The sequence below is a fragment of the Ilumatobacter sp. genome (genome assembly GCF_046290335.1).
Classification (GTDB): Bacteria; Actinomycetota; Acidimicrobiia; order Acidimicrobiales; family Ilumatobacteraceae; genus Ilumatobacter_A.
This window is the reverse complement of record NZ_JBKAGH010000009.1, coordinates 1-115,343: the sequence shown is the minus strand read 5'-3', so window position 1 is coordinate 115,343 and position 115,343 is coordinate 1. Positions and strand designations below refer to the sequence as shown.

The following is a 115,343-nucleotide window of genomic DNA, read 5'->3' as shown; positions in this document are numbered from 1 at the left end:
CGTGCCGGTGCCACCGACGAGCGGCTACGGCATGGGCCTGATGATCTTCGGCCCCGGGTCGTACGGGCACACCGGAACGCTCGAGAGCACGAGTGCGATGACCGTGCGCCGCCCCGACGGGATCACGTGGGCGATCACGGTCAGTGGCGACGAACCCGGATCGGGTCGGGACCTGTTCGCCGTGATCGACGCCGCGTTTCGCTACGCCGGTGTGCTCGACCCCTGACGTCGCGCTCGCGTCGCTGCGCTGCGGCGTCGCCGCCTTCTTCGCGGTGGCGTCGCGAGACGTAACGTCGAGCCCATGTCTGACGCATTGATCATCGACGCCTGCCGTACGCCTCGCGGTATCGGCAAGCAAGGCAAGGGGGCACTCGCCCACCTGCATCCGCAACACGTCGCGGCGACCGTGCTCAAGGCACTGGTCGAACGCAACGGGTTCGACACCGCCGACGTCGACGACGTCGTGTGGGGAACCAGCTCGCAGGTCGGCGAGCAGGGCGGCGACCTGGGCCGCATGGCGGCGCTGGATGCCGGCTACGACATCACCGCCAGCGGCGCCACCCTCGACCGGTTCTGCGGGTCGGGTATCACCACGGCGAACTTCGCCGCGCATTCGGTGATGGCGGGGATGGAAGATCTCGTCGTGTCCGGCGGCACCGAGATGATGTCGCTGCCGAAGAAGGGCATCTTGCCGATGGGTGCGAACAACGCGCACCTGCAGGAGCTGCATCCGCAATCGCACCAGGGCGTCTGCGCCGACGCGATCGCCACGCTCGAGGGAATCCCGCGCGAGGTCCTCGACGCGCTGGCCGTCGAGTCGCAGCGACGCGCCGACGTGGCCATCCGCGAGGGCCGTTTCGACAAGTCACTCGTCCCCGTGCTGAACCTCGACGGTTCGATCGCTCTCGATCGTGAGGAGTTCCCGCGTCCTGGTACGACGCTGGAGTCGCTCGCCAAGCTGCCGCCGAGCTTTCCGGCGATCGCCGACTACCGACACACGTCCGAAGACGGCACGGTGCCGAAGTCGTTCCGTGAGCTGATCAACCAGCGCTACCCCGACCTCGACATCCAGCATGTCCACCACGCCGGCAACTCCTCGGGCGTCGTCGACGGAGCCGCCGCGATCTTGTTCGCCAGCGAGAGCTACGCGAAGGCGCACGGCCTCTCGGCGCGGGCGCGAGTCGTCGCCACCGCGAACATGGGCGACGACCCGACGCTGATGCTCAATGCTCCCGTTCCGGCCGCTCGCAAGGTCCTCGAGCGGGCGGGCATGACGCTGGCCGACATCGACATCTTCGAGATCAACGAGGCGTTCGCCGTGGTGTCGGAGAAGTTCCAGCGCGACCTCGACCTCGACCGTGACAAGGTCAACGTCAACGGTGGAGCGATGGCGCTCGGGCATCCGATCGGTGCGACCGGAGCGATCCTCATCGGCACGGTGCTCGACGAATTGGAGCGCACCGACAAGCAGGTCGGCCTCATCACGATGTGCGCCGGCGGTGGCATGGCCCCGGCCATCATCATCGAACGCGTCTGACCCACGCCCACACCCAAAGGTCATCGTGCCAGGCACGATGACCTTTGGGTGTGAGCGATCACGGTGTGCTTCGCGGGATCCAGCGCGTGGCGAGTGCTCCAGCGAGGAACAGCGCGCCGGCCATGACGACGAGCCCCGCGATGGGCGCCGTGTCGTCGATCGACGTAACGGTCAACAACGCGAACGCAGCGACGCTCACGATCCCTGAGCCGAACGCGCGGACGCTCGTGACCGTGGCACGCGTGCGTCGCGGGAGCTGCTGTTGGAAACGGGCGTCGCCGATGATCCACGTCACCTCCAACGTGGCATAGCCGACCCCGATCAGCAAGAGCGGCCACAGCGGCGTGACGATCACGGCGACGGCGATGAGCGCAGCGCCGATCATCAACGCGACGCCGGTCGCCCGGGCGGACACCCCCGGGCGCCGCGCCGCGTACTCGTCGCCGATCATCAGGCCGACGAAGACGACCAGGACGAAAACCGGAATGATGCCCGTCGCCGCCCCTCGGTCGGCCGCCAAGAGCGGGACGTACTCGTCGATGACGAACAGCCCTTCGAGCAACGCGCCCAGGATGATCAATCGCATGGCGACCGGAGAGCGCCGCGCGTGGCGGAGCCCGCCGCGCAGCGTCGAGACCCAACTCGACAGCGACGTCGTGCCGACCGCGTCGATCGCGCCGATCGCGTCGATCGCGTCGATCGACTCTCGCGTGTCGGTCGCGGCTGGTGCGTCGGTGTGTTTGACCCAGCGGACGTCGGGGAGCCGGAGCACCAGGGTGATCGACACGAGGTGGATCGCGACCGTGAGCCAACCCAGATGCTCGATGGTCGCGCCGAGTGCGACCCCGGCTGTCGCAACGAGCGTTCCCAGCGCGATGCCTGCGTTGGAGAACTGATGCGTTCTGGCCATCACCGTCGGATAGCCGGCTTCGTCGTCGGCAGCGGTCAACTCGTCGTGGATCAACGCTTCCCAGGCTCCGCTCGCCAGCGACGAATGGATCGACCACAGCAGCGCGCCGATGATCACGCCCGCATAGCTCGGCTCCACCAGCCACACCGCGATGCCGATGCCTCGCAACACGAACGCGAACGCCACGAGCTTTCGCCGATCGACGAGATCGGCGAGTGCACCGCTCGGCACCTCGAACACGATGGCGACGACCGACCACAGCAGGAAGACGGTGGAGATCTGCGCAGTGGTGATGCCGTTGTCGACGAACAGGATGGTGTACAGCGCGTAGATCGGACCGAATTCGTCGACGAAGCCGAGCCCGTAGATGCGGCGGCGAACACGGTGTTCGGGGCGCGAGCCGGTCGGGAGCGGGGCGCTGTCCATCGGAATCTGCAGCGACAGTATCCGTAGCCGACCGTCGGCTCTGCAGGAGTTCAGCGGGGTCGTGAGTTCGGCTCGTGCGTGGCTCGTGCGTGGCCTTGGGTTCGTCGCACGCATATGGTGATTCGATGTTTCGCACTCTCGTCGTCGCGTCGTCCGTTGCCCTGATCGCCGCCGCGTGCGGCGGCTCCGACTCTGAGCCGGCCGCCACCGATTCCGCAACGACCGAAGCGACCGACGCACCCGTCGCGACCGAGGCACCGGCCCTGACCGAGGAACCCGCGACGACCGACGCTCCCGCGACGACGGAGTCGCCGACTACGACTACGACTATGGAGCCGGAGCCGGAGCCGGAGCCGGAGCCGGAGCCGGAGCCGGAGCCGGAGCCGGAGCGGGACTTCTCTGCGGTGGATCCGATCGTGCGGGCGTTCGTCGACGACCGAGGCCTGAACGGCGCCGGCCTCATCGTGGTCCACGAGGACGACGGCGTGATCCACCACGAGCATTGGGGCGAGTTCGACGAGGATCGCATCTCGCTCGTCGCCTCGTCGACGAAGATGATCACCGCAGGAGTCCTCCTACGTCTGCAGGACGACGGCCTGTTGGACATGAACGCTCCGATCGCTCAAGCGGTCGAATGGGGCGCCGGCAATCCCGACATCACGCCAGCGCAACTCGTCTCGAACAGTTCCGGCCTGGTCGGCCTCGAGCCCGATCCGGCGTACGGCCCCTACGTCTGTCAGTTCCTCCCGGTCGGGACGATGCAGGACTGCGCCGCGCAGATCTTCACCACCCCCGACGACGACGCCGACGTGATCGCACCCGACACCGAGTTCCGCTACGGCGGCGCCCAGTGGCAGATCGCCGGCGCACTCGCCGAAGCGGTCTCGGGCCGGTCGTGGGCCGAGTTGATCGACGAGATCTACGTCGAGCCATGCGGTCTCGAGACGCTCGGCTACAACAACCACTTCACCCAGTTCGGTCCGGGCGGATTCGACTACCCGACAGCGTTCGACGGGGACCCCTCGACGCTCGCGCCGACCGACAACCCGAACATGGAGGGTGGGGCGTACATCACCACCGGCGACTACGGCAAGTTGCTGCTGATGCATCTCCGTGACGGGATGTGCGACGACGTGCAGGTGCTGTCGTCCGAGGCGTTGGCGACCATGCACGACGACCGCGTCGGCGAGGTCTACGGAGGTGACGCGCGCGAAGGTGGTGTCGGGTACGGCATGGGTTGGTGGGTCGATCGTGAGACGGGTCGCATCAACGATCCCGGTGCCTACGGTTCGGTGCCGTGGCTCGACCTGGACGACGGGTACGGCGCGTTCCTCGTCGTCGAAGCCGACTCGGTGACCGGCAACGAACTCGCCGCACAGCTCTACGACGTCGTCCACGCGGCCGTCGTCGGCTGACGCTACGCCGAATCGTGTGGGCCGTCGTCCTTCAGCGCGGTCGGTGCGCTGCGATCCATCTCGTGGCGAAGTCGATCAGCTCGGGCATCGGCAGCCGACGAACCTCGGCCGCGCCGAGCGGTGCCCGCGTCTGGGTCCCGCCAGCGGCGGTGTAGGCATCGCCGAGCAGCACGAAGTCACGCTCGTCGACGTCGACGTGGGAGAACTCCACCCAACGGTCCTGGCCGTCCACCAGCATCGGCACACCGTCTCGTCTCGTCGGTGCATCGGCGCCCAGGGCGCGGACTTCGGCCAGATGGAGTGCGGTGTTGTTGCCATGGCCGACGCCGATCAGCACGATGTCCGCCCCCGCCGCTTCGAGTCTCGCCAGCGGCGATCGGTCGCCGAGGCCGTCGACCAGGTCGTGTGGGTGCATCAACTCGGGGGCGCGTGGTCCGTGGGCGATGAACCCGAGCGCCGGATGACCACTGTGCACCACACCGGGAAGTCGAGAGAAGCAGTCGGCGACGGCCCCCATCCCTCGCATCGGGGTGATCACCGGGTCGAACGCCGGCCAGTGCGCTCGGATCGTCGGCCACCAATCCTTCGGCACCGGCGGAGCCTGCCACTGTGACGGGTCGCTGAGGCCCGTCTGCGCTGGCATGACGATCGTGCCACCATCGCCCACGACCGAACGCAGTGCCCGAACCACTGCGACCGCGTTGCCGACGACCCATCCCAGCGCCGACAGTGAGCAGTGCACGATCACCGTCGATCCAGTCGCCACGCCGGCCGTGCGCAGCGACGCCTCGACGTCGGTCTGGGTGACGGGCCGGTCCCCTCTGGCCACAGCGCCAGCCTCGCCGGCAAGCTCGGCTGCCACGGTCGCCTGATGAAAGCAGCACCGCCATCCGTCCGTCGTCTGCCGCCACCATCCGGTGCGGTGGACGGCACCCGGACCGTCGTCGTGGTGGGTCGTGTACCGCACGACGACGAGTCCGGCAGTGACCAGATGGCCGCTCATCGGACCGACGGTGACGCCGTCGAGGCCCGGCTCGGCGGCGAGCGCCGCAACGATGTCGTCGCGGCCGTACTCGCGCCCCGACTTGCCGATCTCGACGAAGTCGTCGTCGAGCAGCGATGCCACCCGATTGGGTTCGGCGCGGCACCCGGGGTCCAGCAACTCGAGCTCGCAACCGACGGCGGCATCGACGTCGTCGAGGTCGTTCACACGGTCGACCGTACTGCGCCCGGCGGCCACGCGAGCGACGGGATTCCACGCCCCATCGACCCGAAGCTCATGATGCAGGTCATGGTGCCTGGCACGATGACCTGGGTGGTTCAGGGGAGGAGTGCGTCCTCGCTCACGGGTTCGACGCTGACGGGGATCGCGCTCTGGACCGCTTGGCCGGTGATCGTGCAGTAGCCGTTGTCGACGTCGATGAGTCGATTGGTCGGTGCGCCGATGTCGCGCACCTTCTCGTCGGTGCCGTTCGACGAGCCCCAACTGTGCGCCATCGAGATGACGCCGCGGCGCACGTCGGGAGCACCCTTCACGACACCGATCAACTCGGCATGGGGGGAAGCGATCCGTACGAGGTCGTCGTCGGCGATGCCGAGGTCGTCGAGGTCGGCGGGATGCATGTACGCGTAGTTGGTCGAGTTCTTGCGAGCCAGCCCGGGCAGCTCGCGGCCGAGCGAGTTGAGGTGCGACTTCAACCGCCGGCTGATCAGTCGGAAGGTGTGGACCGCCGGGTCGAACCCCGCCATCACCTCGGCGGAGGTCGTCTCGCTACGGACGGCGTGCAACTCCTCCATGTGGTCGTCGAGCGCGACGTGGAACCGGCCCGATGCATCCGGATCTGCCGGCGAGACGGTGATCGCGTACTCGGGCACGACCGTGCCGTTCTTCGCGCGCACCTCTGACAACGGCACCCGAGACTTCGCGTAGACGAGGTCGAGGACGTCGTCATCGCTCGGCCGTGACCCGTCGGCGTGACGGTGCGGAATCGACCCGCCCGGGAGTTCGATGTCGACGCCGAGTCGTTCGGCGATCTCCCAGTAGACCTCCCAGTCGTTGAGCAGGTCGCCCTCGGGCTCGGTCACGACAGCGGGCGTGTAGCAGGCGTAGGGCTCGCGGAACCAGCGGTCCATGAACGGCGGAACGTCGGCACGCTCGAGCGACAAGCGCGGCGCGAAGACGTAGTCGGCGTAGTCGGCGGTCTGGGTGAGGCGGTGGTCGATCACGACCAGCAACTCGAGTGACTCCATCGCAGCGATGGACTTGATCTGATCCGGCCAGGCAGCCACGGGGTTGCCACCGTTGACGATCAGAGCTCGCACCTGTTCGGGGCCGGGCGTGGTGATCTCTTGTGCCAGCGTCGAGCAGGGCATTTCGCCGTTGTAGCCGTGCAGCCCGCGAAATCGGCTCTGAGGGCCCTTCGGGTTGCCGAACGGGCCGATGACCTGCGCTCGCTTCGGCGCGGCGGGTGGCAACAGACCCCCCGAGTCCATCTGCTGTCCTTCGCGTAGGTAGCGCCCGCAAACGACGTTGAGACACAGCGACAGGTGTTCCATCAAGCTGGCGTGCGGCGACATGCTCGGCCCGGTTCCGGACCCGCTCGACCCGGTCGGGCCCGCGGCGAACAGCCGGGCGGCCGCGACGATGTCGTCGGCGTCGACGCCGCACCGCTCGGCGGCGTAGTGGGGCGTGAACTGCTCGACCGTCGCCCGCAGCACGTCGAGATGGCCCGGTTCGACCCAGCGGTCGCAGAACGCCGCGTCGTGGAGGTCCTCGGTGAGGATCACGTGGAGGAGCGCAGCGAGCAGCGCAGGGTCTTCGCCGGGCTTCACCTGGAGATGGATGTCGGCCTGTTTGGCGAGTTCGGTGCGGCGCGGGTCGATGACGATCACCTTGAGGCCCTCGGCTTTGCGGCGACGCAGCGTCTGGAACGGGTCGGTGCCCTGGAGGCCGCCGTAGGGAGCGAAGCTCGACACCATCGGGTTGTAGCCGATCGCCAACATGACGTCGGCGGTGCTGAAGTTCTGCGGGCCCGCTTCCCACATGCCCATGCGCATCGGCGCAGTGGCCTTCATCGGCTGGTCGATGGTGACCGACGTGTAGTAGCTGATGGAGCCGACCGCCCGGTGGAACGCCTGCGCCACGGGGTGCGACGGTGCGTTCTGGTAGCCGCCGGTGCCGGTGTAGGAGGCGATGGCACGCGGGCCGTGTTCGTCGAGGATCGCGTGGAGCTTCGCGGCCACCTCGTCGAGAGCGTCGCTGCTCGCGACTTCCTCGAGCGTGCCGTTCGGACTGCGCTTGAGCGCATGGCGGAGTCGGGCGGGATCGTGGATCTGGTCGGGAATCTGGCGACCCTTGATGCACGTGTAGCCCTTGAACAGCGGATCGTCGTCGACGCCACTGATCTTGACGACCTGGCTGCCGTCGAGGTGCACGTCGATCGGACAGGCCGCGTGGCAGATCCGGCAGAACGATCGCTTCACCTCGATCGCCGCGTCGTTGTCGCTCGGTGCGTCGATGCTGACTTCGTTGATGGTGCTCGTCATGTCGATCCCTCTTCCAGGTGTTCCTGCGATCGTACGACGATGCTCTGGTGACCCCCGAGGCAGAGCACCTCGAAGCGATGAGGATGATCCGGTAGCGAGCGGATGAAGCTCATCGGTGGGGGTCAGGTGGGGCGGATCCAGTTGCCGTCGTCGTCGAAGCGCAGTGGCGTGAGTTGGCCCGGAACGATCTCGCGGTCGGTGCCGAGCGCGACGGTCACCTTCTGGTAGCTCCACTTCATGACGTCGAGCGCGAGTTCGACGATCTGCCCCGTGGTGAAGTGTTGGTGCAGCCGGTCGCCGAGCTCCGCCGTGATGCCGGCCGGGTCGACGATCATCGCAGTTGCGAAGTCGATCGCTGCGACGTGTGCATCGGTGAGCTGCGGGTCGGGTGCGTGGAGTTGAGCGACGAGGTCTTCGTCGAGACCATGTTGCTCGGCAACTGCCGAGCGCAGCGACAGTCAAGTACGACAGTCGTGCGCCGTCGCGCAGCGCAGCCGAACGAGTTCGGTGGTGATGGGGTCGACACGGTCGTTGCGTACGGCCGCGGCTGCGAAGTCCATCAGCGCGCCGACGAGTGCGGGTGCGGCTCGTGTTCCGGCGGCGACGCGCGCCGAACGAGACGCTCCATCCGGGCGCGGCGACGCGTTCACGGCAGCACTCCGGCGAAGGCGAGTTCGAGCGTCATTCGTTGTTCGAGCACGAGGATCGCGTTGACGAAACTCACGAGCTCTTCGTCGCCGAGGTGCTCACGCAACCGCCCGGCCTGCTCGTCGGACATCGCGGCGACGTCGACCACGTACTGCTCGGTGAAGTCGAGCGCGGCGCGTTCGCGATCGGTGAACGTGGCGGAGGTGGCCCAGCGGGAGAGCTCGCGACGATCGTCGTCGGTCATCGCCTCGACCGTCGGCCCGTGACGCAGCAGCATCGCGATCCGGTCTCGGCACAGCGCGAGAAGCTCAGCGTCGGTCGAGGCCCACGCCGCTGCATACGCAGCGTCGAGTGCCGCCAGCGCATCGGTGTCGTCGAGCCAGTCGGACAAATTCATGCCGGTTCGTTCATGAGTTCGTGTCGGCCGTGTCGGCCGTGTCGACGGCGTTGACGAGCGGTTCGGCGGCGAAGAAGTGGCCGAGGTTCGCCACGAACAGCGCCTCGAGGTTCTGGACGTAACGGTCGAGCGAGACCGACGAGTGCGGCGAGATGTAGATGTTCGGAGCGTCCCACAGCGGATCGTCCATGGGGAGCGGTTCGACGTGGGTGACGTCGAGGGCCGCAGCGCGAAGGTGACCGGACTCGAGCGCGGCGATCAAGTCGGCTTCGACGACGTGGGCCCCTCGCCCGACGTTGCAGAACAGCGAGCCAGCTGGCATGGCGGCGAACCGGTCGGCGTCGAACAGCCCGATCGTCGACGGGTTGGACGGCAACGTCGACACGACGGCGTCGCAACGAGCGAGCATCTCGTCGAGAGCGTCGGCCGGGAACAGTTCGTCGACGGCATCGTCGGTGTCACCGGGCTTCGCGCTGGCGCGCGTCGCGAGCACGGTCATGTCGAACGCTCGCGCACGGCGAGCGACCTCGCGGCCGATCGCGCCGAGACCAGCGATCCCCAGGGTGCGTCCGGTGAGCTCGGTGCCGAACATGCCCTCCCAGCGATGCTCGCGCTGCTGCGCGTCGAACGTGCGGAGGTTCTTCCACTCCTGGAGCAGGCGGGCGATCACGAACTCGGCGATGCCGGCCGAACCGAGACCGCTGGCGTTGGTGAGCAGCACACCCTGTCGATCGAATGCGTCGAGGTCGTACTTGTCGACGCCGGCCGTGATGCTCTGCACCCATTGGAGGTTCGGCATCAACTCGTCGAGACCTTCGGGCAGGTCCATTGCGACGGCGATCGTGGCGCGTTGCCAATGGGCGCGCATCTCGTCGGTGATCTCCGGCGTCTCGAGTCCGTCGGGGTTCCGGCCGCCGTGGTGCCCCCGCGCGGATCGCAGCGCCTCGGATTCGGTGTAGGGCGTCCAGAGCAACTCGGCGTCGGGATGGATCGCCGTGAGGGATTCGGCGAGCGCCGGAGGAGCGGGGAACGCGACCATGAACACCACGACCGGCGGGCTCGTCGGCTGGCTCGGCGTCGTGGAGGTCGAGTCGTGGTGCGACGAGGTCACGCGTGGTCTCCGATTCGGACACAGCGGTTGGTCATGGTGCCGAGCCCGGTCACCGAGGTCTCGACCACGTCGCCGTCGCGCAGGAACGCTCCTGTCGCTGCGCCGACACCGGCCGGCGTGCCGGTCCAGATGATGTCGCCGGCGCTCAGCGTGGTGATGTGCGAGAGATAGCTGATCAGCTTCGGAACGCCGAAGATGAGGTCGCCGGTGTTGCCGTCCTGGCGGAGGTCGCCGTTGACGGAGCATGTCAATCGGAGCGAGTCGGGGTCGTCGAATCCGTCGAGCGACCGCAACCATGGCCCCATCGGCCCGAAGGTGTCGAACGACTTCGCGAGGTCGAAGTGGGGCGGGCTCGAAGCGAACTGCATGCGACGATCGGAGACGTCCTGGCCCATCGTCAGGCCGATGACGTGCGACCACGCGTCTGCCTCGCTGATGTCGTGGCCTCCCCGCCCGATCACGACGATCACCTCGACCTCGTAGTCGACGAATTCGCTGCGCAGTTCGATGTCGGTCGCCGGACCGCAGATGCTCGACGGGAACTTCGTGAAGACCAACGGTTGCTCGGGAGGGGTGAGGTTCGACTCGGCGGCGTGGTCGGAGTAGTTCAACCCGACGGCGAACACGTTGCGCGGGCGCGGGACGGGTGCGCCGAGTACCACGTCGGCGAGCTCGCCGGTCGGCTCGGCGTCGGCGAGCCGTTCGGTGGCAGCGCGCACCCCGGCTTCGTCGGCCAGGGCGGTCATCGGGTCGGATCCGATCGCACCGCCGCTGAGTGACTCGAGGTCGTGGTACCGATCTCGGTCGTCGAGTAGTGCTGCTCGGCCGTCGATGTTGGCCAATCGGAATCCCATGGGTCGCACGCTAGGCGCTCGCAGTCCGCGAACCGGCCGCGGAGGGTGGTGCGACGATCAAGGAATCGTCAGCCTCGGGACGAGGCCGTCAAGCCCACGTGTCGTCGGGCCGACATTCATACATGAGGTGTGAGTCGAGATGAGGATCGGGTCGAGATGACGATCGAGTCGAGTGAGGAGCTGACCGCGGCGGCACGCCGTATGTCGCTCGCGCCCGACGACGACGTGGTCACTCGAATCGACGCCGCCATCGCGGCCACCTCTCCGGTCAGCGATCCAGCGGAACTCGGCAAGTTACTCGTCGCCCGCTGCGTGGCGTTGCAGGGGCGCGGCGACGCATCGCTCCAGGCTGCCTCGGCTCGCGAGGCCGTGCCGTACCTGGTCGCAGCAGGCGAGATCTCTGTCGCGGCATTCGCGTCGTCGATGGCGGCGGTGTTCCTCGACCAGATCGGCGAGTCGGCGGCAGCGGTCGACCACGTCGTCGATGCGTTGGTGATGCTCGCCGACCTCTCGGAGGGCCCGGAACCCATCGCCGACGTCGACGCGGTGCGAGCCGCGCTCGGGGTGTCGGGGTTTTTCATGCGGCTCGGCGCGTTCGAACTCGCGGTCGACTCGGGCCGCCATGCGTTCGAGGGGGCCCGACATCTTGCAGGGGTGCCCGTCGATCCGGTCGCCTATTCGTTCGGCTACATGAGCGTAGAAGCGGCGTACGCCACGAAGGACCCGATTCGGCGAGCGTGCTACATGAACGACGTCACCGCCGCGATCGAGTGGCTTCGTCGTGACGGCGTCGACGAGGTGTCGCGCACGATGCTGGCTGATGGGCTGGCAGGCGAAGCGGCGGTGGTGGTCGACGAGCCGATGGATCGAATGGTGCTCGATGCTGCCGAACGCCACTATCGCGACGCAGCACCCGATCTCGTCGCCTGGCACCGGCTCGTCCGGGCGATGCACGCGGCGCGCCAGGACGCTCCGGGGACGACGGTCGAACTGCTCGATCTGGCGATTCCGGGCCTCGAAGCGAGTGCTGACAACCATTGCCTGGCGCGAGCACTGGAGGAGCGGTCGCGGGCGCTTGCCGCGCTCGGTCAACACGATCGTGCAAGCGCCGATGCGCTACGGCTGGCGCGCTTGTCGCGAGCCTGGCATCTCGAGCAGGTCGGCCGTCTCGGCGACCAGATCCGCCGCCGAGCCGAGCTGGAACGGTCGAGTTCGGTGCTGCGGGACATCGCCGAGCGTCTCGCCGACGACATCGATCGAGATGCTCTGACCGGCGTGAAGTCGCGCCGATGGTTGGACCGCCGACTGAGCGAACTCGAACGGACTCCGGGGCTCGGCGTCGCGATGATGTTCGACATCGATCACTTCAAGGTCGTCAACGACACGTTCGGGCATCACGTCGGTGACGACGTGCTCGCTCGGTTCGCCGAGCTGTTGCGCGTGAGCGTCGGGCCGGCGGCGGCGGTCGCCCGTGTCGGCGGCGAAGAATTCGTCGTCGTCATGTGCGACCTCGACGTCGTTGAGGTCGGTGACGACGTCGCGTCGCTCGGGTGGTCGGCGGCCGAGCGTGTCCGTCTCACCATCGCCACGCACGACTGGGAGAGCATCGCCAGTGGCCTCGAGCTCACGGTGAGCGGCGGCGTCGCCGTGGGCGTGTTGTCGGACGTTCGCCAGTTGCTCGTCGAAGCCGATGCGCGTCTGCTCGATGCGAAACGCCTCGGCCGCAACCGCGTCGTGGTGCGACCACTCGTCGCGACCTGACGCGAGCGAGCCTGCGCTGGCACCGCCGGCAGCACTATCGTCGGTCTCGTGAATCCACGGGGGCCTCGACAGGCGGTGCGGTGACAGACGCTGTGCACCCAGCGTCGTCGGCACGCAAGCCTCGTCGCCGGTTCGTGCAACGCCGTACGCCGGGCGCCCGATCCCGTCGTGGCGTGTCGATGGCGACTCGGATCGCGGCGGCAGCCGTCCTCGTCGGCATCGGCTCGCTCGGTGTGGCGACCGTCGTCGGCGTCGACGCAGGCAGCGACCTCGACACGGAACTGACGAACGATCAGATCGCTGCGCTTCGGCTGTCGGGTGACGTCGACATCTCCTCCTACTTCGGGTCGTTGTCGCGTACGACGAGTGCGTTGGCGGCGAGTCCGCAGGCGGGGGTCGTCATCGAGCGGCTCAGCTCGACACTCGACGAGATCGGTGATGTCGCGCCGAGCGCTGCCGAGCGCGAGCGGCTCGCGGTGTCGTATCTCGAACGATTCGTCGAACCGCAGCGGCAACTGGGTCGCGACGTCGAGTTGCGCGACGTCGTGCCGGCCGATGACGCGGCGGCGCGAGTGCAGCTGCTGTATGCCAGCGATCCCGACAACGTCGCAGCGCCGCGAGCGCTCGACGACGCAGGCGACGGCAGCCTCTGGAGTGAGTCGCATCGAGAAGTGCATCCGGTCTATCGCGACGTCGCTTCGCGACTGGGGCTGTTCGATCTCCTGCTCGTCGACGACTCGGGCCGAGTGGTCTACTCGGTGGAGAAGCACCCCGAGATCGGCACTGATCTCGCTACCGGTCCGTTCAGCGGCTCGGTGCTCGACGTCACCGTGTCCGCCGTCCTCGAAGCGCCCGACGAGGGCGTCGAGGTGAGCGATCTGGCCGACTACCTGCCGGCTCTGGGTGAGCCGGTCGGCGTGGTGGCGCACGCCGTTTTCGAGCCCGCCACGGGCGACGCGGCGGGGGCGCTCGTGCTGATGTTCCGCGGAAGCGACCTGACGGAACGCATCACCGCGGGTGAGAACTGGCCAGCCGCTGGCTTCCCGGAAGGCGCAGACACCTACCTCGTTGGCCCCGACGGCACGCTGCGCAGCGACCCCAGGGGGTATCTGGAGTCGCCAGCCGCATATCTCGACGCCGTCGAAGACCTGGGGCGCCTCACCGCCGACGAACGCTCGACGATCGGCTCGACCGGCACCGTCGCGACCGTCCTGCGTGCTCGCGACGACACCGTCAACGCCGGCCGAGGGGGAGCGGCCACGGTCGACCGTCGTGCGTCGATCGTCGGCGTGGACGTGGTGTCGACGTCGGCGCCGTTGAGCTTCGGTGGACTCGACTGGCTGGTCGTGTCCGAGATCGAGGTCGAGGCGGCCGAGGGAGGCTTCGACGACTTTCGACGCTTGCTCACCGTCGGCGCTGCGATCTTCGTCGTCCTGCTCGCGTTCGCCGCCGTCGCATGGGCCAATTCCGTCGTGCGGCCGATTCGCTCGATCAGCGATCGGCTCGGATCTTCGGGTTCGATCGGCGATCCCATCGAGATCCCGCCGCAGAGCCCGATCGAGTTCGCGGAGCTGGCGATCGGTTTCGAGACGATGGCAGCGACCCTGGCCGAGCAGCAGTCAGAGCTCGAGCGGGCGCTTGCCGAACGGCTGCGGGTGTTGCGGGAACTGCTGCCGCCAGCGGAGGCCGAACGCGTGATCCTCGGCGAGGAGCACGCACCGGAGGAGGTCCGACAGGCCACGATCGCCGTGGTCGTGTTCGACGGCCTCGACGAGGTCGTCGACGATGACACGGGATCGGCCAGATCGAGGGTCGACGAACTCCTCTACGAGGTGGACGCCGTCGCCCTCCGTCACGGACTCGACCGGATCAAGTTGATCGGTGACACCTACTACGCCTCCTGTGGCCACGACCGGCCCTACATCGACCACGCACCGCGCTCCGTCGCCTTCGCCGAGGAACTCCTCGACCGTGTCGCGCGGTTCGGAGAACTCGAAGGTGTCGATGTGCGCCTCGGCGTCGGCGTGCACACCGGTCCGGTCACCGCAGGGCTCACGGGGGCCAACCACCTGCTCTACGACGTGTGGGGCGACACGGTCACCGTGGCGCATGCGCTCGCTCGACGAGGCACGGCGGGAACGATCGTCGTCTCCGATGCCGTGCGTTCGAGACTGCCCGACGGCGCAGTGACGCTCGACCCGCTGCGTGACGACGTGCCGCTGTGGACGGTTCGCCGCGAGGTGCCGGGGGTGCTGACGTGAGGTCGTTCGGCGACACGAGCGCACTCTGGGCAGTGGTCGTGATCGTGGTGGTCCCCCTGGCGATCATCGTGGTGGCCGAGCTCGACGAGCGACTCCGCCAGCGCGAGTCCGCGCTTCGGTCGTCGGTCGTCACGCTTCGCAACTGGACCCTCCCGTTCTTCGCGATCTGGGCGCTGCTCGTCCCGGTGCTCGGACTCGACGGTGGTGACTTCGTCGTGCGCGCGGCCGGCACCGGACTGGTGTTGTCGATCGCCGTCGCGGTGTACGGCGTCATCGGTCGCCTCGTGGCCGACGTGCGTTCCCGGCCAGCTGTCCCGGGACGTCGCGCCGTGCCACAGCTCGTGTTGGCCCTGCCGAAGATCGCCACGATTCTCGTCGCCGCGTGGTTGCTGGTCGACGATGTGTGGGGTGTCGACCTGTCGGCCGCGCTCACCGCGCTCGGCGTCACCTCGCTCGTGATCTCCTTCGCATTGCAAGACACGCTCAGCGGCCTGGCTGCTGGTTTGCTGCTGCTGTCGGATCAACCGTTCCAGCCGGGTGACTGGATCCGTGCGGGAGATGTGGAAGGCAAGGTCGTCGACATCAACTGGCGGACCTCCCGGATCCTGACCCGTGACGGCGACACGGTGATCGTGCCCAACAGCGAGCTGGCGGGTGCGAGCGTGGTCAACTACTCCTCGCCCGATGCGCTCCATCGGGTCGTGGTGTCGGTGCAGGTCGCGTTCCACAATCCGCCGACGCTGGCGAAGGCGATGCTGCTCGACGCCGCCCGCGGAACACGCGGAGTGGTGGCCGATCCCCCGCCCGCGGTTCGGGTCGTGCAGGTCGACGACCCGTTGATGACCTACGAGGTCGACATGTGGATCGAGGACTACGCGATCGCTCCGCGCGTGTCGAGCGATTTCGGTTCATTGGTCTGGTACCAGTCGCACCGTCACGGTGTCGGGCTCCCCAGCCCTGCTCAAGATCTCTTCATCTACGACGGTGTCACGACCGCCGCGTCGAGCACGCCGACCACGGCCGAACTCCGAGCGCGGCTTGCCGCGTCGCCATTGCTCGCGTCGCTCGACGACGACCAACTCGACCTCTTGGCGAACGCGGGCCACGCCCTGCGCTATGCCGTCGGCGAGGAACTGTTGCGAGCGTCGGCAGGCAGCCGCGACCTGGTGGTGTTGGTCGACGGGACGGCATTGCTCCAGTTGGTCGGGCCGGATCGACCGGATGTCGCCGTGTCGGACCTGCGCAGCGGAGACGTGATGGGCCTGCTCGACGGTTCGGGTGTCGCTGGCCGTGATCTGGTGATCCGGGCGATGACCGACTGCGACGTGGTGATCGTCGATGCCGACGTGGCCGGTGAGGTGGTGTCTCGCAGCGCGGCGTTGTCGGCAGCGCTCAACCGGATCACCGAGGTCCGGCGCCATCGACTCGAGCGACTCCTCGCGGCCGATACCAGCCACATCGCTGAACCTGGCCGGGGTAGCAGCCTTGGTGCGACCGATCGGGAGGTCTCGTCGTGACCGGACTGATCGACTCCAGCGAGCCAGCCGACACGACCAGCGATCGCTCCGACGCGACGGTGCGGACGCGTTGGTGGCATCGGCCCCGGCGGCTGAGTCGTCAACTCACCGGTGTGTTCGTCGGCGTGGCTGCGGTCTCGGTGTTGTTGATCGGCAGTCTGAACTTCGTTGCTGCACGCGATCTTCTCGACGATGGTACGAAGGAGCAACTCGTCGACATCGGTCGAGCTCGCGCGTATGCGATCGAGCTGGGGGCGGAATCGCTGGTGACCGAGGTGTCGGTGCTCGCGTCGGACCTGGCGGTGTCCTTCGCGCTCGACGACTTCGCCGATGCGTTCGCGGCGATGGACGACACGCTCGACGAGCCGACGGACGTGGCGCTCAGCGAGTTCTATGCCCAGGACGTGATCGATCCGCTCACCGCCGGCGACGTCGCCACGGTCGCGGGCCTCGACAAAGTCGACCCGGAGCGGCTCGAGCCGACCGATCCGCGGGAGCGGTACCTGCAGGGCGTGTACACGCTCGCCGGGGTAGACCGCGTGGAGCGGCGCGCCGTGGTCGATCCCGGCGACGGGTCGGCGTACACCGAGGTGCACGCTCGCCAGCATCCGTTCCTGCGTTCGCTGTCCGACGCCGTCGGCGTCGGCGACCTGCTGCTCGTCGATGCACAGGGCAACGTTGTGTATTCGGTCAACAAGCGCGTCGACGTCGGGACCTCGTTCGCCGATGGGCCGTTCGCAACGTCCAACCTCGCGGTGGCGTTGCGCGATGGTCTCGATCGCGTGCGTGTCGGCGACGCGGTCATCGCCGATTTCGAACGCTATCTCCCGGCGGCGGGCCGGTCGGTCGCGTTCATCGCCGCAGCGGTTCGGCTCGAGACCGAGGTGATCGGTGCGCTCGTGGTCGAGATCGACGTCGACGCGCTGACTCGGGTGACGACCGCTGACGAACAGTGGGAACTCGTCGGTCTCGGCGGCGGCGAGAGCTACGTGGTGGGCGCCGACCTGCTGTTGCGCAGCGAGAGCCGTCGCTGGATCGAGGACCCCGACGACTATCTGTCTCGGGTCGACGACCCGGTGACCCGAACGCTCATCGAGGGGTTCGGGTCCCCTATCGGCGTGCAACAGGTCGACACCGAGCCAGCGCGCGAGGCGCGGGATGGGCGCGATTTCGAGGGGTCGGCGACGAACTACCTCGGCGAGTCGACGTTCAGTTTCGCGACGCCGATCGACGTTGTCGGCGTCGATTGGGCGGTCGTCGTCGATGTGCCCAACAGCGACGTGGCCTCACCGCTGTCTGCCTACGCTCGGCGGCTCGGGCTCGTGCTGATGCTCACCCTGCCGATCGCCGGAGCGATCGGCTGGTGGTTGTCGCGTCGCATGACTCGCCCGATTCCGCCCGTGATCGCCGCGGCGCGCGCCGTGCTCGACGGGGAGCGGGATCCGCAGATCGATTCGTCGACGAACGACGAGTTCGCCGATCTCTCCCGCCGGCTGGCTCAGATGGCTCGGCGGCTCGGCGCGCAAGAGGCGGCGCTGGTCGAGGAGTACGACGCGAAGCGCCAGCTCCTCGAAGCGTTTCTCCCCAAGCGTGTCGTCGGTGCCGACGGGGAGGTCACCGGTTCGGGTGACGTGCTCGAGGATGCGACCGTGGTTGCCGTGGAGGTCGTCGTCGAGAGCGACGACGACCGCGACGACGACCTGGTCGCCGCCGCGCGCCGGATCGTGGCCGTCGCGGCCGATCACGGCGTCGAACTCGTGCGCGGCGCTGCTGATCGATTCTTGTTCCTCGTCGGGATCGGCAGCGACGGGCCGTGCGCGGACGCGGCGATCGGCTTCGCGCAGGCGGTGGTCGACGCTGTGCACGGTGACGCTGTGCACGGTGACGGTGTGCACGGTGACGCGGAGCTGCGCGCGCGGGTTGTCGTCGGGATGGCGAGCGGCGAGGTCGGCACAGGCCTGCTCCAACGCGGCTCGCTGACGTTCGCTGCTTGGGGGGCACCGGTGCGGCAGGCGCTGGCGATCAGCAGCGAACGCAACGAGTTCGGGGTGATCGTGGACGGCTCGACACGAGACGCGCTCGGTGACGGCTCGAGGGTTCGACTCGTCGAGGGCTCGTCGCCGACGAGATGGCGTCTCGCCGCGTCGGCCACCGCCTGACGCTGCGCCGGCAAGGGCTGCGGATCAGCGTGGCTTCGCGCCGCCACCGACGCGCAGGATCTCGCCGCTCACCCAACTGGCCGCGTCGGACGCGAGGTACACGCACGCCGCTCCGATGTCTTGGGGCGTACCGAGGCGACCGAGGGGGATGTTCCAGTCCTCGAGGATCTCGTCGAGTTCGCTTTCGTCACGACCGATCGCCGTGAGCATCACCTCGGTCGGGATTGCGCCAGGCGCGACGCCGTTCACCCGGATCTTCGGCGCGAGCTCGGCCGACAGCGTCCAGGTGAGCGAGTTCGTCGCCGCCTTGGCCGCGCCATAGTGCGCGCTGCCGGGCACCGGGCCGGTGCCGGCGCCGGAGGAGATGTTGATGATCGACCCGGTGTCGATGTGGCGAGCTGCCGTCATCGAGCCGACGTAGACCGAGGTCAGGTTGAGCGCGATCGTTCGATCCCATTCCTCTCGGGGAAGCTCGCTCAGCGGCATCCGCATCGGTGATCCACCAGCGTTGTTGACCCAGGTGGAGAGGCGGCCGAATTCTGACACGGCAGCGACAGCGAGCGCTTCGAGTGCGTCGTCGTCGGTCACGTCGGTGGTCACGGCGATCGCTCGACCGCCGGCGTCACGGATGGACGCTGCGACCCGCTGGATCTCCTCGGTGCGTCGGGCGGCGACGACGACCGCCGCACCGGCCTCGGCGAAGGAGGTGGCGATGCCTTCGCCGATGCCGCGACCCCCGCCGGTGATCACCGCGACGTGCTCGGACATGTCGAACAACTCTGGTGTGCTGCGTGCCAGATGCTCGCTGGGCGTGTGCTGGCTGGGCGTTGCGGGCGGCATCGTCATGGTGGCCAGTGTGTCCGCGGTGCCGGCGGCGGCTCGGGTCGGACGCACTGCAAATCTCCGTTGAGTTCGAAGGTTAGGCGGACTTAACGTTCGGCCGGGGAGCGGTGTAGGATGCGCAGATGGTCGATTCGATGATCAACACCGAACACGTCATCCCGGTTCTCAACGAGATCATGCTCGCCGAACTCTCGGGCGTCGTTCGCTACACCCACTACTCGCTGGTCATCACCGGCCCGAACCGCCTGCCGCTCGTCGCGTTCATGCAGGCCCAAGCCGACGAGTCGTTGCTCCACGCTCGTCAGGCCGGGGAGATCCTGACCGGACTCGGCGGCCACCCGACGCAGGGAATTCGCCCGATCGAAGAATCCCACGACCACGCGATCGAGACGATCCTGCGGGAATCGATCGAGCATGAGCGCCGGGCACTCGACCTCTATCGTCAGTTGCTCGGGCTGTCCGAAGGCAACTCGGTCTACCTCGAAGAGTACGCCCGGACGCAGATCGGCTCCGAAGAGCTGCACGTCATCGAGATGAACAAGCTCCTCCGCGACTACACCATCGGCTGACATGGGCGCGTCGAAGCTGTCTGTCACGGCATCTGGCGTCACCACCGTCGCGCTGTGTGCGGGCAAGGATTGCCGCAAACGCAAGGAGTTCGGCAAGCTCCGCTCCGAACTCGACGACCAGTGCACGGTCGTCGATCTGGCCTGCGTCGGCATCTGCAGCGGCCCAGTCGTCGTGGTCAACCCGGCCTCGAAGCAACCGCTCGTGTTCGCCAAGTTGCGCACGAAGCGGGATCGCCGCGCTGTCATCGAGTTGGCCGTTCGTGGCGGCAAGCCGACCAAGCCGCTCCGCTCGCGAGCGGTTTCGAGGTCGACTCGGACCACCACCATCCGGCGCGTCCGCCGGGTGATCCCGCAGACGGCCTGAATCGTTCAGACGAACTCAGACGTTGCTCGTCGTCGAACCCGCGGGGGAGTTGGCGAACATCGCCTCGGAGTCGAATCCGATGCGAGCGTCGGGATCGATGCGAATGACGACGCGCCCCGGTGAGTCGAGATGTGCAGCGAAGGCGGCCTGTGCCTCAGGGTTGGCCGGCCGCACCTTTGCCGCGAGGACGGGGTAGAACCACGAGCGAGTCGTCTCGTCGTCCAACACGGTGGCCGTGCCCTTGTACGTGACCGCCTGGCTGATCCCGATGTTCGTGCCGCGACTCGAGATGGCGACGGCGACGCGAGGTCGGGCCTCGATCGCCGGGACGCGTTTGCGTCGCCGAGTACAGGTCAGCCAGAACGCACCGTCGAGGTAGACGAAGTTCATGATCACGCCGACCGGATCGCCATCGCGCGTCGACCACATGAATGTGCACTCGGTCTGCGTGTCGAGCAGCGTCTGCTCGCGCTCGTCTGACAGCGTGAACATCGAGACGTCTTCGTAGCTGTCGGTGTACTCGCTCGTGTCGTCGCCGTCGGCCTCCGTCATGCCCGTCATCATCGTCGGTCGTCGGTGCGGTGCTCGCCTCGGAGCGTCGACGGTGCGATTCATCCAGCGTTCGCCGACGCGCCACCTCGACGCAAGCTCGGCTCCATCTCGACGCCACTCGCGTCGTCGATGATCTCGGCCATGCGCATCCGACTCGACCGCTGGCTCGACGACATGGGTCGGTACATCGTCGAACACGGCTGGGCTGACCCGTGGTGCTCGGTGGCGCCGATCGTCGATTCTCGACGGGAGCGTGGAGGCGACTGCGGGGATGGGTTCGATCGAGATGATCGAGACGGGAACGGCGCCGGTCGCGTCGTCACTCCGCCGGCGCTACCGGCGGGTCGGGGAAACTGACCTTCGACCACATCTCCGCGTCGGGCATCCCCATGAGCGCGTCGCGGATCACCTCCGGATAGTGCAGGTTCGGAAGATCCGGGTCGTACGGCGGCTGTGAGACTGCCTCGTCGGGACGCTCGAACTCGTCCGGTCGCATGAGCCGGGCGAGTTCGTCGTTGCTGATGCCGCACAGGCCTTGGACCTCGGGGTCGATCCACTGGGACGCATCGATCGCCGAGCCCGTCGTGACTTCCAGCGCGAGGTGCTCTGGGCCGCCGAAGTAGATCGACTGGCAGAACCCGTGGTCGATCGGCCCCATCACCTGGATGCCGTGATGGCGAATGCGGTCGCGCATCGTGAGGAGTTCGTCGAGGCTGTCGACGTGCAGCGCGAGATGCTGCATCGCGCCGGCCGTCACCGGGTCGCCGGCGTTGCCCGCGTGGCTGATACCCCACTGCGGCTCCGTCGGGTTGGCCGGCGTCTGGACGAAGGCGATGTAGCTGTCGGGAGCCAACTCGACGAAGCCGTGGAACGTGTTCGGGACGCCGTGCATCCAGTAGAGCGCCTTGGTCGGACAGCCCAGCACGTCGCTCCAGAACGTGAGTTGGGTCTTCATGTCGGCGGTCGAGATCGCCAGGTGGTTCACGCCGCGCGGATGCAGGTCGGGCGCGGGCTTGGCGCCGGTGTCGGGGTACGTTCGACGCTCGAGTTGCGTCGTGTTCTCGGTCGGATTCTTGGTCGTGTTCGCGGTCGTGGTCATCGTGGTCTCCTCGATCGTGCTGTCCACGACAGTTCAGCACGAATCGGCCGCCGGGTGTATCTCCGAACGGTTCATGAGCGCCATGGCTGATGATTCCGATACGTGAATCTCGTCGGTTTCGTGCGCGGGCCCGAACGCTTGGCACGGTCGGGGTGCATGATTCGTCAGCGCGGTTCCGGTCGTACCCAGCGTGCCTCCCATCCTGTCCCGAGTCGCTCGCGTTGGGCAGCGGTCGGCGCAGCGCTGGCGGTGTCGTTGGGGGCGGGTGGAGCGCTCTTCGCCTCGGCCGAAGGAGCCTCGACCGCGTCCACCTTCACGCCGATCGACGGTTGTCGACTCCACGACACTCGTGACGAGGATCGGGCGTTCGCCGACGCGGAAACGCGGACGATCGAGGTGGTGGGTGGCGATTGCGACGTGCCTGCCGATGCCATCGCGGTGACGCTGACGTTGACCGCCGTCGGCCACGCGGATCGAGGGTTCCTGTCGGCGTGGCCCGACGGCGAACAGAGCAAGGTGTCGTCGTTGAACTTCGACGGCACCCGATCGGCCATCGCCAACACCACCACGGTGAAGTTGTCGGCCAAGGGCACGTTCGAACTGCACGCGTCGGTTCCGACGCACGTCATCGTCGACATCGGCGGCTACCACACGCTCAGTGGAGCCGGGGTCACCGGAGCGGTGGGCAAGACCGGTCCGGCCGGGCCAGCGGGAGCCGACGGCAAGGACGGAGCCGACGGCGACAACGGCGTCGATGGCAAGGACGGAGTCGACGGGAAGGACGGAGTCGACGGTGCCGACGGCGCACCGGGCGTCGACGGGGCGGATGGGGCGCCGGCGGTCCAACTCGTCGGACTGACGTTCCAGTCGACGGTGACGGCTCTGTTCGGCGACGCTCCGACCGGTGTCGGCAACGGCGACAGTGTCTGGTTCGGTGTCGATCTCCCCGTTGGCGCCGACGTGGCCGAGATCGTGGGCTCGTGCCTTTCCTTCAGCGGGAACGATGACGCTGCTGCTCAGGCTTGGACGTTCGAGCCGGTCCCGTTCGTCCTGACCTACTCGAGCGGCCATCGGCAGTTCGGGTCGATCGATGGTGTCGAGATCTGTGACGGCGGCACGGACCCGGACCATGGTTTCCCGTACCCCGACACCATCCACTTCCTCGACGGGGCGAACGATGTGTACGAAGTACGCGACCACGACGGCACGTGGATCAGTGAATCGATCCCGGACGATCTGCATCTCGCCACGCTCGACATCGCCCGACCGGAAGTGTTCGACCTCACGTTCTACTTCGGGAACCCGTCGTACATGAGCTATCACTACGACTACATGGTCGCCCAGGACACGACGGTCGTCACCCGCACCCCCTGAGCGCGGTGGGCGATCGCTCCTGACCTGGTTCGAGCACCAGCGGTCGAGCCGGTTGGTAGCCGGTTGGTTACGTCGGTCGACCCGGTCTGCCGGTGGGCTCGGTGCCGGGTGGGGCGAGGCAGTGGCCGTCGGGGCACGGGTCGGGCCACGGCCCGGCGTCGCCGACCCACAGCACCGGGCCGTCGGCGATCTTCTCCTCGACGAGCTGGCGCAACCCGCTGACGAAGGTGGGATGCGTTCCGACCGTGGGTGCGCGCCGCAGGTCGATCCCGGCGTCGGCAGCGGTCTGCGCTGCCTGATGGTCGAGGTCGAACTGCACTTCCATGTGATCGCTGATGAAGCCGAGCGGCACGAGGGTCACGTCGGTGACGCCGGATTCGGCGAGGGCGACGAGATGGTCGTTGATGTCGGGTTCGAGCCACGGGACCTGCGGCGGCCCGCTGCGGCTCTGGAACGCGAGGTCCCACTCGGCGCCGGCACGCTCGGCGAGGAGCGCGGCCATCTCGTTCAGTTGGGACTCGTAGTCACACCACCGCGCCATCGACAGCGGGATCGAATGCGCGGTGAACACGAGGCGCGCCCCGGGCCGGTGAACCTCGGCGATCCGTGCTTCGACGGCGTCGATGAACCCCGGATGGTTGTAGTACAGCCGGAGCTTGTGGAGCTCGGGTGCTCGGTCGCCGACCGTGGCGCTCGCCTGTTGGAGATCTTCTCGATACTGCCGACAGCCGCTGTACGACGAGAACGCCGAGGTCGCCAACACCAGTGCTCGCTGCACCCCGTCGTCGGCCATCTGCGCGACGGTGTCGCTCAGGTACGGCTCCCAGTTGCGGTTGCCGAAGTAGATCGGCAGCTCGATGCCGTGCTGCTCGAACTCGGTTCGCAGGGCGTCGATGAGCGCGAGGTTCTGTTCGTTGATCGGCGAGCGCCCGCCGAACTGTTCGTACTGCTCGGCCACGACCGCGAGCCGTTCGTCGGGGACGTTGCGGCCGGCCGTGACGTTTCGCAGGAACGGCATCACGTCGTCGGGACCGTTCGGCCCGCCGAAACTCACCACGCAGAGCGCGTCGTAGGTCGGGCTCCCCGTGGTGTCGGCACGCGTCTCGGCGGGTGTTCCAGTCACCGGTTCAGTATGGAGCGCCGACGATCGCCCTCACCCCACCGAGCAACGAGTTCCATCCCGAGGTGCGGTGCGCCGCTGTCCCGCATCGTGAGCTGACGCGGTGGTCTCGTGCGGTGATGTCGCACGCGGCCTGGCCCGATGATGCTGCGCGGTGATGCCGCGCCGGGTGATGCTGCGCGGTGATGGTGCGTGACGGTCTGACGTGCGGTCGGAGTGGCGTCAGCTCACCACGTGATCTCGATCTCCAACTCGTTGCCGTCGGCGCCGATCTCGAGTTCGATCTCGACCGTGACCTGGTCGGCGACGTCGACGGTGTAGCGCAGACCTTCGCGGGTGAACTCCAGTTCGTTGTGGCGTTCGAGTTGGTCCGCGATCTTGCGGAGCTGAGCAGCAGCTTGCTCGCGGGTCATCGACGCGGTGGTGTCGATCTCGAAGAGGGACGACATGGTGGTGCTCCGTTTCCGTGGGCGACAGGGCGTTCGAGACGATCTCGAACCGTTGGTCATCATCGCATCCCGGCGGTGGCTCCGGGCCGCTCCCTCTGGTTATGAGATTACTACTCGCAATTCATTGTCGAACCGTTTAAGGTGCTCGCGATGAGTCGTCCATCGCGTTTCGAGGGAACGATCGGCCGCACGGTCGCGGAGTCGGAGGCGTGGTTCGACGAGCCGCCTCATCCAGGCGACGACGCACCCAACGTCGTGCTCGTGCTGCTCGACGACACCGGCTTCGCGCAGTTCGGGTGCTACGGCTCCGACATCGACACGCCCAACGTCGATGCGCTCGCCGCCGACGGACTCCAGTTCACGAACTTCCACGTGACACCGTTGTGCTCACCCACCCGTGCGTCGTTGCTCACGGGGCGCTCACAACACGCGGTCGGGATGCGGTCGGTGTCGAACTTCCGAACGGGATTTCCGAACCAGCTCGGCCACATCTCGAACCACGCCGCCACCGTCGCCGAAGTCTTGCGCGACCGGGGCTATGCCACCTTCTGCGTCGGCAAGTGGCATCTCGCGCCGATGGAGCAGTGTTCCGCGGCCGGGCCGTTCGATCAGTGGCCGCTCGCGCGGGGCTTCGACCGCTTCTACGGATTTCTCGAAGGCGAGACCGACCAGTTCCATCCGGAACTGGTGTGCGACAACCATCCGATCACGCCTCCCGGTGGGCCCGATAGCGGATACCACGTGAGCGAGGACCTCGTCGATCAGTTGTTGACCATGGTCAGCGACAGCAAGGGCGTACGCCCTGACCGGCCGTTCTTCGCCTACGTCCCCTTCGGCGCGACCCATGCACCCCATCAGGCGCCGCCCGAGTATCTGGAGAAGTACCGCGGCCGTTTCGACGAAGGATGGGACGTGATCCGCCAACGCTGGTTCGAGCGGCAACTCGAACTCGGCGTGATCCCCGAGGGCACGCGCCTCGCCCCGCGCAATCCCGGCGTCGACGCGTGGGACGACCTCCCGGAGAATCAGCGTCGCCTCGCCGCCCGACTGCAGGAGGCGTTTGCCGCGTTCTTGGACCACACCGACGCTCAGATCGGCCGCCTCGTCGCCGGGCTGCGCCATCTCGGTCAGCTCGACAACACGATCTTCATCGTCTGCGCCGACAACGGAGCGTCACAGGAGGGTGGTCCGTTCGGCGTCATGCACGAGATGAAGTTCTTCAACGGGATCTTCGAGACCCCCGACGAAGCGATCGACAAGATCGACGACATCGGCGGGCCGCACAGCCACACCAACTATCCGTGGGGCTGGGCGCAGTGCGGCAACACGCCGTTCAAGTGGTACAAGCAGAACACGCACGAAGGCGGCGTCCACGTGCCGCTCGTGGTGCGGGCGCCGCGGTTCGTGCCCGAGGGCGAGGCCGGGTCGCAGCGCCGCCAGTTCGTCAACGTCTCCGACATCGTGCCGACGATCTATGACCTCGTCGGCGTCACGCCGCCCGAGACGTACCGAGGCGTCGAACAACTGCCGGTGACGGGACGCTCGTTCGCCTCCGTGTTCGACGACGCAGCAGCGCCTGCGGCCAACACCCTGCAGTACTTCGAGATGGCGGGTAGCCGTGCGTTGGTCGCGACCGACGGTGACGTCTCGTGGAAGGCCGTGTGCAAGCACCAGCCGGGTGCCGACTACGACACCGAGACGTGGGAGCTGTACCGGTTGAGCGACGACTGGTCGGAGTGCAACGACCTCGCCGACGCGCACCCGGAGAAGTTGGCCGAGCTGATCGAGCTGTGGTGGCAGGAGGCCGATCGACATGGCGTGCTCCCGCTCGACGACCGGCTGGTCGAGCTGTTCGGCGCTCGTTTCCGTCCGAACTCGCCGCACCCGCCCGACCGCCGCTACGTGTATCGCCCACCGATGTCGCCGATGCCCGGACAGGCGTCGGCGGCGATCGCCGGTCGCTCGTTCGATCTGACCGCGAGCGTCACCCGTTCGCACGGCGACGACGGCGTGATCTTCGCGACCGGGACGGAGAACTCGGGGCTGTCGGTGTTCGTCCAGCACGACCGGCTCGTCGTCGACTACAACGCGTTCGACGAACACACGGTGCTCGAGTCCGACGTCGACCTTCCACCCGGCGACTGCACCGTCACCGTTCGGGTGCGTCGCCGCTCCGGGATGACCGGTTCGATGTCGGTCGCGGTCGACGGTGTGCCGGCTGGCTCCGCGGATCTCGACCTGTTCATGCGGATGATGTCATCGGTCGGACCGAGCATCGGCTACGACCACGGCTCGCCGGTGTCGACGCGGTACTCGGCGCCGTTCCCCTTCGCCGGTGAACTGCACGAGGTGGTCATCCAACTCCTGAGCCGACAGGATGCCGAAGCGCTCGACGCCGAGGCCGCGAGCGAGATGAGCCGGCAGTGAGCGACGCAACAGGGTTGTCCATCACGCTGCTCGGGACCGGCTCACCGGTGCCCAGTCCCGATCGAGCCGGCCCGGCGACGCTGATCTCGACCGGCGACGGCGCGGACGCCGAGCACTACCTCGTCGATGCGGGCCGCGGCGTGTTGATGCGACTTGCTGCTTGCGGGCTCGGTGCTCCGAATCTGAACGCGGTGCTGTTGACCCATCTCCACAGCGATCACATCACCGACCTCAACGACGTGATCACGATGCGCTGGGTCATGACGTTCACGGAAACACCCTTGACGATCGTGGGACCGGTCGGCACCCGCTCGGTGGTGGGGCACCTGCTGGCATCGCTCGCTCCCGACATCGACTATCGCATGGCGCATCACGACGACCTCGATCACGCGCCGCCCGTGCATGTGATCGAAGTGGTCGACGGCGCGGTCGAACTGCCCGACGGCCAAGGCGGTGCGGTGACGATTCGGTGTGATCAGACCGATCACAAGCCGGTCGAACCCAGCATCGGGTATCGCTTCGATCACGGAGACGCCAGCGTGGTGGTTGCCGGCGACACGGTGCCGTGCGACGGACTCGACCGACTCTGTGTGGGCGCCGACGCGCTCGTGCATACCGTGATCCGCAAGGACATCATCGCGAACATCGCGCTGCAGCGGATGCAGGACACGCTCGACTACCACTCGTCGCCGGAGGAGGCTGCCGCGACCGCCGCCCGTGCAGGCCTCAGCACGCTCGTCCTCACTCACTACGTCCCACCGATCCCGACCGGAGGCGACGGCGCCGACTGGAAAGCGCTGGCCGCCGCCCACTTCGACGGCGCGATCGAACTCGGCGACGACCTCCACCGCGTCGAGATTCCATGACCCACCACCGCCACGACGCCCGTAACGGTTTGTGTCTGACACAAACCGTTACGCCCAGCACATGGAGACGACATGCACGCACTGCGCACACCTGACGAACGGTTCGCCGATCTGGTCGACTATCCGTTCGAGCCGAACTACGTCGAGATCTCGGACCGCGACGACGAGGAGCCCGGAGGCGTGCTGCGCGTCCACTACCTCGACGAGGGTCCCGCGGACGGACCCGTCGTGTTGTGCATGCACGGCGAGCCGTCGTGGAGCTACCTCTATCGCAAGATGATCCCGGTGCTGGTCGACGCGGGCCTGCGTGTCGTCGCTCCCGATCTGGTCGGCTTCGGCAAGAGCGACAAGCCGACACGCAAGAGCGACTACACCTATGCCCGCCACGTCGCCTGGATGCAGGAAGTGATCGTCGATCACCTCGACCTGCGCGACGCCACCTTCTTCGGACAGGACTGGGGCGGACTCGTCGGGCTGCGCCTCGTCGCCGAGCACCCGGATCGATTCGCTCGCGTCGTGATCGGCAACACCGGTCTGCCGAACGGCCAGGGCACGCCGAGCGACGCCTTCCTCGCGTGGCAGAAGTTCAGTCAGGAGTCGCCGGTGTTCCCGATCGGCCAGATCCTCCAGGGAGCCACGAACACGGTGCTCAGCGATGCCGAGGTGTCGGCCTACGACGCGCCGTTCCCCGACGAGACGTACAAGGAGGGGGCGCGCATCTTCCCGTCGTTGGTGCCGACATCAGCCGACGATCCGGCGGTACCGGCGAATCTCGCTGCCTGGGAGGTCTTCGCAGCGTGGGACAAGCCGTTCATCACCTGCTTCAGCGACGGCGACCCGGTCACGGCCGGAGGTGACGCCCCGTTCCGCAAGGTCGTGCCGGGGGCTGCCCGCAGTCCGCACGTCACCGTCGCGGGAGCGCACCACTTCTTTCAGGAAGACGCCGCGCCGCAGCTGTCACAGATCATCATCGACGCCGTTCGCGCCGACTGAGGTCGCGCCGGCGGCGTCGGTGTCGTCGGTCTCCTCGGACGCGCTGCGAACCACGGCGACGTCGGCGATCGAGTGACCGTTCATCGCGCGGACCTCGAGGATCCATCCGTCGACGGGCACGAGGTCGCCGACCTTCGGGATGTGGCCCAGCCGGTCGAGGATCAAGCCGGCGACCGTCGCGTAGTTGCCCGACGGCAGTTCGACCCCGATGTCGGGGAGGTCGTGGATCGGATAGCGGCCCGGCAGCACGAGCGTGCCGTCGGCTTCGTGCCGGACCGTGACGTGGTCGGGATCGGTCTCGTCGTAGATCTCGCCGACCAGCTCCTCGATCAGGTCCTCGACGGTGACGATGCCGGCCGCGCCGCCGTGCTCGTTGATCACGAGTGCGATCTGGAGTCGTTGGAGTTGGAGTTCGCGCATGGCCGTGAGCACTCGTGCGGCGTCGGGGAACGCGGCGGTCGTCATCGGGGTCTCGGTGACGAGGCGGTCGCCGCAGTCGAGCAACTGGCGGAGGTGGACGAAGCCGAGCACCTCGTCGAGATTGCGGTTCGGTGCGACCGGCGCCCGCGTGTGTCCCGACTCGGCGAGCGCGGTCAGCGCCCGTTCGCACGTCCAGGTCGAGTCGAGGACGAACACGTCGCTGCGCGGGATCAGCACCTCGCTGAGCGTGCGCTCGACGATCTGGAAGGCGCCGTCGATGATCTGTCGCTGCTCCGGCGTGAAGCTGTCTTGCGCTGCGACCATGTCGCGCAGTTCCTCTTCGGTGACCTCTTCTCGCTGGCGGTGCGGGTCGCCTCCCATCAGCTTCACGGCGACGTCGGTCGACTTCGACAACAGCCACACCACGGGGCGGGTGATCGTCGACAGCACCGCGAGCGGGCGGGCCATGACCATGCCCCACTTCTCGGCGCGCTGCATGGCAACCCGTTTCGGTGCCAGTTCGCCGAACACCAGGGTCAGGTACGACAGGATCAGCGTCACCACGATGATCGAGGCCGGACGGGCTGCGCCACCAAGGAAGTCGAGAGGCTCCTCGAGCGGTTCGGCGAGCGAGACGGCAGCTGCCGCTGAGGCGAGGAAGCCCGCGAGCGTGATGCCGATCTGAATGGTCGCCAGGAACTGGTTGGGTTGGCGGGCCAGGCGAGCGAGGAGGGCGCCGGTCGCCGATCGGGCTTCGAGACGTTGGAGCTGCCCTTCACGCAGCGACACCAAGGCGAGTTCGGTACCGGCGAAGGCTGCGTTGACGAAGACGAGCACCACCACGAGGATGATCTGGGGAAGGACGTCGGACATCGTTGCGGCGGCTGAGCGAGGCTGGTCGCTCCAGTCACTCAGCATAGAGGACGAGCGTCGGCGGTTCCGACGTGCGGTGCTCTCGCCGATGGTCGCACGATTCCGATGGTCGCACGATTCCCCTGTGAGGTGATAGCTAGTGAGACATGACGATGCAGCAGCGGAGCGAGACGGACACGGTGGACGCGAGGGCGGCGTGGTGGCGCTCGGCCGTCACCTATCAGGTGTACATCCGATCGTTCGCCGACGGCGACGGCGACGGCACGGGTGACCTGGCGGGACTCCGTTCGCGTCTGCCCTACCTTCGCGATCTCGGTGTCGATGCCATCTGGATCAACCCGTGGTATCGCTCGCCGCTTCACGACGGCGGGTACGACGTCGCCGATTATCGGTCGATCGACCCCCGCTACGGATCGCTCGCCGACGCCGACGCGCTGATCGCGGAGGCACACGCGCTCGGGTTGCGGGTCGTCGCCGACCTCGTGCCGAACCACACGTCGATCGAGCACGAGTGGTTCGTGGAGGCGTTGGCGGCGGCACCCGGCGATCCGGCTCGCTCGCGTTACGTGTTCCGACCCGGTCGTGGTGCCGATGGCGCGGAGCCACCGACGAACTGGCGAGCGGTCTTCGGTGGATCGGCGTGGGAACGAAGCGACGGCGGTGAGTGGTACCTCCATCTGTTCGACGTCAGCCAACCCGACCTCGACTGGTCGCATCCGGAGGTGCGTTCGGAGTTCCTCGACATCTTCCGGTTCTGGTTCGATCGCGGCATCGACGGGTTCCGCGTCGACGTCGCCCACGCGCTCACGAAGGACTCTGCGTTCCCCGACGTCGACCCTGATGTGCCTCCGTTCGCGCTCACCGAAGACGGCAGCCATCCGTACTGGGACCGCGACGACGTCCACGACATCATCCGCGAGTGGCGCGCCGTCGCGGATTCCTACGACGACGACAAGGTGCTGGTCGCCGAAGCCTGGGTGAGCCCCGAGCGGCTGTCGATGTACCTGGAACCCGACCAGTACCACCAGTCGTTCAACTTCGACTTCCTGCTGGCCCCGTGGGCTGCGCCGGAGCGTCGAGAGGTCATCGAGCGGGCGATCGAGGTGTACCGCGAGACCGGTTCGCTGCCGACCTGGGTGTTGTCGAATCACGACGTCGTGCGCCATGCCACCCGGTTCGCACAGTCGAACACCGAGGCTGAGGTCGGCTTGGCGATCGGCGACTCGTCGGCGGAACTCGATGCCGACGCCGGGCTGCGTCGCGCTCGCGCTGCGGCGTTGTTGATGCTGGCGCTGCCGGGTTCGGTGTACCTGTACCAGGGCGAAGAACTCGGTCTCCCCGAGGTGACGGATCTGCCCGACGAGGTGCTGGACGACCCGATCTGGGAACGTTCGGGTCACACGTTGCGCGGCCGCGACGGCTGCCGTGTGCCGATCCCGTGGAGGCCGGACGGACCGTCGTTCGGATTCGGTGACGCTGCGCCGTGGCTGCCGCAGCCGGCGTGGTTCGGTGCGATGTCGGTCGGCGCTCAGTCCGGCGTGGCCGGCTCGACGCTCGAGCTCTATCGCGCGGCGCTCGCGATCCGCCGCGAACGGCTGGCTCTTGCGGCAATCGACACCACCTGGGGCCTGACCCCAGGTGGTGGAGGGGTGATCGAGTTCGAGCGGGGGAGCGTGGTGTGCGTCACCAACTTCGGGCCGGACGAGGTGCCGTGTCCGAAGGGACTCGTGTTGTTGTCCTCGGCACCGCTCGGCGAGGGCGGTGTCGTGCCGGTCGACGTGAGCGTCTGGGTCGACACGTCGCGCCCACTCGAATGACCGGCGGTCGGTGTGCCAGGCTCGCCGCATGACGCACCCACGACCGTTCCGTTTCGGAGTGATGGCCGCCCGCGCCCGCTCCTCGTCCGAGTGGATCGACACCGCCAAGCAAGCCGAGGACCTCGGCTACTCGGCGCTGCTGATGCCCGACCACTTCGGCGATCAACTCGCGCCCGTCCCAGCACTGTCGATGGCAGCAGCTGCCACCACGTCGCTACGCGTCGGCACGCTCGTCTTCGCCAACGACTTCCGGCATCCGGCGGTGCTCGCCAAGGAGACAGCGACGCTCGATCTGTTGAGCGACGGTCGTCTCGAGGTCGGCGTCGGTGCCGGCTGGATGACCGAGGACTACGCCTGGACCGGCGTCGCCCACGACCGAGCCGGTGTGCGCATCGACCGGATGATCGAGTCGATCGAGGTGCTGCGGGGGCTGTGGGGTGATGACGCGTTCTCGTTCGACGGCGAGCACTACACCATCAGCGAGATGAACGGCCTGCCCAAGCCGGTGCAGGCGGGCGGTCCACCGATCATCGTCGGCGGCGGCGGCAAGCGGGTGCTGTCGACCGCGGCCCGCCTCGCGGACATCGTCGGGGTGAACCCGAACGTCGGCGAGGGCAAGGTCGGCCCGGAGGCGGTTGCCTCGATGTCGGCCGAGGCGACCGAGGAGAAGTTGGGCTGGGTACGCGCCGCCGCCGGCGACCGCTTCGACGACCTCGAGATCAGCATCTTGAAGTTCGTCACGATCGTGACCGACGACCGTGACGCCGTCGCCGCGAAGGTCGCTGCTGGGATGGGGATGGCGCCCGAGACGCTGCTGGCCAGCCCGCACACGCTGGTCGGCTCCGCCGAACAGATCGCCGACGAACTCGCCGAGCAGCGCGAACGCTGGCAGGGCTCGTACGTGACGGTGCAGTCCGACGCGCTTGCATCGTTCGCGCCGGTGGTCGCGGCGCTCGCCGGCACCTGATCAGGGCGGCGGACCGCGCCTCGATCCCGTGGCAACAGGTCGTGGCAACAGGTCGTGGTAACGGGTCGCGGTGACAGGTCGCGGATCAGGCCACAGGGTCGCCGAACGACACGCCGATCTCGCGGGCGGTCAGGATCGTGTCGCAGTTCAGTGGCACGTGCCGCTGCCGCTTGGCGATCTCCCGCAACGGTACGTAGTCCATCGACGGCTCGTTGAGCGCGATCATGATGCCGTTCTCGCCCTCGTCGAGGGCGCGTACGGCGGCAGCGCCGAATCGCTGACCGAGGATCCGGTCGAACGCGCTCGGCGAACCGCCACGGAGGAGGTGACCGAGCACGACGAGGCGCGACTCCTTGCCGGTCAAGGCTTCGAGCTCCGCGGTCACCTTTGCGCCGACTCCGCCCAGCCGTTCCGCTTGGCCGACCGACTTGCCGATGACCGACACGTCACCATCGGCCGGTACCGCGCCTTCGGCGACCACGACGATCGAGAACCGAGCGCCCCGCTCGTCGCGGCGGCGAACCACGTCGGCCACGGCCTCGATCGAGTACGGGATCTCCGGGATCAGGATCGCGTGGGCGCCGGCGGAGAGCCCGGCATGCAACGCGATCCAGCCGGCGTAGCGGCCCATCACCTCGACGACGATCACCCGACCGTGCGAGGTCGCCGTCGAGAACAGCCGGTCGATGCACTCTGACGCGAACCCGACCGCGGTGTCGAATCCGAAGGTCGACGCGGTCCGCTCCAGGTCGTTGTCGATCGTCTTCGGCACACCGACCACGCGAAGACCGGCCTGATGCAGGTGGTTGGCGATGGCGAGGGAGCCGTCACCACCGATCGTGATCAGCGCGTCGATGCCGTTCGCGTCGAACAACTCGATGAGTTCGAGGCTGCGATCGACCTCGACCCAGCTGCCGTCGGGCTGCTCGACCGGGTACGCGATCGGGCTGCCCCGGTTGGTGGTACCGAGGATCGTGCCGCCGGTGTGGACGATCCCGCGCACGGACTCGCGGTCGAGACGGAGGAGCCCGCCGTTCGGATACTGCTCAGGGTGCAAGAGTCCGTTGAACCCATCGCGGATGCCGATCACCTCCCAACCGCGATTGATCGCGGCCATCGTGGCGGCTCGGATGACAGCGTTGAGGCCGGGGGCATCGCCGCCACCGGTCGACAACGCGATGCGTCGGATGGGCTGCGTCACCTCCACCACAGTACCCAACTTCCGCGTCGGGTGATCAGGGTCCGATGACCCGGGCGGGGCAACGACCGCCAGGACTAGCGTCGAACCCATGGCAACAGCGTCCCCCTCTGCTCGCGAGGGGGCGAGACCAGGATCGAGCCCGGGCCCAAGATCAGGCTGGTGGCGACAGCGCTCGACGATCGGCGTGGCCGCAGCCGTCACTTGGTTCGCGGTCGTCTTGGCGATCGGTGACGCCGGCGACTTGACCACGCCGGCGAGCCGGATGCTCGCCATCTTCGGCGCGGCGGTGGCGCTCTGGATCTCCGAGGCGATTCCCCTGTCGGCCACCTCGATCTTCGTGATCTTCGCTCAGGTGTTGATGATCTCCGACGAGGCGTTGCTCTCGTTGCCTGCCGATTTCGACGCGCCGACCTACGAGAGCATCTACGCGACCTTGGCGAGCCCGGTGCTGATGTTGTTCCTCGGCGGGTTCGTCCTCGCCGATGCGGCGGCCAAGTACGGCCTCGATCGGAACCTCGCGGGCCTGATGCTGCGCCCGTTCGGAACGAAGCCTGCCGCCCTCCTCGGCGGTTTGATGTTGATCACCGCGCTGCTCTCGATGTTCGTCTCGAACACGGCGACCACCGCGGCGATGATGGCCGTGGTGTTGCCGGTGGCAGCGAGCCTGGACCACGCCGATCGGTTCCGCATCGCGCTCGTCTTGTCCGTTCCGGTCGCGGCGAACATCGGTGGGCTGGGTACACCGGTGGGCTCGCCGCCCAATGCGATCGCGCTCGGCCGCCTCGACGACCAGGGCATCGAGGTCGACTTCGTTCGATGGATGGCATTCGGTGTGCCGGTGGCCGTGCTGCTGTTGGTGGTCGCGTGGCGGTTGCTCGTACGCCGGTATCCGTCGTCGGCACCGGCGGTGACCATCCGTCTCGGTGGAGCGTTCGACCGAACCCTCCCCGCCCGGATCCTCTACGTGGCGTTCGGACTGACGGTGCTCGGCTGGATGACCGAGCCGATCCACGGCGTGCCCTCGGCGATCGTCGGCTTCGCTCCGGTGGTCGTGCTGCTCGCCACCAACGTGTTCACCGTCGACGATCTCCGTCGCCTGAACTGGCACATCCTGTGGCTCGTGGGCGGTGGCATCGCACTCGGCAACGGCGTGTCGAGCACGGGACTCGACGTCTGGTTCGTCGACCGACTCGACTGGGGTTCGATGCCGACGTTGCTGTTGATGTTCGCCATGGCCGGCCTCGCACTGGTGTTCAGTACGGTCATCTCGAACTCGGCGACGGCCAACCTGCTCGTGCCGGTGGGGATCAGCCTGGCGTTCTCCGACGCGGTCGATCTCGACCCGCTGCTCGCTGGTCTCCTGATCGCGGTCGCGTGCTCGCTGGCGATGGCCTTGCCGGTCAGCACCCCGCCGAACGCCGTCGCCTACGCGTCCGGGGCGATCGAGGCGAAGGACCTCGCCGTCGTCGGTCTCACCGTCGGAGCGCTCGGCCTCGCACTCATCGTGTTCGTGATGCCGACGGTCTGGGAGACGGTGGGGTTGCTGTGAGCCTCGCGCCGCTCGCGTTCGGGCCCATCATGATCCTGGTGGTCGACGATGACGGCGCGGACGGAGAGATCCTTGCCGCGGACCTCGATCGGCTGTTGGCCGGGTCCGCCGTCGTCGAGGTCGTCGCCGACGTGTCGAGCGCAGAGGAGCGAGCGGGCGCGATCGAGCGCAGCGGCGGGCTGGTCGCCGTGGCGTTCGTCGACGTCGACGCCGGTGTCGACCCGAGTGCCACGGTCGTCGAGGTGCACGAAGCTCGCGGCCTCGACCGGACACGCAACGTGGTCGTCAGCTCGAAGGCGTCGCTGCACGGGGTCGACCGCGCGCTGCAGCGCGGAGCGATTCACGGGATGCTGACCCGCCCCTGGACGACCTCGGGTCTGCGGGCACAGTTGGCCGCCAACCTCGCCGCGTTCCTGATCGAGCACGCACCCGACCGGCTCGGAGCGTTCGACGCACTCCTCGACGCGGACGTGCGCAGCGCCGCCCGCTCGAAGGTGGCGTTGCAGCGAGCGGCGGTGAGGCGCCGTCCGTCCTCCACGCCGCTTCTCCTCGACCACTCCATCGACGACGCCGAGATCGAACGTCGGATGGTCGAACTCCTCGATCGAAGCCTCGGGCATCCGCCACGCATTCGGGTGGCGCCCGGTTCGGTGATGATCGAAGCCGGCGACGACGTCGGCGGCATCTACGTTCTCCTCGACGGCATCGTCCGCCTCAGCACACGCACCGACACCGGCGAGCAGATCCTCCACGAGAAGTCGACCGGCGCGATCATCGGGTTGCTGTCGCTGGCCAGCCGCCGTCGAGCGATGCTCACGTGTCGGGCGATCACCGAGGTCAGGGCCATACCCATCACGCTCGACCAACTTGCGGAAGCATTGGATGACGAACCCGAGTTGGCGAGCTTGCTCACTCGGGTCCTCGTCGGGTCGTTGGCTCGCCGTCTTCGTCGCTCCGACGAACTCCAGATGGAGCTCGACGAGAGCCTGGCGGCACTGTCGCAGGCGCGTGCCCAACTCGTTGCATCGGCGCGGTTCGCGGCGCTCGGTGAGATCGCTGCGGGAATGGCACACGAGTTGAACAACCCGACGTCAGCGTTGGCGAGAGCGGTCGAACATGTCGCCGACGACATCTCGGCGGTGGTCACCGACGTCGAGGTCCGCGAGCGCATCGAGCGACACCTCGCCGCGCCGGAGCTCACGACGACGCAGCGTCGCGAGCTGCGCCGGCTGCTCACCGATGCCATCGGTGACCGGGTCCTCGCCGACCAGCTCGTCGAGCTGGGCGTTCGCTCGGTTGCCGAGGCGACGGCGACGGTGGCGGCGTCGGAGGGGCCCGAGTCGTTGGAACGGCTGATCGCCGGGGCGCGTCTGGGACGATCGCTGCAGACGGTCCAGTCCGCAGCTGGTCGGATCCAGACGCTGGTCGAGAGCCTTCGCTCGTATTCGCGAGGTGTTGACGGTCGCGGTCCGATCGTCGACGACGTCGATGTCGCTGCCAGCATCGACGATGCCATCCGATTGCTGACCCATCGGATGGGCAACGTCGAGTTGGTTCGCCGCTACTCGCCGACGCCGCTCATCGTCGCTCGGCCCGGCGAACTCCAGCAGGTCTGGACCAACCTCGCCGCCAATGCGCTCGACGCGCTCGACGGGCACGCCGATGCTCAGATCACGGTCGAGGTCGAGGCGGGCGAAGGGGGAGCCGCCGGCGAGCCTGGCGTGGCGCGATCCGTCGTCGTGCGGATCATCGACAACGGCCCGGGCGTGCCCGCCGAGCTCCGAGAACGGATCTTCGCACCGCGCTTCACGACCAAGGGGGGACGCGTGCAGTTCGGACTCGGCCTCGGTCTGTCGATCAGCCGACAGATCGTCGGCGACCACGGCGGGTCGATCACCGTCGACAGCGCGGATGGCCAGACACGTTTCGTGGTCCAACTACCGACAGGAGCAGACAATGGGTGAACTGGTGATCGTGGTGGTGGAGGACGAGCCCGAAGTGCGAGCAGCGATCGTGCGTGACCTCGCGCCACTCGCCGGCGCAGTCCGAGTCGACGAGGCCGACACCGCCGACGATGCGCGGGCGGCGATGGACGAAGCGGCCGCAGGCGGTGATCGGGTGGGGCTCGTGTTGGCCGACCATCGACTCCCGGGTGAGAGTGGGGTCGACCTGCTGGTGTGGATCCATGACCAGCCGACGTTGCAGGCGACGCGGTCGATCCTCATCACCGGGCAGGCGGGCCACGACGACACGATCCGTGCGATCAACCATGCCGGACTCGACTGGTACTTCGCCAAGCCGTGGGATCCGGAGGAGTTGGTCGCGGTGATCACCCAGCAACTCACGACGTTCGTCATCGAAGCAGGGCTCGACCCGCTGCGCTACGTCGCGAGCCTCGACGGCCCACGGCTGCTCGAGCACTACGCCCAGCACACCCGACCCGACTGAGCCCTGCGCTGATCTCGGCTCCGGTTCACCGGCTCGCGGTCGCCAGGATCGGAGGCCGAGAACATCTCGGCGTCGTGGCGGCGCGGCCGCTTCGTGCCGGCCTGCTGCCTGCCCCTACGGTCGGGCGCGCCCCAGCCGTCACGAGGAGGTCTCGTTCATGTTCGACGTCAGCAGCCGCCAGCAGATCCACGACGCACTGCTCTCCTATTGCCGGGGCATCGATCGTCTCGACGCGGGGGCCGTCAGCGCAGCGTTTCACCCCGGCGCGCAGCTCGAGGGGTACGCGCCGACGGTGATGTCGATCGAGACGTTCGTCGAGCACGCGTTGGCCTCGCTGGGAGCGAAGTTCACGGCCACGCAGCATCGCATCAGCAATACCCGGATCGAGGAGACCGACGGTGGCGCCCGCGTCGAGACCTACGTGCTCGCCTCCCACGTGCAGACGAGCGACGGTGGTGACCGGCTGCTCACGTTCGCAGGGCGCTACATCGACCGGGCGACCGAGCGCGACGGGCAGTGGCGCATCGAACACCGCACGCTGCGCCACGACTGGTCGAAGATCGAAGAGATCGCGGAGCCGATGACCGGCGCGTGGGTGCAGAGCGGACGCGCCGGCACCCCCGATCCACTCGACGACTGACGGCCCGTTCACCGCGAGGGTCCAGAACGGCTCCGCCGATCGACTAGGCAGGGGGAATGCAACCCCTTGCGATCGCAACATGGAGCGAGATTCCGAGCCGAGCACCACGACCAGCTCTCGTCGGCAACGTCGATCTGGTCGTGATCCGCTACGGCGACGACCACGCCGAACATTCCGTTCTCTCCGGTCGGTGCCTCCATCGCGGAGCGCTCATGGCGGATGGCCATCTCGACGGCGACAACCTGATCTGCGGTCTCCACGGATGGGACTACGGCATCGAGTCCGGCATCAGTGCCTACGACAACTCCGAACGACTGGAGAAGTTCACCAGTTGGGTCGAGGACGACCGTCTCCTGGTCGACGCCGACGAGATCGCGGCGTGGGAGCGCGAGCATCCCCAACCGTACGACCGTGACGCCTACCAAGGTGCCTACCAGGACGTGCACGGCGCTCCGGAGGAGCCACACGTCGGGCTGATCCGTCGCCTGGCCGCCGAAGGATTGTCGGTGCTCGGGCACCACGGGACCGTCGCGTCGATGGGGGTCCCGCGCGACCGACTCCCGACATGGGACGACATCCAGTTCGTCACGGCCCAGGTCGCACGGCGTCCGCTGCTCGACGACGAGCCGGTGTCGACGACCACCGTGATCGGTCCGAACGCCGCCCGACCGCTCGAACTCGACCTGCCGATCTTCGTGTCCGACATGAGTTTCGGTGCGCTGTCGGAAGAAGCGAAGGTCGCGCTGGCGATGGGCGCGCAACAGGCTGGCACCGGGATCTGTAGCGGCGAGGGCGGCATGTTGCCCGAGGAGCAGGCGGCCAACGATCGGTACTTCTACGAACTGGCATCGGGTCGTTTCGGCTGGGACATCTCGAAGGTCACCGACGTGCAGGCGTTCCACTTCAAGTTCGGGCAGGGCGCGAAGACCGGCACCGGAGGCCATCTGCCCGGCTCGAAGGTGATCGGCAAGATCGCTGAGGTCCGCGGCCTCGACCCCGGTCAGGACGCGGTCAGCCCGGCGACGTTCCCCGACCTCGTCACCGCCGACGACTTCCGTCGGGTCGCCGACGAGGTGCGGGCGGCGACCGGGGGCATCCCGATCGGGGCGAAGCTCAGCGCGCAACACATCGAGGCCGACATCGACGCCGCGCTCGAGATCGGCGTCGACTACGTGATCCTCGACGGCCGCGGTGGCGGGACCGGTGCCGCACCCGTCATCTTCCGCGACAACATCAGCGTGCCGACGATCCCGGCGCTCGCACGAGCCCGGCGCCACCTCGATGCGCTCGGCCGCACCGACGTCACGCTCGTCATCACCGGAGGGCTCCGAACGCCGTGGGACTTCGCGAAGGCACTCGCACTCGGCGCGGATGCGGTGGCCGTGTCGAACGCAGCGATGCAGTCGATCGGCTGCATCGGTATGCGGGCGTGCAACTCCAACAACTGTCCGGTCGGGATCGCGACGCAGAACCCGGTGCTGCGCGCCCGACTACCGGTCCGCGACGCGGCCGATCGACTCGAGCGATTCTTCGGTGCGTCGACCGAGCTGATGCAGGTACTGGCGCGGGCCTGCGGGCATCGGGCGCTCGGCGAGTTCTCGATCGACGACCTGACGACCTTCGACCGAGAGATGCATCACCTCACCGGGGTCGCCTACGGCGGCGTGAGTGTCTGATCGGTCGGTGCGGTCGGCAGCGGAGCAGCGACCGGGAGGAGTCGCGGGCGGCTGCCGACGGCGATCACCCAGACCGACACCAGGATCAGTAGCCCGCCGAGCACGAGGCTCAGCGTGAGATCGTCGCCGAACACGAAGATGCCGCCGATCACGCCGAACACGGGCACGCAGTAGCCGATCACCGACACCTGGCCGGTCGTGCCGACCTGGTTGGCGATGAGCATCGAGCGGAACCCGAGGTACGTCGACACGCCGAAGCCGGCCATCGCGAGCACGTGCCACGTCTCGTAGCCGCCCTCGGGTGCGAGCTCGCGGCCGAGTACCGGGGAGAGTGCGAGCGCGACCACGCCGGCGGTGAGCATCTGGGGCCCGATCAGGGCTGCAGCGCCGTGCTGCATCACCAGACGGCGGGCGAGCACGGCGGCAGTGCCGGCGATCAGCGCGCCGATCAGCACGATCGCGAGTCTCGTCGGCGAGCCGCCACCGTCGATCGACCCGGTGGCGAGTACGCCGACACCGACGATGGCGAGCGCGAGGCCGCTCGCCTTCACGACGTTGAAGCGTTCGTCGGCGAACACGAAGTGCGCGACGACGGCCGTGAAGACGGGGCCGAGTGAGATGAGCAGCGTGACGATGCCGGCCGGGAGGTCTTCGAAGCCGATGTTGAACAGCAGCGCAGGGCCGGCCGATGCCGTGATGCCGAGCACGATGGCGGGCCCGGCTGCGGCGGCGGTCAGTTGCTTGCGCACCAGCGCCGCGGCCATGCCGATCAGACCGCTGACCAGGAACGGAAACCAGGTGACGGTGAACGCGTCGACGCCGTCATCGATCAAGCCTTTGGCGAGCAATCCGCCGACGCCGAAGACCACCCCGGTGAAGGCGACGTACGCCCAGACGCTCAACGACGCACCGACGGGCGCGCCCGCAGGTCCGGTCGTGGTGGTGTGGGCAGGTTCGCTGGCCGGTGTGGGCGACAGGGGTGGTGCGGTCATCGAAGATGCAACGCTACGGCGCATCGCCGAGAGTTCAGGCACTCGTCGCCGAGACTTCACCTGGATTACTTGTCTAGACAACCTGGCGCTGGCACGCTCGGTGCATGAACGAAGTGTCCCTCGCCCGAACCAGAGAGCGTCGTGCCGAGTTGTTGTCGCTCGCGGCGGCCACCGAGCTGGAGCAGGTCGCCGACGACCTGCTCGGACGACTCGGCGCTCCGACCGTCACCTCCCCACCCGAGACCGGGCTCGTCATGCTGCAAGTGCGCGAACCGGTGTGTCGCGATCGGTTCCATGTGGGCGAGGTGGTCGTGAGCCGCGCCGAGGTGATGTGGCTCGGTTCGGCGGGATGGTCGATGCGGCTCGGCTGCGACCGAGGTGCAGCGGTCGCCGCTGCCCTGTGCGACGCTGCTGCCGAACTCGACGGCGGCAGCGAGGCCGTGGCCGACCTGTGCGACCGGGTGGAGGCGCGACTCGCCGACGAGGCGCACGCAGAGTGGGCTGCACTCGCTCCGACCCGCGTGACGTTCGAGGAACTGGACTGAGATGACCTCTGCGTTCCCTGCGCCGCGGCTCACGCCCGAGTCCTCCCTCTCCGTCTTCCGGACGTTGCTCGACGCGGTGTCCCACCCGGGCCGGCCGTTCTCGCTCGATCTCGACAACGGCGACGACATTCGAGTGGGCGATCTTCGAACGGGCGATCTGCCGATGGTCGCGCTTCCCCTGCTCTCGCTCGCCGACATCGACGTCACCGTCGCGGTCGTCGGTGTCGACCGGATGACGGACGAACACGACGCGCTCGGACTGGGTCGTCGAATCGCCCGCTCGACAGGCGCTCGGCTGACCAGCGACGTCGCCGCCGCCGACCTGGTGCTCGCCGGAGCGGGCACCACCTCCGGTGACCTGCTCGCGTTGCGTGTCGGCAACCACCACGAGCCCGAGCGTGGGGCCAAGTTGTTCGTTGCGTGCGACGACATCCACGTCGCGGCCTCCGACGACGAGCTCCGACCTGACGATCCGGTGCTGTACGTGCGAGTGACGGGGCCCGGGGCCTCGGACGGACGCATCGTGGGGCTCGCGGGGCTCGATCGCACGGTGCTCGAGTTCGTGTCGGCGCTCAACGGCTCGTTTCCTGCTGGCGTCGACGCGTGGGTCGTGGCGCCGGACGGCACGGTCGTCGCCATCCCGCGGAGTTGTTCGATCGGTCTCGCCCAAGGAGCACGCTGATGGGCTACGTAGCAGCGCGTGGCGGCCGCGACGCGATCGTCGCTGCCGAGTCGCTGATCCGGCGCGAGCGGGAGTCGGCGAGTTCGACCCCGCTCAGCGACGACCAGATCACGCAGCGGCTCGGCGCCGCCGTCGATCGGGTGATGGGCGAAGGCGGGTTGTGGGACCCTGAGCTGGCCGCCGCGGCGCTCCGTCAAGCCGAAGGCGACACCATCGAGGCGGCGCATCTGCTGCGGGCCCATCGCTCGACGATGCCGCGATTCGAGTACTCCGATGTCGCTGATGCCGACGAACTCGAGGTGCTGCGTCGTGTCGTGCCGGCCTATCAACAACCGCCCGGCCCACAACTGTTGGGGCGCACGTCCGACTACAGCGGGCGGCTCCTCGATCTCGATCCTCCGGTGCAGATGGTCGAACCCTCGACGCGCGACGCGTCGGCCCCGCATCGCCCCGTCACCGACACCGTCGACAGCACGGACACCGTCGACGCGGCGATCGATCGTCGCCCCTCACGGCTGCTCGACCTGCTGCGTGACCTCGAACTCGTCGTCGACCGCCGCCGCACCGACGATCCAGAGCCGTTCGACATCACCCGACGGGCCGTGCGCCCGCCGGCGCCGCGCTCGGCGCGACTCGCCGTGATGGCACGAGCGGAGACGGGGGCGCTGGTCAACCTCTGGTACCGCAACATCCTCGGACCCGACGGCTACCTCCACGAGATCACGCTCGGTGAGGTGCGCCACGGCCGTCTCCCGGTGCGCGTCGAGCACCCGATGACCGGCCAGCCGGTCGCGATCGGATCGGTACGCGTGACCGAGGTGGAGGCGATCGAGGACCTCGACGGGGCCGACGAGGATCGTGCCCGCTTCGACGTCGGCTACGGCATGTGTCTCGGCCACAACGAGAAGAAGGCGATCGCAATGGCCAATCTCGACATCGCATGTCACCGGGACGCCGGCCGGAGCCAACTCGAGCAGTCGCTCCTCTTGACCACCGACGGCCTCGACGCGACGGGGTTCCTGGAGCATCTCAAGCTGCCGCACTACGTGACGTTCCGTTCGATGGTCGAACGAAAGATGGCGGTCCGCGACGCGGCTCGCGGCCCGCTCGACCGTCGCCCACTCGTGCAGGACGACGTCTCACCGCACGCACGCTCACAGGAAGCGCAGGTGTCGGCATGACGCTGATCGCACCCGACGACGCACCGACCGTCGCCGAGACGCCGACCCGGGTCGCCGATCTCGTCGGCCCGGCTCGCGGGCAGACCGTGCTCGACGACGACGCCAAACGCGAGATCCGTCGAGCGGTGCTCACCGCCGTCGCCGTCCCCGGGTATCAGGTGCCGTTCGGATCGCGGGAGATGCCGGTCGCTCGCGGCTGGGGGTCCGGCGGGTTGCAGATCACGCTGGCGCTCGCGGGCGCCGACGACTGCGTCAAGGTCATCGACCAGGGCGATGACGAGGGCGTGAACGCGGTCAACCTGCGACGCCTCGTCATGGGCGCGACCGGCGCGACCGAGACCTCCGAGCCGGAGGAAGCGACGCTGATCCAGACTCGGCACCGCATCCCGGAAGACGAGTTGGGCGACGGGCAGGTCCTCATCTTGCAGGTGCCGGTGCCCGAGCCGTTGCGCGGCGTCGAGCGGGACATGCGCGAACTCGCCCGGATGCACGCCGAGGCCGACTACTCGAAGATGTGGGTGAGCCTGTACGAGGACAAGGTCCGCAACGGCGTGATCACCCAGACCACCGGGTATCCGTGCCTGGTGGGTGGTCGCTATGTCGTCGCCACCACGCCGATCCCTCGCTGGGACATCCCCCGCCTGCATCACGCACCATTCCTGTCGCTGTTCGGCGCCGGTCGGGAGAAGCGGATCTACGCGATCCCGCCCGACACCGACGTGGTGCCGATGACGTTCGACGACGTCCCCTTCGAGGTCGAGCGCACCGACGGCGCGGCGTGTGAACGATGTGGAACGACCGAGTCGTACCTCGTTGCCATACCCGGTGCGAGCGGCGACCGGTGGGTGTGCAGCGACACCTCGTGGTGTCGACGGCAGCGAGTGGACGCCACGCCGAGAACCGACGAACACGTCGAGCCGAACGGGCACGACGATCAGAACGGGCACGACGATCAGAACGGGGTGGCGCGATGAGCGGGTCCGACGACGTGCTGCGCGTCGAGGGGCTGGGCAGGGTCTTCGGACGTCTGTCACCCGAGGCGATCGAGCAGACCGGGCCCGAACACGGCACGGCCAAGCACGGCCCGACGGGCACGATCGTTGCCGCCTGGGACGTGTCGTTCGACGTCGCACCCGGCGAGGCGATCGGGCTGATCGGCGAATCCGGTTCGGGCAAGTCGACGGTGATGCGCTGCATCGCCGGTGACCTGGAGCCGACCAGCGGCACCGCGATGTTGCGCCGCCACGACGGCCGGATGACCGATTTGTTCCGACTGTCGCCCGCCGAGCGCCGAGCCTTGCGCATCGACGACCTGTCGATCGTCTACCAGGACCCGGCCGAAGGACTCGACATGCGGATCACGGCCGGCGGCAACATCGCCGAGCCACTCACCGCTGCCGGATGGCGACACTTCGGCGACATCCGAGCGCGGGCAGCGGCCCTCCTCGACAAGACGGAGGTGCCGATCACCCGTATGGACGATCTCGTGCGCGAGTTCTCCGGCGGGATGCGTCAGCGCGTCCAGTTGGCGAAAGCGTTGGCGAACAATCCGGTGCTCGTGCTGCTCGACGAGCCGACGACCGGCCTCGACGCGTCGGTTGCCGCCGGCGTACTCGACCTGATCCGCAACCTGCTCGACGACCTCGGCTTGGCTGCGGTGGTCGTCTCCCACGACTTCGGAGTGATCGACATGTTGACGACGAGGTGTCTCGTCATGCACCACGGACGGGTCGTGGAGCGTGGTCTGACCGACCAACTCTTCGAAGATCCGATCCACCCGTACAGCCAGCGTCTGGTCGCGGCGGCACGAGCATGAGCGTGCATCTCTCCGACGGCGCATCGTTACCGTTACCGGTGCTGCGTGTCACCGGGCTCGAGAAGCAGTTCGTGATGCACAACGTCGACGGCCGCGTCGTCGAGGGCTTGCGTGGCGTCGATCTCGACGTCCACCCGGGCGAGCACGTGGCGCTCGCTGGTTCGAGCGGGGCCGGCAAGTCGTCGTTGCTGAAGTGCATCTATCGCACCTACCTCCCGTCTGCGGGATCGGTCGAGCTGCGACTCGGCATGGGTGAGATCGTCGACATCGCAGCGTTGCCGGATCGCGAGATGGCGCTGCTGCGGGGCCGTGAGTTGGGGTACGTGTCGCAGTTCCTGCATCCGGAGCCTCGGCGCTCGCCGATCGAGATCGTGATGCGCGCAGCGGTGTTCCGTGGCATCGACCGAGCCGACGCTCGAGACGCTGCCGCCGACGCACTGTCGCGGTTGCAACTCGACGAGTCCCTCTGGGATGTGTACGCGAGCGTGCTGTCGGGCGGGGAGAAGCAGCGGGTCAATCTCGCTGCGGGCACCGTGTCGCCACCTCGGCTGCTGCTGCTCGACGAACCGGTGTCGGCGCTCGATCCGACGAATCGCGACGCTGCACTCGCCTTGATCGCCGACTTGACCGATCTCGGTGTCGCCGTGCTGTCGGTGTTCCACGACCTCGACGCGATGTCGCGTCTCGCCTCGGCCGTCGCGCTCATGGACGCCGGTCGCATCGTCCGCACCGGACCCCCATCCCTCGTCCTTCCCGAACTGACCGGAGTCGCCCGCTGATGAACACCGTCCCCACCCCCACCGACTTCACCATCGTCAACACGACAGCGGTGCTGCCCGATCGAGTGCTCCACGACGCGACCGTGGTCGTCAGAGGCGGCTTCATCGTCGAGGTCTCGACCGGAGCCGCTCGGCCGAGTGATGCCATCGACGCCCGCGGCGCGGTCACCGTGCCCGGAGCGATCGACCTCCATTCCGACGGCCTCGAGAAGGAGTTGCGACCACGGCCCGGCGTCGAGCTTCCGATCGAGTTCGCGCTGCGCTCGTTCGAAGGTCGAGTCCGCGGCGCCGGGGTCACCACCGTGTACCACGGCATCGGCTTCGAGAACGGAGCCAAGTACGAACGCTCCGTCGAGCAGGCGCAGGCCATGTGCGCCGCAATCGACGGCATCGCCCGGTCGGGGCGCGCCATCGTCGACCACCGGATCCTGCATCGACTCGACGTGCGCGACGCCGACGGTCTGGCCGGCCTACAGGACCGCCTCGCCGACCTGATACCCGGAAGTGCCGGCGACCTCGATCGCTCGCACGGACTGCACGCCGAGTCGCCACTCGTCTCGTACGAGGACCACACGCCGGGACGCGGCCAGTACGCCGATCGTCGCTGGTACGAGCGCTACGTCGCCGACGTGAAGGGCCTGTCGGATGAGGATTCGGAGTCCTACATCGACGACATTCTCGAGGCACGCGAAGCCCAACTCGGTCAGCGCGACCGGGCCGTTCCCTGGCTGGCCGAGCAGGCACTGGCGTCGAAGATCCGGCTGATGTGCCACGACCCCGCAGAGGTGGACGAGATCGACGAGGCGCTCGAGAGCGGCGTCACCATTTCGGAGTTCCCGACTACTGTCGTGGCCGCACGAGCATCGCGCGAGCACGGATTGCCGATCGTGTGCGGTGGGCCGAACGCGTTGCGCGGCGAGAGCCATTCGGGCAACGTGAGCGCGCGTGAACTGGTGGGGCTCGGCCTGTGCGACGTCCTCGCCTCCGATTATCTGCCGTCGACGTTGTTCGGTGCCGTTGCAGCGTTGGTGGATCGCGGTGTCTGCGATCTGGCCACGGCCGTCGGCCTCGTCACGTTCGGGCCCGCCGACACGGTCGGCCTCACCGATCGAGGCCGTCTGGAAGCCGGCTATCGCGGCGACATCGCCGTCGTCGAGTTCCACGGATCGATTCCGACGGTCCGTCTCGTCGTCAGCCAAGCCGGTGTCGCCGATCGACCGCTGGCAGGCACACTGTCCTCGAACACGCTCGCAGAAGGATTCATCTCATGAGCATCTCGACCACCCCCAACACCCAGGGTCAGGCACCAGCCGTTGAACTCGACGTCGACGCGTGGCGGCGCGACGGATTTCTTCATGTCCCTGGCGTGTTCGACGCCGATCGACTCGCCGAGCTGCGGTCGTGGGTCGACGACGTCGCGACTCGGCCGTACGGCGACGGCGGTCTGCTGCAGCACTACGAGGTCGGCGACGCCGGCCCGCAGATCGCACGTTCCGAGAACCTGCTGGATCACGGCGGCTTCCGGGACTTGATCGCGCAGGGCACGCTCGTCGAGATGGGCGGGCGTCTGCTCGGCGAACCGATCGTGCTCTACAAGGAGAAGATCAACTACAAGCTGTCGGGTGGGGCGGGTTTCATCGCCCACCAGGATGCGCCGGCGTACAAGTTCGTCGACATGCATCTCACGTGCATGGTGGCGATCGACGATGCCACGCTCGACAACGGTTGCCTCGAAGCCGTCGCCGGTCTGCACGACGAGCTGCTGCCCGACGACGGTGACGGTTGCGTCGATCCGAACGTGGCGGTGGGTCTCGATTGGCTGGCGCTGCCGATGCGAGCCGGAGATCTGCTGTGGTTCCATTCGCTCGCTCCGCATCGCAGTGGCCCGAATCTCACGTCGACGACGCGCCGGGCGCTGTTCTGTACCTACAACGCCGCACGCGAGGGCGACCTGCGTGAGCAGTACTACGCCGACAAGCTCCGGTATTTCGCCGAGACCGGTGCGCCATCGACTCGGGTGAGCACGGTGGGTGGGTTCGACGGGATCGAACCGACCGTCGAACAACTCCGCGAGATCGGAGCGCTCTCGTGAGCGATCCTGTCCGCGAGACCGCTCGCGACGCGGTCGCGACCCCTTGGCGACAGATCACCGAGGTCGACGACCTCGTCGACCGGATCATCGCCGTGTTCGAGGCCAAGGGCGGCGAACACTACGACGAGGCCGTCACGCAGAACGAGCATGCAGTGCAGACCGCTGAACTGGCACGAGCTGCCGGTGCGTCCGACGAACTCGTCGCGGCGGCGTTACTACACGACCTCGGCCATCTGCTGCTCGACGAGCACGACGATCGCCCGGACTTTCTCGAACGGGATCTGCATCACGAGGACGTGGCGGCGCGTTTCTTGTCGTCATGGTTCCCGAAGGCCGTGACCGAGCCCATCCGCCTCCACGTCGACGCGAAGCGGTACCTGTGTGCGGTCGACGACGCGTATCACTCGACGCTGTCGCCGGCATCGGTGGCAAGCCTCGTCGTGCAGGGCGGCCCGATGGATCCTGACGAAGTCGAGGCGTTTCGCTCCCTCGACGGTGCGGCCGCGGCCGCCGACCTCCGTCGCTGGGACGACCTCGCCAAGGACTCAACGCTCCGCAGCGCCCCCGTCCACTCCTTCGCCCCCCTCCTCGAGTCCCTCGCCGAGATCGACCGCTGACCCTGCCGAGCTGGACGTCAATCTGGTGTCAGACACCAGATTGACGTGGGTCGTCGACCGACATCTCGGGCGTCGGGTGGGGAGAAGTAGGTTGTGGGAGTCGTGAGTCGGAGTCCGCAGTACGTCGAGTTGGCGGATCGGCTGGCCCAGCGTTGGGGCGACCTGGTTCCGGGAACGCTGGTGGAAAGTGAACATCAGCTCGCCGCGGAATTCGGGGTCAACCGACTCACCGCGCGTGAGGCAGTCCGCGAGCTGGAGCGGCGGATGGTCGTTCGTCGTGTCATGGGTCGTGGAACGTTCGTGGCGCACCGCCTCGACTACGTCATCCGGATCGGCGGGATCGCGAGCTTCCACCGGAACGTCGAGGCGGCCGGACATCGGCCGACGACGGTGATCGTCGATCGGAGGTGGGTCGGTCGAGGAACGAGCCGGGCGCTGACCTTCACCCGGGTGTCGTATGTCGACGGGCTCGTCGCGGCATCGAGCGTGGACTCGTTCCCCGCTGATATCGGTCGACTGGTCGATGACGCGATCGTCGACGGAGCGTCGATCCACCAGACGCTCGCGTCGCTCGGTTACATCCCGAGGCGGCGTTCGGTCCGCGTTGCGATGGCGATCCCTCCTCCTGCGCATGCGTCCGCACTCGACTTCTCGTCATCGGTGATGCCGTCGTGGCACGTCGTCAGCGAGACGGTGGATCAGCCGGCCGGCGTCGTCGTCCACGAGAGTGACGCCTGGATGAGGACCGACATGTTCGAGGTGACCGTCATCGTGGAAGAGCCGCCCACGCACGGCGCTTGAGCTCGCGACCCGAGGTATTCGAACAGCGTTCGCCACCCGGTCGACTCGGCGACACGTGTCGTTCATCCGCGCTATCTAGACAAGGCGGTGTGAACAACACCATCTCATCCCCCCACCGTCGCCGTCGCACTCGCATGCTCGGCGCACTCACCGCATCGCTCGTGCTGATCACTGCGGCATGCGGCAGCGACGACGCTGCCGAGGACGAGCCTGCAGCCGCGGACGAGCCTGCAGCCGCGGACGAGCCGGCCGTCGAAGAGGAGCCTGCAGCCGCGGACGAGCCGGCCGTCGAAGAGGAGCCAGCAGCCGCGGACGAGCCGGCCGTCGAAGAGGAGCCAGCAGCCGATGACCGCGCCGACTGGCCGGACAAGCTGACGTTCGCCGCGGTGCCCGCTGAGAATGCGCAGGACATCAGCTCGTACGTGACCCCGCAGATCATCGCCGATGAACTCGGCATCGAGATGGAGTTCGTGCAAGCCGCCGACTACGCGGGCGTGATCGAAGGCATGATCGCTCAGCGCGTCGACATCGGCTCGTACGGGGCATTCGCCTACGTGATCGCCACCGGTGCCGGCGCCGACATCGAGGTCACCGGGCTGTGGTCGGCCGAGACGCCCGAGGGCTACGGCGACTATCGCTCCTACCTCGTCACGCCGGTCGGGTCCGACATCCGCGAGCCTGCCGACCTCGCCGGCAAGCGGGTCTGCTTCGTCGATCCGGGCTCCACGTCCGGCTTCTTGTTCCCCTCGGCGGCGCTGCTCGAGGTGGGCCTCGACCCGACCGAGAACTCGACCGACATCGAATCGATCTTCGCCGGTGGCCATGATGCATCGGCCATCGCCGTCGCGAACGGAGACTGTGACGCCGGCTTCGCCTACGACACGATGGTGACGCAGCAGCTCATCGAATCCGGTGACCTGGCCGGGGTGATGGACTCGACGGGTGAAGGCGAAGACGTGAACCCCGACGCCGCTGTCCTCGACATCATCTGGAAGTCGACGCCGATCGCTGCTCCGCCGCTCGCTCACGGCAACTGGTTGCCCGAGTCGCTGCAAGAGGCGCTGGTCGAGATCGTCAACACGAAGGTCAACGTCGACTGGGCCGTCGAGAACGGCTACTGCGACTCCACCGAGGACTGCCCGCTCTCCGATGGTCCGTTCTGGGGTTACTTGGAGGGTGACGACAGCTACTTCGACGGGATCCGCGAGCTGTGTGAGCTCACCGGCTCCGACCGCTGCAACGCCTGATCATCTGAACCGAACGGGAGGGGCGGCTGCCAGCCGCCCCTCCCGTTGCATTCCCACGCTTCACCCCGCGACCGACCACCCGACGAATCGACCGAGACGAGACCCCACCATGAACACCACCATCGACCCGCCCGCCGTTCACCATCGTGAGGTCATCGCCGTCAGCGACCTCACCAAGACCTTCGACAACGGTCGCGTCACCGCCCTCGATCGCGTCTCGCTGTCGGTTGCCGAGGGGCAGCTCACCGTGGTGATCGGCCTTTCCGGATCGGGGAAGTCGACCCTGCTCCGTCATCTCAACGGGATGCACAGCCCGACGTCGGGCACCGTGCAGGTGCTCGACCGACACCTCGCGTCATTGGGCCAGAAAGACCTGCGCGAACTGCGTCGCGAGGTCGGGTTCGTGTTCCAGTCGTTCAACATCGTCGGGCGGCTGTCGTGTCTCGAGAACGTGATGTCGGGCGCTCTCGGGCGCCTTCGGTGGCCGCGCTACGGCGTCCTCAGCTATCCGAAGGCGATTCGACGTGAGGCGCTCGAACAACTCGATCGGGTCGGCCTCGGTGACCGCGCCTTCCAGCGCACCGACACGCTGTCGGGTGGGCAACAGCAGCGCGTTGCGATCGCCCGCACGCTGATGCAGAAGCCGCGACTGGTGCTCGCCGACGAACCGGTCGCTTCGCTCGACCCCGAGATCTCCGGCCAGGTCATGGACGTCCTGTTCCGGTCGTGCGTCGAGGACAACATCACCGTCGTCTGCTCGCTCCACCAGGTCGACCTCGCTCTGGGCTGGGCGAACCGGCTGGTCGGGCTCCGCGACGGCCAGGTCGTACTCGACACCGAGGTCGACTCGTCACTCGACGAGGCCCGGGTCATGGAGGTCTACCGTCGGCTCGACCCGACCGGCGAGAAGGCCAAGGAGTACCAGCTGCAGGTCGCGCCGTCGTGACCATTCTGCACGAACGCCAGCTCCCGGAAGCGCCGCCCGCGCCCACGTCGGACCGTCGCGACGCACCACAGTGGACCCGCCAACGCGCCACGATGTGGCTGGTCGGTGCGCTCTTTCTCGGGGTCTCGCTGTGGTCGCTCTACGACATCGGCGTCAACCCGCTCACACTGTTCTTCGAGCGCGACGACATCTCCAACCTGCTCGGTCGGATGTGGCCGCCTCGGATCGAAGACTTCCAGCCGATCTGGGAAGCGACGCTCGACACGTTCTTCATGGCCTTCGTCGGCACGTTCCTCGCCGTGTTGCTCGCGGTGCCGCTCGGGTTCCTCGCTGCGTCGAACATCGTGCGCTGGCGCTGGATGCGAGCGATCGCCCGCGGGATCATCGTCGTCACCCGCGCCATCCCCGACCTGATCTTCGCACTCATCTTCGTGCGGGTGTATTCGATCGGGGTGCTGCCCGGTGTGTTGGCGCTCGGCATCCACTCGATCGGCATGTTGGGCAAACTGTTCGCCGACTCGATCGAACAGATCCAGGAAGGCCCGCGCGAAGGCGTGCAGGCGACGGGCGCCAGCCGGGGACAGGAACTCGCCACCGGCGTGCTCCCGCAGTTGCTGCCGTCGTTCATCGCGATCACGCTGTATCGCCTCGACATCAACTTCCGCTCCGCGACGTTGCTCGGTCTCGTCGGCGCCGGCGGCATCGGTCTGCAGATCCGGGCGTTCCAGGGAGGCCTGCGCTACGAAGAACTCCTCGGCGTCACGCTGTTGATCATCGCGCTGATCGTCGTCGTCGAAGTCGTGTCGACCAACGTCCGCGCCACCATCCTCGGCCACGACAAGACCAAGGTCTCGATGCTGAGCCGATTGCGGGGCGGACCTGCCGCTGCCGACTACGCCGTCGATCCGGACCGCACCGTCGACCAAGTGATCGCCGCGAACGGCGAGCGCCGTCTGACACCTCCGTGGACGCGGGAGCGGACCACGATGTACGTGTTCGGGGCGTTCTCCGCGATGATGCTCGTGTTGTCGTTCACGATGACCGACATGTCGGTGCTCGAACTGATCACCGGCCTGCCGGAGATTCCGCGCGTGTTCTTGCGGATGGTACCGACGAACTTCGACTGGTGGATTCCCGAGTTCGGGGAGCAGTTGATCGAGACGGTACTGATGGGCTTCGCTGCGACGTTCATCGCGTTGATCGTCGCCATCCCGACCGGATTCCTCGCGGCTCGCAACGTGGCGCCGGCGCGCTGGATCTACGCGACTGCCCGCTTTTTCATCCTCGGGGTGCGGGCGCTGCCCGACCTGATCGTCGCGGTGATCTTCGTCGCCGCCCTCGGCCTCGGTCCGAAGCCTGGCGTGCTGGCGCTGGCGATCGGCCTCTACGGTTTCGCTACGAAGCTGTTCGCCGACGCGATCGAAGAGGTGCAGGAAGGTCCCCGCGACGGTATCCGGGCGACCGGTGCGACCCGCATGCAGGAGACATTCTCCGGGGTGCTCCCTCAGGTGATGCCATCGCTCGTCAGCAACTCCCTGTACCTGCTCGACGCGTCGATTCGCGGTTCGACGGTGCTCGGCATCGTCGGCGGCGGCGGCATCGGCTTCGCATTGTTGCAGGGAGCGAAGTTGTTGAAGTGGGACCTGCTCGGGGGCCTGCTGATCGCGATCTTCGTCATCGTCTACTCCGTCGAGTTGCTCTCCGGTTGGGTCCGCAAGCAACTCCTGTGACCTGATGCGATCGGGTCCTGGCGGCGCGTCGAGCAGTGTCGGACGCGGGATCGGGGAGGGTGATCACCGGTAGTGTTCGGGCGTGTCGTCGTGTCGGGTACGGAGCGTTCGCCTCCGACCGATGCCGGAACGCTTTCGGCGGATGGTGGCGCAGTGAACGCCGGATTCGGGGTCGACGTGGCGGTCTTGCTCGGCGGCGCGCTGCTCGTGATCGGGGTCGTCGCGAGTGGGCTCGCCTCGCAGTACCGGGTGCCGAGCTTGCTGCTGTTCCTCGGTCTCGGCATGATCGTCGGCGACGACGGGTTCGCGCTGATTCGTTTCGACGACGCCGCGCTGGCGCAGAACATCGCGGCGGTCGCGCTGTTGGTGATCTTGTTCGAAGGCGGACTCACCACCGACCCGACCTCGTTTCGACGAGTCGGTGTCCCCGCTGGCTTGCTGGCGACCGCGGGCGTCGCGGTCACCGCTGGAGTCGTGGCGCTGGCGTCGCGCTACCTGCTCGGCCTCGAGATGGAGACGGCGCTGCTGATGGGAGCGGTCGTGTCCTCGACCGACGCTGCCGCGGTGTTCGCAGCACTACGGGGCGAGTCGCTCCCGCGCCGGACGCGCTGGCTCCTCCAACTGGAATCGGGAATGAACGATCCGGTCGCCGTGATGTTGACCGTCGGGATGGTGGAGGTGTGGCGGGCCGACCCGTCGGGCCTCGACTGGGCGACGTTCGTGGCGGCACAACTCGTCGGGGGCGTCGTCGTGGGTGTCGCGGTCGGACTCGCCGCACGGTTTCTGGTGACGAGGTTCCACGCAGGGTTCGCGACGTCGTTCGGCGTTCTGACGCTGGCGATCGCTGGCGTGTCGTACGGTCTCGCGGCGCTGCTCGGCGCGTCGGGGTTCTTGGCGGTGTATCTCACCGGCGTGGTGCTGGCGACCGAGCGACGCCCGGTCCGTGGAGTTCTGACCTTCCACGAAGGGCTCGCGGCCACCGCGCAAGCCTCACTGTTCCTGCTCCTCGGACTCTTGGTGTTCCCGAGCGCGCTCGCCGGCGACCTCGGCACGGCCCTGGTCGTCACCGTGGCGCTGGTCTTCGTCGCGAGACCGCTGGCCGTGCACGCCGTGCTGGCCTGCTTCCGGGTGCCGTGGCGCCAGACCGTTCTGGTGTCGTGGGCGGGCCTGCGCGGGGCGGTTCCGGTGGTGATGGCGACGATTCCTTTGACCGCCGGTCATCCGGACGGTTCGCTCGTGTTCGACGTGGCCTTCGTCGTGGTGGTGGTCTCGGTGGCGCTGCAAGCGCCGACGGTTGCGCCCTTGGCCCGTCGGCTCGGGCTCGCCGCCGACGACCCGACGGCGGTGGCGGCCGAGATCGTGCCGGTCGATGCGCTCGACGCCGACGTCGTCGAGGTCACGCTGCCGGCCGAGGCGCGGGTGGTCGGTTCGACCCTGCGCGAGGTTCCGTTGCCCGACAACGCCCGGATCTCGGTCGTGGTGCGCGACCACGTGACGTTCGTCCCCGACGGGCACACGGTGCTCACGGCGCACGACCGTCTGTTGGTGGTGTTCCCCCACGGCTTCGACCTCACCGACCTCGATCTGTGGACGTTCGGCGCCGACGATCGGCCAGACCTGGAGTGATGTCGTCGACCTCCGTCGACTAACATGCGGGCGTCGAACCAGCCTCGTGTCGAGCGGTCTCGGTGACCGATGCGACTCGAGCCGAGCCCCGGGAAGGACGGTCTCATCGCGATGATTCACGACGGTGAGGTGCACGTCCGAGAGCATCCGATGCCGGGCAGCGCCCGCCTCTTCTCCCTGACGCTCGGCGACGGCAGCGTGGTGACGGTGAGCACGCCCGCCGACTCGATGAATCGAACGTTGCAGGTCACGCCGCCAGCGTCCGACGAGTCGATGTTGACCCTTCGCTTCAACGCGGCGGAATCGACGACGCTGGCGGCGTTGCTGTCGGGTATTCGTTTCGTCGTCGAGCAACCGGCGGAGCGTCAGCCCGTCGACGCAGCGAACTTACGGACCGTCACCTTGCCGGCCGGAGCCCCAGCCATCGGAAAGCGGCTCCACGACCTCGAGAGCTCGGATGACGCCATGGTCATCGCGGTCATCCGTGATGACACCGATGACCTCATCGAGAAAGATCCCGATCGGCCGTGTGAGGCTGGTGATCGTCTGGTCGTCGTCGGCCGTCCCGGCTCGATGAGCCGGGCGATTCAATTCCTGACCGGATGATCGCCGCCGGCGATGCGTTCACGCTGACGGCCGCGATCCTCGCGGTGGCCGCCGCGATCGGGTTCATCGCGAATCGAGCACGCCAGCCGTTGGTGGTCGCCTTCATCGCGGTCGGCATCATCGTCGGTCCCTCGGTGCTCGATTGGGTGAGTGACACCGAGCCGATCGAGCTGTTCGCCGAGATCGGCATCGCCGTGCTGCTGTTCCTGGTCGGGTTGAAGCTCGACCTCCACCTGGTGCGTACGACCGGCAGGGTCGCGCTGATCACCGGCCTCGGACAGGTCGCGTTCACCTCCCTCATCGGCTTCGGGCTGGCGATCGTGCTCGGGATGTCGGCGACCGTCGCGTTGTATGTCGCGGTGGCGTTGACGTTCTCGTCGACGATCATCATCGTCAAGCTGCTGTCCGACAAGCGCGAACTCGACGAACTCCACGGCCGAATCGCCCTCGGTTTCTTGATCGTGCAAGACATCGTCGTCGTGCTCGTGATGATCGTGCTCGCCACCATCGGTAACGAGCGTGACGGCTCGGTTGCCGTTCAGATCGGACTCGTCGCCGCGCAGGGAGCAGGTCTGATCGTCGCGATGGCGATCGTCATCCGCTGGGTACTCCCCCGACTCCTCGACCTGGTTGCGTCGTCGCAGGAACTACTCATCGTCTCGGCGGTCGCGTGGGCGGTCTCGGTGGCAGCGTTCAGCGACTGGCTCGGCTTCTCCGTTGAGGTCGGCGCGTTCCTCGCCGGGTTCGCCGTGGCGTCGACGCCGTACCGCGAATCGATCGCCGCGTCGCTCACCGGGCTTCGTGATTTCCTGCTGCTGTTCTTCTTCATCGAACTCGGCGCGCAACTCGACTTCTCGGCCATCGGGTCTCAGGTCCCCGCCGCGATCGTGTTGTCGCTGTTCGTCCTGATCGGCAACCCGATGATCGTGCTCGTCATCATGGGCGTGATGCGGTATCCGAAGCGGGTGTCGTTCCTGGCGGGGTTGGCCGTGGCGCAGATCAGCGAGTTCTCGCTCATCCTGATCACGCTCGGCCGCGAACTGGGCCACGTCGACAACGACGCGGTCGGCCTCGTCACGCTCGTCGGCATGATCACGATCGCCATGTCGACGTACTTGATCCTCTACTCGCATCAGATCTTCGAACGATTGAGCGGTGCGCTGAGCATCTTCGAGCGGCGTGGGGTCGTGGACGTTCCCACCCATCAGCCGGAGCGAGTCGACGTGATCGTGTACGGCTACGGACGTTTCGGCCGTCGCCTGGTCGAGCATTTGGCCCGCAACGGTCATCACGTGCTCGTCGTCGATTGGGACCCGCACACACGGATCCGGCCCGAGGAGGAGGCGCTCGCCGAGCGCATCACCAAGCGCTTCGGTGACGCCGACGACCCGGAGTTTCCGAGCAGCCTGCCGATCGATTCGGCTCGCTGGATCGTCAGCACGATCCCGCGGGTCGACACGAACAAGGTGCTCGCCAACTCGCTGCAGCGGTGGGGCGCCAGCGCGAAGCTGGCGGTCACCGCGCACACGGCGAGTGATGTTCAGCGGCTCGCTCCCGAGATCGACAGCGGGAGCATCGACCTCGTGCTGCAACCGTTCGACGCTGCAGCCGACGCCGCCATCGCGGGCTTCATGGATTCCTGAGAGGCAGCGTCTGGGCGGTTCCGGACACGGCACGGAAGCGGACCTGCAGGCGGCTCGTGCCGAGCATGATGCCGGGCTGATGGAGCCAGTCGTTGTCGGCGCCGTACTCGATCGACGCCATGCGATCGAGGAGCACGTTCCAGGCCGATTGCTGTTCCACGCGTGACAGCGTCGCTCCCGGGCACACCCGCGGGCCGGCCGAGAACGCAAGGTGGCGGATGGCGCCGTCGCGATCGAGGTCGAGGTCGAAGGGATGCTCGAATTCGTCGGGGTCGACGTTGGCGGCGCCGAAGCGCAGGTGCAGCAGCGACCCGGCCGGCACGTCGACGCCCTGGAACACCTCGTCGTTCGCGGTCATGCGAGTCGAGAGCCCATGGGTCGGTGAACGCATTCGCATCCCCTCCTCGACGAAGGTGCGCAGCTTCGTCCGATCGACGCGCAGCGTCTCGAACGCACCGGGGTGTTCGCACAGCAACTGGGCTTGTTCTTCCAGCGCGTACTGCGTGGTCTCGAGGCCGCCGAGGATCATGGCGTGGACGATGCCGGCGATCTCGAGGTCGGTCAGCTTCCGGTCGAGTGCGTCGTAGTGCACGTCGCACAGGAAGCTGATCATGTCGTCTCGCGGGTCGCCGCGTTTGGCGGTGACGTGGTCGTAGATGTACTCCTGGAACCCGTCGAGTCGGGCGAGCATGTCGGCGGTCTGCTCGGGGGTCATCTCGTGGCGGAGTCCGTGGCCGTGGACGAACGGGGTGACCGCGGCGTCGCCCCACGCGGCGAGCAGCGGGACGTCGTCGAGCGGGAACCCGAGGATCGTCGCCATCACACGTTGCGGGAGCGGCCGCGCGAACCGACTGATGAACTCGACCTCGATCGCCCCGTCGGTCACGCCGCCGCCAGCGCCGTCGTCGAACCACGCGTCGATCAGGTCGTTGGCGTGGCCGGTGATCATCTCGCGGTGCCGCAACGCACCGGTGCCGACCCACGGGTCGGTGAGTTCCTTGCGGTGCCGGATGTACAGCTCCTGGGTCGGCCGTAGCGACAGCATCGACGCCTGCATCAGGCTCCCGTGGGTCGCGTATGCGTCGTCGGGCGACATGCCCTGGTCGACGAGGCGCCCGAGACGGGTCGTGGTCAGGGGTGGGAATCGGTCGGGATCTCGCACGACGAGGCTCACGTCGGCATGCTTGGTGAGCACGAACGCGTCCGTGCCAGGTGAGAACCCGCCGCCTTCGAGACGCAACACCGGGGCCTCGCGATGGAGGATCTCGTACGCCTCGTACCAGTGCTCCTGCGCTCCGTCGCCGAACAAGTCGACGTCATCGAGGTGAACCGGGCACCCCATCGGGCTCAGCTCGTGGTTCACGTGCCTGGGATACGGCGCCATGGCGCCATCATCTCAGGCGCACCACGCTCGATCGTCAGGCGAGCGATGCTGCGTCGTCGTCGACTTGCGCGGCCGGGAGTCTGGCCGCGAGCTGCTCCATCATCAGCCGTGCCACCATGGGGCCGGCGTTCTGATTCTGGCCGGTCACCAGGTTGCCATCGATCACCCAGTGGTTCGCGAGGACCTCGCGGCGCGCCGTCGAGCTCTCGAACAGCGCACCCGCCGCCCGAAGCTCGGTCTCCGGATGCTGCGGTGTCGAGGTGATGCCGAGCTGACGAATCTGGGCGTCGGTCACTGCGGTGAGGCGGCGTCCGGCGACCAGCGGGCTGCCATCGACCGCCCGGGCTCGCAAGAGCCCCAGAGGGCCGTGGCAGACGCCGCCGATCACCGCTCCCGTGTGATTCGCCATCGAGATCTGTTCGCCCAGCACCTCGGACGTGCCGAGGTCGAACGCTGCGCCCCAGCCGCCCGCGAGGAACACCAGGTCGTAGGCGGCCATGTCGAGATCACCGACCGCCAGTGACGCGTTGAGGCGGCCGCGCAGCACCGGATCGCCGAGCAGACGGTCGTCGTCAGCGCATCGGACCGCGGGCTTGAGCGACAGCGGGTCGACCGGGATCACGCCGCCGTTCGGGCTGGCCACGTCGACGGTCGTCCCCGCGTCCATGAACGCGTAGTAGGGAACCGTCAGCTCGCTGGCGAACACACCCGTCGGGCGACCGACGTCGAGCTGGCCGTGGTTGGTGCCGATGACCAGCGCTCGCCGTCCGGCGAGATCGAAGCTGGTCGCCTGCGGATCGTCGGGATGGAGCCCGAGACGCTGGAGGCCTCGACGGATCAGTCTGGCCGGCGCCGGCGGCGTGCTGCTCGGACCGCTGCGACGCGCCTGGCGTCGTTCGCCGACGCGCTGACCGACACGCTGGCGGACCTGTTCTTGGATCAGCGCCCGCGGCGGCAGCATCGGCACCTTGTCGATCTCGGTCAGTCGGCTCACGACGTATGGCCAGGGTTCGTTGCGCTCGGGAATCGCTCGGTGCCGCTCGGCTTTCATCCGATCACACATGACGGCGAACACGTCGAACGCGTCGGGGTCGTCGGCACGGTTGCGCATCTCGACGGGGTCGTCGGTCAGATCGTAGAGTTCCCACTGATCGGCGAGCACGGTCGTGCGATACTGCGGCCCGCCGAGGCCGTCGCTCGCCAACTGGCGCACGCCCGGCTCGGTCCACGCTGCCGGATCGTCGAACGTGCGAACCAGCTTCCACAGATGGCCGGCGCCAGCACTCACATCGGTCTCGTCGACGCGGCACACGATCCCCTCGAAGTTCGTGGCGACGTGCGCGGGCACGTTGATCCGCAGCATGCCCGGCGTATCCGAGGTCCGGCCGTTGGCGCGGGCGACGCCGCTCGCGCCGGTGTCGCCTTCGGGCATGTTGTCGCGGGTCGTCACGTAGACGACCCGGTCGGCGTCGGCGTCGGCGCCGTCGACGACCGGCATCAGGTCGGAGCCGGGCAGTTTGTGGACCTCGGAGAAGTCGTCGCGCAGTCTCGCTGCGACCTCGGCTTCGTCGATCGAGGCTGCTGCGAGGAGCGTCGGAACCAGATCGAGATGCGACGTCGGCGCAGCGACATGGCGGCCCTCGGTGGCGTCACGCCCGACGCGCGCGATCGAGAACGGCACCCGCGTCGACTCGTCGTAGAGCTGGAACCACTTCTGGTGGAGCCCGCCGTGGGAGCCGAGCAGCTCGCCGTGATCGGACGTGCGCACGATCACCGCGTTGCCGTCGGTGGTCGTCGTGCCCTCGGAGACCGCCTGCCGAACCCGATCGAGCGGCCCGTCGACGGTCGCGTGCAAGCGGTAGTAGAGGTCGCGGTACTGCTGATGGTTTTCCTGGTAGAGCGGAGCGACTGCCGCCGCGGGGCCGTAGCACGACGGATACGCAGCACGGTACGCGACGTGTGCAGCGGGCTTGGTCCGGAGGTCCTCGAAGTCGGACGGCGACATCGGCACCGACGGGACCTCGACGCCGCGCAACTCGTCGGGCATACCGCGCCGCACCCACAGCGGGAACAGCACGATGTCATGCGGGTTCACGAAGCTTGCGACCAACAGGAACGGCCGAAGGGCATCGGCGTCGCCAGCGGCGCGACGCGCGTAGCGATCTTCGAGCCAACCGACGACGCGTGCGGCGATGAGCGGATCGCGCACCAGACCAGAGTTCGCGAAGAGCCCGCCGTGGGGTTCGGGTCCGACCCACCCCGAGAACCCGTACGGATCGAGCGGGTCGGCGGCCAGGTACCGCTCGACGTTGTCGGCGAGGACCTCGCCGGTGGCGGTGTTGGTCGGCAACGGCTCGCCGCCGTCGTCGTGGAGATCCGCGTGGGTGATGTGCCACTTGCCGTCGTAGTGCGTGTCGTAGCCCGCGGCGCGGAACCAGTTGCCGAGCGTCGGAACCTCGTGCGGTCGCATCCAACGCATGCGCGAATCGTCGGCCATCTTGCCGAGCCCGTCGGTCTGGGTGACGCCGTGTACGTCGGGATACTGACCGGTGAACAGTGTCGGACGACTCGGCACGCACGCGAGCGAGCCGGTGTAGTGCCGGTCGAAGGTGACTGCGTGCTCGTCGAACCAGCGAGCCCCGTCGAGCGTTCGCCGCCACTCGCGCAGCTCGTCGTTCTCGTACGCAGGAGCGGCGCGCTCCTCGTCGGTCATGATCACGATGACGTCGGGCCGCTCGCTCATGGGGATTCCTCCGTCTGGACAGGGTGGGCGGGCGCCGGCTGGTCGAGTCCGGTGTGCTCGTTCTCGGGCTCGTTCTCGGGCTCGTCGGTCGGGTCCGTGGGCGGGGCGACGGCCGCCGCGAGCCCGGCGAGCATCAGTTCCGACGCGGTCGACATGCGCTCCAAGACCTTCGAGGCCACGAGCGACTTGACCGGGTTGCGGCCCGTGTCGATCTCGGTCGTCAAGGTCACGACGGTCGAACCGTCGGTCCCGGGCGACAGGGTCCACGTGTTGCGGGCGCTGCCCACGATCGGTGGGAGTCCGTCGATCGCGTACGAGAGTCGGTGTGGAGGGTTCCACTCGATGACGCGTTCGACGAGCGTCTGCCTCGCGATCTGGACACGTCGCACGGCGCCGGGCCCGTCCGCGTGGGGCGACAGGATGCAGGAGTGCTGGATCAGCGGGACCCACGACGAGATGGCGCCGAAGTCGGCGAGCACCGCCCACGCTGCGGCCGGCTCGGCTGCAACCGTCGTCGTCTTGTCGACGTGTGCTCGTTTCGTTGCCATCGGCGGTTCCGTGTGTCGTTTCGTGTCGGCGTGGATCCCGTCGTCGCATGTTCAGTCCGCGGCGGGATGCGCACGATCTTGCATTATGAGAGTCGCACTGTCAACATCTGGCGTACATGATTGGTGACGTGATGCACGACGGCAGGTTCGACAGCGGGTCCGCGCGCCTCGACGCGATGAGCGGCCGATGACCGGCAACGACCAGGCGATCGATGGCCGCCGGCTTCGCCGTGAGCGCGGCCGCCACGCCGTCGTCGATGCGACGATCGACCTCATCCTCGAGTCCGGTTCGCTCCCGCCGGTCGACGACATCGTCGAGCGCGCCGGGGTGTCGCAGGCTTCGCTGTTCCGCTACTTCGACTCCCTCGGCGCGCTCCGCGAGTCGGCGATCGGCCGCTACTTCCAGCGCTTCGACGACGTGATCGGCATCGCGGGCATCGGTGAGGGTTCGCTGGCCGATCGCGTCGATCGCTTCGTTTCGGCGCGTGACGACTTCTACACGCGCACGGCTCCGATGGCACGACTCGTTCGACGTCAACTGGTCGATGTGACCGAGTTCGCCGACACGATCGAGCGGTTGCGGTCGACCTTCGTCGACCAGATCGCCCAGCACTTCGCGGCGGAGCTCGACCGACAGCCGGCGGAGACGGCCGCGCAGCGGGCGGCGGTCATCGGCGCGATGACGTCATTCGAGAGCTGGGAGCAGCTGGGCGGGCTCGGCTCCGTCGCTCGACGCTCTGCGCTTGCTCGCGCGGTCATCGACTTGATCGATCCCGCCACGAGCGAGCCGACTGGCTGACGAACCGGCCGGTCGAGTCCGCCCGACGCGATGTCGGCGCGTTGCGACGCGATGTCAGCGCGGTATCAGCGCGGTATCAGCGCGGTGTACGGCGCCTGGGCAAGGCGTATCAGGCCCGGCGGGGCGATCCCTGATCGGCGTCGTCGGAGTGGTCGACGACGCGTCGAAGGCGCGCTTCCAACGCCGGGGGAATGACCGAGTCGGGATCGCGCAGGTCGGCCAGGCGGTCGCGAGCATCGACGAGCGATGCATACAGCGGTGGGCAGGTCGGGCAGACCTCGAGGTGTGCGCGGACCGTGGTGGCGGTCGCGTCGTCGAGTTGTCCGTCCATGAAGTCGGAGACGTGGCGTCGAGCGTCCCAGCATCGCATCGGTACCCCTTTGAGTCGTTCGCGACGCGATGCGCCGTCTGCCAAGGCGGTGACGAGCATCATTCGCCCTCGCCGCAACCGCTGCTTGGCCGCGGGAAGTGAGATGTCGAGGAGTTCCGCGATCTCACGCACCCTCCAGCGCTCGATGTCGTGGAGCACCACTGCGGTTCGATACGGCACCGGGAGGCGGACGAGCGCGTCTTCCAACTCGTCTCGATCGGCCGAGCGTTGGGCGACGATCGCCGGATCGACGGTGTAGTCGTCCGACCGCCAGTTCGTTTCGACGTCTTCGACCAGCACCTCGTGGCGAGAACGGCGTGCCCGATCGATCGCCAGATGGTGGAGCATCTGGCGCAGCCACGAGAGGAGCGATCCGTCGCCTCGGTACTGCGACCGTTTCTCGATCGCCCGGACGAGGGTGTCTTGCACGAGGTCGGCGGCGAGCTCATGGTCTCGGGCCACGCCGAGCGCGAACCGATAGAGCGCTTCGATGTGCTCGGCCAGTTCGTCGCCCGACGGTGGGCGTCGTGTGTGAGACCCCACGTCCCGCCGCATGTCGGGTTGGGAGTCAGGTGGCAGATCCGGCATGCGTGTCGCGGGTCGTACGGAATCGGAAGATCGTGTACAGCGGGCACCAGCCGACCAAGCCGGTCAGCAATGGAACGAACGCGACGATCGTGAGGACCACCCCGAGGCCGCCATCGACCACGGCGAGTCCGAGGATCAGTAGGGCGACGCCGACGACCACCCGTGCGGCTCGGTCCCAGCTTGCTTCATTGACGAAGTTCATGTCGATACTCCTCTTCCTGGCCCGGTGGGCCGTGGTTGTCGCGATCGCTGGTGCGATCGCTGTGATGGAGACGAACGACATGCGAAGAGGGATACAACATGGGGCGACCGCCGTCGGGCCGCCCGGCGAGCGGCGCACCCCCCGAGTGCCGGGTCGCTGGTCCGATCGAGCCAGCGCGTCGGGAGTCGTCGAACAGGCGGAGTCGTCGAACAGGGTCAGGGGTCGTGCTCGACGTTTTGCCAGAACTCGATGGCGACGGTCTCGAAGGCGATGCCGAGTTCGACCGTGCGTTCTGCCAGCGGACGATCCCCGGCGAAGGTCGCCGCGATCGCGCGGTATTCCGTCAGGCGTTCGGTGTGTGCGCGGACCTGTTCGGCGGCGAGTTGCGACGGTGAGAGGGTTGGTTCGGCGTCGACGAAGAACAGCTTGAGGAGACCGATGTCGCGGATCTCGGTCTGGCGGTCGACGGGCGTGCGAAGCCACTCTGTGAGCGCGGCGCGGCCGGCGTCGGTGATCGAGAGTCGCCGACGCCGTCGCCCGGCGGGTTCCTGCTCTCCGACGATGTAGCCAGCCGCCTCGAGGCGCCGCGACTCGGCGTACATCTGCGACATCGGGAACGGCCAGAAGTAGCCGATCGAGACCTTGATGTAGCCCATTATGTCGTAGGTGGTCTGCGGCCCGCCCGTGGCGAGGAGCCCGAGGACCACCGCCGACGACGCGCTCAACGGAATCGTCGGGCCCGGCTCGGCTGGCTCGATCACGCCAGTGGTGGATCGTCGGTGGGTTCGTGTTCGATCGTCTCGGTCTCGAACGTGCCACCGCTGACCTTGGGGCCGAGCGTCGACATCGCACTGCGGTGGACGTCGGTGCCGACCCAGGCGGCGAAGCTCGCTTCGTCGCGCCACGCCGACGAGACCGTGAACTTCTTCGCGCTCACGTTCGCGACCAGTTCGTAGGCGAGGAGGCCGCCGTCGGCGTCGATCGTCGTGTCGAGTGAGCGCTTCACGCGCAGGGCGTGGGGCATGAACGGGGCCATCGTCCAGCGCGACGTGACCGGCAGTTCGCTTCGGAACACGAAGCCGGCCGATGCCGACCGGTCGGACTTCGACCGGAACGACGGGGCGATGGTGGGAAGTCGAAACGCCATGCGGCGATCGTAGCCGTCGATACTCCAGAATGGAAGGTCAGTGTCCTGTCGCTGCGAGGGTCGATGCGTTCGGAGATCTGTCGGGAACTCGACCGGGGTCGGTGACGACCCTGGATTCATGCACTGCCGTCGGAACTGTTCTCGTTTGTCTCGTCGTACTGTCGCCGCTCTCGCGGTTGGCGCACTTGGCCTCGCCGCCTGCGGGAGCGATGACACCGGTTCAACCGAGTCGGTCCCAGCGGTGACGGACGCGCCCGCCGACACGGCGCCGGTCGAAGATGAGCCCGATGATGGAGAGCCGGCAGCGAGCGAGCCCGACGACAGCGACACGGCGACGATGTCGATCGTCGATGCATGGTCTCGGCAGCCGGCCGACGGCCAATCCACCAGCGCCGCCTATGGGATCGTGTCGAACCCCGGCGACGTCGACGTGACGATCGTGTCGGCGTCGAGCCCGGTCACCGACCAGGTCGAGTTGCACGAGACCCTCGTGGGTGACGATGGCACGATGTCGATGGTCGAACGCGCGGAAGGCTTCGTCGTGCCCGCCGGTGGGGAGTTCGTCTTCGAACCCGGTGGCCCGCATGTGATGTTCCTGGGTATCGATTCGTCCGCGTATCCCGACGAGGTCGAGGTCACGCTCGAGTTCGACGGAGCAGCACCGCTGACCTTCATGGCCGAGGTGCGCTCCCTCGACGGGTCCATGGGCGAGATGGATCACGGCGAGATGGATCACGGCGAGATGGATCACGGCGAGATGGATCACGACGAGATGGATCACGACGAGATGGATCACGACGAGATGGATCACGACGAGCATGGCGACACGGACCTCGACGTGAGCGCGTTGCACGAACTCGACGATCAGCTCGCGAACGGCGCGCTCGACGCCATGGCGCAGCGAATGGTCGTCGGTGACTACATCGCCGCCGTCTCGGCGATGGAGCCCTCAGCGGAGTCGGCCGAAGCGCAGTTGCTGTCGCTCCTGGAGCAGTTGGACGCGGCGCTCGAAGCTGGTGACCTCGAGATCGCCGCGTCGCTTGCCGCCGAGGCGCATGACGTCGCCCACGACATGGGTCACGGGCACGGCTGATCCGCGAGATGTGGTGCGGCGCGGCCATGCCTCGGTGCGCGTTGGCGCTGGTGGCTGCGCTGCTGGTGCTCGTCGGCGCACCGCGCACCGCCGAAGCGCACGCCATCTTGCTGTCGATCGACCCGGCCAACGGAGAGGTGGTCGAGGATTCACCGGGCACGATCGCCGTCACGTTCACCGAAACGGTCCGGGTCGACGATGACGCCGTGACCCTGCTCGACGACACCGGTGCTTCGGTCGCCGTCGACGTTGAGGTCGTGGGCGACGAACTGCGCATCTCGCCGACGTCGCCGCTCGACGATGGCACCTATGTCGTCTCGTGGCGAGTCGTCTCCATCGACTCGCATCCCGTGAGCGGCGGTTCCGTGTTCCACGTCGGCGCGGCGACGCTCGACGACGTCGTCATCGACCGGGCCGCATCACCCACCGGGCTCGGAGCGCTACGAGCGTTGGCGGACGCGCTCGTGTATGGGACCGCGCTGGTTTCGGTCGGGGCGAGTTGGTTCGCTCGGCGGTGGTCGGCGCCGGCGATCAGCGCCGTCGTGCGGCGTGCTGCACTCGCCGGTCTCGGAGCGCTGGTGATCGCGACCGCTGCTCGTGTCGGCGAGTTCGACGGATCGTGGAGTGGCATCGCGAACCTCGACGGTTGGAGCGGAGCGCTCGATGGTGCGGTCGGACTGCTTGCCGTGTGCGTCGGTACCGGGCTGGTCGTGCTGGCATCGACGGGTCCGGCGGGTCGCGGTGCGGTCGGCCGCTGGGCAGTCGGTGCCGGCGCTGTCCTCGTCGGTCTGGTCGTCGAAGGACACACCCGTTCGGCCGATTCCGACGGCGTCGCCGCGCTCGGCGGTGTGGTGCACCTCGCTGCCGGGAGCCTCTGGCTCGGCGGTGTCGCTGCGCTGGTGATCGGTCGCCGCCGTGAACTTGCCGACTCGCAGCGGTGGCGTGCTGCAGTGGTCGACGTCTCAGCAGTCGCGATCTGGGCGGTCGTCGCGGTTGCGGCCGGTGGCACCGCACTGGCCGTGACCATCGCTCCCGATCTCGGTGCGCAACTGTGGAGCCGATGGGGGGTGCTCTTGCTGGTGAAGGTCATTCTGGTGATCGGCCTCGTCGGCCTGGGGTGGTATCACCGCGCTCGGGTCATCCCGCGGCTCGAGGTCGCAGATGTCGACGTCGGAGCCGACGGCGTGGACGCTCGGTTTCGCCGCAGCTTGGGAGCGGAGTTGGCGTTGTTCGCTGGGGTGGTGGCGGTGACCGGCGTGCTCGTGTCGAGTCCGCCCGAGGCCGCAGCGATCGTGGAGCCTCAGGTCGTGTCGGCGGACCCAGTGAGCGAGTTGGTCGAGCTCAGCTCCGGCGTCGGATCGGCGCGGATCGTGGTAACGCCCGCAGCGCTGGGGGTGAACGAGGTGTTCGTCACGCTGACCGATCTCGCAGGTGCGCCGCTCGAACTGGTGTGGGATCCGATCATCGAGGCCGCCGCTCCCGACCTCGGCGTCGGCCCGCTCGTCCTGCCACCGCATCGCCTGGGCGACGGGAGCTACCACGCGCTCGTCGACCTGGCGCTGGCCGGCCGGTGGGAGATCACCGTCCAGGCCCGAACCGGCACATTCGAATCCGGACGAGCCACCGTCCACCTCACCCTCGACTGAGCGACAGAGTGGGTCAGACCCACTCTGTCGCTCAGTCTTCGTCACGTGGCGAGCGCGACCGCGGTGATCGCACCGGCGTACGCGACGAGCAGCACGATGCTGTCCGGCTCCAAGCGCTGCGCTCGGTTGGCCTGGCCGCTCGTGATGCTCGCGAGCGCCAGGGCCATCAGCAGCACGGCACCGCTGCCTGCCACCAGGTGGACGTCCTCGACCGACGACAAGATCGGCCCCGGTCGATAGGCGATGTCGACGAGGAAGATCATCGCCATGTTCGCGACGTTGCTCCCGAGCAGGTTGCCGACGGCGAGATCGAACGAGCCCATCTTCACCGCGGCCAACGACGTCGCCAGCTCGGGGAGCGAGGTCGCCGTCGCGAGCAAGGTCACGCCGAGAAAGCCCTGGCTGATACCGCTGCGGTGACCGACCTCCTCGGTCGTGAGCGCGAGGGCCGGGGCAGCGATCGCCAGCACCAGCGCCGCACCGGCGAACCGTCGCATCAGCGGCCCCGTGCCCGCCCACCGGTCGCCGAACCGCTGCGGATGTCGGAACGGGGTCGGTGTCGGAACCACGGCGCCGATGGGCGGCACCCGTCGGAACCAGGCGAGCGCAGCGACGTACCCGGCGGCCAACATGATCGAAGTGACCCCGACGCCAGCGATGTCGATGCTGCTCGGCATCGCGATCCCGAGCATCGCGAGCGAGGTGAGCCCGATCGCCACCGCAGCGACGCGAGCGTGACCCAACTCGACCACGGGCAGAAGTTGCCCGCGGAAGCGCAGATCGACGATGGCGAGGATCGCCATGTTCGCCATGCTCGATCCGAACAGGTCGCCGATCGCGAGATCGGGCGCGTCCGACAACGCCGCCGCGATGTCGGTGCCGAGTTCGGGGAGCGAGGTGGCGATCGCCACGAACAGTGCGCCGACGAAGAGCCGTCCGAGCCCGGTGCGTTCGGCGATCTCGTCGCCGACGCGCGCCAACAGGGTGCCGACGATCACGATGATGACGAGCGACGCCACGAGCACAGCGAGCAACGTGGCGATGTGGAGTTCGGCCATGGCCATCTCCACATGTACAGGCCTGCCCGCTCTCGTCCAGAGCCATTCGACCCAGCGAGCGACCCAGCGAGCGACAGAGTGGGTCTGACCCACTCTGTCGCCGGGGGAGGAGTGGGTCAGCTGCGGGCGGCGTCGAGGAACTCGTACAGCGCGGCCAGGCCGTCCTTCTGGCCGCTGGAGGTCAGCGCGTCCTGCACCAGCGTGCCGCCCATCACCTCGAGCTTGTACTTCTTGCCGCGAGCACTGAAGCGCAGTTGCGTGCCGCGCTCTTCGGCGTTGAGTGCCAAGAAACCCGCGACGCCGGGTTTGCGGTCGAACAGCGTGTCGATCTCGAGATCATCGGGACGCAGCAACAACGCGGGTTCGTCGGTCGGTTTCCATCGCTTGTTCAGCGGCAGGATGATGAGGTGGTGTTCGGTCACGCCCACACCGAGAAACTTGACCGAGAACGCGCTCTGCATGCTTGCGTGCACGGCCCCGATGAGGGTCTCGTTTGCCGGGGAAGCGTCCTCCACCGCTTCGTAGATCTTTCGGTGTGCGTCTTCTTGCTTGTTTGCCCAGACTCCCATTGGTGGTCTGCCCTTCTTGTCAGTGGTAGGTGGTTGCGTTGACCCGGATCCATCGGCGGACCGCGTTGGCGGCGCCGACCTCTGGTTCGGGTTCGGTGGTCGTCGGCCGTCGGCGTGGCTCGTACGCCAAGGTCAGCCGGCGGTGTCGACCGTCGACGGTCGTGATCTCGATCACGTCGTCGTGGTGCGAGAGAGAGCGTCGGGTCGCACCGGTCCGGTCGAGACTGCGAACCGACGCGCTGGTCAGTGTCGGAGGTGAGATGAGGGCCACGTCGTCTCGCAGGAGCCCGTCGGCGTTGATCGGAGCGACGATCAGCGTCCGACGCGTCGCCACGATCGCAACGGGCCGCTTCCAGGTTCGACGATGTTCGATCCCCATCGACCGCGCTTCCAGTGGTTCGCCGCGCGGCGCGAGTCGCTCGACCTCGTCGAACAACTCCGGCAGCGTCTGGCCTGACACCGACACCCAGGAATCCGGCCGGCCGGTTGCGATCTCACTGAGCTCCTTGGAGGTGTGGTGGCCGGTCGACACGCACACGATCTGTCCGATCATCCAGGCCACGAACGTGACGACGAAGCCGCCGACGCTCAGCGCCAACACCGCGATCGAACCGACGAGCAGGTCGGTGGTGTCGTCGGTGAAGAAGCGGATCAAGACCCCGGTCGACCAAGCAGTCCAGGCCCCACACCACGCCACGCCGATCATGGCGAATTCGCGTCCGAACACACCCCACAGCACGCTGCAGGCCATCGCCGCCGAGAACGCGATGGCGACGATGCCGACATCCACGGCGCCGATCTCGGTCGGGCGCATCGTCAGCGCAATGCTGGTGACGACGGCGGTCGCTGCGCCGACGCCGAATGCGACGGCGATCTGTTTCACACGCGGACTGCGGTGGACGGATCGGTGGGGTCGTAGCGAACCGTGATCTTGACGCCCGGCGCGATACCTGCGAGTTGGCCGTGCCCGATGCTCACGATGCTGCCTGGCCACGGCACCTGGCCGTCGGGTGCGATCAAGATGTCGACGTCGACCACGGGTTGGTAGTTGATCATCGCTCCCGAGTCCCGGACCGCGACGACTGTTGCCGGCGCGGCGATGCCCTCGGTCATGACCCGTTGCTGTGTGGCGACCTGCCGCATCTGGGCGGTCGCAGCGCGCATCTGCGCAGCGGGGTCGAAGCCTGCCGACGCATCCTTCGCCGCCTTCTTCATCTCGCGGATGTCCTTCATGAAGCCCATCAGCCGACGCCTCGCCAGAGCGCGTTGAAGCGCATCGCCGCGTTCGTGTCGCTCACGAACCGCGCGTTCCATCCGCGCACCGCTGCATCCCAATCGCTCGCGCCCACTCCGTGTTCGGCCGCGATCGCGGCGACGCCTGCGAGGTCCGTGACGCCGCGCTCGGTTCCGGTCCGGCAGATCTCCGCGTAGCGCGCCAACGAGACGTCGTTGATCGTCTCGTCGTCGAGCGATGAGGCGCCGGCTCCTGTTGCACCCGTCGCTGCCGCCGACGCTGTCTGAGCTTGGCGCTGCATCGACTCCTGCATCTCCTTGGCGCTGCGAATGAGCTCCGGGGCTTCCGCGACGCTCTCCTTCATCTGCTTGATCTGCTTGAACAGTCCCATCGTTGTCTCCCGTTGGCGTCGTGGTGTGCTGGTCACCGTGCTCGTCATGCTGATCGAACTCGTTGACCCCGATGCGACCGATCCTGGAGCAGGCGGATCCCCGCGTCGTGAGTAGCGACTACTCAGAATGTGGTGACGAAACGGTCGGCATCACCGCGACTCGGCTGCGTAGTGTTCGGTCGTGGACTCGGGGCCGTGGCCGTTCGTCGGACGCGACGAGGTGGTCGATGCGTGTCGACGCGATCTCGATCGCGATCGAAGCGTGCTCATCGCCGGCCCGGGAGGCGTCGGAAAGACCCGTGTCGCTCGAGAACTCGCCGATCACTATGAAGCGACCCGGACCGTCGTGCGCGTGGTGGCATCGCTGACGACGGGTGCCTCGATGTTCCACGGCTTGGACCTGAACCAGCCGGTGCTGCTGGTGATCGACGACATTCAGATGCTCGACGCCGACATCGCGTCGGTGCTGGCGACGATGGTCGTCTCGAAGGATCTGGTCGTGCTTGCCACGATGCGGACCGAACCGGGCCCCTCGTTGCGTGAGGTACCCGCGCCTGTCACGGTGTTGTGGAAAGACGATCACATCGCGCGAATCGACGTCGGACCGCTCGAGCGGAACGCACAGGACGAACTCGTGACCTCCGTGCTCCCCGGTCGGGTCGATCGGACGGCGCTGCGCCGGCTCTGGGGACTGACGAAGGGTTCGCCGCTGTTCGTGAGCGAGCTGCTTCGTTCGTCGGTGGCCGATGGTGCCCTCGAGCACCGAGACGGCACGTGGTACCTGGTTGCCGATCCGCATTCGAACCGACTGGACGAGTTGATCGCCTCGCGGGTCGACGACCTCGTCGCCGAGCAGCGTCATGTGGTCGATCCGGTTGCAGTGGGCGAACCGCTGCCGTTCGTCCTGCTCCGTGACGCAGTGTCCGCCGCTGAGTTGGACGCCGCCGAGCGCAGCGGACTGATCGAGGTCGTGGCGGATTCGATGCGACGCGACGTCCGGATGGCTCATCCCATGTTCGGCGACGTCGCGCGACGTCGGATGACGGCGTCTCGTTCGTCGCTGCTGCACCGCGAACTCCTCTCGATGATCGAGCGGACCCCGTTGCGTCGCCGCGACGACATCGTGCGCGCCTCGACGTGGCAGTTGCGCGCGGGTGGAACCCCGGTCACCGACGACATGGTGCTCGCAGCTCGGCGTGCGCTCTACGACCGCGACGAGTGGCTGGCGATCGAGTTGGCGTCGCACGCGATGAGCTCGCGTCGAGTCGATGCCGCGATCGTGGTCTGTCAGGCGTTCGTCGGTCTCGGCCAACCCGAACGCGCGGCGCGGCTCCTCGCCGAACTCGGTGGCGAGACGTCCGACGCCGACCGCGCCATGCTCGGGATCCAGCGCGCCGTGACCTCGTTCTGGGCGCTCGGCGATGCGTCGACCGCGGACCGTCAGCTGCGCGACGCGGAGCTGGAGGTACCCGCTGGAGCATGGCGCGACGAGATCAGGTCCGAGCGTGCGGTCATCGCTGCGATGCGTGGGCGCCTGTCGGAAGCGCTCGATCTCAGCGACGATCTGATCGACGAGACGCGTCCGATCCGGGTCTACGTCACGGCGGCGATCGCTGCGGGGGTCGCTCGGGCACTCGACGGTCGAAGCGAGGACGCGATGGCGCTCGCGGCTCGGGCGTTCGAACTCGGTTCGGCGGTGACCTCCGAGTTGGGGATGTCCGACCCGGGGATTCATCTCGTCGCCCAGGCGTTGGCGTCGAGCGAGGCGGGAGAGCTGACGGCGTCCGAGGAGCTCGCTCGGCTCGCGCATGCCGTCAGCGTCGAGCAGGGGCATCGCAACGGTCAGGCGTACTGCTCGCTCGTGCTGGGCCGAACCCTGTTGCTCCGCGGTCGGGCAGCAGAGGCGGCAACGTTCTTCGCCGAGTCGGCAGCGACCTTCGGGTGGCTGCACTCGCGGGGCCCGCAGCGTTGGGCGTTGGCGGGCGCACTTCAGGCGAGCGCTCTGTCGGGAGCGGTCGGCGAGGCGGAACGCTGGTGGGAGGACCTGTGTCGGCTCGGGGATCATCCGGCGCAGATGATGGGAATCGAGGTCGAGCGTGCGGGTGCCTGGCTGCTGGCCGCGCGTCGCGACGTGGACGGCGCCATCTCCCGTCTCGGGCGGATCGCCGAGGATGCGTTCGACGTCGGAGCGGTGTCGTTGGGCGGTGCGGTCGCGCACGATGTCGTTCGACTCGGTGGTGTCTGGAGGCAGAGCGACGTGATCGAGCGGCTCGGCGCGGCGCAGGGTCGCTTGGCACCGGCTCGGGCGATGGCGCTCGAGGCGGCCCGCTCCGACGATCCGCTCGGCTTCGAGACGGCCGGAGAGCACTTCGCAGCGATCGGTGCGGACCTCTTCGCCTGCGAGGCGTTCCAACGTTCCTCGACGCTGTCGGCGCGCCGCGGGCTCACTCGCGACGCCGCGAGAGCTCGACGGCGCGCAGCCGAAGCGTTCCGGCGAACCGGCGAGGAATGGTTCTGCTCCTTGGCGTTGGCGCCCGAGTCGGCGGGTGGTTCGGTTGACGGCGTCGTCCTCACGCACCGCGAGAGCGCCATCGCGCAACGCGCTGCGCAGGGCCGTTCGAATCGCGACATCGCCGACGAGTTGGGGGTGTCGGTTCGCACGGTCGAGAATCACCTCCAGCGCGTGTATGAGAAGTTCGGGGTGACCGGCCGCCGCGACTTGGCGGGCGTCGATCTCAGACAACCTCGTGATCGCCGACGCCGCGAGGCAGCGCGACTGGCGAGCCCGGCCTGAAAGTCGCGAGCGACAGAGTGGGTCAGACCCACTCTGTCGTGGGGCGGTGGTGTGGATGGGTGGCGGTATCGTGTGAAGCACTGAAGGGGAGTACCCCACGAGACCGGTCGTCATCACGCTCGCAAGAGCCGGCGCGGTTAGCTCGCTCAGCGGGCGGGAAGACCTTCAGCGAACGTCGATGCGTGCGCTGAAAGGACCCCAACGTGTACGAACACCCCCGTCGATCCGCCACCTCGGTGGATCGAGTCACCTTCCCCGACGGACCGCGTCGACGATCATGAGTGCCGTGACGACGACGCCCGCGCACGATCCCCGCGTGACCTCGGTCGAGTGGCATCGATTGACCAGCTCCGAAGCTCTCGACGAGTTGCAGGTCGATCGCGGCGGCCTCGATGCGCAGCAGGCCGGGCGTCGACTCGACGAGTACGGGTCGAACGAGTTGGTCGACACTGGTTCGACGAGCCCGTGGCGACTGATCTGGGAGCAGATCTCCGCCGTGATGGTGCTGATCCTGATCGCCGCTGCGCTGCTGTCACTCGTCCTCGGCAAGTTTCTCGAGGCGGGAGCGATCGGCGCAATCGTCGTGTTGTTCACGCTCCTCGGCTTCTATCAGGAGTACCGAGCCGAACAGGCGATCGCCGCGCTGCGCAAGATGGCGGTGCCGATCGTGCGCGTCGTGCGCGGCGGTCGCACCACGGAGGTGCCAGCGGGCGATCTCGTCCCGGGTGACATCGTCCAACTCGACGCCGGCGCGATCGTGCCAGCCGATCTGCGCCTCATCGACGCCGCCAACCTGCGGATCGAAGAGGCGGCTCTCACCGGCGAGTCCGAGCCCACCGACAAGGTGACCGAGGCGATCGACCGCGACCGACTCGCGCTCGGCGACCGCGTCTGCATGGCCTACAGCGGTACCCAGGTGACCGCAGGTCGGGGTGTCGGGGTCGTCGTCGCCACCGGGATGCGGACCGAGTTGGGCAAGATCGCCACGCTCATCCAAGGGGTCACCTCGGACGAGACCCCGCTGCAGGCGCGTCTCGACCGCGTCGGCAAACAGCTCGCATTGATCGGGCTTGTCGTCGCTGGATTGGTCGTGGTGATGGGAGCCCTCGGTGGTGAGTCGGCGGCCGACCTCGTCCTGACAGCGATCAGTGTGGCCGTCGCCGTGATCCCCGAAGGTCTCCCTGCCGTCGTGACGTTCACGCTGGCGATCGGTTCGCAGCGGATGCTGCGTCGCAACGCACTGATCCGCAAGTTGCCTGCTGTCGAGACGCTCGGTTCGGTGACCGTGATCTGTTCGGACAAGACCGGCACGCTCACGCAGAACAAGATGACGGTGACCATGATCGACGTCGCCGATTGCGAAGTCGTCGTCGAATCGGGAGCGTCGTTCGGTCTCGATGACCTGCCCGAGTCGGCGCGAGCGCTCCTCGGCTCGATCGTGTTGTGCAACGACGGTGACGCCACAGTTGACCACGAGGGAGCGCTGGAGTTGATCGGCGACCCGACCGAGACGGCGTTGCTGCGCCTGGCGCACGACCTCGGCATCGACCTCGATGCGTTCCGTTCGCAGTTCCCGCGCATCGCCGAGAACCCGTTCGACTCGGGTCGAAAGCGCATGAGCACCGTGCACGCAGCGCTCGGCGACACGTCACCGCTGTTCGCTGCGCTACCGAACGATCGTCCGGTCTCGTTCGTCAAGGGAGCGATCGACGGCCTGATCCAACACACGCGGCATGTGTGGTCGGCCGACGGCCCGGTCGAGGCCGACGACGCCTTGCGCCGACGTCTGCTCGATGCCAACGATCGCCTCGCCGCCAATGGCCGTCGTGTCCTCGGTGTCGCCTACCGGGCACATGACGCTTCACTGTCGTCGCCCGAACTGGCTGCCGAGGCCGAGAGCGAGCTCGTCATGATCGGCCTGGTCGGCATCATCGACCCGCCGCGTACCGAGGTCCGCGACGCTGTCGACGTGTGCCGGCAGGCTGGTATCCGGCCGGTGATGATCACCGGTGACCATCCGCTGACGGCCAAGGCGATCGCAACCGAACTCGGTATTGCGGCCGACGATCAGGTGCTCACCGGTGTCGATCTCGATCAGCTCACCGACGACGAGTTCCAGAGCGCGGCCACCACCGTGTCCGTCTTCGCCCGGGTGTCACCCGAGCACAAGCTCCGCATCGTCGACGCACTGCAACAGCAGGGCCATGTCGTCGCGATGACCGGCGACGGCGTCAACGACGCACCGGCCCTCAAGCGCGCTGACATCGGTGTCGCGATGGGGATCACCGGAACGGACGTCTCGAAGGAAGCGTCCGACATGGTGCTGCGCGACGACAACTTCGCGACGATCGTGTCAGCGGTCGAGGAAGGCCGGGTGATCTACGACAATCTGCGACGCTTCGTCAGCTTCGCCGTCGCCGGCAACCTCGGAAAGATCATCGTCATGCTGGCCTGGCCGATTCCGTTCCTGATCGCTGGCGGCGAGGTCGAATCGGCGATCGCATTGCTGCCGCTGCAACTGTTGTGGCTGAACTTGATGACCGACGGGTTGCTCGGCTTGTCGATGGGTGTCGAGCCGGCCGAACGCGGGGTGATGCGACGGCCGCCGCATCGACCTGGCGCCAGTCTGTGGGCCGACGGGCTCGGTCGGACGACCGTGTGGATCGGCGTGCTGATCGGCGCGGTGTCGCTCGCGATCGGGTTCGCCTACGAGGCCGCCGATCGGATCGAGTGGCAGACGATGATCTTCACCACGCTGGCGTTCATGCAGGTTGCTCAAGCGCTCGGTACGCGCTCGTCCACCGAGTCGCTGCGTGCGATCGGGCTTCGCACCAACCCGGTGATGCTCGGCATCGCGTCGCTCGTCGTCGCGTTCCAACTGGCTGCCCTCTACACGCCGCTGCGCGACTTCCTCGATCTGGAGTCGCTCGGCGCCGTCGACCTCGCCATCTGCGTCGCCGCTGCCGTCGGGCTGCTCGTCGTGCTCGAAGCCGTCAAGGCTCGGCGACGTCGCCGGAGCAGTCGGTCGGCTCCGCTCGTCGTGACCTGACCGGCCATCGTGTTCTGGCGGGCCGAGAAGAGCTGTTCGGCCGTCGTGTTGTGGCGGGCCGAAGCAGGATGTCAGCCGATGCCGATGCCGTGCAGGGTCAGCTCGACGAGTTCGTTCGTAGCGGCCTTTCGGCGTCGGCCGGGCGGTGCGGCGAGGACGACCTGATGCACGGCGGCGTCGACCGACGCGAACGCGAGACGCGCTCGCAGGAGCGGGTCGTCACCGCCGAGTCCGGTGCGTTCGAGGTGCCAGACCAACTCGGCGACCACGACGTCGACGAAGCGGTCGAACCGTTCGGTGAGTGCCGGGGTTCTCGGGCACTCGCTGAACAGCAATGCGTGCAATCGTGACGTGTCGTTGAGTTCGACGGTGAGGTCGACGAGTGAGCGCACGGTGTCGGCGATCGGAGGCTGGCGTTCACGCAGCAGCGCGAGGCGTTCGCCGAAGCGCAGCGCAGCGTCTTCGATGTGTCGTTCCGCGAGCGCGACGAGCAACGCGTCCTTGTTCGGGAAGTACTGGTACAGCGATCCGATCGACACGCCGGCCTCCTCGGCGACGTGATTGGTCGTCGTGCCGCGGTATCCGCGTTCGTCGAAGATGCGAGCAGCGGCCGCCACGATGCGGTCGACCGTCTCGGTGGATCGTCGCTGGGTGGGGTGTTTTCTGGGTTCGGCCGAGGCGCGTCGAGGCATGTGCGGGGTACGGAAAGCGAGTTGCGAAGAATGTGAGCTTTACTCAGAATATCGCCATGACGAAGCGCATCGCGACCACCGGCCGAATCGTTCGGCGCACCACCGACCTCGACGCGCCAGCGGAGGTGATCTGGGCGGCAGCACAGACCCCGCAGGCGTTCCGGTACGTGACGCGAGGACTCCTCGACTGGCGACCATTGCGCGGCCAGACCGATCCGTGGCGTCAAGGCGACGAGGCGACGGGATGGTTGCTGCTGTTCGGTGTGGTGCCGTTCTCGAAGCACCGCATCCGTGTCGCCGAGATCGACCCGGCGACACGGACGTTGCGATCCGAGGAGTCCGGCGGAGCGATCCGGTCGTGGTGCCACGACATCGTGGTCGAGGAGATCGACGCCGATCGATGTCGCTACACCGATGAGATCCGTCTCGATGCGGGCCCGCTCACGCTCGCCGTCACGGCGTTCGCGTGGGTGTTCTACGGGGAGCGGCAGCGGCGTTGGCGCAGGCTCGCACCGGCGCTCGCAGGCGCAGAGCGCGTTCGTGCCGACACGGCGTCGGCCACGTAGGTCGCTCAGGCGTTCGGGCTCCAGCTCGAGTGGAAACCGAACGGCACGCGTTCGGGGAGGTGCACTGTCGCGACCGGACCGTCGGCGATCGCGTGTGCGTCGAACACGACCACGTCGGACGTGTTCGTCTCGGATCGGAACACGACCATCAGCAACCAGCCGCCGCCCTCGTCGGGACGGTCGGGGTCGGCGACGAACAGCGGCTCGGCGCCGATGTCGGATCCGGGCAGCTGATACGTCGCCGAGGTCTGCGAGGAGCCGTCGGCGCCGTACTGCAGCAACGCCGATGACGTCGGCGCGCTGAACTCGCCGCCGAGGCTGACGGCCCACGACATCGTGTTCGGCCGTCCGCTCGTCCGTCGGTCGATCATCGGGAACTCACTGGTGCGATCGTCGAGTGGTCCTTCGGTGATCGTCCCGGCGTCGAGGTCGACGACGTAGCGATACGGCACCGAGGACGGGAAGGTGTCGACCGATCGCTCGACCCAGAGTTCGTCGTAGCGGATGACGTCGTACGTGATGATGGGACCGTTCTGATGTGCGTTGATCGTGTGGAACACGAAGCAGGGTTCGATGTCGAACCACCGCGTCGTGTCGGTCGTGGCCGAGCGATCGATCACGCCGAGCCGACACCGATGGGACCGGTCGAAGCGGTAGGGCAGTCCGGGTTCGGCGGGATCGAACTGGACGGCGAGGTCGAGGAACAGCGCGGACTGCTCGGTGATCGCGAAGTCGTGGACCATCGCGGGCGAGCCGATGCCGATCGGCAGGGAGCGCTGCAGGTTGCCGGAGGCGTCGGCCACCATGTACGTGAGATACGGCTCGCGGAAGTCGTAGCCGAAGAAGAACATCTCGCCGGTCACCGGATCGATCTTGGGATGAGCGGTCATGTTCGTCGTCAGCTGGGCTCCGTAGTCGAAGGGGCCGACCGTGGAGAGATCGTCGAGGTCGAGTTCGTACGGAAAGCCCAGTTCGCCGAGCGAGAGGAGTCGTCCGGCGTGGAACACACTGCTGACGTTGGAGTACGAGACCGGACCGCCTGGGACGCCCGCGTCGCCGTCGAGCAGGTACGGGGTCTCGACGTGACGTCGCCGGTACCACTCTGCGTTGCCGTCACCGAGACGCAGCCCGTGCACCATCCCGTTGCCGACGAACCAGTGCAACGACTCGCCGGCCGGATTCGAACCGTTGCGCACCCAGGTTCCCGTGAGCGCAGCCGGGAGACGTCCGGTCACGCTCAGGTTGGTCGCTTCGAGGTCGCCGACGACCGGACCGAAGTTGCCGTCCATCCACCAGAGGTCGCTCGACGGCAGCGCCGCGATGGCGCGAGCGGCGCTGGTCGGTGGCGCGCTGGTGATCGGTGGCACGGTCGTCGCAACGGTCGTGGTCGAACTCGACGGCGTCGTCGTGCCGGGTCGAGCGGTTGACGAGGGTCCGCCGGTCGTCGACGGAGCGGCACCGTCGTCGCTGGCACAACCGGCGAGGAACGCTGCGCCGAGCGCCGCCGACTTGATGAACATGCGGCGATTGGTGCGCTGCACCAGGCGATCCGCGAGCGACGCTCGCCCGGCAGCGGTCACGGTGTCTTGCACGGTGTCTTGCATGGTGTCTGGCATGGTGTCTGGCATGGCGTCTGGCACGGTCTCGGGCATGGCGTCGAACGTACGGATCGACGGGCCCGGGGTCGCCCGACCGGGGGACCGACTTGGGCTCCTCCCGTGGTGGGAGACGCGACCGGACTCCGGGCCGAGCACTCCGAGGCTCGGCTCAGTCGCGTTTGGGCGAGACGATGCCGCGGTCGAACGCGTAGACGATCGCCGCGGCGCGGTCGCGCACGCCGAGCTTCATGAAGATCGAGCTGATGTGGCTCTTGACGGTCGATTCGCCGACGTAGAGCTGCTCGGCGATCTCGGCATTGGACGCTGCGCTCGCGATGAGGACCAGCACGTCGAGTTCCCGTGGGGTGAGTTCCTCGACCACCTGCGCGCCGCGCTGACGAGGAATGACCACCCGCCGGTACTGCTCGAGCAGCTCGGGGAGCAGCAATGGATCGATCCAGGACCCACCCCGCGCCGTGGCGCGGACCGCGTCGATGAGCGACTCGGGAGATGAACTCTTCAGCGCGAACCCGCTGGCGCCGGCGTCGAGCGCGTCGACGAGGATCTCGTTCTCCCCGAACGTGGTCAGCACCAGCACGGGTGGCCCGCTGGCCGCGACGATGCGCCGGGTTGCTTCGATGCCGTCGACCACCGGCATCCGAACGTCCATCACGATCACCTCGCAACGAGTCGTCGCCAGTAACTCGATCGCCTGGCCGCCGTGGTCGGCTTCGGCCACGACCTCGAACCCCTCGTGCGGCGCGAGGAACAGGCGAAGCCCGGCTCGGATCAACGGTTGGTCGTCGACGAGGAGCAGGCGCACCCGGTGATCGGACGACGAAGTCGTCGTCATCGAACGGCCTGGAGTCCGCGTGCCGGGACGTCGAGCAGCACGGTCCAACTGTTGCCGCGTTGGTCGACGTCGAGGGAGCCTCCGATCGCGTGCACCCGCTCGCTCATGCCGGCCAGCCCGTGGCCGGTCAACACCTTCGGTGGCGTCGTGGTTCCGGGCCGGGTCGGATTGACGACGCGCAACACGGCGCGATCGCCGACCTCGACCTCGCAGGTGATCGGACCGTCGGCGGCGTGCTTGGCCGCGTTGGTGAGGGCCTCTCTGGCGACGCTGTAGATGACGACGGCGACCGCGGCGTCGACGTCGTCGAGATCGCCCGTCGAGGAGTACGTGATGTCGAGGCCGGCCTGGCGCATTCCGTCGACCAGTCCGTGCAGTGCCCCGAGGTCACCGACGGGGGTGTAGGAATCGTCGGTCGACCTCAGCAACGCCAGTGAGGCGCGCAGGTCGTCCATGCCGCGTCGGCCGACGTCCTCGGCCTGGCGCAGCGCCGCCTCGGCGCCCGCCGGATCGGTGCGCATGACGTGGCGGGCCCCGGCGAGATGCAGCAGCACGACGCTGAAGGAGTGCCCGACGATGTCGTGAAGATCGCGAGCGATGCGATGGCGCTCGTCGGCGGCGGCGGCGGTGGCCAGATTCGCTTGAGCCTCTCGCATCGTGGTGATGAGCCGCCGCTGTTGGCCGACGATCGTGCCGAGCGTGGCCGACAGCAAGAGTCCCATCGTCCAGATCCCGAAGATCGCGCCGTCGTACTCGACCGTGCCGGTCAGGCGCAGCCACAACGGTCCGCCGACGACGAACGCGATCGGGACGAATTCGACCTGGCGCCGTCGATCGATGGCTGCGGTCACGAGCGCGACGCAGCCGATCAACCAGGTCGCGCTGGCGGGCTGGTTCTCGATCGCCTCCGCGACCATGATCGGGACGGTCGTGGTGACCAGCAGCAGCCACAGCGGCATCGTCTGCCAGGCGGCGCGCACGATCAGCGGTGCGGTGGCCAACACGATGACGGGCCAGCTTCCCTCGGTCGACGCGAGGATCGCCACGGCGCACGCCCCGACGCCCAGCAGCACGCCGATCAACGCAGATTCGATCTGAGGCGAATTCGGCCGCACGGCTCGACTCTAGAAGTGTGCGACGCGCCTGTATTCCCCCCGTGGGCGGAACTTGCTGGCGTCGAGTCGCGGCCGAGCTGGCGTCGCCGCTGGATAGATTTCCGCCATGTCACGCTCTTGCCGGAAATCCCGGGTCACGGCGGCGTTCGTCGTGGGGTGCCTCGTCGTGTCGTCGTGCTCGTCGTCGGGCGAGTCGATCGACAGCGGCCCTGGCACCGGACCTGCATCGACCGACGATGTCCCCGACGGCTCGGGTGATGACGGCTCGGGTGATGCCGGCTCGCTGCTCGACTGGTCGCCCTGCGACGACGGTACCGGCGGCATGGTGTCGCTGGAGTGCGCGACGTTGGTCGTGCCACGTGATCACGGCGATCCCGCCGGTGCGACCCTCGACATCGCCGTCGCTCGTGTCGTGGCGTCTGGCGCCGACGAGGAACGGATCGGCTCGCTCGTCTTCAACCCCGGCGGTCCCGGTGGATCCGGCATCGAGTCGTTGCCGTTCATCGCGCTGACGATGTCGCCGGACCTGCGCGACCGGTTCGACCTCGTGTCGTTCGACCCTCGTGGTGTCGGCGCGAGCACGGCGCTCGAGTGTGACCTCGCGTTCGACGACACCGTGACGCTGCTGGAGGAAGGTGACGACGCCGGATGGCAGGAGTTGCTGGAGTCGGGCGAGGCCGATCTCGCCGACTGCTCCGACGACACCACCGAACTCGCCGACGTCGTGGGTACCAACAACGCGGCGCGTGATCTCGACGTGCTGCGAGCGGCCCTCGGTGACGACGGACTCAGCTACGTCGGCTACTCGTACGGCACCCGGCTCGGCGCGACCTACGCCGAGCTGTTCCCCGCCAACGTGCGGGCGCTGGTGCTCGACGGTGCGGTGAAGCCGACGTCCGATCTCGCCGAGCTGAACATCGAGCAGGGAGAAGGCTTCGATCGGGCGTTGGAGAACTTCGCAGCAGCGTGTGATGCCGACGAGGACTGCCTGCTGCGGGAGATCGGCCCGACGCTGGAGGTACTCGCGGGTCTGGAGGCCGAGATCGCCGAGGAAGGCTCGTTCCCGACCAGCGATCCCGATCGCGTCCTCACGCCCGGCGAACTGAGTCTCGGTGTCGCGGCCGCGCTCTACAGCGTCGACTCCTGGCCGTTCCTGGCGCAGGCGCTCTATCTCGCCGAAGTCCAGCAAGACGGTTCGCTGCTGCAGACGCTCGGTGATTCGTTGCTCGGCCGAGACGTCGACGGCACGTACGACAACTCGCAGGTCGCCAACGGTTTCATCAACTGTGCCGACGATCCGTCGCGGCCGACGGCAGACGAGCAGCGCGAACTCGCAGCGGAGGCCGCCGAGCGATCTGCCTACTTCTCGGAGTTCCTCCGCGCCGACACCGGGTGTATCGGCATCCCGGCGGCCACCGACCCGCTCGTCCTCGGTCCGGCGACCGACGCCCCGCCCATCGTCGTCGTCGGCACGACCGGCGACCCGGCGACCCCGTACGGATGGGCGGTCGAACTCGCCGACTTCCTCGACACCGGCGTGCTCTACACCGTCGACGGCGAAGGCCACACCGCATACGGCTCGATCGCGTGCGCTTCCGAGGTGCTCGACGCCTACCTGATCGACCTGACCGTGCCCGAGGAGGGTGCGTCGTGTTCGGCCGACGCGACAGTGGACTACTTCGAGCCCGTCGGTGAGTCCGAGGTCGAGCAGGCACTCGCGTTCTTCGACTGCCTGCGCGACGAGGGGGTCGAGATCCCCGAGGTCACGACGTCCGACGTGCTCGCCGATCCGACGCTCGAGACGGTGCTCGGCGACCTCGACCTCGGCGACCCCGCCTTCCTCGGTGCGCTCGAAGGCTGCTCGGCCTTGCTCCCCGAGCTGTAGTGGTCCGGTCACCGGGCCGGCACACGTGAATCCGATGCGCCAGGTGCGGATCAGTCCGCCAGGCGTCGGGCGCGCAGGATGACGTCGTCGACGTGGTGCGACGCCGCGGTGTGACCGGTCGGCCGTGGTCGAGTCTCGTGAACGTCGACGTGCCAGTCGCTCGACGACGCGATCGTTGCCGCGACGTCGTCGACGCGGACGTAGGCGTCGGGATCGAACGGTCGGCTGTGCTCGGCGGTGTCGACGGGGCGTCGCACCGGCTCGAGATCGTGGCCGACGACCAGCAGCGTGCCTCCGGGCGCGACCGCGGCGAGCAGATTGGCGATCCCTCGATCGTCGTGGGTGCGGGGGATCGATGCGTAGTGCGCGGTGACGAGATCGAATCGCTCGCCGTCGAACGGATCGGGATCGTTCGCGTCGGCCCGGGATCCCGTGACCGCCAAGCCGCGCTCGGCCGCGATCGCGTCGATCCGATCGACGGCGCGCTGCGAGATGTCGTTCGCGGTCACCGTCCAGCCGTTCTCGGCCAGCCACACCGCGTCGCCGCCTTCGCCGGCCCCGACATCGAGCGCCGTGCCGGGTGTCGTGCCGGTCCGCTCGGCGACCAGGGAACCGTTCGGGTTGCCGCTCCAGATCGGCGTGTGGCCGTAGCGGTGATCCCAGTCGGTCTGGCTCGCCGTGGCGATCCGTGCCGCCTCGGACGAACGGGCGCGGAGCGCCAGGTCGTCGCGGGCCAGGTCCACGCCGATCATCGCGCCGATCCAACTGCCGTTGGCTGCGGCGTGGAGCACCTGCTGGCTCGGGTCGACGACGTTGCCGGCGGCGTAGACCCCGTCGACGGAGGTCGCGCCGGTCGGACTCGTCTCGATCGTCTGGCCGAGCCCACTCGGATGGTCGCCGAGCGCGACGCCGAGGCCGTCGAGTGCGTCGACGCGAGGACGGAACCGAGTGCCGACGACGACCGCGTCGGCGTCGATGCGCGCTCCGCCGTCGAGCTCGAGGGCGACCACGCAACCGTCGTCGGCGACCACGCGCCGTGCCCGTGCGTCGATCACCCGCACGCCCGACGCGCGCAACGCCTCGACCTCGGCATCGTGCGAGCGGACGACGTCGTGGAGGACGAGCGTGAGTCGATCGCTGAGTCGCGCGAACAGCACGGCCGGGTGCAGGTGCATCGGATGGCTGACGATCTGCACGAGCCGTCGATCACGCACCTCGTAGCCGTGACAGAACGGGCAGTGGATGACGCCGCGGCCCCAGTGCTCGGCGAGGCCGTCCACGTCCGGCAGTTCGTCGACGATGCCGGTCGCCACCAGGACGCGACGAGCCTGCACCGCGTGGTGTCCGGTCAGCGTGAGCCGAAACTGCCCGTCCTCGAGGCGGGCGACGTGGGTGACGCGGCCGGCGAGTACTTCGGTGCCGTAGCGACGGACGTCATCGCGTGCGATGGCGGCGAAGTCGGATGGGGCGATGCCGTCGTGCCCGAGGTAGCCGTGCATGTGGTCGGCAGGCGCGTTGCGAGGCGTGCCGGCATCGATCACGATGACCGATCGGCGCAGGCGGCCGAGTTGCAGGGCAGCGGCGAGCCCGGCGGCCGAACCGCCGATGACGGCGACGTCACAGTGTCGTTCGATGGTGCGGATCTTGTGATCACTCATCCTCCGCACGCTAGGGTCGATCCCGCAAACCGCAGTGTAGTTTGCAGTATTCGCAAGACTGACCGGGGTCGGTAGGAAGGTGAGACCGATGAACGAGCCCCGCTCCGACATCGAGCACGTGGTCCGAGCACGGCTGCGCAGCCTGCGTCGATCGCTCGGGTTGTCGCTCGACGATCTGGCGGCACAGGCGAACCTCGGTGCCTCGACCATCAGCCGCATCGAGACGGGCAATCGAACGATCAGCCTCGACGTGCTGGTACCGCTCGCTCGCGCCCTGCACGTCGACCTCGATGCGCTGCTCGACGTCGACGCCGACGACGACGTCGTGATCCGCCCGGTTGCGAATCCGATGGCGGACGGCATCACGACCTGGATGCTGAGTCGTTCGACCGGCAACACGATCGCGATGAAGATGCGCATCGAGCCGAACGATCGCGAGCCGGAACAGAGCGTCCATCCCGGCCACGACTGGTTCTTCGTCCTCGACGGTCGGATTCGTCTCCTGCTCGGCGAGCGAGCGCTGATCGTCGAGACGGGCGAGGCCGCCGAGTTCGCGACGATGACGCCGCACGCCATCATGGCGATCGACGGGCCCGCCGAGGTCGTGATGATCTTCGACCGCGACGGGCATCGGGCCCACGTCCACGGTGCTGCGTGAACGCAGCGTCCGCCGGACGACGAGCTGTGACGACCGCGGACTGTGTGCGATGATCGGGCGAGTGCGACTCCGGTTCGAAGACCACGACGAGGCCGACGAGCAAGCGTTCGCCGGTACTCGGGAAGCGCTGCTCGACGAGGTCTACGAAGCCCTGCAGGCCGACGGGCGCAGCGAGTCCGACGCGGACGAGATCGCCGGTTCGATCGGTGTGCTGCTCGACTGGCGGTTCAACTACTCCGATGGTCGTCTCGACGACTGGCACCTCCACGACCTCACCGAGTTCCTGCTCGACTGGCTGCCCCGAAAATACTCGGCGCCCCCGGAAGAAGGCGGGTTCATGTGCGCTGCCGTCGCGGAGTTCTTCGTCCACATGGGTGCCCGCCAACGCCTGGTCGGAGGTGCCGATCGTGCCGCAGCGCTGGTGGCTCTCGCCCATGAACTGCTCGACGTCGTCGTCGAGGCGATGGGCGATCCGGCCAACTTCGGCATGGCCAAGTCGATGTTCGCGCTGCCGCTTGCCGGTGCCGACGGGAATCCGCTCGCTGACATCGCCGCGATGGTCGAGGCAGGCATGGATCTCGACGGGCCCGAGATGCGGGCGTTGATCGAGGAGCGAATGGAGGCGTTCAACGCGCTGCCGTTCGATGATCGCAAGGCGGTCACCGACCGGTCGTTCGCGCCGCCGCCGACGCCACGCATCGCGCTCCCCGTGGTCGACATCGCTCCGACCGACGCCGAGATCGAGATCAGCATCGGTGCGTCACGTCTGATCTCGATGATCGACCGGCTCGTCGAGCACGTCGGTGCCGCGGGCATCGCCGTCACCCAGGCCGGCAATCTGCGCCTTGCCGACGCTCGTGAGCTGGTCGACCTGCTCGACACCGGTGACGAAGTCGAACGGCACCTCCCGTGGCGGGATGAGCCGGAGACGGCTCGCAGCTCGACGGATCTGCCGGTGCTCACCCACGTGGCCGACGTCGCCGAAGCGGCCGGGGCGTTCATCAGGCTGAAGACCAAGCTCAAGGTCGATCCGCAGTGGACTGCGACCCCGCTCGTGGAGCGAGCCGTCCGTGTGGTCGACGCCTTGCTCGACATCGGACCCGTGTCGTCCACGGCCCGGTTCGAGTTCGCGTGGGAGCTCGCCACGCTGCTCGAAGACGGCGTTCCGCACTGGCTCGTGATGGGGATCCCCGCCGAGGCCCGCGTCGACGTCGCCGACGTGATCGACCAGACCGTTGCCGTGGTCGACGACTCGCTCGTCGTGCCCCCGCTCTTGCTCGCCGACGCCGATCACCGCCGCCGCTACCTCGCCCGCGAGGTGCATGCGATCTTCGACGCGCTCCATGACGCCGGTGTCGTCGAATGGGGAGGTCGAGACAGCGAGTTCGACGAGTACGGTCGAGCCCACGACGTCGTCGGATGGTTTCGCCTCACCCCGCTCGGCCGGCTCACGATGATCGGTCGCATGCGAGACGCGGGCTACGACTTCCCGACCCTTGCCGATCTCGGCGACGCCACCGCCGACGATCTGGTCAACGCCATCGCTACGACCGACGTCGACCCAGCCGAACTCGTCGGGCGTTGGCGCAGCGACACCCCCGTTGCGGAACGCGCCGCCGCACTCGCCGAGTTCGCGATGCGCGCCGAGGAGCCGACGCAGCGCCTGACGGCAGCGAGCCTCTTCGGCGAACTCGAACCCGTGGAGGACGTCGGTCCCGTGGTCCGCCAACTCCTCGACTCGCCGATTGCCGGGTACGCCGCGATGTACCTGCTCGAACACGACCTCGCCACGCCCGACGAGATGGACGGCTTCATGGGAGTCGCCCCACTCGTCGACCTGCTGTCGACGTTGCTCGACGAGCCCAACGCGCTCGCTGAGCTGTTCGCCGAGGCGACCGGGCCAGCGGGCGCCGACCTGCTCGAGGAGATCTGGCGCCACGACCAACCCGAGACCGCAGAGATCCTCGACGCGCTCGGTGCTCACCTCGACGACAAGCGTCTCGCCAAGAGCGCCCGCAAGGCAGCGATCCGCCATCGCAGCTGGCTTGCCAACCTCGTCCGCTGATTCCTGATCCTGTCGGCGTGGTCCGGACCGGGTGCTGCGGGGCCAGCGCCTACCCGGTCGCCGACGTGTTGCCGTACTCTTGGCGCGATCCGGATGAAAACGAGGGAGCGGAATGAATGAACACCGGATGGTGCCGATCCTCGACGCCTTCAATGGGTGGGTCAACCACCCCTCGATCGGGCTTTCCGCCGAACTCGAAGCCAGGCGCAAGCAGTACGAGTATTGCCGCGACCGGCTGCTGTCGTTCGAGGAGGCGGCGTGAACCGATCCGACGAAGGGGTCGCCGTGCCACACTGGAACCTGCCATGACCCCACCGCAGATCCCGCGCATCGAACGCCTCAAGGTCCACAACTATCGCGCGCTTCGTGATGTGTCCTTCACCCAGCTGACGCCGCTCACGGTGTTGACAGGGCCGAACGGGAGCGGCAAGTCGACGGTGTTCGACGTCTTCGCCTTCCTTTCCGAGGCCTTCACCGAGGGGCTACGGCCCGCCCTCGAAGCCCGCAACCGCCTCGCGGAGCTCCGCAGCCGCGGCAGCGACGGACCGGTCACGATCGAGATCACGTACCGCGATGTCGACAACGTGCTGATCACGTACCACCTGGCGATCTCCGAAGGCAGCGCGGGGCGCCCCATCGTCGAGCGCGAATGGCTGCGGGTGTCGCGCCAGCGGCGCGGTTATCCACCCCACTTCCTCGACTTCAGCAACGGAGCGGGCACCGTCATGGACGAACCCGACTCGATCGACACCCGCCAGCACGAGCAGCTCAAGAGCGCCGATCTGCTCGCTGTCAGTGCGCTCGGGCAGCTCGAACGTCACCCGCGCATCAGCTCGCTGCGCTCCTTCATCACCGGCTGGTACCTGTCGTACGTCGCCGCTGACAGCACCCGGGCCACCCCGATCTCCGGGCCGACCGAACACCTGTCGCGCAGCGGTGACAACCTCCCCAACGTGGTGCAGTACCTCGTCGAAGAGCGCCCGGACACCTGGGACCAGATCCGTCGGGTCCTCGCCGATCGCGTTCCGCAGCTGCAAACCATCGAAGCCGAGACGCTCAGCGACAATCGGTTGCTGCTCAGGTTGCGCGACGCTCCCTTCGCCGAGCCGATCATCAGCAGGTTCGTGTCCGATGGCACCCTCAAGCTGCTCGCCTACCTCACCGTCCTCTACGACCCGACACCGGCGCCCTTCATCGGACTGGAAGAGCCGGAGAACCAGCTGCACCCGCGCCTGCTTCCGCTGCTTGCCGAGGAATGCAGGATGGCCACCGAAGCGTCACAGATGCTGGTCACCACTCACTCTCCGGAATTCTTGAGCGAACTGCGCCCCGACGAGGTGCGCGTCTTGTACCGCGACCACACCGGTTACACGCAGACCACACGAGTGGCCGATATGGAGAGCGTGATGCCCCACGTCGCAGCTGGCGCAAACCTCGGTGCGCTGTGGCGTCAGGGCTACTTCGCCAACGCCGACCCGCTCGCAGGAGCAGCACCCGGATGATCCATCTGGAAGTGCTCGTCGAGGAGCGCTCCGCAGAACCGGTCGTCAGACGGATTGCGAACGACGTGTTGCCCGCGGGCGCCACCGTCGAGGTCCGAGTGTTCGACGGAAAACAGGATCTGCTCGCCAGCCTCGACGAACGACTCCGTGGCTACCGCTATTGGGGTCTGGACGGACTCCGAGTGCTCGTGCTCATCGACCGAGACGACGATGACTGTCAGGGTCTCAAACAGCGACTCGAAGCAGCTGCGCACGGCGCAGGCCTCACCACCCGCTCGACGGCGGTCGACGGGTGGTTTCACGTGTGCAACCGGATCGCGATCGAAGAACTCGAAGCGTGGTTCCTCGGCGACGAAGCCGCCCTGCAAGCGGAGTTCCCACGGCTCGCGTCCTTTGCGAACAAACAGAAGTTCCGTGACCCCGATGCGGTCCCGGGAGCCTGGGAAGCGCTCGAGAAGCTCCTGCAGCTGCGCGGCTACTACCGCTCCGGGCTCCGCAAGGTCGACCTCGCGACCAGAATCGCGCCGCACCTCCACCTCGACAACAACCGCTCGGCGAGCTTCAACGCATTTGTCGGCGGAGTGCGGAGTCTCGTTTCGTGAATCGCCGCAGCATGTCCCATGCGCCGTACTGGGGCGCTCCGGGTGACTGATCCAGGAGTACTCGCGGACCAACCGGATCCTAAACTCGGTCAAATCGTTCGGGAACATCGTCAGCTTCCGCGACCTCGGTGAGGAGACCAACGACGCAATCGCGCTGTTCGGCAACAAGGACGCCCGCGGGATCGTGCTCCTCGAGCCATTCGCCGAGCATTGCGACGAGTGCGCCCGATGCTCGTCGAGCAGTTCCGCGACGCACAGAGCGAAGGCGACGACAAAGGGATCCGCGCCGTCATCGAGCAGACAGTGGACTCGAGCCCGTCGTTGCGCAACGAGCGCGACGTCATCGAAGAGTTCGTCGAGCCGCTGTCGGCCACGAAACGTGCGTCAGCGTGAAATGCCGCTGCATTCATGTCACCTCGGGCCGCCTTCGGTCGTGCACGCTGCAGGATTCGAGCCGGTGTGGGCCGTTCACTACGTTGGACCGCGTGACGAGGCAGATCCGATGAACTTGGCGACGTGGGTGGAACGGCACGGGCGACGACGTCCCGACGAGCCGGCGTTGGCCGACGGCACGAACGTGCACGCCGACTGGGCGACCTTCGCCGCCCGCATCGCTCGCCTCGCAGCAGGGTTGACCGAGCGGTTCGGTCTCGTTCCCGGTGACCGTGTCGCCATCCTGATGGCGAATCGTCCGGAGTACCTCGAAACACTGTTCGCGGTGTGGCATGCCGGGCTCGTCGCCGTGCCGGTCAACTCGCGACTGCATCGAGATGAGATCGCCTACATCGTCGACGCGAGCGGCACGTCGGTGGTCGTCACCGACGCCGAGCACGCCGCCGACGCGGGTTCGCTCGTCGAGCCGCTCGACGCGATGCGCGCTGTCGTGGTGGCTCCGGGAGAAGGCTGGGACGACCTGCTCGCCAGCGAAGCGATGGCGCTCGTCGACCGTCGTCCCGACGACGCTGCGTGGCTGTTCTACACCAGCGGCACCACCGGTCGGCCGAAGGGGGCGACCCTCACGCACCGGAACCTGTTGATGATGTCGCTCAGCTACTTCGCCGACATCGACCCGGTTGCGGCGAGCGATTCGGTGCTGCACGCCGCCCCGATCTCGCACGGGTCCGGGCTCTACGGCCTGCCGCACATCGCGCGCGGTGCAGTGAGCGTGATCCCGTCGGGGACCGACGGTGCCGAGATCCTCGCGCTGTCGCAACGCTGGCCGGGGATGTCGTTCTTCGCCGCGCCGATCATGGTCAAGCGGCTCGCTGCCGACCCCGCGATCGTCGACGGCGACCTGTCGGGGATCAAGACGATCATCTACGGCGGCGCGCCGATGTATCTCGCGGATCTCGAGGTGGCGCTCGAGGTGTTCGGCCCGCGTCTCGCACAGATCTACGGACAGGGTGAGACCCCGATGACGATCACGGCGTTGTCGAAGGCCGACCATGCCGACCGAGATCATCCGCAGTGGAGCGAACGCATGCAGAGCGTGGGCTCGACGCGCACCGACGTCGAGGTACGCGTCGTCGACGACGACGGTGTGCCGCTGCCGTTCGGCGAGATCGGCGAGGTCGTGGTGCGCGGCGACGTCGTGATGCCCGGCTACTGGAACCAACCGGAGGCGACGGCCGACACGCTGCGCGGCGGCTGGCTCCACACCGGCGACATCGGCAACTTCGACGAGTACGGCTATCTCACCCTGCGCGACCGCTCGAAGGATCTCATCATCAGCGGCGGCATGAACATCTACCCCCGCGAGGTGGAAGAAACGCTGTTGCGACACGACGCCGTGCGCGCCGTGTCGGTCGTCGGTCGACCCGACGACGAGTGGGGCGAGTCGGTCGTGGCGTTCGTGGTGCCTGCGGGTGAGGCGCCACCCACCGACGAGCAACTCGACCAGTTCTGCCTCGATCACATCGCTCGGTTCAAGCGGCCCAAGGAGTACCGCTTCGTCGACTCGTTGCCGACGAACAACTACGGCAAGGTCGTCAAACGCGAACTCCGCGACGTGCTCGCGGCCGAAGCCGGCTCGTCGGCGTCAGACTGACCGTCGATCGCCGACAGCCATCGCACGAGCACGGCGAGCAACGCTCCGCCGGTGATCAGTCCGCTCGGGAGCCACATCACGACGCCCGCGAGTTGTTGATCGGCGAGCGGGTCGAGTGACCAGCCAGCGGCCTGTTCGTCGTAGGAGTCGTACCAGGCGAACGTCGAGAACGTCATCAACATCGACAGCACGATGTTCTGCAGACCGAGGGTGAAGAGCGCGAGCACGGCGAAACCGGCGGAGGTGCGTTGGCGGCGCGGTCCGAGGATGACCGACCAGAACAGCAAGGCGGCACCGAGGAAGCTGGCATGTTCGGCGACGTGGACGACGTCGTGGTCGACGGCGGCGTCGTAGAACGGCGGTGCGTGCCACAGCCAGACCGCGAGGACGAGTGCCAGCCAACGAGCTCCCGGCGAACGAAGCGACCGGACGGTGCCGAGGCCGGGTCCGGCTCGTCGACGCGTCCGTGCGAACCGGGTACGCAACGCGGCGGGTGCGCCTCGTGTGATGGCGGCGCCGGGAGCCGACCAGGCAAGCAGCGGTGCCGCGACCGACACGAGCAGCACGTGTTGCACCATGTGGCCGGTGAGCAGGACTCCGGCGAGCGCATCGATCGGCGACAGCAGTGCCACGACCACCACGAGCATGCCGCCGACGAAGCCGAGCGCTCGGCGCCCGTCGCCGACCGGGTGCCATCCGCGCCAGTACCACCACGCGGCGACGATCAGCCCGAGCACGATCAATGGGTCGAACTGCCACGCCGACGCGACGTCGTGCGGACGCACCGGAGCGGCGTCGTGCGCCAGGTACGACGCCGCAGCCGACACCGGCGTTGTGGGCGTGGCCGGCAAGTTCAGCACGGGTCGAGCACCAGCGGCGAGAGGCCGACCACGAGTGTGGCGAGGACGAACAGTGAGGTGAGCAGCAGAGCGACTCGGTACATCGGCGTCGCATCCGTCGCCAGTGACCGTCGCCACGCCATCCCACCGACGCCGACGAGACCGACGACAGCGACGACCGTGGCGGCGACGATGCCGACGCGAAGTCCGGTCTCCCCGACGAACGACATCTGTGTCGAACGAGCGGACTCGCACGATGCTTCGGCTGCGAGGTACACGACGATGAAGTGCACGATCCACACGGTCGGCCCGGACAGCACGACGGCCCACATTCGGATCGTGCTCGGCGAACGAACGGCCGGCTCGCCGGGCGCGTCGATCGGGATGGCCGCGGTCGCCGCGTCGAGTTCGCCCGACGGATCAGGCGGCCGACCCGGCGGGTCGTGAGGCGTCGTCGGATCATCGCGGTCGTTCATGTCAGCATCGGCGCTCCGTACAACACGAGGACCGAGCCGCCGACGAGCCCGGTCGCCCCGAGCCACATGCGGACGAGATTGTCGACCGGCGAGAATCGGCGCTGCGTGTAGTGCCCGCGCATCGCGTACACGGCGACGCCGGTCGACATCGTCAACGCGATGAACAGCACGGCGACGGCGAACCCACCGAGCGTGTGAAAGATCGAACCGTACGAGTGGTCGGTCGTGGCGAAGTCGGTGGTGGCGAGATCACGGACCAGGATTCCCCCGGCGAGGAGCCCCGCTGCGGTCGCACCGACCACCCGGCGACCGAGTCGGGCGACGTCGCCGGCGAGCAGGCGTCGACGCGCCCGCCACGCGAGTCCGGCCGCAACCGCGGTTGCGGCGATCACGGCTGCACCGATGCCGATCGACGGGTCGGACACGGGAGCGGGCGGCCACACCGGGTTCTCGAGGCGCAGGTAGAAGTAGCTGAGCACAAAGGCACCGAACGCGATCGACAAGAACAACAACGCGATACCCATGCCCCAGCGGGCCACGACGATGCTGCCCGCCGCGCGCACCGGCACGCCGTGTTCGTGCTCGAAGTCGATCTCCTCCTGCTCGGTCATCGGCGGTGGTGACGGCCGGTTCCACATCACCACCGCGAACACGATGAGCGCCATGCTGGCGAGCGCGAGGTAGCGCAGCTTGAGGAGTTCACTCGCGAACACGCCGACGGTGCCGAAGGCGGTGACGAGCGGCCAGATCGACGGGTTGGAGACGCGGAAGATCTCTTCGGGTTCGCCGTCACCGACGCCGACGACGAGCACCGCTCGCCATCGCAGCGGCCACTGCCCGAGCGCGGCGACGAGTCGCTCCTGTCGGGGCGTCCCGCTGTACAGGTCGTCTTGATCCCACAACGGATGGCGACTCCGCACGATCGGCATCGTCGTCCACGAGTGCTGCGGCGGGGGTGACGGCACCGCCCACTCCAGCGTGTCGGCCCCCCACGGGTTGGCGCCCGCCGGCTCTCCCGACCGGTAGCTGCGGATGACGTTGACGATGAAGACGGCGAGCCCGGGGATGATCAGCAGCAGTCCGAGCGACGAGATGAGGTTCCAGATCGCCCAACCCGAATCGGCCGAGTACGACGGGATGCGGCGCGGCATGCCGAGCAGGCCGCTGATGTGCATCGGGAAGAACGTGACGTGCAAGCCGAGGAACAGCAGCCAGAAGTTCCAGCGGCCGAGCCGTTCGCTCATCAGCTTGCCGGTGAACTTCGGGAGCCAGTAGTAGACGCCGGCGAACATCGGGAACGCGACACCACCGATGAGGACGTAGTGGAGGTGTGCGACGACGAAGTACGAGTCGTGCGCCTGCTGGTCGAAGGGCACCGCGGCGACCATCACGCCGGTGATGCCGCCGGCGACGAACGTCGTGAGGAACCCGACCGCGAAGAGGAACGACGTCGACCAGCGGATGTGGCCGTCCCAGATCGTCGCGATCCAGGAGAAGATCTGCACGCCGGCCGGGATCGCGATGATCATGCTCGCAGCGGCGAAGAACGCGAGGACGACGGGCGGCAGGCCGACGGTGAACATGTGGTGCGCCCACAACCCGAAACTGAGCACGCCGATGCCCACCATCGCCGCGACCATCCACGTGTAGCCGGCGATGCGCCGACGGGCCATCACCGGGATCACCATCGAGATGATCCCGGTCGCGGGCAAGAACTGGATGTACACCTCCGGGTGCCCGAAGATCCAGAAGAGGTGCTGCCAGAGCAACGAACTGCCTCCGTCGTCGGGCGCGAAGAACTTCATGCCGAAGCCGCGTTCCAACTCGAGGAGCAAGCTGCCGACGATCAGCGGCGTGAACGCGAACAGGATCATGAACGCGGTGATCAGCATCGACCACGCATAGAGCGGAAGTCGGGTGAGGCTCATCCCCGGCGCGCGCAGCTTGAGCACGGCGATGATGATCTCGATCGCGCCGGCGATCGCACCCACCTCGGCGACGCCGAGTCCGAGCACCCAGAAGTCGAGGTTGAGGCCCGGTGAGAACTCCGGTCCGCTCAACGGCGTGTACGCGAACCATCCGGCGTTCGGAACGGCCTGGAACAACGTCGAGCTGTAGTAGAGGAGCCCGCCCATCAGGAACGTCCAGTAGGCGAACGCACCGAGACGCGGAAACGGCATCTCGCGGGACCCGAGGATCGTGGGGAGCACGAGGATCGCGAACCCTTCGAAGATCGGAAGGATGACGAGGAACATCGTCACCGATCCGTGGTTCGTGAACAGTTCGTTGTACAGCGACGGGCTGATCAGCTCGCTCTCGGGCCTGGCCAGCTGCAGCCGCATGACGAACGAGTCGACGCTGCCGCCGAGGAGCAGGAAGAAGAATCCGGTGAGCACCATCCGGATGCCGACGGCGTCGTTCTGGACGGCGGTCAGCTTGCCCCACAGCCCGGGCCGGTCGTCCCACAGCTGGTCGAGTTCCTCGTCGGTGGCCGAGCGGCGTGCGGTCGGGTAGACGTCGGGAATCTCGTCACCGGTGCCGCGTTCGCTGGCCAGGCTGGCGTGATCCTGGTGGGCGCCGCGGCTCGCGTCGCGTTCGTGAGTCGTCACGTGAGCGACTCCAGGTAGGTGGCGATCGCAGCGATCTCGGCGTCGGTGAGCTCGGTCGCGGGCATCAGCACGCCCGATTTGCTGGCGTGCGGATCGGTGATCCAGGCGATGAGGTCGACTCGCGAGACCTCGAGCACGCCACCGGCGAGCGAGGTGCGCGCACCGACGTGGGTGAGATCTGGGCCGATCATCCCCTTGGCCGAGGTGCCGTCGATGCGATGGCACGCGGCGCAGCCGTCGCCGTTCAGCAGTCGTCGCCCGGTCCGTTCCACAGGAGTGCTCGGCTCGCGCGCCGGTTGTCGACGGTGTTCGATCCACGCGTCGAACTCGTCGGGGTCGTGTGCGACGACGGTGAGGTCCATGTTGGCGTGCTGGAGCCCGCAGAACTCGGCGCATCGGGCCTCGAAGCGCCCCGGCTCGGAGGCCTCGATGACCAGCGAGTTGGTCCGCTCCGGGATCGCGTCCATCTTCCCGGCGAGCGCCGGGACCCAGAAGCTGTGGATGACGTCGGCCGAGCGGAGGCTGAGTTCGACCGGCTGCCCGGCGGGGATGTGGACCTCGTTGGCGGTGATCACGCCGGACGCCGGGTACTCGACGTTCCACCACCACTGATGCCCCGTCACCTCGATGCGCAACGCGTCGGCGCCGGTGCCGGCCTCGCCGGTGGTGGAGCGCATCGCGCCGATCGTCGCGACGAGCACGATGCCGACTACGACGACCGGCAGCGCGACCCCCCACCAGAGCATCCAGTACCGCGAGCTGTCACGGTTCGGTGCGCTGGCGCGGCGCCGGACAGCGAGCACGACGACCACGACGACCGCCACGAACGTCGTGCCACCGAGGCCGAGCATCAGCCACCAGAGGTCGGCGATCGTGGCCGCGCCAGGCCCTCGGGGCTCGATGACGGACGCGGGCCGCATGGGACCACGGATGCCCAGACGGCCACGCTTCCAAACGGACGGGCCACGAGCCGGTGATCGCGTGCCGCGATTGAGCTGCGTCGCTGCGGGGAACGACCGACGTATGGATTCGACGCCTCGTGCCCCGTTCGGTGACGACTCGCCGCAAGCCGTGCGGGGCCCGAGCGGTGCGATCGACCCGCGCGTCGATTCGCCCGTCGACCCGCGCTCTGGACCTGACCACGACCGGCCGCAGCCGTTCGTCGACGGGGTGCTCGTGGTCGGGGCCGGCTACGCCGGGATGGCCGCGGCGCGAGCTGTCGAACGGCGCGGACAACGCGCCACCGTCGTCGACGCGGCGGCTCGACACGATTTCACGACTCGCCTCGCTGCTGTCGCTGGTGGGACGCAGCAGGTCCTGAGCGCGTCGGTGCGGTTGTCGGAACTCGACATGCGGGTCATCGAGGACGAGGTGGTCGGCGTGCGCGACGGATCGGTGCAGTTGTCGGACGGCTCGTTGTTGCACGCCGACGCCGTCGTGATGACGGTCGGATCCCGCCCTGCCGACGTCCCGATCGCCGGACTCGACCTTGCCTATGACCTGCGCACCGCTGCCGACGCCGATGTTCTCCGCTCCGCGATCTCCGAGATCCGCTCACCGGGCCGTCTGGTCATCGTCGGCGCCGGAGCGTCGGGGGTGCAGCTCGCGGGAGCGGCGGCGCAGGCGCATCCGGAACTCGCGGTGACGGTCGTCGAGATGGACGATCGGGTGCTGCCGGGCATGCGCGAACGAACCAGCCGGCATGCGCAACGGATCCTCACGGAGCGAGGCGTCGAGGTGATGGTCGACACGACCGTGGCGCACATCGATGCCGACGGGGTCACGCTCTCCGACGGCCGACGCGTGCTCGGCACCGTGGTGTGGGCGGGAGGATTCGAGGCGCACGCCGATGCGTACGGGGCGAAGCTCACCACCGACGGTCGCGTCGTGCTCGCTGCCGACCTGCGTGTGCTCGGGACCAACCGTACCTTCGCCGCCGGCGACGTCGCCGCGCACACCGACCGGCACGGCGACGAGTTGGCGATGTCGGCGCAAGTGGCCGAGCGCGCAGGTCGCCGAGCCGGCATCAACGCTGCTCGGCTGGTCCGTGGGCAACCCCTCGACCGGGTCGAGCTTCGCCAGTTCGGCTGGGTGCTCGATCTCGGTGGGCGGCGAGGCGTCGCAGAGTTCGGTCCGATCGTGCTCGCGGGCCCGTTGATCGATCGCGTGCCACCGCTGCTGCACTGGATGATCGACCTCAAGCACGCGATCAGCGTCGGTCGCTGGTCGGCGTGGTCGCTGCGCCCGCGCTGACCTCCCGCTTCGCCCGTGGGTCGTCGCGCAGTCGATGTCGGTCGCTTGCCCGCCCGTTCAGACGGTGCGTCGTGTCGAAACGGGACGATCGTGGACGCCGTCTCGATCCGACCACCACCGCAATGTCGGGCCTTGAGCAGGATGCTGCGCCATCTCTTCCTCGAGTGCGGCGACGAGCAGGACCGGTCGCTGCGGATTCTCGGGCAGGTCGACCCGGCGCCGACTCATCGTGGCGTAGCGCGAGGGATCACCGATCAGAGCCCAGCGTTCGCCCGTCGGGTCGGTCTGGATCGGACAGCACACGAACAGTGCCCAGTCGCGATGGCCGAGGCGCACCTGGATCGACGTCGACACGTTCGCTGACCCGGTGCGCCAGTCGTACACCAGCATCTCGGCGTCGAGGTCGTGCCGGTCGATGATCTCGTTCGTGGTGTCGCTCGGCGTCTCGGCGGCGTCGGTCGGCCGCACGGCTGTGCTCGTGGGCATGGCAGTGTGCAGCGCGACGACGTAGATCCAGTCGCCGCTGTGGGTCGAGGCCCAGCACAGCGACGATCCGTCGGTGCCGGCTCGCCGGAAACTCGCGTCGGTGAGCGTGATCGGTCGGTCGGGTCCGAGCAGGAGCCCGTCGGGCCGGCAGATGCGAGCGACGATGCCGACGTCGGTGCGACCGAGGCGATCGCCGATCCCGACGACGCCACCCGACAGTGCCGACAGCAGCGCTTCGATCTCCGGGTACGGATCGCCGTCGATCACGTCGAGCGTTCGATCATCGTCGAGTGAGGGTTCGTCTCCGAGCGATGCGGTGAAGAAGCAGTCCTTGAACACGGCGATGTCGAGCGCGTCGCACAGCGCGTTGACGGTGAGGTACCAGACCCACAGCAGCGCCGGGTCGGCGGCGAACCGGTAGTCGTCGCTGGTTCGGATGGCGACCACGTTCGACAGTTCGACGGTCGCGGCGATGTCGCCCGGCAGTGCCATGCACCACAGCAACGACATCGATGTCTCCCCGGCGGCGTCGTCGAGTCCGCGCTGCCAGTCCATTGCTCGCCCCGGCGTCGAACGCAACTCGCGTACGCCGAAGAACGTCATCATCATCCAGTCCTGCTCGACGCAGGTGGCGCCCCACGCCGCGGCATCACTGAACCAGCGTCGGAAGAACGTCGGGTCGACCGGGTGCGCGGCGTACTCGGTCCACCAGTCGCCGTCGTCGAGGTACGGCGACGCAAGGGAGATGTGGCGGCTGTGCAGCACGAGCGTCGGATCGCCGAGACGTTCGCGGAGCGCGGCGACGCCGTCGGGGAGGACGTCGGGACGCGGCGTCCAGGTGAGCATCCCGGTCGGGGGCACCTCGTCGAGGTATCCGATCTCGCTGACCGGGCGGCTGATCTCGTGCGGGTAGAACCACGAGTCGAGCTCGAACGAACCGATCCCGACGCCGAGCTGTCGGAGTTCGTCGGCCTTGCGTTCGAGGGTGGTCGCCAGGTCGAGTCCCGGCTCGGTGCGATACCAGTAGGCGGCGCCGTTGTCGGTCCAGTAGGAGAGATGCGTGAGGAGCGGATCTGCGTGGTGGTCGTGTCGGCGCGGTGTCCGTCTCGTCGAGGCGGTCGTGGTGATCTGTGCGCCCCAGCGCCGCAACACCTCGGCGACCGACGTGCCGGTGAAGATGCCGAGGTCCGCCGTGAAACCGGACGGGACGTCGACGAGGTCGCCGTGCCAGCCCCACACCAGTTCGTCGATCGTCGAGCCCTGGCGAACGGCGATGATCTGTTCGTGCCACGCGCCGAGCGGGGCGAGCAACTCCACCGTTCCGTCGGGCGCGAACAACAACAGCGGGAGCACGACCGCAGGCGCGCGCAGGTTGTGCGCGGGTCGGAAGTCGAACGCGCCCCCGGGCTCGGCGCGGACCGGCAACGCGAACTGCGTGGCAGCGAAGCCGAGCATCGCCAGGTCGGCGAGCGCCACCGACGTCGAGATCGACACCGTGACCGACGGGTCGTCGTAGCGGGGGCTGCGGTCGCGGACGTCGTCGGGGCCGAGATCGCGAGTCGCCCGCAAGGTCCACACGCTGCCGCGGTCGTCGAACTCGACGCCGTCGGGCACCGACACGTTGCCCGCAACGACCAGTCGTGGAATCACGAGCGAAGTCTGACACGCCGTGGTCGATGCGGGCAGGGCGTGCAGGCGTCGTCGGGGTCGATGGTGGTCCTGTCGGCCTCGATGTTGGAGACTGCGGTATGACCGATGCGTCGACGACCGAGCCGATGCGACCATGACCCACGGGCATGACGGGCATGACGGGTATGACGGTGTCACCTACATCGTCGATCCGGCCGATCCGCGGGTCGACGACTATCGGGAACTGAACAGCATCGCGGTGCGCGCCGAGATGGAAGGCTCCGAGTTCTTCATGGGCGAGGGCTACGTCCCGATCGAGCGCATGCTCGACTCTGGGCATCGCATGCGCTCGGTGTTGCTCCACCCCAAACGGGTGAAGCGGTTCCTCCCGACGATGTCTCGACCCGAGCTCGCCGGTGTGCCGGTCTACGTCGCCGAGCAGGACGTGATCGCCGAGATCGTCGGCTTCAACATGTATCGCAGCGTGCTCGCCTCGGGGTTTCGGGCGCCGATGCCGACCGTGGCGGATCTCGCACGATCGTGTCGACGACTCGTGGTGCTCGAAGCGTTGAACGACGATCAGAACGTCGGTGCGATCGCTCGTGCGGCCCGAGCGTTCGAGATCGACGGCATCGTGATCAGCCCGACGTGCAACGACCCGTATCAGCGCCGAACCGTCCGGGTCAGCATGGGCGAGATCCTCCACATGCCGGTCGCTCGGGCGGACGCCGACGACTGGCCGGGAGCGATCGACACGCTGCACGCGAACGGTTTCCAGACGTGGGCGATGACCCCGAGCCATGACGCGGTCGACCTGTGGAATCTCGCCGTCCCGGACCGGGTGGCGATCGTGCTGGGCGCCGAGGGGCACGGGCTCGATGCCTCGACGATGGACGTCGCGTCGCGGCGGGTGCGCATTCCGATCTCGTCCGACGTCGATTCGCTGAACGTGGGGCATGCCGCCGCGGTGACGTTCGCTGCGGTCGGTCGTCCGCCCCGTCGGCGCTTCGACTGGTCATGGAGACCACGACGCCGTCAGTCACGGTCAGTCCAGGCCGGTGAGTGACGGCCGGTGAGCGACGCCGTGTCAGGCGACTCGGTGCAGTTGGTAACGGTCGGGGTCGGTCACGAAGTCGGCGTGGCCGTACATGTCGAGCAGGCGGGCGATCCGTCGGTTGAGTCTCGCGTCGACGCGGTCTGAGACGACGGGCAGTCGCAGACCGATCCGGTAGCTCGTGGCCTTGCCGGCGATCGACGCGGCGGCGAGAGCGGCGGCCGCCTTGTCGCGACCGGACATCGTGATCCCGATCGACGCAGCTCGCTCGCTGTCGCCACCGAGGAAGCTCTTGATCAACACGAACTTCGAGAACCCGCTCTCCAACCACGCGTGGGTCCGACCGGCGAGGGTCGAAGTATCGAACAGCTTCGCATCCATCGTGCCGCGCACGAGCGCCCCGCAGATCTCGTCGTCGTACCCCTCGCGGAGCGAGACGTGCCGGGCGGTCAGCAAGTCGACGATCTCTTGCGGGGTGTCGCCGAGGAGGTTCTCGGGCAGGCCGAGCAGGAAGCAGCGATAGCGCGACAACTCGACGCTCGCTCGCTGCTCGGGCGTGAACTCGGTCTGCCCCTTGCGGAGCAACCGCGCCGACATCAAGAACACGCCGATGAGTCCCGCGGGCATCTGGTCGACTTGCGGGATCGGGATGCCGTACGTGGCGACGTCCCATCGGCCCGACGTCAGGAGGTGGTAGCGCACCATCGAGTGCATGAGGCGCACCTTTGCCGCTGCTTCGAAGCCCTTGCCCGAACGGTCGAGCGCGCCCGGCAACGTCGTCGCCGTGAAGAAGCTCGCCGTCTCGAACACTCGTTTGGCAGCCGCGTCGTCCGACAGCGTGCCCGTCATCGTCATCGGCAGTGCGGCGTACTTGTTCAGGAACGTGGCGAGGAACGCACCGCGAATCGCCAACGGCGTCGCGGTGGCCATCGGGATCCGTTCGGCTCGCGCCCCCTGTTCGACGAGTTGCATGTCGACCCACTCCGGCGTCGCCTCCATCGCGCGGATCATCGCGACGAGTTCGGGCGGAGCGCCCTCGACGTGCTCGACGCCATGTTCGCAGGCGGCCTCGAGCATCTCGACCAGGGTTCGAAATCCGTGGACGGGGATGAGGGCGGCGTACGCGTCGGCGATCCGGTCGCCGGTCATCGTGGCGTCACGCATCGTCTCGCGCAGTTCTGGCCGTTCGAAGACCCGTTCCACGGCAGGGCGAACCGAGGCGAAGCGTTCGTCGTCGACCGCGGCCGCGGCGTCGAGGCGTTCGGGAACGACCGTGAAGTCGACGCCGCCGTAGATCGCCGGGAGATCATCGCGTTGGCGAGCGACACTGTCGGCGTACGCCGTGGCCTGCATATCGAGTACCTGCTCTCCGGTCGAGGGGCGGGGGCGAACCGCCAGAGTACGTCGTCGCTCGCTGGGACGCACGTTGCGCTACGACCCGATGAGTATGGCGAAGTCGACGGCGTCGAAGATGGTGAGCAGGTCGAGGGCCGCATCGATGTCACCCGCGTTGATCGCAGCGATGAACTGGCGGGTGAAGCGTTCGGCAGCCGCCAACCCGAACTCGTCGCGTGTGTCGAGGAGTCGTGTGGGGTCGATGTTGGTGATGTTGACGACGACGGCGACGCCGACTTCGTTGGCGTCGGGCACCGCGACGCACACCGACGAGTCCGAGCGAACGTCGGCTCGTGTGGGCGCCGCCCCGACCAGCACGGTCCCCGTGAGTGTGGCAACGATCCCGATATACGTCCACCCATGCGCTCGACTCGGCGCCGACCACACTTCGGGCGGTCGTGGTTGAGCCGTGTGCGCACCGTCCCGTAGCTGCTCGTCGCGCCGGCAGGCGCGTCGGTCAGAGGCCGAGGTCGGCGGTGGTGAAGCGTTCGACGGCGGCGTCATCGCCGTCGATGTCGACCTCGACAGGCCGGCCGAACAGTCGGAGCATCAGCTCCCCCGGCGCGGCGGTGAGGACGACGGTCGTCTCGCCGGAGCGAGCTGTGCGGTTCCGGCCGTCAGGCGTGCGCAACTCGACTCCGATGCCGAGTGAGCGCGTGAGCATCGGGCCCCAGCGATCGAGCGATGTCCAGAGCGCGTCGTCGAGCGGGCCGAGATCGGTTCGCTCACCTCGACCGTTCGGGCGCCGGACGTCTTCGTGATGGACGAACCACTCGTGCACGTCGAAGTCGGGCTTGAGCTTGCCGATCCAGAATCGCGGCGGCCCGTTGCGCAGCTTGTCGACGAGGTCCTCGAAGCGGTGCTTGTCGAGCGCCGACGTGCGCACCGACTCGGTGTGGCGGGCGAACCATCCGCCGACGAGCAAGCCCGGTCCAGCGTCGGGACGGGTCTCACGAACGAGGAGATGCGCGGCCAGGTCGCGCGTCGTCCAGTCGCCAGTCCAGGTGGCGGCGTCCGGGCCGACTTCGAGCAGGAGGTCGCACATCGCTGCGCGTTCGTCGAGGACGGGGTGCTGATTCGTCATGGGGTTCCTCTCGGGTCGGCCGGGAGGATCGGCCCGACCTGGATCGTGCATCCGACGGTAGCTTCACCGCGCCGACGCCGAGCGCTCTTGGCCACCTTGCGTCGGATGATGCCTCGACGGCGACCGGGACCGGTCGGGCGGGCAGACCGGTGTCACAAGCCGGTCCTCCAGCCCGGTTTCACAGCCCGGTGGTGATGCCCAGGGCCCGGATGGTCGCGTCCAACATCTGGTCGAGTTCGTGGTCGGAGACCGCACGGTTGTCGACGATGCGCTGGGAGATCAGCGGGCCCTGCACGATGTGGAGTGCGAGATCGAGGTCGGTGTCGGCGGCGAGTTCGCCGCGAGTGATCGCTCGTTGGAGTGCGGTCGTGGTCGAGCCGTGAGGTTGCGCTCGGACGGCGTTGAATCGGTCGCGGTGGTCGGGATGCTCGATCGACGCGGCGACCATCCAGGCGAACAGCTCTCTCGTTCGCGCGGAATCGGCGGCCGCGAGGTAGCGGCGATGGATCGCTTCGAGATCACCGCGAAGCGACCCGGTGTCGGGGGCTTGCTGGGCCGAGATGCTGTCGCCGACCGCAGCAAAGATCAGTGCTTCGGTGCTGCCGAAGTGTCGATAGAGCGTGGTCTTGGCAACCCCGGATCGTCGGGCGACGTCGTCGGCGCTCACGGCGCGCACACCGTCGGTCGTGATGATCTCGAGTGTCGCGTCGATGAGCCGTCGACGCGCCTCCATGCTCCGTGGTCGCGCCATCGCCTTGGCACCGTAGTCCGCAGGACGGCTCCGAGACTCCCGAGGAAGGCTCCGATTGACCTGGTGAACCTGTCGGCGCGGCCATTCAAAAATACGCTACGCTCCGTTGCGTAACGGTCGACGAATCCTCCTCATTGTTCCGCCCGACGCTGACTCACTTCACCCGCCCCACCCGACCGACCGTTCACCCGCCCCACCCGACCGTTCACCCGCCCACCCGCCGACCGTTCACCCGCCCCACCCGCCCGACCGTCTCACCGCCAGGAGCAGTTCCATGTCCCGTCCCACCAGTACCGTGCGCCGCCTCGCGCCGCTCGATCCACGACTCAAGATCTCTGCGCTGTGGATCTCGACGCTGTTCGTGTTCGCCTACGTCGATGTGTTCTCGCTCTACCGCCCCGACGTGCGGGCCCGGCTCGACGAGGGAAAGGTGCACGAGTTCGCGGTCTCCGAGACGTTCCTCTTCCTCACGACGCTCTACATCGTCATCCCGTCGCTGATGGTCGCGCTGACCTTGCTGATGCCGGCCGTGCTCAACCGCAACGTGAACATCGCCGTTGCGGCGATCTACATCTTCACCATCGTCGGGAGTGCGATCGGCGACTGGTGGTACTTCGTCTTCGGCAGTGTCGTCGAGGCGGTCTTACTCATCGGGGTGATCCTCGTCGCGCGGTCACTCACGCGCCACCGCGACGACTCGCCGGAGGCAGCGGTCGTCGCTGAGCGCCGCACCGCCTGACTGCTGCGCCGCCGCCAGTGCCCACGTCGCGGTTCGACGCGGTCGGCGGCGACGTCTGGCCTGCGACCGGTGGCGGTGCTCTCGGGGCCAGGTGGCGGTGCTCTCGGGGCCAGGTAGCGAGGCCTCCCGCGACTCGAACGACGAACTTGCCGCCGATCGACCCGGCTTCGAGGCGACGCAACGCCTCACCATCAGCGAGCGCTTCTCGTTCGACCAGGCAACGGCGCTCACGATCCGCAAGCTCACCGACGCGATCGGCGCCAAGCCGATGACGATCCATCGCCACTTCTCGAACAAGGAGGGGATCATCGACGGCATGGTCGATCAGGTCTTCTCCGAGATCGAGCTGCGTTCGCGGTGCTCGTCGTCAGACGCTCGCGATCTCGGCGAGGGTGGGTGCCACCATCTCGACGACGAAGCGCTCGTTGAGTCCGGGCGCCAGGTGCACGCCGTCGGGGCGGCCGTCGGGCCCGTCGAGTGCCTCGGCGACGAGCCAGCCTGGGAGGTCGATCTCGATCACGTCGAGGTCGGCGATGACCTCGCGCATCGCTTCCCACCGGTCAGGGTCGTTGACCGGATCCTCGAACTCTCCCCAGCCGAGGTGCGTGTCGGGAGGGGTCACCCAGACCACCGTCGCACCGCCTGTCGTCACCTCTGCTGTGAACTCCCGGTAGGCGTCGGCGACGAGTTCGCGGCCCACCGGGTCGCCGACCGAGACCACGCGATCGTCTGCCAGATGGATGTCGACGGCATCCCACGGCCCGATGTGCACGATCACGACGTCGATCGCTTCGTCGCTCACTCGCTCGAGCACCGAACTCCACGGGGTGATGCAGCCACTGATGTCGAGCAGCTCGCGATCACCCCCGGCGGTCGTGAACTCGTGGAGCCGTCCGTCGGCCGAGGCTGTCAGACCACAGCCTCCGAACGCTGCGCTCCCCGCGAGCAACTCCTCGGGCCTGGACGCGGCGTGGTCGAGGAGCGCCTCCGAGAGGTGGACGGCCATGCTGTCGCCGGTGACGAGGACGCGCAGCGGGCCGGAAGCCACGGCCTGCGCGTCGGCGGCCTGCGACGGGACCGCGGTGGAGAGTGGCGTGCTGGCCGACGGGCCCGATGGTGCGCTGGCCGTCGGGCTCGATGGTGCGCTGGCCGTCGGGCTCGATGGTGCGCTGGCCGTCGGGCTCGATGGTGCGCTGGCCGTCGGGCTCGATGGTGCGCTGGCCGTCGGGCTCGATGGTGCGCTGGCCGTCGGGCTCGATGGTGCGCTGGCCGTCGGGCTCGATGGTGCGCTGGCCGTCGGGCTCGACGATGCGGGTGCTGCGTTCGTCGCCGGTGGCGGCAGCGTCACCACCGACGTGTCTGCGGTGGAGATCGGCGTCGGTACCACTGTGACGACGAGCAGGCCGAGCACCGCCAGCGACGCGCCCGCAGCGATCGGTGCTCGGCGCCCGGCGAGCTGCCGGCGTTGCCGTATCGGTGTCTCGAGCCACCGATACGACAGATCCGCGAGCGCAACCGACACGGCGACGCGTACGAGATCGAGGAGCGCCATCGACAGCCATGAGTCGTCGACGTCCAATCGTGACGGCGACATCAACAAGAACACCGGCCAGTGCCACAGGTACAGCCCGTAGCTCCGATCACCCAGCCAGGCCATCGGGCGCGACGCCATCACCGGCGACGCTGCCCCGTCGGCGACGGCCACGACGACGACCGCCATCGCGAGGGCAAAGGCCGGGAAGCCCCAGCTGAACATCCAGGTCGAGGTCGCCGACGACGCCGCGACGATGGCGACCGCGGCGATGATCCCGACGGGCGCCAGCCGCCGAGCGCCGTGTCCGAATCGGAGTCGCCCATCGGCGAGCACGACGGTCGCCGCAGCGGCTGCCGCGCCGATCAAGAGTGTGTGTGCCCGGGCGAAGGAGTTCATGTAGGCCGCGGTCGGGTCGATCGGGTCGAAGACGACGTTCATGAACACGATCGACCCGACGGCGCCGACGACGCTCACGACCGCCACGCCGACGCGTGCGGAACGCGTCACCGCCACGATGGCGACGAGCACGAGCGGCCAGACGAAGTAGAACTGCTGCTCGATCGCGAGCGACCAGTAGTGCGTGACCGGAGACGGCTCACCGAAGCGGGCCCAGTAGTCACCGCCCGCCGCGATGGTTCCCCAGTTGGACAACCCGAGTGCAGCCCAGATGATGTCGGCGCGCAGCGACGCCAGGTCGATGCCAGCGAGCGGCCAGATCACGGCGAGCGCGATCAGGACCACGATGCTGGCCGGCATCAGGCGACGGAGACGAGTTGCCCAGAATCGTCGAAGGCGAACGGTGCCGCGACGCTCCGTGCCGTCGAGCTCGATGCCTTCCAGGAGCTTCGACGTGATCAGCCAACCGGACACGACGAAGAACGCGTCGACGCCGAGGTTGCCGCCGGGCAGACGGTCGAGGTGGAACAGCAGGACCGCGGCGACCGCGAGCGCTCGAACACCGTCGAGCCCTGGGCGATACCCCAGCCCGGGCATGCCGTTCATGCGCTCACGCTACTCTCGCCGAGCACTGCCGAACTCGCGGTGAGCCCGGGCCGAACCAGGACCGAACTCGTGGCGAACCCACGGCGAACCGGGCGAGAACCCGCGACGCGTCAGGGCTCGGCGAGGGTGTGCGGCAGCGAGTGAGCGAGTGCCGCGAGTTGGGCTTCGAGGTCGACGCCAGGTGGGAACTCGAGATGCCAGCGGTCGTTCGGAAAGCCCCAGTACCTCAGGTCGACGATGTGCCACGCCGGGGCCGCAGCGAGATCGACGACCAGGTCGATGCATCCGTCGTCGATGCTGCCCTCGTCGCCCCGACAGAAGATCACCTGCGCTTCGTCGGCCGTGCTGCCGAGCTGCGCCTCGGCGAAGCCGAGCGGCACGAGCACCGGGTCGAGCACCGCGCCGACCCGATCGAGCACGGGATCACGCGGCGGCCCGGGATCACCTGGTGACTCCGAGAAGGCGACGTACGGCACCACGGCAGTCTTGCGGACCGTCACGTCGGGGTGCGACCGGGTTCGCGTCGCGCCAGGTAGCGGAGTTCGGCGGTGAGCTGGCGTCAGCGGGTCGGCGAACCGGGCGGGCCCACGCTGTCGAGGCGGGCCCGCGTCGTCACGTGGTGCTCGACGTGCGCTGTCGCCACGTGGCGATGCGGTCGATCCCGACGATCCAGCGGGCGCGTGCGATCGTGCCGGTGCGGCCGAACACGTCGCGCGATCGATCGGCGTCGAGCGTCGATCCGGTGTGCGTCTCCGACGTGCCGTCGGCGAGTTCGAGCAGCACCACGTCTGTGCCGTCGTGTTCGCCGCTGGTGTCGTCGGTGATGTCGCCGGTGATGTCGTCGGTGGCGATCTCGATCGTCATCGGCACGCCGCAGACGGTCAGCGACGACGGCGCCAACCCGCTGGTCGTCGTCGGGAACACCTCGTCGGGCGAGATCAGGCCCGGCGCGAAGCGGAGTCGGCCGTCTGCAACGTGAAATCCCAGTTCGCCGAACCGGGTGAGCACCTCCTCTTTGACCTGCCCCGTCATCCCCGGCTGTTGCGCGCCGGCGTGACTCGGCGTGTGCGAATAGCAGTCGGTCGGGATCGCACCGAACTCGGCAGGTGTCTTCTGATACCCGAGACCGGCCCGGATCCGGCGGTACGCGTCCGCGACGATGGGCGCCACATCGTCGTGATGCTCGTCGTGTTGCTCGAGCTCCCAGTAGGTCTCTTGCACGGCGAGCAGCAGCTTGGCCACCATGTGCCAGTACACCGACCCGATGCCTTCGTAGCCGTACATGCTTCCCGAGCGACCCGTGAACGAGTCGTGGTCGAACGTCGCTTCGTAGACCTCGGCGACCACCGCACGCCGCGCCGGATCGTCGACACCGGCTCGGTCGAGCGCGGCCTCCAGCGCCCGAGCGTTGACGAGGTCGGCTCGGAAGTGCACGACTCCGTCGCCGTCGGTGACGGTCAGCGCATCGAGCACGGCGTCGGAATCCCCTCGCTCGCTCGAGCGGAGTCGCTCGAGCGCCACGGGCGCGATCGTGTTGCGCTCGAGGAACGGCCGCAGTTCGGTGGGTGGATACAGCAGGAACGTGCCGAGATCGTCGCGGTACATCTCCGATGCGAACAGTGCGTCGACGACCGCAAGTCGTTCGGCGACGTCGAGCGCTCCCGATGAGAGCACCGCTACCTGGCCTTCCAACATCGGGCCGAGGTGATCGACGCAGGCTCGATCGTCGGAGGGGAACGAGATCCGGTTGTAGGAGTGGAACAGTCCGTCGGGTCGACGCGCCGCGTCGATTGCCGCGTCGAGATGTGCGTTGGCGATCGAGCAGAGGTCGCGGATGTCGGCGAGTGCGACGTCGACGCGCTCTGAGCCCACACCGGCACTCGCCCGGTCGCTCGGCCCGGTACCCGGCGCGTCGTTCGTCGGCTGTGTTCGGCCGACCTCACGCCACGACCGGACGCGGTCACGATGGGCCTCGCCGCTGCGACCGAGTCGATCGACGACCGTGCGGCGCTCGGTGTCGCCGAGCGGGCCGGTCGGATGCTCGTGGAGGGTTCGACGGATGTCGTCGAGCCACGTCGCGACCGATGACGTCATCGGAACACGCCGTGCATCGAGACCTGCGTCATGCCCCGTGTCGACCTGAGTGTCGACCTGAGTGTCGACCAGTGATTCGATGAATGAGAGGTATCGGCGCAGGTGGTAGAGGGTCACCATCGAGAGGCCGGGCCCGGCGAGCGCGTTGTTCGCGTCGTTCCACTCAGGTCGTTGGGTGTTGAGCCAGAGCCCCCCGTCGGGCACGAAGTTCGTGAGCTTGGCGAGCGCTGGCACGACGAGCTTTTCGAGCAGGCTGGCGTGCATCAGCGCGCCGTCGGGGTCGACCAGGAGCCGTCCGTCGGCCCCGAGCCGGACCTCGCGGTCGGCGATCGCCGCGGCGTGCTGCTCGTCATAGGTGATCGTGTCGCGCGGGTCTCGCACCATGTCATCGTGATCTGCGAGTCGGTACGGCACGTCGGCGAACACGAAGCTCGCGCTGTCGAGCCATCCAGCGAGCGCCGTCGGTTCGTAGCGGTTCCACATCTCGAGCAAGCGCATCAGGTACACGATCTGATGGTCACCCCAGTAACCGATGTGGCTCCACGGATCGTCGGGGTCGGGCACCTCCCAGTCGATGCCATCCCGCGAGATCCGGTACGGGTTGTACCCCTCGATCGTCGTCGCGTTGACGAACTTGGCGACCACGTTCGCGAACCAGGCGGGATACGACTGCAGCAGCGCCTCCCAGTTCTGGAAGATGTCGCGCCAGTTGCCTTCGTAGGTGAGCAACGCGTCGCCGTGCTCGTCGCGGACCTTGATCGAGAACCGATTCCACGGGCGGCTCGGGTCGCCGTGGCGTCGCGAGAACGTCAGCGGGAGATACTCGAGCACCAACCGAACGAGGTCGGGATCGCCGGTGTCCAGCGCCGCGGCACGAACGTCGGCCACGTCACGTCGTCCGTCGAGTCGTTCGTCAGGTCGTTCGTCGAGTCGTTCGTGGAGGCGATCGAACCAGGCGCGGTGTCGCTCCGCCACGTCGCGGTTGCGTTCGTCGACGAACGCCGCGAGATCGCTGATCGGAACGTCGTGACCGAACGGAAACACACCCCCGCGCATGCAGTTGAACAGGGTGTTGGACAGGTGATGCGCGTCGGCGACGTCATCACCGGTTCGTTGCGCTCCGTCGGCATCGCCGAGCAGCGCCTCGAGGCGTCGAGACCCCGCCGTCACGTCGTCGGCGACGAGCGCGAGTGCGCCGTCGGTCACCGCCAAGCGCGCGGTAGCGGCGACTGCGGCGTGGTCGAGACCGGTGTCGGCAACGATCGTCCAGCGGGCCGCAGCGTCGGCGGTGACGCGCACGGTACCGCGCAGCAGGTATGCGCCGGGTCGTCCTGTCACCAAGGGCGTCGTGGCCGACGGTCGGCCACGGAGCATGTCGTCGACCGCCGTCGCATCGAGCAGCACGTCGCGGCCCAGGTCGTCGTCCGTGTCCGGAAGACCCGACGACCACACGACCGTCGCCGTCAGCGCCTCCATCGGCTCGGCGCGGTCGGAGATCAGCGCTTCGAGGGAGAACACGGCGAGCGTGCCCCATGGCCCGATCTCGGAACGCTTGTAGGCGTCGACGAGGTTCGACCGAATCTGCTCGGTGTACGCGTCGACGCCAGCGGGCATCACATCGAGCAGTCCGTCGAGGACCTCGATGTCGAGGCCCTCGGTGTGGATGGTGTCGGTGTCGGTGCCGGTGTGGAGAGTGTCCGTGGTGTCGGCATGGGTGGGAGGGGTGGCGTCGACCCCGGTCGCGTCGGGATCGACGCAGTGCACGTTCGTCGTGCGGTGGATCTCGGTGGTGCGCACCCAGCCGTGCACATCGGACGGCTCCCACACGGCGCGGAACGTGAGGCCCCAAGCCGGATGATGCTCATCGAACACGAGGCGGTTGCCGAGAACGGACTTGGCGATCGAGCGCCGACATCCGGGTGTCGGTGTGGCGGCGAAGGGTTGCCACAGTTCGCGAGTGCCGTCGACCATGCGAGCGAGCACGGTGACCGGGCCGACGGTGCCCGCTGCGCGATGGATCCGATCATCGGTCCCGTAGGGGAAAAGCGCGTGATCGGCGTCGATGCGGCCAGCGGTGAGCGCGCCGTTGCTCGACACGAACATCCAGAGATCCGACTCCGACACGACGGTCATCAGGAACGGCGCCATTTCCTCGACGCCGTCGAGTCGGTAGTGGTCGACGCCGCCGATCGTCAGGAGCTCGCCGGATACGCCCGGGCCCGGTGAGGGGCCGGTGCCGGTGGGTGCGTCACTTGTGTCGGTGTGATCGATTCGACGTTCGGTGTTCGATCCCGCGGTCATTGATGCCTCCCTGCACTCGGTGCGTCGAGCCTACGAGCGGGTCTGCGTTGCCGTCGTCGCCCCACACGTCGACGCATCGCGCAGCTGGCGCGATCCGTGCGGAGGCCGTGGGCCGTGCGTGCCGGGTGGCGGGTGGGGCCAATCGTCGCCGCCGACACGGCCGGGCTCGTCGAAGCGACAGAGTGGGTCTGACCCACGCTGTCGCTCAGCTCGTCGGGCGGGCCCGCGGCCGGGCCGAGTTCGCCCACCGAGGGTTGCGGGCATCGTCGAGGGTTGTGGAGTCTCGGGATCTACTCGGTTGGGTCGGTGCCGCCAGACGGCGGGCCAAACGGGAAGCTGTCGGGGCGGTCAGCGGTGGGCCGGGGCCATGTAGAACCACAGGGGGAACGGGGCTTCGGCTTCTTTGAGCGCGGCGCGGGCAGCCATGACGGTCTTGCCGGCTTCGGTGGCTTCGTAGAACCATGCCTCAGCGGCGCGGCCGCCAGGCGTCGGCCCGGTTGCGAGCTCGAGTCCGGCCTCTTCGTAGTAGGTGCGGATGTCGTGGCAGACGCCGATGAGGTTGCCGCCGGGAACCGGCAGCTCCTTCCAGTCGGCGCCATCGGCCCACTGATGGAGCACGTCGAGCGCAGCGGGGACCTGATCGGCGTCGATGATGCGGCCGACCGACGTGGTGCCGCGTTTGGCCACGGCACGGTCGTACGCGGCGCGCAGTCCCTTGGCTTCGTCGACCGCCGCCGGGAGGTTCGGATCGAAGCGGGGTGGGATCGCGCACGACATCGGCGTCTCATCCGATTCGATGACGGTGGGGTGGATCTCGAAAACCCGCTCGGGCGCGTCGAGAAGCGCGAGGCCGCGCCGGATCACGTCGGTCTGGAAGTCGGGGTCACCGGGTTTGCCGAGCGGTCGCCCGAGCGGGAACTCGCAGTAGAGGGTGCGGGGCGGGGCGATGCGTTCGGCGACCTCTTTCATGGAGGCGAGCACGATCGTCGACAGGCCAGCGGCTTCGAAGACGTGGGCGAGCGTACTCACGGTACGCGTGCACAGCGGTCAAACGGGAGTGAGGAGGACGACGTGGACGCCGTCGGCCTGCATCGCGTCGGCGCAGGCCGGGCCGGTGTCGAGACGGAGTTCGCTGACGGTGTCGGGTTGGTTGCCGGCGAAGGAGTAGTGGTGCTCGGCCACGCTGCCGATCGTGCCGTCGGCGGCGAGCTCTTCCAGACGGTCGATCGGGTAGACCACGTTGAGATCGAGTTGGAACCCGGTGCGGTCGAAGTTGGGGCTCCAGTGACCGAGGACGAGATCGCGGTCGGCGCGTTCGATCGTGCGGTAGCTGACGTCGGCGGCGCTGAACGATTCGTCGTGCGCACGGTGCAACGCCGCAGAGGTGACGATCGCGACCTTGGCCTCCGCGAGGGGTACCGGCAGTGGCGTGAAGGCCGGGTCGTCGAACTGGGGGACCGGTGAGGCCGCACCGAATTGGCGCATCGTCGCGTCGCCGGACATCAGCGGCTCGCGATTCCGTGTGAAACGTTCATCGACCAAGCCTGCACGGTGAAGCTCCCCGTTGGCGAATCCGATCGAACGGCCCACGGTGCCGGGCGTGTCCAGCGGTGCCGCTCGGCGCGATGAGGACCAGCGCGATCCGGAGTGTGCGGCGCTGAGCGGACCGGTTCTGCGCGGTCCGGCGTGGCGCAGTTCGGCGCAGTTCGGTGCGGGGTAGTGCGGCGTGGCGCGGTGCGGTCCTGCGCGGCGCTGAGCGGACCGGTGCGGCGTGGAGCGGTGCGTCGCGGTTCGGCCCGGCGGACCGCGGTTCGTCCACCCGCGGCCGTGGGGCCCAGGTCGGTGTGCGACCCACTCTCGATCCCGACGGCCGAGTCGTCGACGTCGAAGATGCTCATGCTGCGGCCGACCTTCGGGGTGGTCCGGTACTTCGTCGGGTTCCGTCGGGGAAGTCGACGTTGAGTTCTCGGTGGGGGCCGAGTGTGATCTTCCAGTCGTGGTGGTGAACTCGGGTGTGGTGGTGGCTGCAGAGTGGGAGGAGGTTGGCGAGGTCGGTGGGGCCTGCGTGTTCCCACCAGATGATGTGGTGGAGTTTGCAGCGGTCGTAGTGCACGGCGCATCCGGGGATGGCGCAGGTGCGGTAGAGCGC

Annotated in this window: 101 protein-coding genes and 1 pseudogene (1 of these 102 running past the window's edge); 53 read left to right on the top strand and 49 right to left on the bottom strand. The window is 67.9% G+C overall.

The features are described 5' to 3' along the window. Positions 1-226, top strand: partial view of a serine hydrolase domain-containing protein gene (locus ACE37B_RS23315; RefSeq protein WP_409925749.1) — the 3' end only. It extends 1,229 nt beyond the left edge of the window; the window shows 226 of its 1,455 coding nt (coding positions 1,230-1,455); the start codon falls outside the window, past its left edge; it ends in the stop codon at positions 224-226. 75 nt (positions 227-301) lie between these two features. Then, the gene (locus ACE37B_RS23310; RefSeq protein WP_409925748.1) at positions 302-1,537 is read left to right on the top strand and encodes an acetyl-CoA C-acetyltransferase; all 1,236 of its coding nucleotides are present in this window, start codon (positions 302-304) and stop codon (positions 1,535-1,537) included. Positions 1,538-1,595: 58 nt separating this feature from the next. Here ACE37B_RS23310 and ACE37B_RS23305 read toward each other — a convergent pair whose 3' ends face one another. Next, complete coding sequence (locus tag ACE37B_RS23305; RefSeq protein WP_409925747.1) at positions 1,596-2,873, bottom strand: MFS transporter; 1,278 nt, start codon at positions 2,871-2,873, stop codon at positions 1,596-1,598. Positions 2,874-2,998: 125 nt separating this feature from the next. Between ACE37B_RS23305 and ACE37B_RS23300 the strand changes: the two genes are divergently transcribed. After that, the gene (locus ACE37B_RS23300; protein ID WP_409925746.1) at positions 2,999-4,288 is read left to right on the top strand and encodes a serine hydrolase domain-containing protein; all 1,290 of its coding nucleotides are present in this window, start codon (positions 2,999-3,001) and stop codon (positions 4,286-4,288) included. 31 nt (positions 4,289-4,319) lie between these two features. On the opposite strand, the gene ACE37B_RS23295 is transcribed toward ACE37B_RS23300, so the two are convergent. From ACE37B_RS23295 to ACE37B_RS23265, 7 genes are all read right to left on the bottom strand, one after another. Next, positions 4,320-5,498, bottom strand: a complete 1,179-nt coding sequence (locus ACE37B_RS23295) for an AAC(3) family N-acetyltransferase (RefSeq protein ID WP_409925745.1) — start codon at positions 5,496-5,498, stop codon at positions 4,320-4,322. Positions 5,499-5,608: 110 nt separating this feature from the next. After that, entirely contained in the window at positions 5,609-7,834 is a 2,226-nt protein-coding gene (locus tag ACE37B_RS23290) for a molybdopterin-dependent oxidoreductase (RefSeq protein WP_409925744.1), read from the bottom strand. 122 nt (positions 7,835-7,956) lie between these two features. Then, positions 7,957-8,169, bottom strand: coding sequence for a hypothetical protein (locus ACE37B_RS23285; protein ID WP_409925743.1), 213 nt, complete (start codon positions 8,167-8,169; stop codon positions 7,957-7,959). Positions 8,170-8,292: 123 nt separating this feature from the next. Continuing rightward, positions 8,293-8,484, bottom strand: coding sequence for a hypothetical protein (locus ACE37B_RS23280; protein WP_409925742.1), 192 nt, complete (start codon positions 8,482-8,484; stop codon positions 8,293-8,295). Then, entirely contained in the window at positions 8,481-8,879 is a 399-nt protein-coding gene (locus ACE37B_RS23275; RefSeq protein ID WP_409925741.1) for a hypothetical protein, read from the bottom strand. Before ACE37B_RS23275 ends, ACE37B_RS23280 begins: the two co-directional genes overlap by 4 nt. 10 nt (positions 8,880-8,889) lie before the next feature. Beyond that, positions 8,890-9,990: a D-2-hydroxyacid dehydrogenase gene (locus tag ACE37B_RS23270; RefSeq protein WP_409925740.1), complete on the bottom strand. Its 1,101-nt coding sequence runs from the start codon at positions 9,988-9,990 to the stop codon at positions 8,890-8,892. Continuing rightward, the gene (locus tag ACE37B_RS23265) at positions 9,987-10,844 is read right to left on the bottom strand and encodes a fumarylacetoacetate hydrolase family protein (RefSeq protein WP_409925739.1); all 858 of its coding nucleotides are present in this window, start codon (positions 10,842-10,844) and stop codon (positions 9,987-9,989) included. Before ACE37B_RS23265 ends, ACE37B_RS23270 begins: the two co-directional genes overlap by 4 nt. 156 nt (positions 10,845-11,000) lie before the next feature. Between ACE37B_RS23265 and ACE37B_RS23260 the strand changes: the two genes are divergently transcribed. The 4 genes from ACE37B_RS23260 (at position 11,001) to ACE37B_RS23245 (ending at position 18,542) form a co-directional block, all read left to right on the top strand. Further along, on the top strand, positions 11,001-12,605 hold the full coding sequence (locus tag ACE37B_RS23260) for a GGDEF domain-containing protein (RefSeq protein WP_409925738.1): 1,605 nt from the start codon (positions 11,001-11,003) through the stop codon (positions 12,603-12,605). A 179-nt stretch (positions 12,606-12,784) separates the two neighbouring features. Then, a complete protein-coding gene (locus ACE37B_RS23255; RefSeq protein ID WP_409925737.1) occupies positions 12,785-14,866 on the top strand; it encodes an adenylate/guanylate cyclase domain-containing protein in 2,082 nt (693 codons plus the stop codon). Next, positions 14,863-16,383, top strand: coding sequence for a mechanosensitive ion channel domain-containing protein (locus tag ACE37B_RS23250; protein ID WP_409925736.1), 1,521 nt, complete (start codon positions 14,863-14,865; stop codon positions 16,381-16,383). The genes ACE37B_RS23255 and ACE37B_RS23250 overlap by 4 nt, the downstream gene beginning before the upstream one ends. Continuing rightward, positions 16,380-18,542, top strand: coding sequence for a HAMP domain-containing protein (locus tag ACE37B_RS23245; protein WP_409925735.1), 2,163 nt, complete (start codon positions 16,380-16,382; stop codon positions 18,540-18,542). Before ACE37B_RS23250 ends, ACE37B_RS23245 begins: the two co-directional genes overlap by 4 nt. Before the next feature lie 24 nt (positions 18,543-18,566). Here the strand turns inward: ACE37B_RS23245 and ACE37B_RS23240 are convergent, their stop codons facing one another. After that, the gene (locus tag ACE37B_RS23240) at positions 18,567-19,388 is read right to left on the bottom strand and encodes an SDR family NAD(P)-dependent oxidoreductase (protein WP_409925734.1); all 822 of its coding nucleotides are present in this window, start codon (positions 19,386-19,388) and stop codon (positions 18,567-18,569) included. Positions 19,389-19,507: 119 nt separating this feature from the next. Between ACE37B_RS23240 and ACE37B_RS23235 the strand changes: the two genes are divergently transcribed. Together ACE37B_RS23235 and ACE37B_RS23230 are read left to right on the top strand one after the other, a co-directional pair. Continuing rightward, positions 19,508-19,954, top strand: coding sequence for a bacterioferritin (locus ACE37B_RS23235; protein WP_409925733.1), 447 nt, complete (start codon positions 19,508-19,510; stop codon positions 19,952-19,954). A gap of 1 nt (position 19,955) precedes the next feature. Beyond that, positions 19,956-20,318, top strand: coding sequence for a hypothetical protein (locus tag ACE37B_RS23230; RefSeq protein ID WP_409925732.1), 363 nt, complete (start codon positions 19,956-19,958; stop codon positions 20,316-20,318). Positions 20,319-20,333: 15 nt separating this feature from the next. On the opposite strand, the gene ACE37B_RS23225 is transcribed toward ACE37B_RS23230, so the two are convergent. Together ACE37B_RS23225 and ACE37B_RS23220 are read right to left on the bottom strand one after the other, a co-directional pair. Next, complete coding sequence (locus ACE37B_RS23225) at positions 20,334-20,870, bottom strand: pyridoxamine 5'-phosphate oxidase family protein (protein WP_409925731.1); 537 nt, start codon at positions 20,868-20,870, stop codon at positions 20,334-20,336. 319 nt (positions 20,871-21,189) lie between these two features. After that, a complete protein-coding gene (locus ACE37B_RS23220; protein WP_409925730.1) occupies positions 21,190-21,969 on the bottom strand; it encodes a VOC family protein in 780 nt (259 codons plus the stop codon). Positions 21,970-22,125: 156 nt separating this feature from the next. Here ACE37B_RS23220 and ACE37B_RS23215 point away from each other — a divergent pair, with 156 nt between their 5' ends. Then, complete coding sequence (locus ACE37B_RS23215; RefSeq protein ID WP_409925729.1) at positions 22,126-23,343, top strand: hypothetical protein; 1,218 nt, start codon at positions 22,126-22,128, stop codon at positions 23,341-23,343. A gap of 67 nt (positions 23,344-23,410) precedes the next feature. Here ACE37B_RS23215 and ACE37B_RS23210 read toward each other — a convergent pair whose 3' ends face one another. Both ACE37B_RS23210 and ACE37B_RS23205 read right to left on the bottom strand, forming a co-directional pair. Next, positions 23,411-24,466, bottom strand: a complete 1,056-nt coding sequence (locus ACE37B_RS23210) for a ferrochelatase (RefSeq protein WP_409925728.1) — start codon at positions 24,464-24,466, stop codon at positions 23,411-23,413. A gap of 224 nt (positions 24,467-24,690) precedes the next feature. Further along, complete coding sequence (locus ACE37B_RS23205) at positions 24,691-24,912, bottom strand: amphi-Trp domain-containing protein (RefSeq protein ID WP_409925727.1); 222 nt, start codon at positions 24,910-24,912, stop codon at positions 24,691-24,693. Between the two features lie 150 nt (positions 24,913-25,062). Between ACE37B_RS23205 and ACE37B_RS23200 the strand changes: the two genes are divergently transcribed. The 3 genes from ACE37B_RS23200 (at position 25,063) to ACE37B_RS23190 (ending at position 29,198) form a co-directional block, all read left to right on the top strand. Continuing rightward, positions 25,063-27,339 carry an arylsulfatase gene (locus tag ACE37B_RS23200; protein WP_409925726.1) on the top strand — a complete coding sequence of 759 codons (2,277 nt, stop codon included), beginning with the start codon at positions 25,063-25,065 and terminating at the stop codon, positions 27,337-27,339. Then, positions 27,336-28,205: a ribonuclease Z gene (locus tag ACE37B_RS23195; RefSeq protein WP_409925725.1), complete on the top strand. Its 870-nt coding sequence runs from the start codon at positions 27,336-27,338 to the stop codon at positions 28,203-28,205. Before ACE37B_RS23200 ends, ACE37B_RS23195 begins: the two co-directional genes overlap by 4 nt. A gap of 72 nt (positions 28,206-28,277) precedes the next feature. Next, positions 28,278-29,198: a haloalkane dehalogenase gene (locus tag ACE37B_RS23190; protein ID WP_409925724.1), complete on the top strand. Its 921-nt coding sequence runs from the start codon at positions 28,278-28,280 to the stop codon at positions 29,196-29,198. On the opposite strand, the gene ACE37B_RS23185 is transcribed toward ACE37B_RS23190, so the two are convergent. Continuing rightward, positions 29,163-30,491, bottom strand: coding sequence for a hemolysin family protein (locus ACE37B_RS23185; RefSeq protein ID WP_409925791.1), 1,329 nt, complete (start codon positions 30,489-30,491; stop codon positions 29,163-29,165). The two genes, ACE37B_RS23190 and ACE37B_RS23185, sit on opposite strands and share 36 nt — an antisense overlap. 152 nt (positions 30,492-30,643) lie before the next feature. Here ACE37B_RS23185 and ACE37B_RS23180 point away from each other — a divergent pair, with 152 nt between their 5' ends. Next, entirely contained in the window at positions 30,644-32,308 is a 1,665-nt protein-coding gene (locus tag ACE37B_RS23180) for a glycoside hydrolase family 13 protein (protein ID WP_409925790.1), read from the top strand. Positions 32,309-32,336: 28 nt separating this feature from the next. After that, a complete protein-coding gene (locus tag ACE37B_RS23175; protein WP_409925723.1) occupies positions 32,337-33,275 on the top strand; it encodes a TIGR03621 family F420-dependent LLM class oxidoreductase in 939 nt (312 codons plus the stop codon). An 85-nt stretch (positions 33,276-33,360) separates the two neighbouring features. On the opposite strand, the gene ACE37B_RS23170 is transcribed toward ACE37B_RS23175, so the two are convergent. After that, a complete protein-coding gene (locus ACE37B_RS23170; protein ID WP_409925722.1) occupies positions 33,361-34,476 on the bottom strand; it encodes a 6-phosphofructokinase in 1,116 nt (371 codons plus the stop codon). Between the two features lie 184 nt (positions 34,477-34,660). On the opposite strand from ACE37B_RS23170, the gene ACE37B_RS23165 reads away from it, so the two are divergent. From ACE37B_RS23165 to ACE37B_RS23145, 5 genes are all read left to right on the top strand, one after another. Then, positions 34,661-36,025 carry an SLC13 family permease gene (locus ACE37B_RS23165; RefSeq protein WP_409925721.1) on the top strand — a complete coding sequence of 455 codons (1,365 nt, stop codon included), beginning with the start codon at positions 34,661-34,663 and terminating at the stop codon, positions 36,023-36,025. Then, positions 36,022-37,989: an ATP-binding protein gene (locus ACE37B_RS23160; RefSeq protein WP_409925720.1), complete on the top strand. Its 1,968-nt coding sequence runs from the start codon at positions 36,022-36,024 to the stop codon at positions 37,987-37,989. Before ACE37B_RS23165 ends, ACE37B_RS23160 begins: the two co-directional genes overlap by 4 nt. After that, positions 37,982-38,473 (top strand): response regulator, encoded by a 492-nt coding sequence (locus tag ACE37B_RS23155; RefSeq protein WP_409925719.1) that lies wholly within the window; start codon positions 37,982-37,984, stop codon positions 38,471-38,473. The genes ACE37B_RS23160 and ACE37B_RS23155 overlap by 8 nt, the downstream gene beginning before the upstream one ends. 157 nt (positions 38,474-38,630) lie before the next feature. Further along, positions 38,631-39,113 (top strand): nuclear transport factor 2 family protein, encoded by a 483-nt coding sequence (locus tag ACE37B_RS23150; protein ID WP_409925718.1) that lies wholly within the window; start codon positions 38,631-38,633, stop codon positions 39,111-39,113. A gap of 56 nt (positions 39,114-39,169) precedes the next feature. After that, positions 39,170-40,789: a glutamate synthase-related protein gene (locus tag ACE37B_RS23145; RefSeq protein WP_409925717.1), complete on the top strand. Its 1,620-nt coding sequence runs from the start codon at positions 39,170-39,172 to the stop codon at positions 40,787-40,789. Here the strand turns inward: ACE37B_RS23145 and ACE37B_RS23140 are convergent. After that, positions 40,768-41,781, bottom strand: a complete 1,014-nt coding sequence (locus ACE37B_RS23140) for a DMT family transporter (protein WP_409925716.1) — start codon at positions 41,779-41,781, stop codon at positions 40,768-40,770. The two genes, ACE37B_RS23145 and ACE37B_RS23140, sit on opposite strands and share 22 nt — an antisense overlap. Positions 41,782-41,885: 104 nt before the next feature. On the opposite strand from ACE37B_RS23140, the gene ACE37B_RS23135 reads away from it, so the two are divergent. From ACE37B_RS23135 to ACE37B_RS23060, 16 genes are all read left to right on the top strand, one after another. Continuing rightward, positions 41,886-42,326: a phosphonate C-P lyase system protein PhnG gene (locus tag ACE37B_RS23135; protein WP_409925715.1), complete on the top strand. Its 441-nt coding sequence runs from the start codon at positions 41,886-41,888 to the stop codon at positions 42,324-42,326. 1 nt (position 42,327) lies between these two features. Continuing rightward, complete coding sequence (locus tag ACE37B_RS23130; protein ID WP_409925714.1) at positions 42,328-43,008, top strand: phosphonate C-P lyase system protein PhnH; 681 nt, start codon at positions 42,328-42,330, stop codon at positions 43,006-43,008. Next, positions 43,008-44,189, top strand: coding sequence for a carbon-phosphorus lyase complex subunit PhnI (locus ACE37B_RS23125; protein ID WP_409925713.1), 1,182 nt, complete (start codon positions 43,008-43,010; stop codon positions 44,187-44,189). Before ACE37B_RS23130 ends, ACE37B_RS23125 begins: the two co-directional genes overlap by 1 nt. Next, positions 44,186-45,163, top strand: a complete 978-nt coding sequence (locus ACE37B_RS23120; RefSeq protein ID WP_409925712.1) for an alpha-D-ribose 1-methylphosphonate 5-phosphate C-P-lyase PhnJ — start codon at positions 44,186-44,188, stop codon at positions 45,161-45,163. Before ACE37B_RS23125 ends, ACE37B_RS23120 begins: the two co-directional genes overlap by 4 nt. After that, positions 45,160-46,005, top strand: coding sequence for an ATP-binding cassette domain-containing protein (locus ACE37B_RS23115; RefSeq protein WP_409925711.1), 846 nt, complete (start codon positions 45,160-45,162; stop codon positions 46,003-46,005). Before ACE37B_RS23120 ends, ACE37B_RS23115 begins: the two co-directional genes overlap by 4 nt. A 38-nt stretch (positions 46,006-46,043) precedes the next feature. Next, positions 46,044-46,784 carry an ATP-binding cassette domain-containing protein gene (locus tag ACE37B_RS23110; protein WP_409925710.1) on the top strand — a complete coding sequence of 247 codons (741 nt, stop codon included), beginning with the start codon at positions 46,044-46,046 and terminating at the stop codon, positions 46,782-46,784. Then, positions 46,784-48,055: an alpha-D-ribose 1-methylphosphonate 5-triphosphate diphosphatase gene (locus ACE37B_RS23105; protein WP_409925709.1), complete on the top strand. Its 1,272-nt coding sequence runs from the start codon at positions 46,784-46,786 to the stop codon at positions 48,053-48,055. Before ACE37B_RS23110 ends, ACE37B_RS23105 begins: the two co-directional genes overlap by 1 nt. Next, positions 48,052-48,876, top strand: coding sequence for a phytanoyl-CoA dioxygenase family protein (locus ACE37B_RS23100; protein ID WP_409925708.1), 825 nt, complete (start codon positions 48,052-48,054; stop codon positions 48,874-48,876). Before ACE37B_RS23105 ends, ACE37B_RS23100 begins: the two co-directional genes overlap by 4 nt. Positions 48,877-48,929: 53 nt before the next feature. Continuing rightward, positions 48,930-49,493, top strand: coding sequence for a phosphonate degradation HD-domain oxygenase (locus tag ACE37B_RS23095; RefSeq protein ID WP_409925789.1), 564 nt, complete (start codon positions 48,930-48,932; stop codon positions 49,491-49,493). 102 nt (positions 49,494-49,595) lie between these two features. Beyond that, positions 49,596-50,294, top strand: a complete 699-nt coding sequence (locus ACE37B_RS23090) for a GntR family transcriptional regulator (protein ID WP_409925707.1) — start codon at positions 49,596-49,598, stop codon at positions 50,292-50,294. An 89-nt stretch (positions 50,295-50,383) separates the two neighbouring features. Beyond that, positions 50,384-51,541, top strand: a complete 1,158-nt coding sequence (locus tag ACE37B_RS23085) for a phosphate/phosphite/phosphonate ABC transporter substrate-binding protein (RefSeq protein WP_409925706.1) — start codon at positions 50,384-50,386, stop codon at positions 51,539-51,541. Between the two features lie 109 nt (positions 51,542-51,650). After that, positions 51,651-52,487, top strand: a complete 837-nt coding sequence (phnC, locus tag ACE37B_RS23080) for a phosphonate ABC transporter ATP-binding protein (protein WP_409925705.1) — start codon at positions 51,651-51,653, stop codon at positions 52,485-52,487. Further along, on the top strand, positions 52,484-54,217 hold the full coding sequence (gene phnE / locus ACE37B_RS23075) for a phosphonate ABC transporter, permease protein PhnE (RefSeq protein ID WP_409925704.1): 1,734 nt from the start codon (positions 52,484-52,486) through the stop codon (positions 54,215-54,217). The genes phnC and phnE overlap by 4 nt, the downstream gene beginning before the upstream one ends. A gap of 153 nt (positions 54,218-54,370) precedes the next feature. Further along, the gene (locus ACE37B_RS23070) at positions 54,371-55,843 is read left to right on the top strand and encodes a potassium/proton antiporter (protein ID WP_409925703.1); all 1,473 of its coding nucleotides are present in this window, start codon (positions 54,371-54,373) and stop codon (positions 55,841-55,843) included. 111 nt (positions 55,844-55,954) lie between these two features. Beyond that, on the top strand, positions 55,955-56,449 hold the full coding sequence (locus ACE37B_RS23065; RefSeq protein WP_409925702.1) for a cation:proton antiporter regulatory subunit: 495 nt from the start codon (positions 55,955-55,957) through the stop codon (positions 56,447-56,449). Then, a complete protein-coding gene (locus ACE37B_RS23060; RefSeq protein WP_409925701.1) occupies positions 56,446-58,092 on the top strand; it encodes a cation:proton antiporter in 1,647 nt (548 codons plus the stop codon). The genes ACE37B_RS23065 and ACE37B_RS23060 overlap by 4 nt, the downstream gene beginning before the upstream one ends. On the opposite strand, the gene ACE37B_RS23055 is transcribed toward ACE37B_RS23060, so the two are convergent. The 4 genes and pseudogenes from ACE37B_RS23055 to ACE37B_RS23040 form a co-directional block, all read right to left on the bottom strand. Further along, a complete protein-coding gene (locus ACE37B_RS23055) occupies positions 58,079-59,455 on the bottom strand; it encodes a cytochrome P450 (RefSeq protein ID WP_409925700.1) in 1,377 nt (458 codons plus the stop codon). The two genes, ACE37B_RS23060 and ACE37B_RS23055, sit on opposite strands and share 14 nt — an antisense overlap. Positions 59,456-59,510: 55 nt before the next feature. Then, complete coding sequence (locus ACE37B_RS23050; RefSeq protein WP_409925788.1) at positions 59,511-60,437, bottom strand: type 1 glutamine amidotransferase domain-containing protein; 927 nt, start codon at positions 60,435-60,437, stop codon at positions 59,511-59,513. A 36-nt stretch (positions 60,438-60,473) separates the two neighbouring features. Beyond that, positions 60,474-62,219 (bottom strand): annotated as a pseudogene (locus ACE37B_RS23045) (sulfatase-like hydrolase/transferase); the annotation flags it as partial. After that, on the bottom strand, positions 62,216-62,767 hold the full coding sequence (locus tag ACE37B_RS23040; RefSeq protein ID WP_409925699.1) for an SRPBCC family protein: 552 nt from the start codon (positions 62,765-62,767) through the stop codon (positions 62,216-62,218). The pseudogene ACE37B_RS23045 and the gene ACE37B_RS23040, both read right to left, overlap by 4 nt. Before the next feature lie 187 nt (positions 62,768-62,954). Between ACE37B_RS23040 and ACE37B_RS23035 the strand changes: the two genes are divergently transcribed. Beyond that, on the top strand, positions 62,955-63,566 hold the full coding sequence (locus tag ACE37B_RS23035; RefSeq protein WP_409925698.1) for a TetR/AcrR family transcriptional regulator: 612 nt from the start codon (positions 62,955-62,957) through the stop codon (positions 63,564-63,566). A gap of 109 nt (positions 63,567-63,675) precedes the next feature. Here ACE37B_RS23035 and ACE37B_RS23030 read toward each other — a convergent pair whose 3' ends face one another. From ACE37B_RS23030 to ACE37B_RS23015, 4 genes are all read right to left on the bottom strand, one after another. Next, positions 63,676-64,479, bottom strand: coding sequence for a sigma-70 family RNA polymerase sigma factor (locus ACE37B_RS23030; protein WP_409925697.1), 804 nt, complete (start codon positions 64,477-64,479; stop codon positions 63,676-63,678). 25 nt (positions 64,480-64,504) lie between these two features. Continuing rightward, entirely contained in the window at positions 64,505-64,726 is a 222-nt protein-coding gene (locus ACE37B_RS23025) for a DUF2892 domain-containing protein (RefSeq protein ID WP_409925696.1), read from the bottom strand. Positions 64,727-64,941: 215 nt separating this feature from the next. Beyond that, positions 64,942-65,487: a PadR family transcriptional regulator gene (locus tag ACE37B_RS23020; RefSeq protein WP_409925695.1), complete on the bottom strand. Its 546-nt coding sequence runs from the start codon at positions 65,485-65,487 to the stop codon at positions 64,942-64,944. Beyond that, a complete protein-coding gene (locus ACE37B_RS23015) occupies positions 65,484-65,873 on the bottom strand; it encodes an antibiotic biosynthesis monooxygenase (RefSeq protein WP_409925694.1) in 390 nt (129 codons plus the stop codon). The genes ACE37B_RS23020 and ACE37B_RS23015 overlap by 4 nt, the downstream gene beginning before the upstream one ends. 241 nt (positions 65,874-66,114) lie before the next feature. Here ACE37B_RS23015 and ACE37B_RS23010 point away from each other — a divergent pair, with 241 nt between their 5' ends. Both ACE37B_RS23010 and ACE37B_RS23005 read left to right on the top strand, forming a co-directional pair. Next, positions 66,115-66,966, top strand: a complete 852-nt coding sequence (locus ACE37B_RS23010) for a copper chaperone PCu(A)C (RefSeq protein ID WP_409925693.1) — start codon at positions 66,115-66,117, stop codon at positions 66,964-66,966. A gap of 50 nt (positions 66,967-67,016) precedes the next feature. Beyond that, the gene (locus ACE37B_RS23005) at positions 67,017-68,612 is read left to right on the top strand and encodes a copper resistance protein CopC (RefSeq protein ID WP_409925692.1); all 1,596 of its coding nucleotides are present in this window, start codon (positions 67,017-67,019) and stop codon (positions 68,610-68,612) included. Between the two features lie 41 nt (positions 68,613-68,653). Here ACE37B_RS23005 and ACE37B_RS23000 read toward each other — a convergent pair whose 3' ends face one another. The 5 genes from ACE37B_RS23000 to ACE37B_RS22980 all read right to left on the bottom strand — a co-directional run bounded on the left by ACE37B_RS23000 (position 68,654) and on the right by ACE37B_RS22980 (position 71,864). Further along, on the bottom strand, positions 68,654-69,670 hold the full coding sequence (locus tag ACE37B_RS23000) for a sodium:calcium antiporter (RefSeq protein WP_409925691.1): 1,017 nt from the start codon (positions 69,668-69,670) through the stop codon (positions 68,654-68,656). Positions 69,671-69,786: 116 nt separating this feature from the next. After that, positions 69,787-70,239 carry a hypothetical protein gene (locus ACE37B_RS22995; RefSeq protein WP_409925690.1) on the bottom strand — a complete coding sequence of 151 codons (453 nt, stop codon included), beginning with the start codon at positions 70,237-70,239 and terminating at the stop codon, positions 69,787-69,789. 19 nt (positions 70,240-70,258) lie between these two features. After that, entirely contained in the window at positions 70,259-71,122 is an 864-nt protein-coding gene (locus ACE37B_RS22990; RefSeq protein WP_409925689.1) for a hypothetical protein, read from the bottom strand. Then, positions 71,119-71,481 carry a DUF3592 domain-containing protein gene (locus tag ACE37B_RS22985; protein WP_409925688.1) on the bottom strand — a complete coding sequence of 121 codons (363 nt, stop codon included), beginning with the start codon at positions 71,479-71,481 and terminating at the stop codon, positions 71,119-71,121. Before ACE37B_RS22985 ends, ACE37B_RS22990 begins: the two co-directional genes overlap by 4 nt. After that, on the bottom strand, positions 71,481-71,864 hold the full coding sequence (locus tag ACE37B_RS22980) for a hypothetical protein (RefSeq protein WP_409925687.1): 384 nt from the start codon (positions 71,862-71,864) through the stop codon (positions 71,481-71,483). Before ACE37B_RS22980 ends, ACE37B_RS22985 begins: the two co-directional genes overlap by 1 nt. Before the next feature lie 181 nt (positions 71,865-72,045). Between ACE37B_RS22980 and ACE37B_RS22975 the strand changes: the two genes are divergently transcribed. Together ACE37B_RS22975 and ACE37B_RS22970 are read left to right on the top strand one after the other, a co-directional pair. Beyond that, a complete protein-coding gene (locus tag ACE37B_RS22975; RefSeq protein WP_409925686.1) occupies positions 72,046-74,658 on the top strand; it encodes a LuxR C-terminal-related transcriptional regulator in 2,613 nt (870 codons plus the stop codon). Between the two features lie 286 nt (positions 74,659-74,944). Next, positions 74,945-77,707: a cation-translocating P-type ATPase gene (locus tag ACE37B_RS22970; RefSeq protein ID WP_409925685.1), complete on the top strand. Its 2,763-nt coding sequence runs from the start codon at positions 74,945-74,947 to the stop codon at positions 77,705-77,707. Positions 77,708-77,778: 71 nt separating this feature from the next. Here the strand turns inward: ACE37B_RS22970 and ACE37B_RS22965 are convergent, their stop codons facing one another. After that, a complete protein-coding gene (locus ACE37B_RS22965; RefSeq protein WP_409925684.1) occupies positions 77,779-78,399 on the bottom strand; it encodes a TetR/AcrR family transcriptional regulator in 621 nt (206 codons plus the stop codon). Between the two features lie 56 nt (positions 78,400-78,455). Here ACE37B_RS22965 and ACE37B_RS22960 point away from each other — a divergent pair, with 56 nt between their 5' ends. Further along, a complete protein-coding gene (locus ACE37B_RS22960; RefSeq protein WP_409925683.1) occupies positions 78,456-78,965 on the top strand; it encodes a hypothetical protein in 510 nt (169 codons plus the stop codon). Positions 78,966-78,970: 5 nt separating this feature from the next. Here the strand turns inward: ACE37B_RS22960 and ACE37B_RS22955 are convergent, their stop codons facing one another. The 3 genes from ACE37B_RS22955 to ACE37B_RS22945 form a co-directional block, all read right to left on the bottom strand. Continuing rightward, positions 78,971-80,617 (bottom strand): carotenoid oxygenase family protein, encoded by a 1,647-nt coding sequence (locus ACE37B_RS22955; RefSeq protein WP_409925682.1) that lies wholly within the window; start codon positions 80,615-80,617, stop codon positions 78,971-78,973. Between the two features lie 115 nt (positions 80,618-80,732). Next, positions 80,733-81,416, bottom strand: a complete 684-nt coding sequence (locus ACE37B_RS22950; RefSeq protein WP_409925681.1) for a response regulator — start codon at positions 81,414-81,416, stop codon at positions 80,733-80,735. After that, on the bottom strand, positions 81,413-82,531 hold the full coding sequence (locus ACE37B_RS22945) for a sensor histidine kinase (RefSeq protein ID WP_409925680.1): 1,119 nt from the start codon (positions 82,529-82,531) through the stop codon (positions 81,413-81,415). The genes ACE37B_RS22950 and ACE37B_RS22945 overlap by 4 nt, the downstream gene beginning before the upstream one ends. A gap of 106 nt (positions 82,532-82,637) precedes the next feature. On the opposite strand from ACE37B_RS22945, the gene ACE37B_RS22940 reads away from it, so the two are divergent. Continuing rightward, on the top strand, positions 82,638-84,416 hold the full coding sequence (locus ACE37B_RS22940; RefSeq protein ID WP_409925679.1) for an alpha/beta hydrolase: 1,779 nt from the start codon (positions 82,638-82,640) through the stop codon (positions 84,414-84,416). A gap of 50 nt (positions 84,417-84,466) precedes the next feature. On the opposite strand, the gene ACE37B_RS22935 is transcribed toward ACE37B_RS22940, so the two are convergent. Further along, positions 84,467-86,074, bottom strand: coding sequence for an FAD-dependent oxidoreductase (locus ACE37B_RS22935; RefSeq protein WP_409925678.1), 1,608 nt, complete (start codon positions 86,072-86,074; stop codon positions 84,467-84,469). Between the two features lie 88 nt (positions 86,075-86,162). Here ACE37B_RS22935 and ACE37B_RS22930 point away from each other — a divergent pair, with 88 nt between their 5' ends. The 7 genes from ACE37B_RS22930 (at position 86,163) to ACE37B_RS22900 (ending at position 92,948) form a co-directional block, all read left to right on the top strand. Continuing rightward, positions 86,163-86,732 carry a helix-turn-helix domain-containing protein gene (locus ACE37B_RS22930; protein WP_409925677.1) on the top strand — a complete coding sequence of 190 codons (570 nt, stop codon included), beginning with the start codon at positions 86,163-86,165 and terminating at the stop codon, positions 86,730-86,732. 61 nt (positions 86,733-86,793) lie between these two features. Further along, complete coding sequence (locus ACE37B_RS22925) at positions 86,794-88,797, top strand: hypothetical protein (protein WP_409925676.1); 2,004 nt, start codon at positions 86,794-86,796, stop codon at positions 88,795-88,797. 127 nt (positions 88,798-88,924) lie between these two features. Next, complete coding sequence (locus tag ACE37B_RS22920) at positions 88,925-89,059, top strand: hypothetical protein (protein ID WP_409925675.1); 135 nt, start codon at positions 88,925-88,927, stop codon at positions 89,057-89,059. Between the two features lie 43 nt (positions 89,060-89,102). After that, positions 89,103-90,299: an AAA family ATPase gene (locus tag ACE37B_RS22915; RefSeq protein WP_409925674.1), complete on the top strand. Its 1,197-nt coding sequence runs from the start codon at positions 89,103-89,105 to the stop codon at positions 90,297-90,299. After that, a complete protein-coding gene (locus ACE37B_RS22910) occupies positions 90,296-90,901 on the top strand; it encodes a DUF4276 family protein (RefSeq protein ID WP_409925673.1) in 606 nt (201 codons plus the stop codon). The genes ACE37B_RS22915 and ACE37B_RS22910 overlap by 4 nt, the downstream gene beginning before the upstream one ends. 228 nt (positions 90,902-91,129) lie before the next feature. Next, on the top strand, positions 91,130-91,294 hold the full coding sequence (locus ACE37B_RS22905) for a type I restriction endonuclease subunit R, EcoR124 family (RefSeq protein WP_409925787.1): 165 nt from the start codon (positions 91,130-91,132) through the stop codon (positions 91,292-91,294). 109 nt (positions 91,295-91,403) lie between these two features. Continuing rightward, a complete protein-coding gene (locus ACE37B_RS22900; protein WP_409925672.1) occupies positions 91,404-92,948 on the top strand; it encodes an AMP-binding protein in 1,545 nt (514 codons plus the stop codon). On the opposite strand, the gene ACE37B_RS22895 is transcribed toward ACE37B_RS22900, so the two are convergent. Genes ACE37B_RS22895 through coxB form a run of 4 tightly spaced genes read right to left on the bottom strand, consistent with a single transcriptional unit; the run spans position 92,876 to position 97,792 of the window. After that, positions 92,876-93,808: a cytochrome c oxidase assembly protein gene (locus ACE37B_RS22895; RefSeq protein ID WP_409925671.1), complete on the bottom strand. Its 933-nt coding sequence runs from the start codon at positions 93,806-93,808 to the stop codon at positions 92,876-92,878. The genes ACE37B_RS22900 and ACE37B_RS22895 overlap by 73 nt on opposite strands. Continuing rightward, positions 93,802-94,263, bottom strand: coding sequence for a hypothetical protein (locus tag ACE37B_RS22890; protein ID WP_409925670.1), 462 nt, complete (start codon positions 94,261-94,263; stop codon positions 93,802-93,804). Before ACE37B_RS22890 ends, ACE37B_RS22895 begins: the two co-directional genes overlap by 7 nt. Then, on the bottom strand, positions 94,260-96,872 hold the full coding sequence (locus ACE37B_RS22885; protein WP_409925669.1) for a cbb3-type cytochrome c oxidase subunit I: 2,613 nt from the start codon (positions 96,870-96,872) through the stop codon (positions 94,260-94,262). Before ACE37B_RS22885 ends, ACE37B_RS22890 begins: the two co-directional genes overlap by 4 nt. Next, positions 96,869-97,792, bottom strand: coding sequence for a cytochrome c oxidase subunit II (gene coxB, locus ACE37B_RS22880; protein WP_409925668.1), 924 nt, complete (start codon positions 97,790-97,792; stop codon positions 96,869-96,871). Before coxB ends, ACE37B_RS22885 begins: the two co-directional genes overlap by 4 nt. A 103-nt stretch (positions 97,793-97,895) precedes the next feature. Here coxB and ACE37B_RS22875 point away from each other — a divergent pair, with 103 nt between their 5' ends. Continuing rightward, positions 97,896-99,125: an NAD(P)/FAD-dependent oxidoreductase gene (locus ACE37B_RS22875; protein WP_409925667.1), complete on the top strand. Its 1,230-nt coding sequence runs from the start codon at positions 97,896-97,898 to the stop codon at positions 99,123-99,125. A 57-nt stretch (positions 99,126-99,182) separates the two neighbouring features. On the opposite strand, the gene ACE37B_RS22870 is transcribed toward ACE37B_RS22875, so the two are convergent. After that, positions 99,183-101,261, bottom strand: coding sequence for a hypothetical protein (locus ACE37B_RS22870; protein WP_409925794.1), 2,079 nt, complete (start codon positions 101,259-101,261; stop codon positions 99,183-99,185). A 133-nt stretch (positions 101,262-101,394) separates the two neighbouring features. On the opposite strand from ACE37B_RS22870, the gene ACE37B_RS22865 reads away from it, so the two are divergent. Continuing rightward, positions 101,395-102,306, top strand: coding sequence for a TrmH family RNA methyltransferase (locus ACE37B_RS22865; RefSeq protein WP_409925666.1), 912 nt, complete (start codon positions 101,395-101,397; stop codon positions 102,304-102,306). A gap of 21 nt (positions 102,307-102,327) precedes the next feature. Here the strand turns inward: ACE37B_RS22865 and ACE37B_RS22860 are convergent, their stop codons facing one another. The 4 genes from ACE37B_RS22860 to ACE37B_RS22845 all read right to left on the bottom strand — a co-directional run bounded on the left by ACE37B_RS22860 (position 102,328) and on the right by ACE37B_RS22845 (position 105,524). Beyond that, positions 102,328-103,647 (bottom strand): DUF2236 domain-containing protein, encoded by a 1,320-nt coding sequence (locus ACE37B_RS22860; RefSeq protein ID WP_409925665.1) that lies wholly within the window; start codon positions 103,645-103,647, stop codon positions 102,328-102,330. Between the two features lie 78 nt (positions 103,648-103,725). Then, a complete protein-coding gene (locus ACE37B_RS22855; RefSeq protein WP_409925664.1) occupies positions 103,726-104,007 on the bottom strand; it encodes a hypothetical protein in 282 nt (93 codons plus the stop codon). 139 nt (positions 104,008-104,146) lie between these two features. After that, positions 104,147-104,773: a TIGR03085 family metal-binding protein gene (locus tag ACE37B_RS22850; protein WP_409925663.1), complete on the bottom strand. Its 627-nt coding sequence runs from the start codon at positions 104,771-104,773 to the stop codon at positions 104,147-104,149. 178 nt (positions 104,774-104,951) lie between these two features. After that, positions 104,952-105,524: a TetR/AcrR family transcriptional regulator gene (locus ACE37B_RS22845; RefSeq protein WP_409925662.1), complete on the bottom strand. Its 573-nt coding sequence runs from the start codon at positions 105,522-105,524 to the stop codon at positions 104,952-104,954. Positions 105,525-105,798: 274 nt separating this feature from the next. Between ACE37B_RS22845 and ACE37B_RS22840 the strand changes: the two genes are divergently transcribed. Further along, positions 105,799-106,263 carry a DUF6326 family protein gene (locus tag ACE37B_RS22840; protein WP_409925661.1) on the top strand — a complete coding sequence of 155 codons (465 nt, stop codon included), beginning with the start codon at positions 105,799-105,801 and terminating at the stop codon, positions 106,261-106,263. Between the two features lie 367 nt (positions 106,264-106,630). Here ACE37B_RS22840 and ACE37B_RS22835 read toward each other — a convergent pair whose 3' ends face one another. The 6 genes from ACE37B_RS22835 to ACE37B_RS22810 all read right to left on the bottom strand — a co-directional run. Then, positions 106,631-108,799 carry an acyltransferase family protein gene (locus ACE37B_RS22835; protein ID WP_409925660.1) on the bottom strand — a complete coding sequence of 723 codons (2,169 nt, stop codon included), beginning with the start codon at positions 108,797-108,799 and terminating at the stop codon, positions 106,631-106,633. A 110-nt stretch (positions 108,800-108,909) separates the two neighbouring features. Then, positions 108,910-109,299, bottom strand: a complete 390-nt coding sequence (locus ACE37B_RS22830) for a hypothetical protein (RefSeq protein WP_409925659.1) — start codon at positions 109,297-109,299, stop codon at positions 108,910-108,912. 112 nt (positions 109,300-109,411) lie between these two features. Next, complete coding sequence (locus ACE37B_RS22825; protein WP_409925658.1) at positions 109,412-113,194, bottom strand: hypothetical protein; 3,783 nt, start codon at positions 113,192-113,194, stop codon at positions 109,412-109,414. A 348-nt stretch (positions 113,195-113,542) separates the two neighbouring features. Next, a complete protein-coding gene (locus tag ACE37B_RS22820) occupies positions 113,543-114,223 on the bottom strand; it encodes a hypothetical protein (protein WP_409925657.1) in 681 nt (226 codons plus the stop codon). Between the two features lie 18 nt (positions 114,224-114,241). Next, positions 114,242-114,697: a glycine/sarcosine/betaine reductase selenoprotein B family protein gene (locus ACE37B_RS22815; RefSeq protein ID WP_409925656.1), complete on the bottom strand. Its 456-nt coding sequence runs from the start codon at positions 114,695-114,697 to the stop codon at positions 114,242-114,244. Between the two features lie 391 nt (positions 114,698-115,088). Then, a partial coding sequence (locus tag ACE37B_RS22810) for an HNH endonuclease signature motif containing protein (protein WP_409925655.1) occupies positions 115,089-115,343 on the bottom strand: 255 nt, incomplete at its 5' end.

What these genes read in the sequence shown, in the direction of transcription:
- ACE37B_RS22940 (WP_409925679.1), top strand. Translation starts at nt 82,638, where the DNA reads ATGTCACGCTCTTGCCGGAAATCCCGGGTCACGGCGGCGTTCGTCGTG.
- ACE37B_RS23120 (WP_409925712.1), top strand. Translation starts at nt 44,186, where the DNA reads ATGACGCTGATCGCACCCGACGACGCACCGACCGTCGCCGAGACGCCG.
- ACE37B_RS22825 (WP_409925658.1), bottom strand. Translation starts at nt 113,194, where the DNA reads ATGACCGCGGGATCGAACACCGAACGTCGAATCGATCACACCGACACA.
- ACE37B_RS22985 (WP_409925688.1), bottom strand. Translation starts at nt 71,481, where the DNA reads ATGGGCTTCATGAAGGACATCCGCGAGATGAAGAAGGCGGCGAAGGAT.
- ACE37B_RS23100 (WP_409925708.1), top strand. Translation starts at nt 48,052, where the DNA reads ATGAGCATCTCGACCACCCCCAACACCCAGGGTCAGGCACCAGCCGTT.
- ACE37B_RS22900 (WP_409925672.1), top strand. Translation starts at nt 91,404, where the DNA reads ATGAACTTGGCGACGTGGGTGGAACGGCACGGGCGACGACGTCCCGAC.
- coxB (WP_409925668.1), bottom strand. Translation starts at nt 97,792, where the DNA reads ATGCGGCCCGCGTCCGTCATCGAGCCCCGAGGGCCTGGCGCGGCCACG.
- ACE37B_RS22845 (WP_409925662.1), bottom strand. Translation starts at nt 105,524, where the DNA reads ATGGCGCGACCACGGAGCATGGAGGCGCGTCGACGGCTCATCGACGCG.
- ACE37B_RS23230 (WP_409925732.1), top strand. Translation starts at nt 19,956, where the DNA reads ATGGGCGCGTCGAAGCTGTCTGTCACGGCATCTGGCGTCACCACCGTC.
- ACE37B_RS22910 (WP_409925673.1), top strand. Translation starts at nt 90,296, where the DNA reads ATGATCCATCTGGAAGTGCTCGTCGAGGAGCGCTCCGCAGAACCGGTC.
- ACE37B_RS22815 (WP_409925656.1), bottom strand. Translation starts at nt 114,697, where the DNA reads ATGTCCGGCGACGCGACGATGCGCCAATTCGGTGCGGCCTCACCGGTC.
- ACE37B_RS22875 (WP_409925667.1), top strand. Translation starts at nt 97,896, where the DNA reads ATGGATTCGACGCCTCGTGCCCCGTTCGGTGACGACTCGCCGCAAGCC.
- ACE37B_RS22860 (WP_409925665.1), bottom strand. Translation starts at nt 103,647, where the DNA reads ATGCAGGCCACGGCGTACGCCGACAGTGTCGCTCGCCAACGCGATGAT.
- ACE37B_RS22915 (WP_409925674.1), top strand. Translation starts at nt 89,103, where the DNA reads ATGACCCCACCGCAGATCCCGCGCATCGAACGCCTCAAGGTCCACAAC.
- ACE37B_RS23105 (WP_409925709.1), top strand. Translation starts at nt 46,784, where the DNA reads ATGAACACCGTCCCCACCCCCACCGACTTCACCATCGTCAACACGACA.
- ACE37B_RS23265 (WP_409925739.1), bottom strand. Translation starts at nt 10,844, where the DNA reads ATGGGATTCCGATTGGCCAACATCGACGGCCGAGCAGCACTACTCGAC.
- ACE37B_RS23260 (WP_409925738.1), top strand. Translation starts at nt 11,001, where the DNA reads ATGACGATCGAGTCGAGTGAGGAGCTGACCGCGGCGGCACGCCGTATG.
- ACE37B_RS23140 (WP_409925716.1), bottom strand. Translation starts at nt 41,781, where the DNA reads ATGACCGCACCACCCCTGTCGCCCACACCGGCCAGCGAACCTGCCCAC.
- ACE37B_RS23125 (WP_409925713.1), top strand. Translation starts at nt 43,008, where the DNA reads ATGGGCTACGTAGCAGCGCGTGGCGGCCGCGACGCGATCGTCGCTGCC.
- ACE37B_RS23050 (WP_409925788.1), bottom strand. Translation starts at nt 60,437, where the DNA reads ATGCTGCCGCCGCGGGCGCTGATCCAAGAACAGGTCCGCCAGCGTGTC.
- ACE37B_RS23015 (WP_409925694.1), bottom strand. Translation starts at nt 65,873, where the DNA reads ATGGCGTTTCGACTTCCCACCATCGCCCCGTCGTTCCGGTCGAAGTCC.
- ACE37B_RS22905 (WP_409925787.1), top strand. Translation starts at nt 91,130, where the DNA reads ATGCTCGTCGAGCAGTTCCGCGACGCACAGAGCGAAGGCGACGACAAA.
- ACE37B_RS23150 (WP_409925718.1), top strand. Translation starts at nt 38,631, where the DNA reads ATGTTCGACGTCAGCAGCCGCCAGCAGATCCACGACGCACTGCTCTCC.
- ACE37B_RS23305 (WP_409925747.1), bottom strand. Translation starts at nt 2,873, where the DNA reads ATGGACAGCGCCCCGCTCCCGACCGGCTCGCGCCCCGAACACCGTGTT.
- ACE37B_RS22920 (WP_409925675.1), top strand. Translation starts at nt 88,925, where the DNA reads ATGGTGCCGATCCTCGACGCCTTCAATGGGTGGGTCAACCACCCCTCG.
- ACE37B_RS23040 (WP_409925699.1), bottom strand. Translation starts at nt 62,767, where the DNA reads ATGGCAACGAAACGAGCACACGTCGACAAGACGACGACGGTTGCAGCC.
- ACE37B_RS23200 (WP_409925726.1), top strand. Translation starts at nt 25,063, where the DNA reads ATGAGTCGTCCATCGCGTTTCGAGGGAACGATCGGCCGCACGGTCGCG.
- ACE37B_RS23135 (WP_409925715.1), top strand. Translation starts at nt 41,886, where the DNA reads ATGAACGAAGTGTCCCTCGCCCGAACCAGAGAGCGTCGTGCCGAGTTG.
- ACE37B_RS22840 (WP_409925661.1), top strand. Translation starts at nt 105,799, where the DNA reads ATGTCCCGTCCCACCAGTACCGTGCGCCGCCTCGCGCCGCTCGATCCA.
- ACE37B_RS23060 (WP_409925701.1), top strand. Translation starts at nt 56,446, where the DNA reads ATGATCGCCGCCGGCGATGCGTTCACGCTGACGGCCGCGATCCTCGCG.
- ACE37B_RS23225 (WP_409925731.1), bottom strand. Translation starts at nt 20,870, where the DNA reads ATGACGGAGGCCGACGGCGACGACACGAGCGAGTACACCGACAGCTAC.
- ACE37B_RS23145 (WP_409925717.1), top strand. Translation starts at nt 39,170, where the DNA reads ATGCAACCCCTTGCGATCGCAACATGGAGCGAGATTCCGAGCCGAGCA.
- ACE37B_RS23035 (WP_409925698.1), top strand. Translation starts at nt 62,955, where the DNA reads ATGACCGGCAACGACCAGGCGATCGATGGCCGCCGGCTTCGCCGTGAG.
- ACE37B_RS22835 (WP_409925660.1), bottom strand. Translation starts at nt 108,799, where the DNA reads ATGAACGGCATGCCCGGGCTGGGGTATCGCCCAGGGCTCGACGGTGTT.
- ACE37B_RS23220 (WP_409925730.1), bottom strand. Translation starts at nt 21,969, where the DNA reads ATGACCACGACCGCGAACACGACCAAGAATCCGACCGAGAACACGACG.
- ACE37B_RS23180 (WP_409925790.1), top strand. Translation starts at nt 30,644, where the DNA reads ATGCAGCAGCGGAGCGAGACGGACACGGTGGACGCGAGGGCGGCGTGG.
- ACE37B_RS22890 (WP_409925670.1), bottom strand. Translation starts at nt 94,263, where the DNA reads ATGAACGACCGCGATGATCCGACGACGCCTCACGACCCGCCGGGTCGG.
- ACE37B_RS22935 (WP_409925678.1), bottom strand. Translation starts at nt 86,074, where the DNA reads ATGAGTGATCACAAGATCCGCACCATCGAACGACACTGTGACGTCGCC.
- ACE37B_RS23300 (WP_409925746.1), top strand. Translation starts at nt 2,999, where the DNA reads ATGTTTCGCACTCTCGTCGTCGCGTCGTCCGTTGCCCTGATCGCCGCC.
- ACE37B_RS22850 (WP_409925663.1), bottom strand. Translation starts at nt 104,773, where the DNA reads ATGACGAATCAGCACCCCGTCCTCGACGAACGCGCAGCGATGTGCGAC.
- ACE37B_RS23185 (WP_409925791.1), bottom strand. Translation starts at nt 30,491, where the DNA reads ATGTCCGACGTCCTTCCCCAGATCATCCTCGTGGTGGTGCTCGTCTTC.
- ACE37B_RS23000 (WP_409925691.1), bottom strand. Translation starts at nt 69,670, where the DNA reads ATGGCCGAACTCCACATCGCCACGTTGCTCGCTGTGCTCGTGGCGTCG.
- ACE37B_RS22955 (WP_409925682.1), bottom strand. Translation starts at nt 80,617, where the DNA reads ATGCCCGAGACCGTGCCAGACGCCATGCCAGACACCATGCCAGACACC.
- ACE37B_RS22965 (WP_409925684.1), bottom strand. Translation starts at nt 78,399, where the DNA reads ATGCCTCGACGCGCCTCGGCCGAACCCAGAAAACACCCCACCCAGCGA.
- ACE37B_RS23285 (WP_409925743.1), bottom strand. Translation starts at nt 8,169, where the DNA reads ATGATCGTCGACCCGGCCGGCATCACGGCGGAGCTCGGCGACCGGCTG.
- phnC (WP_409925705.1), top strand. Translation starts at nt 51,651, where the DNA reads ATGAACACCACCATCGACCCGCCCGCCGTTCACCATCGTGAGGTCATC.
- ACE37B_RS23235 (WP_409925733.1), top strand. Translation starts at nt 19,508, where the DNA reads ATGGTCGATTCGATGATCAACACCGAACACGTCATCCCGGTTCTCAAC.
- ACE37B_RS22930 (WP_409925677.1), top strand. Translation starts at nt 86,163, where the DNA reads ATGAACGAGCCCCGCTCCGACATCGAGCACGTGGTCCGAGCACGGCTG.
- ACE37B_RS23025 (WP_409925696.1), bottom strand. Translation starts at nt 64,726, where the DNA reads ATGAACTTCGTCAATGAAGCAAGCTGGGACCGAGCCGCACGGGTGGTC.
- ACE37B_RS23190 (WP_409925724.1), top strand. Translation starts at nt 28,278, where the DNA reads ATGCACGCACTGCGCACACCTGACGAACGGTTCGCCGATCTGGTCGAC.
- ACE37B_RS23115 (WP_409925711.1), top strand. Translation starts at nt 45,160, where the DNA reads ATGAGCGGGTCCGACGACGTGCTGCGCGTCGAGGGGCTGGGCAGGGTC.
- ACE37B_RS22980 (WP_409925687.1), bottom strand. Translation starts at nt 71,864, where the DNA reads ATGGGACTGTTCAAGCAGATCAAGCAGATGAAGGAGAGCGTCGCGGAA.
- ACE37B_RS22865 (WP_409925666.1), top strand. Translation starts at nt 101,395, where the DNA reads ATGACCCACGGGCATGACGGGCATGACGGGTATGACGGTGTCACCTAC.
- ACE37B_RS23290 (WP_409925744.1), bottom strand. Translation starts at nt 7,834, where the DNA reads ATGACGAGCACCATCAACGAAGTCAGCATCGACGCACCGAGCGACAAC.
- ACE37B_RS23065 (WP_409925702.1), top strand. Translation starts at nt 55,955, where the DNA reads ATGATTCACGACGGTGAGGTGCACGTCCGAGAGCATCCGATGCCGGGC.
- ACE37B_RS23255 (WP_409925737.1), top strand. Translation starts at nt 12,785, where the DNA reads ATGGCGACTCGGATCGCGGCGGCAGCCGTCCTCGTCGGCATCGGCTCG.
- ACE37B_RS23275 (WP_409925741.1), bottom strand. Translation starts at nt 8,879, where the DNA reads ATGAATTTGTCCGACTGGCTCGACGACACCGATGCGCTGGCGGCACTC.
- ACE37B_RS23205 (WP_409925727.1), bottom strand. Translation starts at nt 24,912, where the DNA reads ATGTCGTCCCTCTTCGAGATCGACACCACCGCGTCGATGACCCGCGAG.
- ACE37B_RS23155 (WP_409925719.1), top strand. Translation starts at nt 37,982, where the DNA reads ATGGGTGAACTGGTGATCGTGGTGGTGGAGGACGAGCCCGAAGTGCGA.
- ACE37B_RS23240 (WP_409925734.1), bottom strand. Translation starts at nt 19,388, where the DNA reads ATGACGATGCCGCCCGCAACGCCCAGCCAGCACACGCCCAGCGAGCAT.
- ACE37B_RS22995 (WP_409925690.1), bottom strand. Translation starts at nt 70,239, where the DNA reads ATGGGAGTCTGGGCAAACAAGCAAGAAGACGCACACCGAAAGATCTAC.
- ACE37B_RS23310 (WP_409925748.1), top strand. Translation starts at nt 302, where the DNA reads ATGTCTGACGCATTGATCATCGACGCCTGCCGTACGCCTCGCGGTATC.
- ACE37B_RS22950 (WP_409925681.1), bottom strand. Translation starts at nt 81,416, where the DNA reads ATGACGACGACTTCGTCGTCCGATCACCGGGTGCGCCTGCTCCTCGTC.
- ACE37B_RS22960 (WP_409925683.1), top strand. Translation starts at nt 78,456, where the DNA reads ATGACGAAGCGCATCGCGACCACCGGCCGAATCGTTCGGCGCACCACC.
- ACE37B_RS23175 (WP_409925723.1), top strand. Translation starts at nt 32,337, where the DNA reads ATGACGCACCCACGACCGTTCCGTTTCGGAGTGATGGCCGCCCGCGCC.
- ACE37B_RS23215 (WP_409925729.1), top strand. Translation starts at nt 22,126, where the DNA reads ATGATTCGTCAGCGCGGTTCCGGTCGTACCCAGCGTGCCTCCCATCCT.
- ACE37B_RS23130 (WP_409925714.1), top strand. Translation starts at nt 42,328, where the DNA reads ATGACCTCTGCGTTCCCTGCGCCGCGGCTCACGCCCGAGTCCTCCCTC.